A 115,343-nucleotide genomic window follows, 5' to 3' on the forward strand; every position below is an offset into this window, starting at 1 on the left:
CCGTCAGATCTCGCGATCTGAAAAGAGGCAACTTCGCTACCTTAGCGGCCCTGCGGGGCTCCGTCAAACCGCCTGATCGGCGATCGTTCGGTGCCCGTTGGGCCTGTCCGCGCACTCGTCGTCTGCTGGCACGTGGCCGACGGAGTCGAGCTGCGGGGTTCGCCTCCCCCGGGACCGTCCACCGGGTTCGTCCCTGGTGTCCGTTCCTCCCTGGCGGGTGGCGCGTGCTGAACATTACGGTGCCCTGCGGCGTAGAGGCAAATCGCGAGCGGGTGACCCCCGTCACCACGTCGGCGCGCGCCGGCTCCGCCCGTGCGAGGAGCGCCGCCGCAGGTCAGTGGGGCGGCCCGGGGCGAGCGCGGGGTCTGCGCGGCTACTGCTCAGCTACTGCTCGGCGACTGCGCGGCGACGCCTGGGTTCGCCCGCTCGGGCGAGCAGTGCTGTGCCGGCGCTGAGCTCTGCTGTGGCTGTGGCCCGGCTCAGACCCGGCTCAGACTCGGCTCAGGCCTAGTAGAGCGCCGACGCCATCGCGCGGCGCGCACTGACGACGCGCGGGTCCTCGGGGCCGACGACCTCGAACAGGTCCACCAAACGGATCCGCACACGTTCCTTCGCGTCGCCTGCGGTGACCCGCAGCAGGTCGACCAGGCGCGCGAATGCGTCCTCGACCATGCCGCCGAGCAGATCGACGTCGGCGACGGCGAGCTGGGCGTCGACGTCGCGCGGGTCCGCGGCGGCCGCGGAGCGCACCGCTGCGAGGTCCACGTCGTGCGTGCGCTCGAGCAGACCGACCTGGGCCAGACCCGCGCGGGCGAGGGCGTCGCGCGGGTTCTCGCGCAGCGCCTGCTCGTACGCCTCGACGGCGGCCGGCAGGTCGTCGCGCTCGATCGCGTCGTAGGCGGCCTGGTGCAGCGGTGGCAGCTCCGGCTCGGGCTCCGGCTCGGGTGCGTCGCCCGCCGGCTCGGCACGGCCCGTGAGTCCGTTGGCTGCCGCGGCGGCGAGCACCTGCTCGATCACCGGCCGGATCTGGTCGGCCGACGCCCCGCCCTGGAACAGCGGGACCGGTTGACCGGCGAGCACCGCCACGACCGTCGGCACCTGCTGCGGCGCCACCTGGAACGCGGCGGCCACCTGCGGGTTCGCATCGGCGTCGATCCGCGCCAGCAACCAGGTGCCCGCACCCTCGTCGGCCAGCGCCCCCAGCTCGGCGACGGTCTGTCGACTCACCTCGGACCACGGTGCCCACAGCGCGACGACGACCGGGTACTGGGTCGAGCGCTGCACGAGGGCCGGGAAGCCCTCCTCGTCGACGTCCACGACGAACCCGCCGGGGGCGGACAGTCCACCGGGCGACCCCGGCGGGGGCGTGGCGTTGCGCGCCAAGGTCGACAGGTCGACCGCACCCCGGGCGTCGAGCCGGGGTCGCGGACCGGTGGGCTGGGACATCGCGTGCTCCTTGCGGTGCGAGGGGTCAGGTGGCCGAGGCGGCGGTCAGTACCAGCTCCGCCGCGAGCACCTGAAGGGGTGCGTCGGACCCGGCCGGCGGGACGTAGAAGGTCACGATGCTGGTGTACGTGCGCACGAACGAGTGCGTCGCCGACGTCGCCCCCGAGATCGCAGCGTAGAACGGGTCGGTGATCGGGATCGTCGCACCGGCCGCGGAGATCGTGATCGTCGAGACGACCGTCAGGTCGCCCACGACGATCGCGCCGCCGTCCACCGTGCGCAGCGCAGACTCGTCGCCCGAGGGCGTGTAGGTCGAGGCGGCGCTGCCCGCGGTACCGATGCCGGCGCTCGCCTGGGTGCGCAGGTCCTCGATCTCGGTCTGGTACGCGCTCTCGGCGAACGTCTCCTTGTACATCGAGCCGTCGCCCTTGGCGAGCAGGTCGGCGAACTGCGGCAGCACGTCCTGCGGGGCGACGCTCAGCGAGTCGTCGTCGGGCTCGAGGACCTCGCTGCCCTCGTCGGCCGGCGCGGTCGGGGGCATCTGCGTGCCCGGCAGGAGCCGCGCCCAGCCCCACATCCGGTACGGCGCGCGCGGCTCGTCCTGGCGCAGCACGAGGATGCGCGGCGCCTGCAGGTCCTCCGGCTGCTCCGTGACGACGAGCTGCGTGCGCGGCCACTGCGTGGTCTGCGGGACCACGCTCGTCAGCGCGACGGCGGGCAGCACGGTCGGCGGCTTGGCGCCCGCCGTCGCGGTGCTGCGGACGTACTCGGCCGACCTCATGGCGAGCGCCGGCCCCTCGACGCGCGGGGCGAGGGCGGCGGCGTCGAGCGCCCCGTCCGCCGCGGCCAGCACGTCACCGAGCGAGTCGAGCACGCGGTCGGACTGCGCGACGGTCAGCGCGGCCGGCGCGATCGCGGGCGGCGGGGGCGGGTCGGGTTGCGGGGGCGAGCCGGCACAGGCGGCGAGCCCGACGAGGGCGGCCGCGGCGAGCGCCGCCCCGCGCAGACGGGTGACACGCCGGCTCGACGTCGTGCGCAGGCGGCTCATCGCTCCGCCCCCTGTCCGTCGTCGGGCTGTTCGTCGCCGTCGGCCGTGTTCGGTGCTGCGTTCGGTCGTGTGGTCGGTGAGCTGGTCGGTGCTGCGGTCCCGGGCAACGGGGGCAGGCCCCACGCGCGCCGCCAGGCGTCCGCCCGCGCACCCGCTCCCTCGGTCTCGGGTGCCGGCACGGGTGCGGCGCCGCCCGTCGCGGGAGTCGGCGCCGGCCCGGCGGAACCGGTCGGGCGCGCCGGGAAGGGCCGTCCGGTCGTGGCGGGCGGCGAGCCGGGGCTCGTCGGCGCGCCACCGGCCGAGACATTCGGACCCGCACCGGGGATCCACGCGCTGCCGGTCGACGCCACGGGACGGTCTCCACCACCCGCCCGGCCGGTCGGCTGCGCGCCGGTCGGCTGTCCGGTCGGCTCCATGGTCGGCTGCTCGGTCGGCTGCTCGGTCGGCTGCTCGGTCGGCTGCTCGGTCGGCTGCTCGGTCGGCTGCTCGGTCGCAGGACGGCCACCGAGCCACGTCGGACGTCCTGCGCGGACGGCCTTGGCAATGGCTCCGCCGGTCGCCGCGGCAGCCGCCGGCGGGGCTCCGGCCGGCGTGGTGGGGCCGGTCGGCGTCGTCGGGCCGGACGAGCCGGTCGGCGTCGCCGGACCCGTCGAAGCGGCGCGAACGGTCGGTGCCGCGGGACCGGTCGGCGTCGCCGCACCGGTCGAGGCGGCGGGGTCGGTCGGGACCGCAGGGCCGGTCGGGGCCGGTGCTCCGGACGCGGGATGCGTGATCGGCGCCCAGCTCGGGCGCGCGCCCGCGTGCTCGGCCGCACCGGTCGGTGCCGATCCGGTCGGTGCCGATCCCGTCGGTGCCGATCCAGCCGGTGCAGCGCCCGCCGGCGCCGATCCGGTCGGCCGGTCAGGGACGGGTCGCGTCGCGAACTCGCCTCCGGAGCGGGCGCGCAGCGCGCGGCGGGTCAGGGGTTGCTCCCCCGTGACGGCTGCGCCGACGGCGGGCACAGCACCGGTCGCGGTGCTCGTCGGGGTGCCCGTCGGGGTGGCCGTCGTGGTGGCGGCGCCGGGCTCGCGCGCCGTCGTCGGGTCCGGGCCCGCGTCGACCGTCGGCCGCGCGGCCGCGGTAGCGCCGGCCGCGGACGGCTCGCTGGGCGTCCACCCGGAAGCACGGGGGGCGGCGGGTTCGTCGGCTGCCTCCGGCACGCTCGGTGTGCTGCCGGTCGGCGGCGGCACGGTCGCGAGCGGACCGGTCGCAGGGGCGTCGACGGTAGCCAGGGAACCCGTGCGGCCCGTGCGTGCGGCAGCGTCGGCCTCGCGGAGCTGACGCCGGGTGAGCGCCACGGGTTCGCCGTCAGCGCCGATGGTCGGCAGCGCCTGGGTGTGCACCGCGTTCCACGTGACCGGACGCGCGCGGCGTCGGTCACGCTCGAACATGCCCAGCGCGACGAGCACGAGAACCGTCCCGAGCACGACCAGCGGCCACAGCCACGGCGTCGTGACCTCACGTGGCCAGGCGATCGAGATCGTCGGAGCCGTCTCGGTCCCGACGGCCAGCAGGCTCCAGCGGCCGGGCTGTGCCTTCCAGACGAGCGTCGCGGTGCCGTCGCCGGTCGCCTGCGCGACCCACATGTCGTTGTCGGTCGGGTCCGCCACCGCGCCCGCGTCCTCGTCGGTGGTCCCGCCCGGGACCGCCGTGGCCGACGGGGTCGGCACCGGGGTCGTACCTGCTGTGGGCGTCGCGGCGGCCGTCGGGCTCGTCGTCGCAGCCGCCGTGGGCGCCACCGTCGGGGCGGTCGTGGGCGTCGTCGTCGGGCTGGCGGAACCGGTCGTGGTGGGTGCGGGAGTCGGCGTGGGTCCTGCCGTGGGGGCCTCGCCGGGCGTGGTCGCGAGCTCGCGCCACGAGTCGAGGCCCGTCACCCGCGTGTACGCGTCGGTGCCGACCCAGCCGTCGACGTCGGTGTCCCGGCCGACCGCGAGGACGACCGGGCCGTCGTCGGGCGCGGTGAGAGTGACGGTGGCCGGGTCGCCGGCCAGCTCGAGCACGCCTGGGCTCGTCACCACGATGTGGCCATCCGCGGGTGCCGTCGCCACGAGCACGTCGTCGGCGCGCCAGAGGGTCGCGGACGCGACGCCAAGGCCGATGACGGCCAGGCCGACGACGCCGACGGCGACCGTGATGACTCGCTTGCGCACGCAGGATCCTCTCGGGCGGAGAAGGCCAGGATAGGCAAACCGGGACGTCACACGCGCAGCAGACCAGTTCACGACGTCTCGTCACCCGTTCGGGGCACGGGCGAGGAGGCTGCTCGCGTATCCTGGCCGGTGCCCGGCCCTACCGCAGCGCCGCGATCGAGCCGCGCCAGCCGGACCTGCATTCAGGAGGAAGCTCTCGTGCCCGAAACACGGCCCACCTTCCCTGTCGTCAACTTCCGCGGGTACGAGCGCGAAGCTGTCGACCAGCGGCTGGCCGACCTCGAACGCTCGCTCGCCGACGCTCGCGGTCAGGTCGAGGCGCTCGACGCACGGGCGCTCCAGGTGTCCGGCGAGCTCTCCGAGGCGCACCGCCAGCTCCGCGAGGCCGAGCGGCCCACGTACTCGGGACTCGGCTCGCGGATCGAACAGCTCCTGCGCTCCGCCGAGGAGCAGTCCTCCGACGTCATGAGCCAGGCGAACGCGCAGGCCGCGGACTCCCTCGCGCGCGCCAAGCTCGCCGCCGGACAGCTGCGCGCCCGCGCCGAGAACGAGGTCGCCGAGATGCTCGCGACCGCTCGCCGCGAGGCGGAGGAGGAGCGCACGACGGCGTCCGCCGAGGCCGAGAGCACGCTCACCGCAGCGCAGCGGCGCGCAGAGGAGCTCGTCGGGTCCGCCGAACGCGAGGCCGCGCGGATCCAGAGCGCGATCACGACCGAGGAGAGCGAGCGCCGCACGTCGCTCGAGCGCGAGCTCGGCACGTTGCGCGCGAGCGTCGAGCACGAGGCCACGCAGCTGCGCGTCGCCACCGAGCGCACCGCGAGCGACCTGCGCTCGCGCGCCGACACGGAGACGACGGCCCAGCGCGAGGAGGCCGAACGCTACGCACAGGACCTGCGCCAGAGCGCCGACGCCGACACGACCGCGCTGCGGACGCAGACCGAGGCGCAGACCGCCGCACAGCGTGCCGACGCCGAGCGTTACGTCGCGGACCTGCGCGCACAGGTGGCCGAGGAGGTCGCGCAGCTCCGGCAGGACGCCGCCTCCGAGGCGACCGCGCTGCGCACCCAGGCCGCCGAGCACGCCGACGGTGTGCGGGCCGCGGGTGACCGCGACGCGAACGCGCTGCGCCAGCGTGTCGCCGCCGAGGTCGCTGCGCTGCGCACCGAGGCCGACCAGTACAGCGCGTTCGTGCGGGCCCAGGCCGATCGGGAGACCGGCGAGCTGCGGGCCACGGTGGCCGACGAGGTCGCGGCGGCACGTGCGGCCGCCGACCAGGAGCTCTCGGCGCAGCGCGCGGAGGCCGAGCAGTTCGCGAGCGAGCTGCGGGCGACCGCCGAGCGTGAGACGACCGAGCTGCGGGAGCGCACCGAGCACGAGACGACGACCCTGCGGGAGACGACCGAGCGCGAGACCACGCTGCTGCGCGAGACGACCGAACGCGATGCCGTCGAGCTGCGCGACACGACCGAGCGCGAGACGCGCGAGCGCCGCGAGCAGACCCGCCTGGACACCGAGCGCGTCCTGACCGAGGCACGCCGCTCGGCGGCAGCGACGCTCGCCGACGCCCGCACCCGCGCCGAGGAGCTCGTGCGCGAGGCCGAGCAGAAGCTGGCCGACGCCGAGCTCGAGATCGCCGCGCGGCACGAGGCCTCCGAGCGCGAGGACGCGGACCGCCACGAGAGCGCCCGGGCCGAGACCGAGCGCCTCGTGCGCGATGCCGAGGCGCACGCCGCCGAGGCCGAGGAGCGCGTCGCCAAGGCCGTCGCACAGGCCGAGAAGGTCCGTGTCGACGCCGAGTCGCACGCGAAGGAGCTGCTCTCGAACGCGCGCCGCAACGCCGATCGCGTCGTGGCCGAGGCCCGTGAGCACGCCGAGAAGCAGATCTCCGACGCGATGACCGAGTCCGAGCGCGAGCGCACCACCGCGGTCCGCCAGGTCGAGGACCTCAATCGGCAGCGCGAGTCCATCACCACCTACCTCGACGAGCTGCGCTCGCTGCTCGGGACGGACCCCGACCGCGCCGCGCTCGACCGGGCGCGGCGCGCCGAGGCGGAGTTCGCCGCCAAGGCGGGCGCCTCACCGAAGGCCGGCCGCGGGTCGTCGGACAGTGCGTCCACGGGCGGTGCGTCCACAGGCGGTGCGTCCAACGGCGGTGCCGCGGACGTCGTCACCGCGACCGCGTCGGCGCCCGCACGGCCGGCGGCCAAGTCGCGCCCGAAGTCGCGGCCCGCACCGGTCTCCGCGGCGGCCGCCGTGGCGCCCGTGCCCGAGCCCGACCCGGAGCCGACGAACGAGCCCGCCGACTCCGCGCCGACGCACGAGAGCGTCGAACCGTCCGAGGTCGAGAGCGCCGAACGGTCCGAGGCCGACACCGCGCCTGATGCGACGGCCGAGGCCGACACCGAGAGTCCGGCGGAGGCGGGCGGCGAGCAGGTCGCCGAGACCGACGGCGCGGGCGAGCCTGGCGACGGCGCGCAGGGCGACGACGCGCAGGGCGACGACGTACAGGGCGAGGGCACGCAGCAGTCGGCCGCCGAGGGCGAGCAGCCCGCGACGGCGCACTGAGCGACGCGCGGACATGGGGACGCAGGACGCCGCCGCCTGGCGCGACGGACGCCGTGAGGCGGCCGCCGCGCACGCGGAGGCGTTGCAGCGCAGGCAGCAGGCGGAGTCGGCGCGCGCGAGTGCGCTGATCGCCGAGTTCGTGCGCGACGCGCTCGCCCACGGCCCGGCCCCCGAGCCACTTCGGGCGCGCACGTTCGACGGCCGCGCGTACTACCGCACACCGCTGCGCGGCTGGTACCTGCGGCTCGACGGGACCGTCGCGATCGACACCGACGCGCGGTTCTACGTGCTGCGCACTCCGCGCTCCGTGTCCGGCATGCTGCGCGGTGTCACACCTACGCCGTCGGATCCGCCGCTCGTCATCGGTGCCGGCGGCAAGGACGGCGAGTCGATCGACCTCGTCGACGCCCTCGCCCGACTCGTCGCCGCGCGCTGAGCGGACGCGCTCCGTCGTCGGGCGCGATCGTCGGGGACGAGGTCCACGTCAGGCGTGGTCCGCGCGCTGTGCGAGCTCCGCGAGCGCGGCGGCGACGGCAGCGGGCTGCTCGACGGCGCTCATGTGGCCGGACCGCGGGACGACGACGAGGTGCGCGTCGCGGGCGGCGGCGACCATGTGCTCCGCGGCCGCGACGGGCGTGGTCACGTCCTCGTCCCCGACGACGACGGTGACCGGCCCGGCGAACTCGTGCAGCACGTCCGTGCGGTCGGGTCGGGCGGCCATCGCGCGCTGCGACCACGCGACGCCCGCGGGCGACTGACCGTCGATCCAGACCGCGATCCGCTCGCTGACCTCGGGTCGCGCGGCCCGGGTCGTCTCGCCGACGAGCGTGGTCGCCATCGGTCGCACCGGCTCGAGCGTGTCGCCGTCGAGCGCCTCGAGCGCGATACGCAGCCGGTTGGCCCGTGCGTCGTCGGCGTCGGCGGTCGACTTGGTGTCGACGAGCCCGAGAGCCGCGACGAGCGCGGGAGCGCGCTGCGCGAGCGCGAGCGCCACGTACCCGCCCATCGAGAGCCCGACGACGACCGCTCGCTCGATGCCGGCGTCGGCGAGCTCGCGCGCGAGGTCGTCGGCGGCCGACTCGAGCGACGGCTCGGACAGGTCGACCGGGGCGCCCGCGGCCCCGGGCAGGTCCGCCGCGAGCACGCGGCGTCCGGCCGGCAGCGCCGCGGCGACGTCGAGCCACATCCGGTGGTCGAGCGGGAAGCCGTGCAGCAGGACGACGGGGGTGGCGCCGGTAGGGCCGGGCCGTACCTCGTGCAGCGTCATGCGTCCTCCTCGGTGCGGTCGTCGTCGTCGGTCGCGGTGCCGACTGGCCCGGACCACGTCGTCGGCAGCGGCGCGTGGCCCGGCAGCACGTGGGCGACGATCTCGTCGAGCACGCGCCGGACGGCGGACTCGCCGACCCACAGGTGCTTGGCGCCGGGCACGCCGATCACCTCGGCCTGCGGGATCCGGGCGAAGCGCTCGCGCGCCTCGTCGGGTCGTAGGTAGTCGTCGTGCTCGGGGACCAGCGCGACCAGCGGCTTGCCCGACGCGGCCCACGTGTCGAGGTCTGCGTCGCTCGCGCGGTGCAGGGGCGGCGAGAGCAGGATCGCGCCCTCGATCGCCGGGTCGCAGCCGTGCATGAGCGCGAGCTCCGTGCCGAACGACCAGCCCACGAGCCAGCGCCGCGGCAGGTCGTGGAACTCCGCGAACTCGATGGCGGCCGCGACGTCGAAGCGCTCGGCGGCGCCACCGTCGAACGCGCCCTGGCTCGTGCCGCGCGGGCTCGACGTGCCGCGCGTGTTGAACCGCAGCACCGCGAGGTCGGCCATCGCCGGCAGCCGCCACGACGCCTTGCGCAGCACATGGGAGTCCATGTAGCCGCCGTGCGTGGGCAGCGGGTGCAGGGTCACGAGGGTCGCGGCCGGGGTCGTCGGGCGGCCCTCGTCGTCGCACGGCAGGGCGAGCTCGCCGACGAGCGTGAGGCCGTCCGCCGTGTGCAGCTCGACGTCCTCGCGGTGCGCCGGCAGCACCGTGAGCGAACGGATCGGGTGGGCGGCGCCCTGCGGGTCGGCGGGCTCGTGCGGGGTGCGCATCGTCGTGCTCATCGCGTCCGAGCCTAAGCCTGGGCGAGCGCCGCCGCGTGCTCGAGGACGTGCGCGACGCCGTCGTCGGCGTTCGACGGGCAGGTGTGCCGGGCTGCCTCGCGAACGACGTCGAAGGCGTTGGCGACGGCGAACGACTCGCCCGCCCAGGTGAGCATCGGCAGGTCGTTGGGCGCATCGCCGCAAGCCCAGACGTCGACTGCGGCGATCCCACGCTCGTTCGCCCAGCGTGCGAGCGTCGCGGCCTTCGTCACGCCCGCGCCGGAGACCTCGCCGAGCGCGATCGCACCCGAGTCGGACACGAGCGCGTCCGGCCCGAGCGCGACGCCGACCCGCGCGAGGAAGTCCGACGGCGGCGGCGGAGAGGTACGAACGAGCAGCTTGAACGTCGACTCGGTGAGCGCGTCCTCGATGCGCGCGACGCGCGGGCTGTCGGTGGGCTCGGCGTGCTCCGAGACGAAGCCGTGCTCGGCGGCGTAGCCGGCGGCGGACTCCGCGGCGAGGTGCACGTCGTCGCCCCAGACGTCGCGCAGGCGCGCCGCGAGCCGTCCGACGAGCGCGCGCGGCATCCCGTGGTCGGCCAGCAGCCCGCCGTCGGCCGCCCGCACCACGGCGGCGCCGTTCGCGCAGATGACGACGCCGTGGCCCGCGACGTGACGCGCGAGGCCCGTGATCCACCGGGGCGGCCGCGCCGTCACGAAGACGACCTCGATACCGCTCGCGGCTGCCACGCGCAGGGCCGCCTCGGTGCGTGGCGAGATCGACCCGTCGGGGTGCAGCAGCGTGTTGTCGAGGTCGGTCGCGACGAGCCGCGGGGTCCGGTCCGGCCAGCGGGCCGCCGGTGCCACGGCGGGCGTGGTGGTCACCGCGCGAGCCTATCGACGCGTCGGTCCGCGCCGGCCACGCGCATCCCAGCACGACGAGTGCCAGTGCCGGCGGTCGTCGACGGCCTCGCCGAACCACGCGTCGGCACGCCACGCGACGACGTGCGCCGTGCCGGTGGGCACGACCTGGTCGCACCCCGGGCAGCGGTACTCCCGGGCTCCCCCGCGGACGCGTTGCACCACCCACTCGCCGTCGGACGACGACTGCGTGACGCGCCCGCCGGTCGCCCGGTCGACGTCGATCGGCGCGGGCTGCGCGCCGTAGGGACGCTTGTTCGACCGGCGACCGCTGGGCATACGACGATCCTGCCCGACGACTCAGAGCGTCGCAGCAGCCTCGACGGTCGGCACCGTGCGCGTGCGCACGAGCTCGGCGTACCAGCGGCCGGAGTCCTTGACGGTGCGCGCCTGCGTGTCGTAGTCGACGCGCACGATCCCGAACCGGCGGTCGAACCCGTAGGCCCACTCGAAGTTGTCGAGCAGCGACCAGACGAAGTAGCCGCGCACGTCCACGCCGCGGTCGAGCGCCTCGCCGACGGCGTCGATGTGGTCGTGCAGGTAGGCGATGCGCTCGGGGTCGTGCACGCGGCCGTCCGGGCTCACCTCGTCGTGGAACGCGGCGCCGTTCTCCGTGACCGCGAGCGGCAGGTCCGGGTAGCGCTCGTGCAGCCCGACGAGCAGCTCGACGAGACCGTCGGGCTCGATGTTCCAGCCCATCGCCGTGTGCGGGCCGGGCAGGGGCAGCCACTCGACGGCATCCGCGCCGATCCACGGGCTGTGCTCCGACGAGCGGTGCCCGTCGGGGCCGGGCGTACCGTCGCCGACCGCCGGCGTCCCGGCCCGCACCAGGCCCGTCGCGTAGTAGTTGACCCCGAGGATCCCGAGCGGGACGCGGATGAGGTCCAGGTCGCCGTCCTGCACGAACGACCAGTCCGTGATGTGCGCCGTGTCGGCGAAGACCTGCTCCGGGTAGACGCCCTCGACGACCGGACGCAGGAACACCTCGTTGGCGATGGTGTCGATCCGGCGCTTGGCCTCGAGGTCCGCGGGCTCGTCGGACGCGGCGCGCGTGACGTGCAGGTTGAGGGTGATCGAGACGGGGGTGTCCGGACCCAGCACGTCCTTGATCGCGCGCGCGGCCAGGCCGTGGGCGAGGTTGAGGTGGTGCACGGCGCGCAGCGCCTGCTCGGCGTCCGTCACGCCCGGCGCGTGCACGCCGCTGCCGTACCCGAGGAACGCGGTGCACCAGGGCTCGTTGAGCGTGGTCCACAGCGTCACGCGGTCGCCGAGCACCTCGGCGACCTTGCGGGCGTACTCGCCGAAGCGGTAGGCGGTCTCGCGGTTGCTCCAGCCGCCCTCGTCCTCGAGCGCCTGCGGCAGGTCCCAGTGGTACAGCGTGGCGACCGGCGCGATGCCGGCGTCGATCAGACGGTCGACGAGGTCGCTGTAGAAGTCCAGACCCGCCTGGTTGAACTCCCCCGAGCCGGTCGGCCGCACGCGCGGCCACGCGATCGAGAACCGGTAGGCCTGCAGGCCGAGCTCCTTCATGATCGCGACGTCCTGCGGGACGCGGTGGTAGTGGTCCACCGCGACGTCACCGGTGTCGCCGTCGAGCACCTTGCCCGGCGTGCGCGAGAACGTGTCCCAGATCGACGGGAGTCGGCCGTCCTCGTCGTGCGCACCCTCGATCTGGTACGCGGCGGTCGCCGAACCCCACAGGAGGTCGGCAGGGAACGTGCGGCCCGACGGGCGCGAGCCGGTGGTGCGCGGGCTGGTCATGGCTTCGTCCTTGGGTGCTGGGAGTTCCGGGGGGCCGGCGCAACCTCACGCGGCAACGACCCCGGGGAGGTCGAATCGTTACGATACCCGCAGCGGAAACGCTCCCGCAACGGTGTCCGGAGGGCGGTCGCGGTCAGTCGACCGTCGCCGTACGACCCGCCGCGACGACGTCGGCGGCGGTGCGGCCGTCGCGCGTGACGCGCAGCGACCAGGTGCCGTCCTGGTCGGCGCGGGCGGTCACCCGACCCCCGGCACACGTCACGACGAACCGGGCCGCGCGCCCGTCCGGCGTCGGGACGAGCACCTCGCGCTCGCCCTCGACCGGCTGGACGACGTGCAGCACGACGCCGTCCGCCCAGTCGTAGTCGGGCCGGTCGTCGCGGGCACCGGTAGCCAGCACGGCACCCTCGCGCACGTACAACGGCAACGAGTCGAAGCCGTGCCGCTCGCGCACCCAGCGCGGTCCGTCCACGACCTGCGAGGTGAGCAGCGAGGTCCAGCGGCCGGGTGGCAGGTACACGTCGACATCGCCCGCCGCGTCGAAGACGGGGGCCACCAGCAGGTCGGGCCCGAGCATGTACTGGGTGTCGACCGTGGCCGCACCCGGGTCGTCGGGGAACTCGAGCACCATCGGGCGCATCACGGGCACACCCTGCAGGTGCGCATCCTCGGCCGCCGCGCCGACGTACGGCATCAGCGTGTGCTTGAGGTGCACGAAGCGGCGTGTGACGTCGACCGCCTCCTCGTCGAACGCCCACGGCACGCGGTACGAGTCCGAGCCGTGCAGGCGGGAGTGTGACGACAGCAGGCCGAACGCGAGCCAGCGCTTGAACACCGCCGGGTCGGGCGTGCCCTCGAACCCACCGATGTCGTGCGACCAGAACCCGAAGCCCGAGGCCGCGAGCGAGAGCCCGCCGCGCAGCGACTCGGCCATCGAGACGAACGTCGACTCGCAGTCGCCGCCCCAGTGCACCGGCAGCTGCTGGCCGCCCGCGGTCGCCGAGCGCGCGAACAGCACGGCCTCGCCCTCACCGCGTTCCTGCTCCAGCAGGTCGAACACCGCGCGGTTGTACAGGTGCGTGTAGTAGTTGTGCATCCGCTCCGGGTCCGAGCCGTCGTGCCAGACGACGTCCGTGGGGATCCGCTCGCCGAAGTCGGTCTTGAACGCGTCGACACCCTGCCCGAGCAGCCGGCGCAGGTGCGCGCCGAACCAGGCCACGGCCGCCGGGTTGGTGAAGTCGACCAGCGCCATGCCCGCCTGCCACTGGTCGGTCTGCCACACCGAGCCGTCGGCCCGCCGCACCAGGTAACCGGCCGCGCGGCCCTCCTCGAACAGCGCGGAGCGCTGCGCGATGTACGGGTTGATCCAGACGCACACCTTGAGTCCCTTGGCGTGCAGGCGCTCGAGCATGCCCTCAGGGTCCGGGAACGTGCTCGGGTCCCAGGTCAGGTCCGTCCAGTGGAACTCGCGCATCCAGAAGCAGTCGAAGTGGAAGACCGACAGCGGCAGACCGCGCTCCGCCATGCCGTCGACGAACGACATCACGGTTGCCTCGTCGTAGTCGGTGGTGAACGACGTCGACAGCCACAGTCCGTAGGACCACGCGGGCACGCGGGCCGGGCGGCCGGTCAGCGCGGTGTAGCGACGCAGCACGTCCTTGGGCGTCGGGCCGTGGATGACGTAGTACTGCAGCGACTCGCCCGGCACCGAGAACTGCGTTCGCGAGACGATCTCGGAGCCGATCTCGAACGAGACCCGGCCGGGGTGGTCGACGAACACGCCGTAGCCTGCGTCGGACAGGTAGAACGGCACGTTCTTGTAGGCCTGCTCGCTCGACGTCCCGCCGTCCGCGTTCCACACGTCGACCGACTGGCCGTTCTTGACGAACGCGCCGAACCGCTCGCCGAGCCCGTACACGTGCTCGCGCACGCCGAGCGCGAGCTGCTCGTGCACGTAGGTCGTCCCCGCGGCGTCCCGCGCATAACCGACCCCGCGCATCGTCGACCCGGTCAGCACGCGGCCGTCCGCGACGAACTCGACCGACCACGGCCCGCGCGTGGCCACCCTGGCGCTGAGCTCACCCGCGTGGAACGTCGCGACGTCGTCCTCGACGACGACCTTGACGTCGGCGACCTCGCTCGCCAGGGCGAAGTGCGGGCCCGGGTCGACCGCGCCCGCGTGGTGCTCGATGCGGACCCCGATGACGCCGTCCATCGGACTCGTGAAGGACACCGACAGCAGCGGCCGGTTGAGCGTGTCGCCGCGTCGCGTGATCGGCGCGGTCGCGGCGTGCACCACGAGGCGGTCGTCGGACGCCTCGACGTCGACCACGTCGCGCGGGTGCAGCACGCTCGTCCCGGGCTGGTACTGCCAGTAGCCGTCGGTGAACTTCATCGGGGTCGCTCCGGTGTCACTTGACCGCGCCCGCGGTCACGCCGCGGGTCAGGGTTCGCTGGAAGAGAAGGAAGAACAGCACCGCGGGCAGCAGGGAGATCAGCGCACCCGCGTTCGTCGTCGGCGCGTCCATCATCCGGTCGCCCTGCAGCGAGGCGAGCGCGACGGGGATGGTCTGCGTGCTGTTGGACGTGAGCATGACGAGAGGGATGAAGAACTCGTTCCACGTCCAGATGAAGAAGAAGATCAGCAGCACCGACAGCGTCGGGCGCACCACGGGGAACACCACGCGCCACAGCACCTGCCAGCGGCTCGCGCCGTCCAGGGCGGCGGCCTCGAGCAGCGCCGGCGGGAACGTCCCGAGCACCGACGACAGCAGGTAGGTGCCGAACGCCGACTGGATCACCGTGAAGATGATGATCACCGACCACGGGGAGTTCGACAGGCCCACGTTCTGCGCCATGGTGAACAGCGGGTAGATCAGCGACTCCTGCGGCAGCATCGTCGCGAGCAGGAACAGCGTGACCACCCACAGGCGGCCCTTGATGCGCCCGACGCCGATCGCGTAAGCGTTCAGCAGCGACAGCAGCGTGCCGAGCAACGCGACGATGCCCGAGATGAAGATCGAGTTCCACAGCTTCTCGGGGAAGTTCACGCGGGTCCAGAACGCCGTGACGCCGTCGGTGTAGAACGACGTCGGCCAGCTCAACGGTCCGTTCTGCGAGTAGTCGGTGGGCGACTTGAACGCGTTGAGCGCCATGATCAGGAACGGCACGAGGATCAGCACCGCCACGACGACCGCGCCGAGCAGGACGAACCAGCGTGCGGTGCCGCGGTGGTGCCGGGCGTCGGGGCGCGACGTGAGGACCGGCGCGGCGGGCGGGATGACGGGCGGGGTGACGGTCGGGGCGGTCATCGGGGACCAGCCTCCTTGCGCTCGGAGCGCGCCTGCGCCCACAGGATGAGGCCCGCGACGACGAGGATCACCAAGGTCAGGATGTTGGCCACGGCGGCGCCGTAGCCGACCTTCGACTTGTCGAAGAAGTTCAGGTACGAGTAGTAGCTGGGCACGATCGTCGAACCCTCGGGCCCGCCGCGCGTCAGCACGTAGATGGGGCCGAACACCTTGAGGGCCGCCACGGTGCACGTCAGCACGACGACGAAGACCTCCGGCCTGATCTGCGGCACGGTGATCGCGCGGAACCGCCGCGACCAGCCGGCGCCGTCGAGCTCGGCGGCCTCGTACAGCTCGGGGTCGACTCGCTGCAGCGCCGCCATGAAGATCACCACGGGATAGCCGATCTGCACCCAGACGAGCACGAGCATCACGCTCGGCATCGCGGTGGTGGTCGAACCCAGCCAGTTGGGTGGGTTGTCGACGCCGAGGTTGCGCAGGATCTCGTTGAGCGCGCCGGTCTGCGAGTTGAGGATCCAGTTCCACAGCACACCCGCGACCGCGACCGGCAGGATCTGGGGCAGGTAGTACGTCGCGCGCAGGACCGACGAGGCCTGGGCGCCGAACTTCTTGCCGAGGTAGTCGAACAGCACGGCCGCCAGGACCAGGCCGATGAGCGTCGGGATCACGACCATCGCGACGATCATCGAGATCGAGTTCCGGAACGAGGTCCAGAACTGCTCGTCGTGCATGAGCGCGGCGTAGTTGTCCAGGCCCACCCAGGTGCGCGGCGCCATGCCGCCCTTCCACTTCTGGAAGGAGTAGACGATGTTCGTCGCGAACGGGATGCCGATCACGACGACGAAGGCGATCAGCCCCGGCACGAGGTACGGCAGGTAGGGCACCCAGTGCGGCCGATGGCGGCGGTGCGGACGGACGTCCGTGGGCGCGCCCGTGCGCGCGGTGGTGGTGCTGGTCATGGACCCTCCCCGGTCCGGTCCGGGGCGCGGCGACTGTGCCGCGCCCCGGACGCTGGGTCAGCCGAGCAGGTCCGCCTTGCCGGCGGTGTACGCCTCGCCCAGGCCGTCGAGCACCTGGTCCGGGGTCTTGGACTGGTTCACGAGCGACTGCAGCTGGCTCACGATCACGTCGTAGAAGCCCGCCACCGGCCAGTCGGGGTAGAACGCCAGCCCGTCGTCGCCGAGGATGTCCGCGAAGTTCTGCGTGAGCTCCTTGGTCTTCTCGTCGGTGATGACCGACGGGTCGCCCGCGACCGGCAGGCCGCCCTTCTCACCGAGCACGTTCTGCACCTCGGGGCGCAGCGTGATGTCGATGAAGTCCTCCGCGAGCGTCTTGGAGTCCGCGTTGGCCGGGACCACCCAGATGTTGCCCGACGAGCCCGGGTGCAGCTTGTTCTCCGGGAACAGCACCTGACCCCACTGGAACGTGTCGCCGATGTCGGCCACGAGACGCCCGAACCACCACGAGCCCGAGACCATGATCGGGTAGTCGCCCGCGATGAACGAGACACCCATGTCCTCGGCCGTCAGGCCCGCCGCGTCGGAGGCGATGTAGCCCTCCTTGATCCACTCGTCGAGCTTCTCGGTGGCCTGCGTGATCGCGTCACCGTGCCAGTCGAGCTCGTTCTCGAAGAGCTGGTAGTCGTTGACGAGCTGGCGGTCGCCGTAGTGCAGCACGAGCTCGTACCAGAGCTGCCCGAGCGGGTACTCCGCACCGGCCGTGGCGATCGGCGTGATGCCGGCCGCCTTGAACGCCGCGAGCGCCTGCTCGAACTCGTCGAACGACGTCGGCACGGAGAGGCCGGCGTCGGCGAACGCGTCCTGGTTGACGTACATGCCGACGAACTCGCCGTAGTTGGGCACGCCGAACCAGTCGCCCGAGCCCATCAGGCCGTTCTCGTCGTACTTCGCCGTCGTGGCGAGCGAGCCCGACAGCTTGGTGTCCCAGCCCTTCTCCTTGGCGACGTCCGTCAGCGGCGTCAGCAGGCCCTGCGAGGCGAGCTGGCCGGCCGTCGCGTTGCCCTTGTTGTACTCCATGACGTCGGGCACGTCGTCGCCCGTGAGCACGATCTTCGCGTTCTTCTGGATCTGCTCGAAGGTCTGCTTCTCGACCTTGACCTCGACGCCCTCGTGCTCCGCCTTGAAGATCTCGATCGCCTTGTTCCATGCCTGGCCCATCGCCGAGTCGTCGGACTCGTAGTGCCAGATCGTCAGCGTCTTGCTGTCCTCGTCGCCGCCACCGCCGCCACCGCCGCAGGCCGCCAGGGTCAGGGGGGCCATGAGGGCAGCCGCAGCCACCAACGCCCATCGTCGCGTGCTGATGCTCATCCGTCGTCTCCTCATCGAGTGGGATGTCGAGCGGCCATCGCTCGATCGTCGAAGCGCTTCGACAAGGTAGCGCGGCGGATTCACGCTTGTCTAGCCCGCGGTTCGCCCGAAATGGTCACGGATTGGCTACAGTGCATCGAAGCGCTTGGTACGGACATGCCGGGCATGCCGGGCAGCGCGGCCCGCACAGGTCGCGCCGACGCTAGGGTGACGACGCCGAGACGGGAGAAACCTGCAGATGACGACCATCGACGACGTGGCCCGCGCCGCCGGCGTGTCCGTCTCCACGGTCTCCTACGCGCTGTCCGGCAAGCGACCGATCTCCGCCGCGACGCGGACCCGCATCGAACGCGCGGTCCAGGAGCTCGACTACCGGCCGCACGCCGGGGCGCGGGCGCTCGCTTCGGCCCGCACCAACGTGCTCGCGCTCATGGCACCGCTGCGCGTCGACGTCAACGTCGGCGTCATCATGCAGTTCGTCACGGGCGTCGTCACCCGCGCGCAGTACTTCCAGCACGACGTGCTGCTGCTCACCCAGGACGACCACGCCGGCGTCGAACGCGTCGCCGCGGGGTCGATGGTCGACGCCGTGATCATGATGGACGTCGAGGCGGACGACCCGCGCCTGGCGATCCTGCGCCGGCAGCGGCAGCCCGCCGTCCTCATCGGACTGCCCCGCGACGCGACCGGGCTGTCCTGCGTGGACCTCGACTTCGAGGCGGCCGCGCGCACCGCGGTCGCGCACCTCACCGGTCTCGGGCACCGCGCGATCGCGCTGCTCGGCTCCCCGCAGACCGTCCTGGACCGGCACACCACCTACGCCGCCCGGCTCGTGCACGGGTTCGACGACGAGACCTCGCGGCGCGGTCTGAACGCCGTGTTCGAGCCGACCGAGTCGTCGCACGCGGGAGCCGTGCTCGCGCTCGACCGGGCGTTCGCGCGCCTGCCCCGGCTCTCGGCCCTCGTCGTGCACAACGAGGCCGCGCTGCCCGGCGTGCTCGCGTCGCTGCGCGAACGCGGTCTGCGCGTGCCGCAGGACGTGTCCGTGGTCGCGGTGTGCCCGCAGGACGTCGCGGTCGGTCAGCCGCAGCAGCTCACCGCGGTCGACATCCCCGCCGTGCGGATCGGCGGCGTCGCCGTCGAGATGGCGATGGGCCGGCTCGAGCGCGACGACCCGGCCGAGACGCGGCTCATCTCCCCCGTGCTCACCGCGCGCGAGAGCACGGGCCCGGCTCCCGCCTGAGCCGCCTGCGGCCCGCGGTCACACCGCGTCGCGGCCCGCCCGGAGCACCCGCACCGCGCGCAGGTCGTCGTCGAGCACGAGCACGTCGGCCCGGCGCCCCACGACGAGCGCACCGATGTCGTGCCGCCCGAGCACCGCCGCGGGGGTGCTCGTCGCGGCTCGCACCGCGTCCACCAGCGGGACACCGGACTCGACGACGCAGCGCAGCACGTCGAGCAGGTGCGCGACGCCGCCCGCGATCGCACCGGCGGAACCGTCCGCCGTCACGATGCGCGCGACCCCGTCCGCGACCCGCACCGCCATCGGGCCGAGCTGGTAGTCGCCGTCGGCCATGCCGGCGGCCGCCATCGCGTCCGTGACCAGGACGACCGCGTCGGACCCGACGAGGTCGAGCACGGCCCGGAACGTCGCGGGCGCCAGGTGGGTCCCGTCGGCGACCAGCTCGACGACGAGCTCACCGCGCGCGGCCGCGGCCAGGCAGGCGGCGACCGGGCCCGGGTCGCGGTGGTGCAGCGGCCGCATGCCGTTGAACAGGTGCGTCGCGGTGGCCCGGCCGCTGCGCGCGCGCGGCTCGGCCGCCAGCAGGTCGAACGTGCGGTCCACCGCGGCCTCGACGACCTCCGCTGCGGCGTCGGTGTGCCCGATCGACGGCAGCGCCCCGGACTCGACCAGCGCGGCGAGGACGTCGTCGCCGCCCCCGTCACCGAACCCGGCGCCGTCCGCGACTCCCGCGATCTCCGGGGCCACCGTCATCGTGACCAGGTGCCCGCGCGCGGCCGCGGCCACCGCGCGGACCAGCGCCGGGTCGCCGAGCTGCATGTCGTCCGGGTTCTGTGCGCCGCACCGCACGGCCGACAGGAACGGGCCCTCGAGGTGGATGCCCGCGAGCACGCCGGCGTCCGCCGCGTCGGCCAGCAGCGCGGTGCGCGCGAGCAGGACGTCCGGAGGCGCCGTCACCAGCGAGGCGACCAGGGACGTCGTGCCGTGCGCCAGGTGCTCGGCCGCGGCGGTCGCCACCTCGTCGGCGCTCGTCGCGTCGGGGAAGCTCGCGCCGCCGCCACCGTGGCAGTGCACGTCCACCAGGCCGGGGACGATCGTCGTGCCCGACTGCTCGGGCACGAGCGCGAGCCATCCGGACGGAACCTCGGACGCCGGCCCGACGAAGACGAGACGGTCCTCCTCGACGACGACCACGCCGTCCGGGATCGCCTCGACGGGGGTGACGACGCGTCCGCGCAGGACGACCGGACCGGATGCTGCCTCGCTGCTCACGCGGCCATCCTCCCCCACGCACCAGGTCCGGGGCGGGGACGGACGGCCTTCACGCGTCGCGCGTCGCGTCGTCGAGCGCGTCCTCGATCGCCTCGTCGGGGCCCGGGGGTGCAGTCGCCCGCCCCCGTCGCGCGAGGCGGGCATCCGCGTCGTGCACCCACCAGCGGGCCACCGCGACCGCCACTGCACCGGCCCCCGCCAGGTAGACCGTCGCCGCGTCGCCGCCGAGGGCCCCGAGATCCATCGCCGCGACGGCGACCGCGGCGACGAGCAGTCCCGCGACCGCGTACACGAGCAGCAGGACGGGCAACGGCGCGCGGCCCAGGAGTCGTTCGACCACCGCCGCGACCGCACCGCCGACGACGAGGACAGGGACCGCCGCCATGCACAGGAAGATCGTCATCACGAAGATCGCGTTGACCGGGCCGATCGACTCGTCGTGCGCGAACGACACCGCGACCCACGGGACGAGCAGGACCCACAGCACGACGAGCGAGCGCCACACGACGCGGAACGCGACCGCCACGTCGTCGGCCCACCTGCGCTGCTCGGCCTGCTCCACGTGTCGATCCTGCCACCGCGCCACCGCGAACCGCGGGACAGGGGCTCAGAACAGGCGCGAGTCCACGTCGTCGACGCCGCGCATCGCGTCGTAGTCGAGCGTGAGGCACGCGATGCCCCGGTCGGTGGCGAGAACGCGGGCCTGCGGCTTGATCTCCTGAGCGGCGAACACACCCCGCACCGGTGCCAGCAGCGGGTCGCGGTTCAGCAGCTCGAGGTAGCGCGTGAGCTGCTCGACCCCGTCGATGTCCCCGCGGCGCTTGATCTCGACCGCGACCGAGCCGCCCGTCGGGTCCTTGGCCAGGATGTCGACCGGGCCGATCGCCGTGGGGTACTCGCGCCGCACCAGCACGTGGCCGCCGCCGAGCAGCCCGATCTGCGCGGCGAGCAGCTCCTGCAGATTCGCCTCGACGCCGTCCTTGACCAGGCCGGGGTCGACGCCGAGCTCGTGCGCGGAGTCGTGCAGCACCTCGTACAGCTCGATCTCGAGCCGGTCGTCGGACTTCGTGTGCTGCACCGTCCACACCACGCTCACGCCGGCCGCACGCTGGTCGTCGTCAGGCTCGCCGACCGCGAGCGAGCAGGGCGGGCTCATCCAGTTCAGCGGCTTGTACGAGCCGCCGTCCGAGTGCAGCAGCACGCTGCCGTCCGCCTTCACGACGAGCAGGCGCGTGGCACGCGGCAGATGCGCGTTCAGCCGGCCCGAGTAGCGGGCGGCGCACTGCGCGACGACGAGACGCACGAAGGGGCTCCGGGGCGTTCAGGTGGTGGTGCTCAGATCACCGAGCCGACCCGCAACGGGGTCGCCTCGATCCAGGACGTGAGGCCGGCGAACGCCTCGGGGGACATCGCGAGCGTGACCTCGACGTCACGGCCGCCGCTGCGGCCCTGACACGTCACGGCCAGCAGACCGGGGTCCTCGGTGCTCGGACGACGGTCGACGATCGCGAGGCCGGACCGCTCCCAGCGCCGGGCCGGCCGGGGCGCGAGCGACCAGTGCCGCCACCAGTACAGGCGGTCGGCGCCGTACTGCGCGACGCCGCTCGACCAGCCGTGACCGTCGACGCCGCGCAACCGACATCGGAACGCGCCGACCCGACGCGCCAGCGTGCTGGTGCGCGAGAGCCAGAGGCACGCCACGACGACGAGCACGACGACCAGCGCCACGATCGCGACGACGCCGAGCCCGTGCACCCTGGGTGCTACCTCAGTGCGTCGTGGCGGCCGAAGCAGCCTTGATCGCGTCCACGACGACTGTCACGTGGTCGGAGTCGACCGACAGGAAGCCGCCCTCGACGTGCCACACGAGCGGCTCGCCACCGTCGGCCGGACGCACGCGGACCTCGCCGGCACGCAGGACCGACAGGATCGGCGTGTGCCCGGCCAGGATGCCGATCTCGCCGTCGGCGGCAGGCGCGGAGACCTGGCGGGCCGAACCCGACCAGACCTTGCCGTCCGTCGCGACGAGGTCGACCTCGAGGCTCTCCGCCATCAGAGCCCGTACTCCTTCTGGATGCGCGCCCAGTTCTTCTCGAGGTCCTCGAGACCGCCGATGTTGAAGAACGCCTGCTCGGCGATGTGGTCGAACTCGCCCGCCGCGATGCGCTTGAAGGCCTCGACCGTCTCGGCGACCGGAACGGTCGAGCCGACGACACCCGTGAACTTCTCGGCCATGTAGGTGTTCTGCGAGAGGAACTGCTGGATGCGACGCGCCCGCGCGACGACGGTCTTGTCCTCCTCCGACAGCTCGTCGACGCCGAGGATCGCGATGATGTCCTGGAGCTCCTTGTTGCGCTGCAGGATCGACTTGACCTGCGTCGCGACGTCGTAGTGCTCCTGGCCCACGTAGCGCGGGTCGAGGATGCGGCTCGTCGAGGACAGCGGGTCCACCGCGGGGTACAGACCGCGCGAGGCGATCTCACGGCTCAGCTCGGTGGTCGCGTCCAGGTGGGCGAACGTCGTCGCCGGAGCCGGGTCGGTGTAGTCGTCGGCCGGGACGTAGATCGCCTGCAGCGAGGTGATCGAGTGGCCCCGGGTCGAGGTGATGCGCTCCTGCAGGAGGCCCATCTCGTCGGCCAGGTTGGGCTGGTAGCCCACCGCGGACGGCATGCGGCCGAGCAGCGTCGAGACCTCGGAACCGGCCTGCGTGAAACGGAAGATGTTGTCGATGAACAGCAGCACGTCCTGGTTCTGCACGTCGCGGAAGTACTCCGCCATCGTCAGCGCCGACAGTGCGACCCGCAGACGCGTGCCCGGCGGCTCGTCCATCTGCCCGAAGACGAGCGCGGTCTTGTCGAAGACCCCCGCCTCCTCCATCTCGACGATGAGGTCGTTGCCCTCACGCGTACGCTCGCCGACGCCGGCGAACACCGAGACACCGCCGTGGTCCTGCGCGACGCGCTGGATCATCTCCTGGATGAGGACGGTCTTGCCGACGCCCGCACCGCCGAACAGGCCGATCTTGCCGCCCAGCACGTACGGCGTGAGCAGGTCGATGACCTTGATGCCGGTCTCGAACATCTGCGTCTTGCTCTCGAGCTGGTCGAAGGCCGGCGGGCGACGGTGGATCGGCCAGCGCTCCGTGACCTCGAGGGTCTCGCCCGGCGCGAGGTTCAGCACCTCGCCGATGACGTTGAAGACCTTGCCCTTGGTCACGTCGCCGACGGGCACCGAGATCGGCGCACCCGTGTCGTGCACCAGCGCACCGCGGACCAGGCCGTCGGTCGGCTTGAGGGCGATCGCGCGCACGAGCGAGTCGCCGAGGTGCTGGGCGACCTCGAGGGTCATGTGCAGCAGACCGTCGCCCTCCCCCTCGCCCTGGCTCGACAGGTCGATGTCGACCTTGAGCGCGTTGTAGATCTCAGGGATCTGGTCCGCGGGGAACTCGATGTCCACGACGGGGCCGATCACGCGGGCGACGCGACCGACGCCGGGCGTGCGGGCGGCGGAGGCCGTCTCGTCGACGGTGGTGGCGGTCATGTCTGGCCTGCTTTCTTGGTCTGTCGTGGTTCGAAGAGCTGTGATGGGTCAGGAGGCCGAGGCGAGCGCGTCGGCGCCCGACACGATCTCGCTGATCTCCTGCGTGATCTCGCCCTGACGGGCCTGGTTGGCCAGTCGGGTGTACATGCGGATGAGGTCCTCGGCGTTCTCCGTCGCGGTGTGCATCGCCCGCTGACGCGAGGCGAGCTCGGACGCGGCCGCCTGCAGCAGGCACGCGTAGATCCGCGACCGGACGTACCGCGGCAGCAACGAGTCGAGCACGACCTCGGGGCTCGGCTCGAAGTCGTACAGCGGCATCGCCGCGCCGTCGCCCGCGGGCGCGACGCCCTCGACGACCTCGAGGGGAAGCATGCGGATCACCCGGGGGCGCTGCGTGACCATGTTGACGAACTGCGTGAAGACGACGTGGACCTCGGCCACGCCACCCTCGTCGGCGGGTGCGCCGAACCGCTCGAGGAGCAGGTCCGCGATCTCGCCGGCGACCTCGCTGCTCGGCGCGTCCGAGTGGCCCGTCCACTGCCCCGCGAGCTCACGCTCCCGGAACGTGTAGTAGCTGACGGCGCGGCGACCCGAGACGAACAGGTCGACCTTCTTGCCCTCGGACTCGAGCCGCTCGATGAGCCGTTCCGTCTCGCGGATGACGCTGGCCGAGTACGCACCCGCCATGCCGCGGTCCGAGGCGATCAGGAGCACGGCGACGCGGTCGGTGTCCGTGCGCTCGACGAGGAAGGGGTGCGAGACGTTGGAGTGCGTCGCGACGGCCGACACCGCCCGGGTGATCGCCCGCGAGTACGGCGTCGCCATCGTCACCCGGTCGCGCGCGCGCCCGATCCGGGACGCGGCGATGAGCTCCTGCGCCCGGAACATCTTCTTGAGCGACTGGGTGGACTTGATGCGCTGCTTGTAGACGCGCTGCGAACCGGCCATCCTCAGGCCTTCTTCTGCCGGACGATCTGCTCCTGCTCCACGTCCACGCCGTCGCCTGACTCCTCGCCGCCCACCAGGGGTGTGCCGTCGAACTTGAGGAAGCCCGCCCGGAACTCCTCGATGCCGGCCGCGAGAGCCTTCTCGGTCTCGTCGTCGAGCTTGCCCGTGCCGGCGATCGTGCCGAGCACGTCCGTGTTGCGGCGCAGGTGGTCGAGCAGCTCGGACTCGAACCGCTTGACGTCCTCGATCGGCACGTCGTCCAGGTGACCCTTGGTCCCGGCCCAGATCGACGCGACCTGGTCCTCGACCGGGTACGGCGTGTACTGCGGCTGCTTGAGCAGCTCGGTCAGGCGCGCGCCACGGTTGAGCTGCGCACGCGAGGCCGCGTCCAGGTCGGACGCGAACATCGCGAACGCCTCGAGCGAGCGGAACTGCGCGAGGTCGAGCTTGAGCGTGCCGGAGACCTGCTTCATCGCCTTGACCTGGGCGGCGCCACCGACGCGCGACACCGAGATGCCGACGTCGACCGCGGGACGCTGGTCGGCGTTGAACAGGTCCGACTGCAGGAAGATCTGGCCGTCGGTGATCGAGATGACGTTGGTCGGGATGTACGCCGACACGTCGTTCGCCTTGGTCTCGATGATCGGCAGACCGGTCATCGAGCCCGCGCCCAGCTCGTCGGAGAGCTTCGCGCAACGCTCGAGCAGACGGCTGTGCAGGTAGAAGACGTCACCCGGGTAGGCCTCGCGGCCCGGCGGGCGGCGCAGCAGCAGCGAGACCGCGCGGTACGCCTCGGCCTGCTTGCTCAGGTCGTCGAAGATGATCAGGACGTGCTTGCCGTCGTACATCCAGTGCTGGCCGATGGCCGAGCCGGTGTACGGCGCCAGGTACTTGAAGCCCGCCGGGTCGGAGGCCGGGGCCGCGACGATCGTCGTGTACTCGAGGGCGCCCGCGTCCGCCAGCGCGCCGCGCACGGCCGCGATGGTCGAACCCTTCTGGCCGATGGCGACGTAGATGCAGCGCACCTGCTTGGTCGGGTCGCCCGACTCCCAGTTGGCCTTCTGGTTGATGATCGTGTCGATCGCGATCGCGGTCTTGCCCGTCTGGCGGTCGCCGATGATGAGCTGACGCTGGCCGCGACCGATCGGAATCATCGAGTCGATCGCCTTGATGCCGGTCTGCAGCGGCTCGTGCACCGACTTGCGGGCCATCACGCCAGGGGCCTGCAGCTCGAGCGCGCGGCGGGCCTCGGTGGTGATCTCCCCCAGGCCGTCGATCGGCGTGCCCAGCGGGTCGACGACGCGGCCGAGGTAGCCGTCGCCCACGGCGACCGACAGGACCTCGCCCGTGCGACGGACCTCCTGGCCCTCCTCGATGCCGGAGAACTCACCCAGCACGACGACGCCGATCTCGCGGACGTCGAGGTTCAGCGCGAGGCCGAGCGTGCCGTCCTCGAAGCGCAGCAGCTCGTTGGCCATCGCCCCCGGCAGGCCCTCGACCTGCGCGATGCCGTCACCTGCGAGCGAGACGCGCCCGACCTCTTCGGAGACCGCGCCCGTGGGCTCGTAGGTCTTCACGAAGCTGTCCAGCGCGGCGCGGATCTCCTCCGGCCGGATCGTCAGCTCAGCCATTGATCTCTCCTGTCATGGCGCACGCAAGCGCGTGCGCGTCGTCGTGGGGCCGGCGTCAGCCGGCAAGTCGTCGTCGGGCGTCGGCAAGTCGGGAGAGCACGGTGGCGTCGACCACCTGCGGGCCCACCTGGATGCGCATACCACCCAGAACCTGCGGGTCGCGCACGATGTTGAGCTGCACCTCACGGCCGTAGGCCTCGCGCAGGATCGTCGCCAGGCGGTCCTGCTGGGTCGGCGAGAGCGAGGACGCCGTGGTCACGGTCGCGACGGTCCGCTCCCGCCGCTCGGCGATGAGGTCCGCGATGTGCCCGAGCGTCGTCACGTAGCGCCGCCCGCGGGGAGCGGCCGCCGCGCGACGGGCGATCTGCGCGGTCACGTCCGTCACCCGGCCGGCGAGCAGGTCGTCGACGAGCTTGATGCGCGCGGCCGCGGGCACCCGGGTGTCGAACAGCGCCCGTCGCACCTCGCGCTGGCCCGCGAGGGCCTTCGCGAACCGGAACAGCTCCTCCTCGACCTTGGCGAGGTTGCCCTCGGCCTCGGCCCGGGCCAGTGCCGCGTGGAAGGCGAGCTGCTCGGCGGCGTCCGCGAGGTCGACGTCGGCCGACCAGCGCGCACGCACCAGGGACTGCGCGATCTCGACGACGCGGGGGTCCGCGTTCGTCAGCAGGTGCGCGACGAGCCCGGCCTTCGCGTCACCCTCGATCGACGGGTCCGCGAGCGTGCGTCGCAACGAACCCGAGCTGTCGAGCGCGTCGACGAAGGCCAGCAGCTGCTGGCCCAGCTCGGACGACTGCGCCCCTGCAGCGGCAAGGATCGGCTCGAACCGCTCCTCCGCCGCCGCCAAGGACGCGCGCGAGGTTCCGCGCATCAGCTCCCCTTCTTGCCCGACGTCGCGACGGCGCTCGCCTCGAGCTCGTCGAGGAACCGGTCCACGACGCGCGTGCGCCGGACCTCGTCCTCGAGCGACTCTCCGACGATCTTCGACGCGAGCTGGGTGGCCAGCGATCCGACGTCGGTGCGCAGCTGCACCTCGGCCTGCTGCCGCTCCGCCTCGATCTGCCGGCTCGCGGTCTCCGAGATCCGCGCCGCCTCGTCCTGCGCCTTCTGGCGCGCCTCGGCGACGATCTGGCCGCCCTCGGTGCGCGCGTCCTCACGGATGCGGGCGGCCTCGGTGCGGGCCTCGGCGAGCTGCAGGTGGTACTCCTCGAGTGCGGCGGCGGCCTCGGCCTGGACCGACTCCGCCTTCGCGAGGCCACCCTCGATCTTCTCGGTCCGCTCGTCGAGGATCCGGTTGAACGTCGGCAGCGCGTACTTGTAGAACGCGACGGCGATGATGATCAGGACGACGGCAGACCAGAGGATGTCGGCCGGCTCCGGAATCAGCAGCCGGATGCCGTCGATCTCTTCCGATGACTCCGCGGCCGTCACGACAGCCGCGGTGATCGCGGCGGCGCTCACGTGAAGAGGAACCCGGTGACGAGCCCGAGGAGGCCCAGGACCTCGACGAAGCCGATACCGATGAACATCGTCGTGCGCAGCTGGCCCGAGACCTCGGGCTGGCGCGCCATGCCCTCGATCGTCTTGCCGATGAGGATGCCCAGGCCGATACCCGGACCGATGACCGCGAGGCCGTAGCCGACGGTCGCGATGTTGCCCGAGATGGAGTTCTCGGCCGCGAGGATGGTCTCCGCAAGAGCCACGGTAGCTCGTTCCTTCCGTTGGGTACCCGACCGGTCGGTCGGCTACTCGTTCGTCGGTGGGGCCACGGTGGCCCCGTCGGGTGGTGTGGTGCTGGTCAGTGCTCGTGCTCGACGGACAGGCTGATGTAGACCGCCGTCAGGACCACGAAGATGTAGGCCTGCAGTGCGGCAACGAAGGCCTCGAACAGGGTCATCGCGAAACCCGCGACGAAGGTCAGGACGCCGAACGGCTTCATCGCGAGCGCCGAGTCCACCAGGAAGTACTGGGTGGCCGAGAAGCACAGCACGAGCATCAGGTGGCCCGCGACCATGTTGGCCATGAGTCGGATGGCGAGCGTCGCCGGCCGGATGACGAACACCGTGAGGAACTCGATCGGCGTCAGCAGCACGTACATGTACCACGGCACGCCGGGCGGGAACAGGCTCGCCTTGAGGAAGCCGCCCAGGCCGTGCTCGCTGACGCCGGCCGACAGGTAGCGCACGTAGGCCCACGCGGCGAGCAGCACCGGCAGGCCGATCAGCGCCGTACCCGCGATGTTGAGGCCGGGGATGATCGACGTGATGTTGAACGCCAGGATCGCGAAGAACATCGTCGTCAGCACCGCGACGTGCTTCTTCGCGCGCTCCTTGCCGAGGATCTCCTCCGCGACGTTCACGCGGACGAAGTCGAGGCCCATCTCGATGAGGTTCTGCGAGCGGCCCGGGACCAGCTTCGCGCGACGGGCGATCGTGACGAAGACGATGACCAGCACGACCGCCGCGACCAGCCGGACGAACTGGATCCGGTTGAACTCGAAGATCGTCCCCTCGAACAGGATCGGGGGCGGGAAGAAGTCAGCGATCGACGGCGCGTGGAAGGTCGAGCCACCCTCGTCGGACGCGAGTGGCAGGACGGTCGCGAGGCTGGACAGTGCAGTCTCCTGGTGGTCGTGGCGCCCGGTGCCCGGCGTCTTCGCAGGCACGCCACGGGCGTCTGGCCGTCATGGATGGGGTGAAGCCTAACCTATGCAAGACCTCGGTCCGACCGCTCGCCGGGACCCTTGTCCTACTGCCCGTCGGGGTCCGGGGTGGAAGGTGCGCCCCCCGGTTCGACGTACGGCAGCCGGGCGCTGTAGACCGCCCGGTAGTCGAGGTAGGCCGACCCCAGGACGCCCACGAGCAGCACGCCCGCGAGCGCGGGCTTGGAGTAGAAGTCCAGGTCGCGGATGAGCGCGAGGACGACGATCACGACGAGCACCTTGGCCAGCCACGTGCCCATGACGACGGCCGCCATGGTCGACGGCGACGAGTGGACCGTGCGCAGCATCGCCACGACCGTCGTCCCGGAGAACACGAGTGCGAGCCCGACGCCGATCAGCGCGCCCCACACGCCCTCGGAGCCCGCGAAGATCCAGCCGAGGCCGACGCCGACCACGGTGAGCACGCCGAGGAACCAGATCGTGTGGCGCAGCGACGTGCGGAACACGTGCTCGACGACGGACGAGCCGTCCGTCGGGTCCGTGGCATCCGTGGGGTCCGTGGGCACCGTGGGGTCCGTGGGGTCGGTCATCCTGCCTCCTGGGGCGGTCGGGTCGCGCGGCCGCGCAGCGGTCCGAGCGTCAGCAGAGTCGCGACGAGCACGCCGGCGGCGAACGCCCACAGCACGGTCGTCGTCGGGAGCACGACGAGCGCACCCACGCCGAAGGCGAAGACGGCCGTCCAGACGTACATGATCGCCACGGCCCGCCGGTGGCTGTGACCGAGCGCGAGCAGGCGGTGGTGCAGATGCATCCGGTCCGGGTGGAAGGGCGACTTGCCGTGCCCCACGCGTCGCACGACCGCGAGCACCATGTCCAGCAACGGCAGCAGCAGCACGGCGAACGGCAGCAGCATCGGCAGGAAGGCCGGGAAGGACTGCCGGCGGGTCACCTGCTCGGGGTCGATCTGGCCGGTCACGACGATCGCCGCGGCGGCCAGCACGAAGCCGAGCACCATGGCGCCGGAGTCACCCATGAAGATGCGCGCGGGGTAGAAGTTGTGCGGCAGGAACCCGACGCAAGCGCCGACGAGCGCCGCCACGACGAGCGTGGCGAGGCTCGCGTAGTCGCCGGACGTCGACGCGCGCGTGAGCAGGTACGAGTACAGGAAGAACGCCGCGCCGCCGATCGCGAGCACGCCCGCGGCCAGCCCGTCGAGCCCGTCGACGAAGTTGACCGCGTTCATCGCGATGACGACCGTCACGATCGTCACGAACGTCCACATCCGGGTCGAGCTCACGGTCACGCCGCCGACCGGGAGCTGGTAGAGCTGCACGCCCTGCCAGGCCAGGAACCCCGCCGCGAGCACCTGGCCCATGAGCTTGGTGAGCCAGTCGAGGTCCCAGATGTCGTCCGCGACGCCGAGCGCGCACACGAGAGCGGCGCCCCCGACGATCCCGACGAGCGAGCGCGGGTCGTCGTACACGTCCGCGAGGAACGGGAGCGGGCTCGCCATCACGATCGCGACGAGCAGCCCGAGGAACATCGCGAGCCCGCCGAGGCGCGGCGTCGGGATCGCGTGCACGTCCCGGTCCCGCACGGCCGTGATCGCGCCCCAGCGCAGCGCACACCAGCGCGCGAGCGGCGTCATGAGGTACGTGACGGCCGCCGCGAGCAGCCCGACGAGCAGGTAGACCCTCACCCTGCGGCACTCCCGGCGGACTCGTCGGACCCGGGCCGTGCCGGCGGGGCCGGCTCGTCGTCGGGGCCGTCGACGGGTGCGACCTCGCGGAGCTGTTCGAGGCTCAGCGCGCCGGCGCGCAGCACGCGCAGCCGGCCGCCGGTCGCGTCGACGATCGTCGACGACACCTGGCCCGGGGCCGCGCCGGCGTCGAGGTAGACGGCGACGCGTTCGCCGAGCTGGTCGTGCGCCTCCTGCGCGGTCACCGCGGCGGGCCGGCCCGTGCGGTTGGCGCTCGAGACCGCCATCGGTCCCGTGCGCCGCAGCAGGGCGCGCGCGGTCGCGTGGTCCGGGACGCGCAGCGCGACCGTCCCGTTCGTCTCGCCCAGGTCCCACGCGAGCGACGGCTGCGCCTGCACGACGAGCGTCAGCCCGCCCGGCCAGAACCGCTCCGCGAGCAGACGCGCGTGCGCGGGCACGTCGGTCGCGAGTCCGTCGAGCGTGCGCACGTCGGCGATCAGCACGGGCGGCGGCATCTGGCGGCCGCGGCCCTTGGCGTCGAGCAGCGCCTGCACGGCGGGCGGGGAGAACGCGTCGGCCCCGATGCCGTAGACGGTGTCCGTGGGCAGCACGACGAGACCGCCACGGGCGACGACGGCGACAGCCTCGTCGAGCGCCGGGCCCCAGCTCGAGGCGTCGGCTGCGGGCCGGATGCGCTCGTTCACGGCTGCGAGTCTCCCACGTGCGGCGGTGCGATCCTGCGCGCGACGAGCACGCGCGGTCGACCGGTCAGATCGGGGCGGGTCTCGACGTCCTCGAACGCCCCGGCCGCGTGCGCCGCGGCGCGCGCTGCGACGTCCTGGACCTCGGCGTGCTCCATCACCAGCAGACCGCCCGGTGCCAGCAGCCGCGCGGCCGCGTCGATGACCGCGCGCGGCACCGCCAGCCCGTCCGCGCCGCCGCCGTACAGCGCGAGGTCCGGATCGTGCTCGCGCACCTCGACGTCGACCGGCACCTGGTCCGGCGGGATGTACGGCGGGTTCGAGACCAGCACGTCCACGTGTCCGACGAGGTCGGCGAGCAGCCCGGGGTCGGCGACGTCACCCTGCAGCACGTGCAGTGCGGGTGCCCCCACGGCGGCCGCGTTGGTGCGCGTGAGCGCCACGGCCGCGGCCGACAGGTCGACGGCCACCACGCGCGCCGCGGCGACCTCGGTCGCGACGGAGAGCGCGATCGCGCCCGTGCCGCAGCACAGGTCGACGACCACCGGCTCCCGCCCGGCCGCCACGAGCCGCGCGGCCTCGTCGACCGCGGCCTGCGCGACGACCTCGGTCTCGGGCCGGGGCACGAACACCCCGGGCTCCACGCGCAGCGTCAGGTACCGGAACCCGGTGTGCCCGACGATGTGCTGCAGCGGTTCGCGCGCCCGGCGCCGCTCGACGAGCGCCGCGTACGCCGCCACGAAGCCGTCGGGCGCCGGGTCCGGGGCGAGCGCCAGCTCGAGACGTTCGAGCCCGAGCGCATGGGCCGCGAGCGCGGTCGCGTCGACGCGGGGCGAGGCCACGCCGGCGTCGGCGAGCAGCCGCGCGGCGCCCTCGACGCACGCGCGCACGCCCGCGCCGCCCGGGCCGCCCGACGGCACGGTCACGGCGCGACCGCCGCCAGCCGCGCCGCCTCGTCGGCGGCGATCGCGCTCGCGACCACGGCCCCGAGGTCACCCGCGAGGACCTGGTCGAGGTTGTACGCCTTGTACCCCGTGCGGTGGTCGGCGATGCGGTTCTCGGGGAAGTTGTAGGTGCGGATCCGCTCGGAGCGGTCGACCGTGCGGACCTGGCTACGCCGGGCCTCGCTGGCCGCGGCTGCGGACTCCTCCTGCCGTGCCGCCAGGAGCCGGGCCCGCAGCACGCGCATCGCCTGCTCGCGGTTCTGCAGCTGGGACTTCTCGTTCTGCATCGAGACGACGATGCCCGTCGGGACGTGCGTGATGCGGACCGCGGAGTCGGTCGTGTTGACCGACTGCCCGCCGGGGCCCGACGAACGGAAGACGTCGATCCGCAGGTCGTTCGGGTCGATCTCGACCTCGCCCTCGTCGTCCGCCTCAGGCAGGACGAGCACGCCGGCCGCGGACGTGTGGATGCGACCCTGCGACTCCGTGACCGGCACGCGCTGCACGCGGTGCACGCCGCCCTCGTACTTGAGGTGCGCCCAGACGCCGTCCTCGGGTGCGACCGTGCCGCGCGCCTTGACCGACAGGTGCACGTCCTTGACGCCACCGAGGTCGGACGGCGTGGCCTCGAGCACCTGCGTCGCCCAGCCCATCCGCTCGGCGTAGCGCGTGTACATCCGCAGCAGGTCACCCGCGAACAGCGCCGACTCCTCGCCGCCCTCCCCTGCCTTGATCTCGAGGATCACGTCGCGTGCGTCGTCGGGGTCGCGCGGGACGAGCACCTCGCGCAGCCTCGTCGAGGCCGCGTCCGCCGCCGCGCGCAGTGCCGGGAGCTCGGCCGCGAACGACTCGTCCTCGGCGGCGAGCTCGGCAGCGGCCGCGGCGTCGTCGGACGCGGCCCGCCACGCCCGGTACGCCTGCGCGACCCGGCCCAGCTCGGCATACCGCCGCCCGAGCTGACGCGCACGCGCCGCATCCGCGTGCACCGCGGGATCGGCGAGCTGGGCCTCGATCTGGGCGTGCTCGGCCAGCAGCGGCTCGGCTGCGGAGAACGGGTCGGTCACGGCACTCCCTCGGTCACGCGCTCAGGTGCGGCGGCGGGGTCGGTGCGACCCCGGAGACGACGCAGCGCCGGTGCCCTCGCGGACACTGCCATGGAGGGCAGTCGTCCGCGCCGGGCACCGGCGCTGCGGGGGTGCTAGTTGCCGGCCTTCTTGCCGTAGCGGGCCTCGAAGCGGGCCACGCGGCCACCGGTGTCGAGGATCTTCTGCTTGCCCGTGTAGAACGGGTGGCAGGCGCTGCACACGTCGGCGTGGATCTTGCCGCTGGTGACGGTCGAGCGCGTCACGAAGGTGCTGCCGCACGTGCAGGTCACCTCGGTGACCACGTACTGCGGGTGGATGTCAGACTTCACGGGATTCTCCTTGGTGGGGTGTCTCCGGGTCCCGGCGTTCATCGCGCGGGTGAACCGCAGACCAGCGAGCCATTGTGCCAGAACCAGCGCCCGGCCCGAAATCTTCCCGACGCGCGCGCGCTGCGTAGGATGCCGGGGTGTCGTCGTCGGCTGTCCCTCCGCGCACGGGCCGGCTCGTCGTCGGTCTCGTGATCGACGACAACCTCGACCGCCCGGACGGCGTGCAGCAGTACGTGCTCACGCTGGGCGCCGAGCTCGCGCGGCGCGGCCACGACGTGCACTACATCGCCTCGACGACGCAGCGCACGGACCTGCCGAACCTGCACGTGATCGGCCGCAACGTGGGCGTCACCTTCAACGGCAACCGGCTCGCCACGCCGCTGCCTGCCTCGCGCACGCAGGTGCGCGAGCTGCTCGCCCGGGTGCCGTTCGACGTGCTGCACGTCCAGATGCCGTACTCCCCCGTGCTCGCGGGCCGGATCGTCTCCGCGGCGTCGCCCCGCACGGCCGTGGTCGGCACGTTCCACATCTACCCGCACTCGTGGTGGGTGAGCGCCGGCACGCGGGTGCTGGGCCTGCTCGAGCGTCGTCGGCTGCGCCGGTTCCGCACCGTCTTCGCGACGTCCGAGGCCGCCGCGGCGTTCGCGAACCGCACGTTCCGGGTCCCGACGACCGTGCTCGGCAACCCCGTCGACCTGGCCCGCTTCCGTCCCGCGCAGGCGCCCGCGGATCCCGACCGCCCGGTGCGGGTCGTGTTCCTCGGCCGGCTCGTACCGCGCAAGGGCCCGCGCGAGCTCGTCGCTGCGGCGCTCGAGGTCACCCGGCGCGGCACCGCGCGGCCCTGGACGCTCACGCTGGCCGGCCGTGGGCCGCTGCACGACGAGCTCGTCGCGACGCTCGCCAAGGCGGGCATGACCAACGTCGAGCTGCCCGGGTTCGTCGACGAGCAGGACAAGCCCGCGCTGCTGGCCGACGCCGACGTGATCGCCCTGCCGTCGACCGGCGGCGAGAGCTTCGGCATCTCCGTCGTCGAGGCGCTCGCCTCCGCGCGCGGCGTGGTCCTCGCGGGCGACAACCCCGGCTACCGCACCACGATGCACGGCCTCGAGCGCCAGCTCCTCGACCCGAAGGACACCGCGACGTTCGCGCTCGCGCTCGGCCGGTGGATCGACGACGCCGAGGCCCGCGACCGGATCGCCGAGCGCCAGCGCGAAGCGGCGGCGCGGTTCGACACGCCCCGCATCGCCGACGAGGTCGAACGGGTCTACCGATCGGCGGTCGCGGGCCGTCCGGCGGTCACCGCGGTCGCTGCCGTCACCCCCGTCACTGCCGGATCGGCGGATGTCCCTCCGAGGCCTGCACGACGACGATCCCCTGCCCGGTGAACCCGAGCTGGTAGGCCTCGCCGGAGCCGCGGCCGATCGCGGACTGCAGCTTTGCCGTCCGGCGGACGGTCGAGGTCAGCGACGACGACCACAGCACCGCGCTCTGCATGTCCACGAACGTCGGCTGGTCGACCTCGAGCACGACGGGCGTGCCGTAGGCGGACACCGCGAGCGATCCCGTCCCGGTGAACGTCGTGTTGAACAGGCCGCCGCTCATCATCGACGCGCCCTCGACCCGGTTGATGTCCCACGTCAGCGTGGACTCGAACGCCAGGACGTTGGCGCCGTTGACCGTGACCGACTCGCCCTCGAGGTGCAGCAGGAACAGCTCGTCGGCGTCCTGCGCGAGGAACACGTCGCCGCTGCCGGACACCTTCATGAGGTCCATGCCCTCACCCGTGAAGGCCTTCTTGAACATCTTGGAGACGCCGCCCGAACCCTGGTGGTCGAAGTCGACGTCCCCCTGGTACGCGACCATCGAGCCCTGCTTGGCGTAGAAGAAGCCACCCGTGCCGGCGAGGTCGACCTTGAGCATCCGCTCGTTCTGGAGCTGGAAGCTGCCGGGCTCGCCGGCCTTCTCGATGTTGCCTGCGAGCGTGCTGCGCATGGCCCCATCCTGACGGACCGATCAGGCCACGTCGACAGGTTCCCCGAGGGTGAGCGGGCGGAACAGGTCCCGCACGTCGGCCGGTGCGGCCGCGACGACCCGCGCGGCCTCGTCGGGACCCTGCGTGAAGTGGCTCCACCCCTCGGTGTGCACGAACGCGGCGGCCCGCGGGCGGGTGCGCCCGACGAGCTCGACACCCTCGGACGCGTTCATCGTGAACCGCATCGGACCGGTGATGCCGAACCGCACGGCGCCGAGATGGAGCACGAGCACGTCGACCTCCAGGCGCTCCGCCGCCTCGCGCAGGCCGCCGTAGAGCACGGAGTCGCCGGTCACCCACACCGCGTGCCGCGGCTCGCCGGGCACCCGGACGGCGAACCCGGTCGAGGCGCCGACGATCGGGACGGTTCCCGGCGGGCCGTGCCGCGACGGCGTCGCGGTCACCTCGAGACGGTGCTCGACCCCGGCCTCGTCGGTGCGGACCAGCGTCGTCGTCTCCCAGGCCGTGAGCCCGCGCGCACCCGGCAGCGCGAGGGCACGCGCGGCCGCGGGCGTCGTGACCACCGCGGGGACCGACGGCAGGTACGCACGGCCGGCGTCGTCGAGGTTGTCGGCGTGCCCGTGGTGGCTCAGCAGCACCGCGTCGACCCGGCCGAGCGCGTCGGCCGCGACCGCGGGCGCCGTCGTCTTGTTCGCGGCGGTGCCCCAGCCGAAGCCGTACCGGCGACCCGGCGCGTCGAACGTCGGGTCGGTCAGCAGGCGCCAGCCGTCGACCTCGACGAGCAGCGTCGGACCGCCGACGTGCGTGAGTCGGACGGTCACGGGAGGACCACCGGCCCCCGGGCGCACGCAGGGACCCGCACGGGCACGGGTAGAGGTCGAGGCAGCGTCTCGGGCATCTGCGCATCATGGCAGGCGAACCGCATCGATGCCACGCCCGGTTTGAGACGGTTACGTCCGGAGGCTGGACCGACCTCTAGGGTCTCGACCACGCGTCGCCGCACGGCGAATGCGCAGGTCAGTCGTCTCGCAGAGGGAGTCGGATGTTCGGGTCGAGGGAAGTTCGACGGCGTCGCCGTGTCACGGCGGTCCTGACCGCACTGATCGTCGTGGGTGCGGGTCTGGCGGCGAGCGGGCCGGCGACCGGTGCCGACAAGCAACCCGTGACCTTCGGCGAGCTCACGTGGGGCTTCCTGCCCGCGCTACGGGCCGACGTCACCGCGACGCCCGGCGGGACGATCACGCCCGGCCGCGGCACCCGGTTCGACTCGACCGTGCCGGGCACGGCGTCGACCCGGCCGATCGTGTTCCGGCAGGACCTCTTCCACGACTACGCCGACTCCTCGATCACGGGTGCCGACCTGGAGCTCGACGCGACGGCTTCGTGACCTACGCCTGGGCCGGCAACGAGGTGGTCCTGGACGGGCCGCAGCTCGTCGTGAAGAACGGCGTCGCCGAGATCCAGGGCAACCTGCAGATCGACACCGACTCCAGCTTCGAGATGAGGTTCGGGGTGAAGCTGGCCACGGTCGGCCACCTGACCCGCACCGCGACGCCCGCCGGACTTCAGGTCGTGGCGAGCGACGTCCGCCTCGCGGAGTACGGCGCGTTCCTCGGGTACGACGAGGGCACGGTGCTCGACGACGTGCACGCGCTGCTCGCCACGACGACGCCGAAGATCAGCTCGGTCGTCGACTTCCGCAGCGACGGCAGTGCGCAGGTCACGATCACCGGCACGGGCTTCTCGCCCTCCTGGGCCACCGGTCTGAGGGGCCCGACGACGGGCATGCTCTCGGGGGTGCGCGTCGCCGTCGGCACGTTCACGAGCCTGTGGGAGCCGTCCGACGACTACCTCGACCAGAACCGGACCACCGACGTCGCGGCCCAGTCGTGGGCGGTCCCGACCGCGACCCGCGCGACGGCCGAGGCCGCCGTCGTCGCCGACGCCCCGCCCGGGACCGCGCCGATCGACGTGGCCGAGCTCAAGGCGGACGGCTCGTTCAAGGTGACCGTGACCGTCGACAAGGCCGCGATCGATGCGGCCGCACCGCCGCGACACGTCGACGGCTACGCGATCTACACCTACCCGGCCGGCCAGGCCTACGTCCCCGCGTTCGAGACCGTCACCCCGATCACGTTCCACGACGGGATCACCTCGTCGACGAGCGTCGACCCCGTCTCGGCGGTCGCCGGCAAGCCCGTCGCGGTCACCGTGCGCACCGCGGCGTCCGGTCGCGTGCCGACCGGCACGGTCGTCGTGCGCTCCGCCGGGCGCGAGGTGGGCCGCGCGACGCTCTCGCAGGGCGTCGCGACCGCGACGCTCGCCGCCCTGCCCGTCGGCTCCCACGACCTCGCGGTGGAGTACCTCGGCGACGCGTGGGTGAAGCCGTCCACGTCAGCCGTCACCGTCACGGTCGTCAAGGCCTCCGCGAAGATCACCGGCGCGATCCCGGTGGTGACGTACGGCACGGGCCGCAGCGCGACGCTCACGGTGAGCGCCGGGGGCGTCGCCACCGACGGCGGCACGCTCACGCTCCGGGGCGACGGCTTCACGCGTTCCGGTGTCGTCACGGCCGGCAAGGTGACGCTCGCACTGCCGCCCAAGCTCGCGCCGGGCTCCTACCCGGTGACGATCTCCTACGGCGGGACGAGCATGGTGGCGGCGACGACCAGGACCGCCACGCTCAAGGTCGTCAAGGCAACCTCGACGACGACCGTGAAGGTCACCCCGGCATCCACGAGCGCGACCGGCACCCCGACGGCCTCGGTCGCCGTCACGGCGGCCGGCTCGACGCCGACGGGCACCGTCAGGCTCACGATCACGGGCAACGGGAAGTCGTTCGTCCGCACGGTCACGCTCAGCGGCGGAAAGGCCGCGCTGCAGCTCGGCGCGCGCGCCGCCGGCACCTACACCGTCACCGCCGCGTACCTGGGCTCGGCCACCGCCGCGTCCTCGTCGGGCACGACGAGCTACCGCGTCGTCTGATCGCAGCGCGCTGCGCACGACGAAGGCGCCCGACCCTGGCAGGGGTCGGGCGCCTTCGTCGTAGGTACGGGTGTCAGACCGTGCGGCCGGCGTTCTCCTCGCCCCAGCTGCCCGGGGTGGTCTTCTGGACCTGCAGGAGGAACTCGACGTTGGACTTGGTGTCCTTGATCTTGCCGATGAGCAGCTCGATCGCCTGCTGCTGGTCGAGCGCACCGAGCACGCGGCGCAGCTTGTAGACGATCTGCAGCTCGTCACGCGACATGAGGATCTCCTCGCGTCGCGTGCCCGACGCGTTCACGTCGACCGCCGGGAAGATCCGCTTGTCGGCGAGCTGGCGCGACAGGCGCAGCTCCATGTTCCCGGTGCCCTTGAACTCCTCGAAGATGACCTCGTCCATCTTGGAACCGGTCTCGACGAGCGCGGAGCCGAGGATCGTCAGCGAGCCGCCGTTCTCGATGTTGCGCGCGGCGCCGAAGAACTTCTTCGGCGGGTAGAGCGCCGAGGCGTCGACGCCACCGGACAGGATGCGACCCGACGCGGGCGCGGCCAGGTTGTAGGCGCGCGACAGCCGGGTGATCGAGTCGAGCAGCACGACGACGTCCTGGCCGAGCTCCACGAGGCGCTTGGCGCGCTCGATCGCGAGCTCCGCGACGATCGTGTGGTCCGAGGCGGGGCGGTCGAACGTCGAGGCGATGACCTCGCCCTTGACCGTCCGCTCCATGTCCGTGACCTCTTCGGGGCGCTCGTCGACGAGCACGACCATGAGGTGGACCTCGGGGTTGTTCGCGGTGATCGCGTTGGCGATCTGCTGCATGATGATCGTCTTGCCCGCCTTGGGCGGCGCGACGATGAGGCCGCGCTGACCCTTGCCGATCGGCGCGACGATGTCGATCACGCGCGGCGTGAGCCGGCCCGGGTCGGGCGTCTCGAGACGGAGCCGCTCCTGCGGGTACAGCGGCGTGAGCTTGGTGAACTCGGGACGCTCGCGAGCCGCCTCGGGCGCCAGACCGTTGACCGAGTCGAGCCGCACGAGCGCGCTGAACTTGCTCGGTCGGCCGCCCTGCTGCTGCGCGGGCTGCTCGCCCTCGCGCGGCTGACGCACCGCACCCGTGATCGCGTCACCGCGACGCAGGCCGGCCTTCTTCACCTGGCCGAGCGAGACGTACACGTCGTTCGGGCCCGGGAGGTAGCCCGTGGTCCGCACGAACGCGTAGCTGTCCAGCACGTCGAGGATGCCGGCGACGGGCAGCAGCACGTCGTCCTCGGTGACCTCGATGTCGTCGAGCCCCGACAGGTCCGGCTGGCCCGGACGGCCGCGGCCGCGCTTGCGGTCCCGGTCGCGGTAGCGGTCACGCGAGCGCCGACGACGGCCGCCCCGCTCGTCGTCCTCGTCGAGCGCGTTGCCCTGCGCACCGTTCTGAGGGCTGCTCGAAGGGGCGTTCTGCGGGTTCTGCTGGCGCTGGTTCGGCTGCTGCGCGCCGGACTGACCGCCGGACTGCCCGCCGGACTGACGCTGGCCGCCCTGCCCACGCTGGCCGCCCTGCTCGCGCTGACCGGACTGCTCGCGCGTCTCGCTCTGGACGTCGTGCGCGTCGTCGGCCCGCTCGTCGCCCGCGGCGCCCGCGGGACGACCGGCGCGGCGCGACCGGCGCTCACCCGTGACGGCGGCGACGGCATCGGTGGCCCGGGCCGCGCGGTCGGCACTCTCCGCGGGGGCGAGGCGCGCGTCGAGAGCCGCCTCGAGGCCGGCGAGCGCGTCGCTCGGGGCCGCCACGGGCTCGCGGCGCGGTCGGCGCTCACGCGTCGGCGCACCGGTCGGCGCACCGTCGGTGTCGCGCTTGCCCGTCCGGGCGGCGGGCCGCTCGTCGGGCTGCGTGCTCGGCTGCACGTCGATCAGGACGGCAGGCGGCTCGACAGGCGCGGCGACCTTCGTCTCGCGGCGCGTGTCGAGGGCGCGGGTGCGCGATCCGCCCTTGGCCTCGGTGATCGCGGCGACCAGGTCGCCCTTGCGCATCTTCGACGTGCCCTTCACGCCGAGCTGCGCGGCCATGGCCTGCAGCTCGGGGAGGCGCATCGCCGAGATGGACCCGCCGGACGTGCTCACGGTGGGTGCGGTGGTGTCAGTCACGAAGGACCCTTCCCCCTCGTCAACGGCCGAGCTGTGAGGTCGGCCTGCGTCCCGCCAGCCTTCGAGAGGCAGGGCCAGGACTCATGGAGCCGCACGCGCGGCGTACGGCGACGTCCGCGACGCGATCGGCTGATTAGCTCCCGGAAAGCCAACTCGCGAGGTCCGCTGAGCGTCAGGCTTGCCGCGCGACGCCAGACCGGCGAGGGTCCGGAGAACGCCTTGATGCTACCACTGTCGGTTGTGCGCCCCGGCGACGTGACCGTGGTCACGCCCGTTCACCCGATCGGACGATCCGCCCCGTTCACGCGCACTCCTTGGGTGTCGACCGCGAGCGGGAGCACCTGCCAGCCGGCCATCACGCCGCCGAACGCGGCCGTGATCGCGGCGTCGGCGTCGGTGCCCGCGCCGTCCACGAGCCGACGGGCCAGCGCGAGCACCGTCGGTCCCGCACCCGAGACCACCGCGGCGACGCCCGCAGCGCGCAACGCGTCCACGAGGGCGAGCGAGTGCGGCATCACGCGGCGCCGGTACTCCTGGTGCAGGCGGTCGGCGGTCGCGTCCAGCAGCAGATCCGGTCGTCGGCCGAGCGCCTCGACGAGCAGCGCCGCACGTCCCGCCTGGAACGCCGCGTCGGCGTGGGGGACGGTCGCGGGCAGCACGCCGCGCGCGGCCTTGGTGGACAGGTGCGTGGGCGGCACGATCGCGACCGGCGCGAGGTCCTCGTGCACGACGAGCGGGGCGGCGCCGACGCCGTCGGCACGCAGCCACGCCACCGTCGCGCCACCGAGGATCGCGGGCGCGGCGTTGTCGGGGTGACCCTCGACCTGGGTCGCGAGCTCGAGCAGGACGTCGTCCGAGAGCGCCTCCGGCTCCCCGATCAGCCCGCGCGCGGCAGCCAGGCCCGCGACGACGGCGGCGGCCGACGAGCCCAGGCCCCGACCGTGCGGGATGCGGTTGCGGCACACCAGGTGCAGGCCCGACTGCGGCGCGCCGACGTGGTCCAGCGCGAGGCGCACGGCCCGCACGACGAGGTGCTCCTCGGAGTCCGGCACCTGGCCGGCGCCCTCCCCCTCGACCTCGACCCGCACCCCGGGCGACGCGACCGCCCGCACCTCGATGTCGTCGTACAGCGCGAGGGCGAGGCCGAGCGCGTCGAAGCCCGGGCCGAGGTTCGCCGACGTCGCGGGCACACGCACCCGGACCCGGTCAGCGCCCAGACGCATCGTCGGCGCCTCAGTCCAGGCCGAGCGCGTCGGCGATCGACACGACGTCGGCGCTGATCCGCACGAGGTCCACGTCGCCGCCGTCGGCACGGCGCAGCGCCCACTGCGGGTCCTTGAGCCCGTGCCCCGTCACCGTCACGACGATCCGCGCACCGGCCGGCACGCGTCCCTCGTCGGACAGCCGCAGCAGGCCCGCGACCCCCGAGGCCGACGCGGGCTCGACGAACACGCCGACCTCGGCCGAGAGCACGCGGTGCGCGCGCAGGATCTCCTCGTCCGTCACGGCCTCGATGAGCCCGCCCGACGTGTCGCGCGCCTCCAGCGCCTGCCGCCACGACGCCGGGTTGCCGATGCGGATCGCCGTGGCGATCGTCTCCGGCTCGTCGACGGGGTGACCGAGCACGATCGGTGCGGCGCCGGCGGCCTGGAAGCCCCACATCACCGGGGTGTGCGTGGACACGGCGCCGACCCGCGCACCCTCGTCGAGCCCGGCGTACTCGCGCCAGCCCTTCCAGTAGGCCGTGATGTTGCCCGCGTTGCCGACCGGGAGGACGTGGATGTCCGGGGCGTCGCCGAGCGTGTCGACGATCTCGAACGCCGCCGTCTTCTGGCCGTCGATGCGGTCCGGGTTCACGGAGTTCACGAGCTCGACGGGGTACGCCTCCGCGAGCTTGCGCGCCGCGATCAGGCAGTCGTCGAAGTTGCCGTCGACCTGCAGCAGCCGGGCGCCGTGCGCGACCGCCTGGCTGAGCTTGCCCATCGCGATCTTGCCGTCCGGCACGAGGACGGCGCAGACCATCCCGGCGCGCACCGCGTACGCCGCCGCGGACGCGGACGTGTTACCCGTCGAGGCGCACACCACGGCCTTCGCGCCGCGCGCGGCGGCGGCCGAGATCGCGGTCGTCATCCCCCGGTCCTTGAAGGAACCGGTCGGGTTCATCCCCTCGACCTTGACGAACACCTCCGCCCCCGTGCGCGCGGACAGCGCCGGCGCCGCGACCAGGGGCGTGCCGCCCTCGAGCAGCGTGACCGGGTGGGTGGTCACGTGGGCGGGCAGACGGTCGGCGTACTCGGCGATCACGCCGCGCCACTGGTGGGCCATCAGGATCCCTCGACTCGCAGGACGGACACGATCTCGCGCACGACGTCGAGCCCCTCGAGGGCCTCGACCGTCGCGGCGAGCGCACGCTCCGGGGCGGCGTGCGTGGACAGGAGCAGGGCGGCGACCTCGTGACCGTCCGCCGCGGCGTGGCCGGCGGTCTGACGCACCGCCTCGATCGACACGTCGTGACCTGCGAGCACCGCCGCGACCTGCGCGAGCACGCCCGGGCGGTCCACGACCTCGAGCCGCACCTGGAAGCGGGTGCGGCTCTCCGTGGCCGGCAGCACCGGCAGGTCGGCGTACCACGACTCGACCGGCCCCCGGCCGCCGAGCACGCGGTGCCGCGCGACCGAGACCACGTCGCCGAGCACGGCCGAAGCCGTCGGCCCACCGCCGGCACCCCGGCCGTAGAACATCAGCTCACCTGCGGACTCCGCCTCGACGAACACCGCGTTGTAGGCGCCACGGACGCCGGCGAGCGGGTGCGTGACCGGCACGAGCGCCGGGTGCACCCGCACCTGGATGCCGTCCGTGCCGTCCGCCGCGCGGTTGCGCTCGGCGATCGCCAGGAGCTTGACCACGTGGCCCGTGCTCGCGGCCGAGGCGACGTCGTCGGCCGTGACCGACGTGATGCCCTCGCGCGCGACGTCGTCGAGCGAGACGCGCGTGTGGAACGCGAGCGAGGCGAGGATCGCGGCCTTCGCGGCCGCGTCGAACCCCTCGACGTCGGCCGTCGGGTCCGCCTCCGCGTAGCCGAGCGACTGCGCCTCCTTCACCGCCACGTCCAGGTCCAGGCCCTCGGTGGCCATGCGGTCCAGCACGTAGTTGGTGGTGCCGTTCACGATCCCGAGCACGCGGCGCACCTGGTCGCCGGCGAGCGACTCCCGCACCGGCCGCACGATCGGGATGGCACCCGCGACGGCGGCCTCGAAGTACAGGTCGACCCCGGCGGCGTCCGCGGCCGCGTACAGCGTCGGCCCGTCCTGCGCGAGCAGCGCCTTGTTCGCGGTGACGACGCTCGCGCCGTGCGCGATCGCGGACAGCAGCAGCGTCCGCGCCGGCTCGATACCGCCCATGACCTCGACGACGACGTCGGCGCGTGCCACGAGCCCTTCGGCGTCCGCGGTGAGCAGCGGCTCGAGCGGCGTTCCGGTCACCTGCTCGCGCGGCGCGTCGGGGTTGCGGACCGCGATCCCGACGATCTCGAGCGTCGCACCGACGCGCGCCGCCAGCTCGTCGTGGTGCTCGGTGAGCAGCCGCGCGACCTGCGTGCCGACGACACCGCAACCCAGCAGCGCGACGCGCAGGCTCCCTGCTTCGGGCACGACCGACCTCCTGATCACGTGGGACGGGCCAAGGATAGGACCGCGGGCCGCCCGGGACCGCCGCCGTCCACGACGCGGCTCGTCGGCGCGCGTCGCGATGCCGGGAACGCCGCAGGGCGGCCCCGCCTGCGCGGGACCGCCCTGCGTCCGGACTCGGTCCGGGTGCGTCCGGATCAGCTGACGGTCAGGACCGTCGGTGCCGAGAAGGAGGTCGCGACGTTGTCGCTGCCCAGGTAGAACGCGCGGACCCGGTACTGGCCCGAGTCGAGCGTCCCGGTCTGGACCGTCACGCGCCCGTTGGACAGGTCCGCCCAGCGCGTCACCGTGGAGCCGCCCGCGAGCGGGACGACCGTGACCTTGACCTTGCCCTTGACCGTGACACCCGGCGCGGTCACCTTGACCACCAGCGCACCGGAGTGCGCCGTGTCGACCGTCGACTTCTTGAGGACGGCCGTGGTGGTCGACGTCGCCTTCACGACGGTGAACGTCACGGTCTGGGTGACACCGCGGGCCAGCGACGTGCCGGCGTAGCGGATGATCACCGAGTGCGTCCCCGCCTTGAGCGTGGGCGACAGGCTGAAGACCGCGTTGCCGCCGGCCCCGACCGGACGGACCCGCTTGAGGCCGAACCCGACACCCTCGAGGCTGACCTTGCCGGTCAGCGGCACGTCGCCGGCAGCGAGGTGCACCGTGAGGGTGCCACCGACGCCGTACACGTTCGTCGGGGTGGTCGCCGTCAGGGTCGTGACGGCCTTGGTGACCTTGATGCGCTTCTCGACGGCATCGGCCGGCTCGGTCGCAGCATCACCCAGGTACTTCACCGTGAGGTTGTGGTACCCGATCGCGAGGTTGCTCGGGATCTGCACGTGCGCGACGCCACCGGCGTTGAGCGTGCCCGTCGCGATCGGCGTGACGCCGCCGCGCTCGAACAGCTGCACCTGGCCGGACGGGACCGTGGCGCCCGACTCGACCGCACCGACCGTGACCGTGACGTCGGCCACGACACCGCGCGACAGCGTCGGAGGCCACGCGACCGAGACCTGCGCCTCGTTCTTGGCCACGACGGCGTGCACCGAGATGTCGTCCGCCGCGTACCCCGTGCCGGCGAACGAGACCGACAGCGTGTGGTCACCGACCGTCAGGTCGGTCGCGAGCGCGACCGACGCGACGCCCAGCACCGTTTCGGCCGAGCCGACGACCGTGTCGCCGTCCTTGACCGTGACGGTTCCCGTCGCGGTGAAGGGGAAGACCTTCACCGTGAGGTTCGTGGCCTTGCCGGCGAACGTCGCGACGTCGTCGGCGTCCAGGTAGGCCTGGATCGGCACCTGGGGCGAGACGTAGTCGAAGGCGTACCGCACGCCGCCGAAGGTCACCGACGCGAGCGTCGTCTTGCGGGCGTCACCCGCCGTGTAGATCACGCGCACCTTGTCGACCGCGAGGCCCGGGTTGTTGGTGATGTAGTCCGCCAGCGTGGCGAACGAGGCGTAGCCCAGGCCGCTGCCCACGCCGAAGTCGGACGTGCTCCACCACTTGCCGGCGTAGGTGGCCTCCTTCTCGTACGTCAGCCAGCCCTTGGCCGTGTGGACGTGCACGCCGAAGTACTGCGGGCGGCTGGTCTCGAAGTCGACCGTGCCGAGCGACGCGAGGTCACCGGTGTAGTCGCGCTCGAGCCAGGACGTGGGCCAGTCCTCGCCACCGGGGACGCCGAACGTGTAGCCGCCGTCGACCCACTGCCCGTAGGCGGTCGAGCCGTCGGTCGCGCCGGCGGTCCAGCCGTTCGGGGCGAGGTTCGTCGAGAGCTCGTCCGTCGTGGTCGGGTAGGTGTCGGGCTGCGTCGCCGCGGAGAACGTCGTGGTCTGGCAGCCGACGCTGATCGACTCGATCGTGTAGTCGCCCTGGACGCCCGAGCCGAGCGAGTAGCCGATCGCGATGAGCTTCGCGTCCGGGTTGTGCGAGACGAACTCGCCCAGCGTCCCGTACGAGGGGTAGCCCATACCTGCCGGGACGCCCCAGCCGGACTTGTTGATCCAGAAGTGGTCCGCGGCGTAGGCGCGCGGCTCGTTGACGAGGTACCCGTCCCAGTCGCCGTCGCCGTCACGGTCGACGCCGAGCTGCAGGCTCGGTGCGGTGCCCGTGCCGCCGTCGGCCAGGTTCAGCGCGAAGCTGCTCCCGACACTGGCCAGCGGGACCGGCGTGACGGCGAGGTAGCCCGCCGCCTTCGCCAGGCTCGAGCTGTCCTCGGTCCAGACGTGCAGACCGCCGTCGACGAACTCGTTGTGGCCCTTGGCGCGCGTCTCGGCCGCAAAGTTCCAGCCCTGCGTGTTCGTCGCCGTGACCACGGGGCCGGCGGGCGTGAGCGCCTCGCAGACCGCGGGCTCGGTGACCGCGAACTCGAACGTGGTGTGGTTGTACGTCATGGAGTGCAGCACCATGTCGCCGATCGCACCGGAACCGAACGAGTAGCCGACCTGGTCGACCTGGGCGGCCGGGAACTGCGACGCCCACTCGATGAGCGAGCCGCGGTAGCGCACGTGCGTCTGACCGGCGTCGGCGCCCTTGTCCATGCCCGCCGAGAGCGGGTTGGCCAGGAAGTCGGCGCTGGCCTCGCTGAGCCACCAGTAGTCGCGGTAGTCCTCGCCGACGAGGTAGCCGTCGAAGTCACCGTCACCGTCGAGGTCGACGTTGAGCTGCAGACCCGGCTTGTAGGCGCCGGAGGTCACCGTGGTGTCCTGCGAGGGCTCGGGCGCCGCGGCGACGTCCGCCAGCGACCAGTCGACGCCGTAGTAGCCGGCCGACTTGTGCGGCTCGGGGCTGCCGCCCACCGGCACCGACGCGTCGGTCCAGATGTGCAGACCCTCGGTCAGCAGGCCGTGGTGGCCCAGCGCCCGGTCCTTGAACTCCCAGTCGCCGATGGTGTCGCTGGTGGTGCGGATCGTGGCGTCCTCGGGCGTGACGATCGCGTCGCCGTCCGAGACCGAGTACGCGATGTCCGAGAACAGGTAGCCGTTGCCTGCGTTGGCCGGGACGGCGGGCTGCGCGCTCCACAGACGCCCGTCGGCGTCGGGGACCGAGGACGCGGCGCGGAACAGGAGGCCCCTGGAGACCTGCTTCCCGCCGCCGAACTGGTCGTGATAGGCCTCCCACGTGCCGACCGCACCGACCTGCTCGCCGTCGACGCTCACGACGAGCGTGTCGGGCTTGCCCTCGAGGTAGCGCTGCGTCAGGCCGATGGTGTGCGGCTCGTCGGCCGACACCTTCGCGAACGTGCGGTTGAACCACCACGGCAGATCGTCCGCGCCGGCGACGTCGTCCACGCCCGGCTGGCTGAAGATGCCGCCGATCTGGAGCTGGCCGTCGTGGTGCCACAACGTGATGACGCCACCCGAGCGCGCGGCGGAGCCGTTGTCCGGGGAGACCTGCACGAGCAGGCCGTCCTGGTACGCGCCCGTCGCGGAGTCGACGGTGAAGGATGCGTCGAACTCGTCGTACGCGGCACCCGTCGACGGCTCGCCGGCCGCCTGCTCGAGGCTCGGCGTCACGAGCTGCTGCATGGTGCCGCTCGTTGCGGCGTTGGACATGCGCACCGCGGCGCCGTCGGCCGACAGACCGCTGTCGATCGAGTGGTCACCGAAGAACCACCCCGACGCGGCGGCCGTGCCGGCCGCCTTGGGCCAGCCGGTGCCGTAGCCGTCGAGGTCGAGGACCGCGCTGGTCGGCGTGATCGCGTCGCCCGCGATCTTCAGCGACGAGTCGGAGATCGAGTACTCCCAGTCGCCGGCCGGGTCACCGAGACCGGTGCGGATGAACGGCACGACGGACTCGGTGCCCGAGGGGAGCGAGCCGGTCCACGACAGGTTCGGCGTCGCGCCGCTCTCGAAGCTCGTGACGGCGTCGCCGTCGGCGTCCAGAGGCGTCAGCTTCGCGGTCCAGGTGCCGTCCGCCCTGACCTTCGTCTGGTAGCGGAACGACGAGCCCTGCGCGGTCGCGCTCTGGTCGGCGTTGTCGAACGGCAGGCCGCACTGGTAGCCGGCGCCCGCGCCGAACACCCAGTCGCCCGTCGTCGAGTAGAACTGCGAGTTGGCGCACATCCCGACACCGTGGCCGGAGTTGTCCTGCGCCCAGATGATGGGGTCGCCCTGGTGCTGGCCACCGATGGAGGTCGTGCGGTTGACGGTCTCGCCGTCGATCACGCGCAGGAAGCCGACGCCGAACAGGTTGCCCTGGGCGGTCCAGTCGGACGCGTTCTCGTCCGCGGTGATCGTCGTCGTGAAGGTCGCGCTCTGGCGCGCACCGAGGTCTGCGAGGTCGATCGTGAGGTCGGTGTCGTAACGCAGCACGCGACCCTTGTCGGTCACGGTCGCGTCGGCAACCGAGCCGGCGAACTCACCGTCGTACGCCGCCAGCGGCGACGTCATGGACGGCATGGCCGAGGCCGGCATCGCCGTCAGTGCGGTAGCGAGCATCGCCGCTACCGTCGTGCCGGCGGCGATTGCCGCCCGCCTGCGGCGGGTGGCCGCGTTGTTCGTGTGCATCAGCACCCTCTCGTCCCCTGACCGTGCCCGAAATTGGACACGTGCCTAGGAAGTTAACGGCGCTCACCCACACCCCCATGAGCGGTTCCGGCGAGACGTCCGGATTCCTCCTTCTGTGATCTACATCACATTCCGCCGCCAGCGGGCGGCATTTCGGACGCGACTGGAGTCACCGGACAGACGCGGGGGTCGGAACGCCGACGAGGGGTGGCCCGAAAGTCCCGGGCCACCCCTCGTCGATCGTGCTCTCTCAGGTCATGCCACCTTCAGCTTCGAGTCCTCGGCCGGCGGTGTCGACCCGCACAGAGGGCAGGCCGGCGAACGACCTCAGCCCTCCGACTGCACGAAGGTGGTGACGACCGGGACGGTCAGGTCCGGCACGCACAGCGCCCAGATGTTGACCTTCTCGGGAGCCTTGTCGGCCGTGGCACCGGCGTTACCGCCGAACTGGACGATCCAGCCGTCGAGCCGGTCGACCTTCGGGGTGTTCGTGTTCCAGTCCATGCGGCCGGGGAACGACGACGAGACAGGGGTGTTCTTGGACGAGTCGACGACCTGCACGCCACCCGAGACGGCGACGTCCGTGACGGCCGAGCAGGCGACCGTGGCGATGGCGCCCTCGTTGGTGTTGCCGACGTCGTACTTGGCGACGGCGTAGTACGCACCGGCCAGGTAGGAGTCGCCGGGCTCGCCCTGCACCCCGGCCTCACCCGGAACGCCCTGGATGCCCTGGATGCCCGTGTCGCCGGTGTCGCCCTTGTCGCCCTTGGCGCCGGTCTCGCCGGTGTCGCCCTTGGCGCCGGTGTCGCCCTTGTCGCCCTTGGCGCCGTCCTCGCCGGCCTGGGCCCTCACCCAGTTCTTGAAGCTCGACGAGATGTCGGCACCCTGCAGGGTGCCGTTCTTGATGTCCCACGTCCCGATGGAGCCGTTCTTGAGCTGCTCGCTCTTGACCGTGCCCGCCATGATGTCGGCACCGTCGATCTTGGCCGCCGAGTAGGCGGCGCCGCCGCCGCCCGCGAGGACGAGCGCGATGACTCCGAGGCTGACGGCAGCTGCCGTGACGGTCTTGCGCTGGCTCTTCATGATCTCTCCCTGATGCTGGCGGTTGTCAGGAAGATCTCCTGAGCCCCTTGCTGAAAGTGGTACGAGCAAGTAACCGGCACACCCGGACCCGGCCTTGAGCGCCTGCGCGTGGAATGCCGCAGTTACGTCGAGTGTGATCCCGGTCACGTCTTCGCCGGTCACGACGGCATTCCGGACCTTCAGGGCGGCATTCCCGACAGGACGCCTTGCATCGGACACCACCGGACGCGTGAAGGCCGACCCGAGGTCTCGGGCCGGCCTTCACCGTTCGTGCGATCAGGTCACCCGATCAGGTCACGCAACCCTCAGCTTCGCGGTCGCCTTCGAGGACGTCACGTCGCCCGAGCCGCCGTAGGTCACGACCACCTGGTAGGTGCCCGCCTTCAGCTTCGGCAGCGTGAGCGTCGCCTTGCCACCGGACAGCGTGGCGACGACGGTCGCCTTCGTCGCGCCGTTCTGCTTGACGACGACCGTGACCTTCCCCGTCGGGACCACACCCGTCGCCTTCACCGTCACCACGGCCTTCGCCTGTGCGGTGGGCTTCACCGTCGTGGGCAGGGTCAGCGTCGTGGCGCTCTTCGCCTTCGCGACGGTCACCTTGGCGGTGGTTGCCGCACCCAGCAGCTGCGTGCTGCCGGCGTACGTAACGGTGAGCGTGCGGGTACCCGCCGCGACCGTCTTGGGCAGCGTGAGCGTCGCGGCACCCGAGCCCAGCGTCGCGGTCGAGACGACCGTCGAGCCGTTCTTGAGCGTGACCGTGCCCGTCGCGGGGACGGGACCGGTGACGGCGACGGCCACCGAGGCTGCGGTGCCGTGCGTCACCGTCGGCCAGGTGACGTCGAGCGACGAGGCACCCTTCACGACCGTGACGGTCGCGGCCGACGACGACGGCGCGAGCGAGTCGTCCGCCGGGGTGAACTCGACCTGCACCGCGTGGCTGCCGACGGCGAGCTCGGGGAGCGACAGCGTCGCACGCCCGGCGATGAGCGTGCCCGTCACGACGGTCGAGCCGTCGACGGTCGCGGAGACCGTGCCGGCGACGGTCGAACCCGGAGCGGTGACCGCGACGGGGAGCTTCACGGCGGTACCGACGACCGCGTCCCCGTCGAACACGACGACCTCGGACTCCGCGGGGCCTGCGGGCTCCGGCTCGGCGCCCACGGTGATGGTTGCGGTGGCGGAGTCGGGCTTGCGCGTGTCGTCGCCCGCGTACCGGACCGTGACGACGTGCTCACCGGTCGCGAGCGCCGCATCCAGTGCGACCTTGGCCGAGCCGGCGACGAGCGTGCCCGTGCCGAGCGCCGCGCCCGTCCCGTCCTCGACCACGACGTCCCCCGACGGCGTCGTCAGGTCGGACGCGAAGACCTTGGCCTGGACGACCGGGGTCACGCCCGAAGCGACCTCGACATCGGCCGCGAACACCTGCGTATCCGCGCGGTCGAAGAACGTGATGGGCGTGTATGTCTCGTAGCTCGCCGTCACAGCCCCGCTGCCGGCGTACGTGTAGATGCCGTACCGACCGTCGACGATCGCCGTCGACTTCGCGTCGGCGGCCGCCTTGTCGACGACGAGCGTGACCGTGAAGGTGCCGTCCGGCTCGAGGATCGCAGCGCCCGCCGCGGCTCCGCCGATGGTGGCGAAGCTCTCCTGCGGCACGGCCCACTTCTGGTTCGAGTTGGGCCGCTGGCTCGAGGCGACTCCCGCCGACGGGCGCCAGTTGGTCGGGAACCGACCGAAGGCCACGTAGGTTCCCGCCTCCTTGCCCGAGAGCGGGGACCTCGACCCGATCGCCGCAGCCGGGTCGAAGCCCGAGCCGCGGACCGTGACCTGCCACGAGCCGTCGCTCGCGAACGACGTCTTCTCCACCGTGACGGTGGGCACCTGGTCGGTCAGCGTGAGGGTGGCGGAGATGTCGTCGAGCGCCGCGCCCGCTCCGTAGAACGGCAGAACCGCGGCGCCGGCCTCGGTCAGCGTGACGTCCGTGCCCGCGAGCTGCGCGCCTTCGGCGTCCGTGGTCACCGCGAGGTCGCCGATCGTCGCGATGACGGTGTCGTCACCCTCGTACGTGCCCGGCTGGACGGTTCCGAACTGCTGCGTGGCGACAGTGGCGGTGTCGGCGGTGACGACGAAGTCCTCGCCGACCTTGCCGATGCGCACGTCGCTGATCGTCGAGGTGAAGTAGTGCGCCGGGAAGCTGTAGGTGACCGCACCGTCGGAGTCGAGCGCCGGGGTGGCCGCGTCGAACCTCGTGCTGGTCACCGGGAACGCGTACGGGCGCGTCTCGGCCGTGCCCTCGCCGACGAACGTGGCGGGGTCCGTCAGGACGATCTTCTGACCGACGGGGTTCGTGTTCATGCCCCCGCCGACGTAGTTGCGGAAGCTCTCCTTGAAGCCCCACTCGATGCTCCCGGACGCGACTGTGGGCGGCAGTGCGGCGTTCGCCGGTGCGGCGGCCACGGCCACCAGCCCGGCCGTCGCGAGCGCTGCGACCGTCGCGGACGCCATCAGGCGCCGGGTCCAACCCTGTCCGCCGGCCGTGGCGGATCGTGCTGCAGACATTCTCGTCCCTTCGTCGTGGTGCGCGACGGGGAGCGCGCACCGAGATCAGGTTAGCCTTGCCTGAGTAAGGATGACCTACATCGGTTCGCCATGTGGGATGGTCCCGGTCTCGTCGAGGACGCCGGACCTCCCTCGTGACCTGATCGTTCGTCCGACGAGCACGGCCGCGAGGACCAGCCCGACCACGAGCCCGGCGCCGGCGACGAGCGGCACCGCGGAGCCGGAGCCCGGCTCCGCGACCGTGACCAGCACCCGCAACGCGAGCCGCCGCTCGACCGCCACGACGCCCGGCGCGGCCGGGGCGGCGGTCACGACCGCCGCGACGTACTCGCCCGGCGCGGCCTCGGGCGGCACCACCACGACGACCGGGATCGTGCGCTGCTCACCCGCCTCGATGCTGATGCCGGTCGACGGCACGCTGACCCACGCCCCGGCCGCCGTGCGGGTGTCGGTCACCTCGAGCGCGCCATCGGCGTCCACCCGGGTGTCCGAGGTCGTCACCTCGAGCTCGAGCGGACCGTCACCCTCGTTCACGACGACGAGACCGTACTCGACCCTCGCCGCGGGCTCGGCCCGCACGGCGATCACCGCGTCCGCCGGGTCCTGCGGCCGGATCGACCAGCTCACGTCGTCGGCGGCTCCGGCAGGCATCGGTGCGAGCACGACGACGAGCGCGAGCATCGCGGCGCCGACCAGCCGCCGCACGGTCGTCGAGGTCACCCGAGGACCGTGATCGTCAGGACGCTCTCGTACCGGCCCGGGACGGCGTCCTGCGGCGCACGCAGCGTGAGCTCGGCGCTCACGCTCACGGAACGAGCCGCCCCGTTCGGACCGCCGACGACGAGGGTACGAGCGGCGGCCAGGCCGCCGTCGACGGTCGTCGTCGGCCGCACGAAGGCCCCGGCGCGCACGCCCGGAACCGGCTCGAGGAGCGCGGGCCGCCAACCGAGGTGCTGCGCCCCGAACGACGCCGTGCCGTCGGGCGTGACGAACGGCCGCGCGCGACCCGAGACGGTGAAGCCGGGGCTGTCGGCGCGCGTGTCGCGCACCGTGACGGACGGGAGCGTCCCCGTCGCGACGAAAGCGCCACCGGTCGGCACGGCCGTGCCGAGCTCGACGGCGTCCCCCGTCACCGACCAGGTGAGCGCACCCGGCTCGGGCGGTGTGGGCTCGTTCGTCGGCTCCTGGGTGGGCTCTGGGGTGGGCTCTCCGGTGGGCTCCCCGGTGGGCTCTCCGGTCGGCTCGGCCGTCGGTTCGCCCGTGGGTTCGGGCGACGGCTCGAGGGTGCCGAAGCCCACGTCCACCGGCAGCGCCGGCTTGGTGTCCTGCAGGCCGCCGCAGCCGGTCGAGTAGAAGTGCGCCTGCACACCCGTCGGCACCGCGGTGACGAACTGCGGCGCCCACGCCCCCCACCGCGCGCAGGACCGGTCCTGCGGGGTCGCGGCCGCGGGCAGGCTGACCTTCACGCCCTGGTAGTCCGGCGTCAGGCGGTAGCCGGTGCCGTCCAGCCCGCTGATCGCGCCCGCGGAGAACGTGAGCAGCGTCAGCCGGCCCAGCGACTCGGGCGGCGACGGGTTGCCGCCCACGTCGACGCCCTCGCCCAGGTCGACGACGAACGACAACGAACCGGAGCCGTCGGCCGCGACGGTGAGCGCCGGGTTCGCATACGTCTCGTCGGGCGCGCCCAAGGACGAGGGGTACGGGTTGACGGTGTACGAACCGGTCCACCGCAGCGTCACCGCACCGGACACGGCGTCCACCGTGCCCGCACCGCCCGTGAACCGCACTGCGTTGGGCGTGCGCTGCGGCGACGAGACGGGCATCGAGGTGGCGGGGAACGGCGCCACGACGTACGCGTCCTGCGACCCGCCGGAGACCGAGCCTGTCAGCAACTGCGCCCCGCCGGCCGGCCGTGACAGGACCCACGGCCCGAACACGCCGACCTGCGCGTACCCGTTGATGCCCCAGGTCAGCGTCGCGTCGTCGACGGTGACGGGCGGGTCGGCGGCGACCGACGGCAGCACGCCGACGGCCGTCGCCAGCAGCGTCAGGCCGAGCAGCGCGGCGAGCCGACCTCTCAGCCGACCTCTCAACGCACCCACGGGAGCACCACCCATCCGCGTCGCAGTCCCCAGGCACCCGCACCGAGCAGCACGACGATCGTCGCGAGCGCTCCGACCGCGAGCGGGTCGTCGACGAGCGGCCGGCCGTCCGCCGCAGCCCCCGTGACCTGCTGCGCGGCGAGCACCTGCACGCCCGAGCCGGGCGGCACCTGCGCCACGGCGGGCGTCACGACGGCATCGCCGCCCGAGCCGGTCGTGACATCGGTCACCGTGGCCGGCGCCGGACGCACCGGCGGCGGGTTCACGCTGTTCGTCGGCGGCACGACGGCCGGTGCCGACGGCGCCGGGGGCGGCGTCGAGCTGTCGTCCTCGTCGGGCGGATCGACGGGTGCGCTCGCGTCGAAGCTGACGACCAGCGCGACCGCGGGCTTGGCCCGGTCGCGCGCGCCGCCGGAGGAGTACCAGTAGGCGGCCTGACCGACCTCGTCCTGGAAGTCGACCATCGTCTGCGGGAACGCCCCCCACCAGTCGGCGTTCGTCTCGTCTCGCGCCACCTGCACGCCGGCACCCGCGGGCGCCTGCACGCTCACGCCGAGGTACTCCGGCAGCACGACGAGGCCACCCTGCTCGACCTGCACGCCGTCGAGGTCCGCGAGCACGACCGACCTCGGTGCGAGCCGCACCCACCGCCCCGGGTCGGACCGGTCGGCGCCGTAGCCGGACAGGGTCGCCGAGAGCGTCCCGGCGCCGTCGGCGACCTCGAGCACGGGGTCGGTCGCGGTCCAGTAGGTCATCCCGCCGTAGAACGCGACCGTGAACGAGCCGGTCCACCGGATCGCGGCGGTACCGCTCGCGGGGTCGACGGTGCCGACGCCGCCGTCGACCACGACCTCGTTGTGGCTCGCGCTGTCGATGGAGCCGACCGAGACCGGGTTGCCGTCCGGGTCGAGGCAGCGGGTGGCCCACGACGCCGCCTCGCGCGTGCCGTCGGCCGTCGGCTTCTCGATCCGCACCTGACCCGCACGCGCCGCGTAGAAGCCGTCCTCGGCCGTCCACGCGCGCGACCCGCCCGTGCTGCCGGCCGCACCGGCGGACAGGAAGTTGCAGCCCCCGAAGTAGGCGCCGGCGCCCGACTCGGTGTTGATCCCCCAGCGCAGCTGCGCGTCCGCGACCGACAGCGCCTCCGGCTCCGGGATGACGACGCCGATCTCCACGTCGTCGTCCGCGAGCGCGGGACCGGCCGCGACCGGACCGGCGCCGACGACGATCGCGAGCAGCGCGGCGGCCAGGGCCGCGCCGCGCCTCATCGGCCCGCCCCCGCGGTCGCCGGCTCGAGCTCGGCCGTCCCGCTCGGGTCAGGCGCGTCCGCCTCGTCCGACGAGGGTGCGGGCGGCTGCGCCGCGGACTGCGCACGACGGCGCGCTCGGCGCCGGGCCAGGACGGCTCCGACGACGAGCAGGACGAACAGCACCGCGGCGACGGCGACGAGCACCCACGTCAGCCAGGGCCGCTCGTCGTCCTGGTTCGCGGCGGCCGCGGCGACGGCCGGGTCCTCGATGACGACGACGTCGATGCTCGCCTCCTGCCCCGAGGCCGCACCGGTCAGCGTGAGCGTCGTGGTGCCCGGCCGCAGCCCGAGGGGAACCGTCAGCACCCCGGCGACCTCGCCGTACGGCCCGGCGGTGAGCGGCCCGACACCGGCCTGGCCGCCCGTGAGCCCGCCGACCACCTGCTCGCCGGCCGCGAACCCTTGCGCGGTGAACCCGAGCACCCGGCCGTGCACCACGGTCTCGAGGCTCGTCTGCACCGTGGCGTCGCCGGTGACGGTCGGTACGGCGGGGTCCGCCGCGTCGGTCGTGGGCGCGGCACTCGGCTCGACCGCGGTGCCCGGGTCGGCCGCCGCGTCGTCGTCGGACGCGGTCAGGTCCACGAACGCGACCGGCGTGAACGACTCGTTGGCCGCGTTGACCACGCCGTGCGCGCCGATCGTGATGACGCCGCACGTCACCTTGAGGCAGTCGACCGTGGTCGCGGCGCCCGACCGGTCGGCGGCCTGGAACTGCGGCCCGGGGATCGTCAGCGTCGTCGACCACGTGCCGTTCGCGGCGATCGTCCCGCCGTTGGCCGAGTCCGCGGTGTCGGAGCCGGGGAACGCGACGAACCGCTGGAACCCGTTGTTGTCCGCGTTCTCGCTGTCGGGCACGTAGAGGTAGTCCTCGCCGGTGTGACCGCCCCGGCTGGGCCGCCAGGAGCCGCCCGCGGGGTCGTCGACCCAGCCGAAGAAGACGTAGACCCCGCCGAACCCGCCCTCGACGGACTGGAAGCCGCGGCCCGTGACGCTCACCGGCGTCGAGTAGGTCGTGTCCGCCTGTGCGGTGCCCTGGTCGTTGCGGACGTCGACGGTCGCGGCGGCCGACGCGGGCGCCGCGAGTGCGATCCCGGCCGCGAGCACGACGAGCGCGCCCACGCTCGCGACGGCTCCGCGCAGCGCACGGGCACGCGCACGGGCACGCGCACCGGCACGGACGCCGGCGCTCGTGCGGGTGCGGGTGCGGCGGTCGGCGGTGCTCATCGGGTCTCCTCCAGTACGCGCGCCCGCACGGGCAGCACGACGATCTCGTCGGCACCCGGGCGCTCCACCACCTCGATCGGGTGGTCGTAGACGTCACTCAGCAGCTCGGCGGTGAGGACCTCGCGCGGCGGGCCGTCGCCCCGCACCCGTCCCTCGCCCAGCACGACCACGCGGTGCGCGTAGGCGGCTGCGAGCGTCAGGTCGTGCAGCACGACGACGACGGCGGCACCGGCCGCGGCCCGGCGGGCCGCCTCGGCGAGCAGCGACTCCTGGTGCCGGATGTCGAGCGCGGCGGTCGGCTCGTCGAGCAGCAGCACGCCGGGTTCCTGCGCGAGCGTCCGCGCGAACGACGCGCGCCCCTTCTCACCGCCCGACAGTGTCGGGTAGCGCCGCGCCGCCAGGTGCGTGACCTCGGCCGTCGCCATCGTCGCGGCCACCACGCGGTCGTCGTCGTCCTCGCGCGGCGTGCCCTGCCACGGGGCGCGGCCCATCCGCACGACGTCGCTCACCTCGAACGGGAACGACAGCCGGTTCTCCTGCAGCAGCACGGCGCGGCGGCGGGCGAGGTCCGTCAGCCGGATCGCCCGCACGTCGACGGCGTCCAGCTCGACGCTGCCCTCGTCGGGACGCACGTCGCCCGCCAGCACGCCGAGCAGCGTGGACTTGCCCGCGCCGTTGGGTCCGACGAGCGCGACGACCTGCCCGCCGGGGACGTCGAGGTCCACGCCGTCGAGGACCTGCGTCGCCCCGAACCGCACGCGCACGCCCCGCGCGCGCAGCCCGTTCACGCCCAGCCCCCGGCCGTGCGACGCGTCCGCCGGATGAGCCAGAAGAAGAACGGCCCGCCGACCAGCGCGGTCAGCATGCCGATGGGCAGGTCCGCGTACGGGACCGCGGTGCGCGCGACGAGGTCCGCGCACAGCAGCAGCACCGCGCCGCCGGGTGCGCTCGCCGGGATCAGCACGCGGTGACCGGGGCCCACCGCCATCCGCACGAGGTGCGGCACGACGAGCCCGACGAACGCGATGATGCCGCAGAACGCGACCGCGCCGGCCGTGAGCAGCGCGACCAGCACGATGCACACGATGCGCAGCCGCTCGACGTCGACGCCCAGGTGTCGCGCGGCACGTTCGCCGAGCGAGAGCAGGTCGAGCCGGCGCGCCACGGCGGTCGCACCCAGGATCCCGACGAGCACGACGGGCGCGACCACGGCGACGTACGGCCAGCGTGTGCCGTTGAGGCTGCCGAGCTGCCAGAACACGATCTGCTCACGCGCCTGGGTGTCGCCGAGGAACGTCAGGAAGGCGAGCGCGGCACCGGCCACCGCGTTGACCGCGACGCCGGTGAGCACGAGCGTGACGACCTCGGTGCGGCCCTTGTCCCGAGCGGTCGCGTAGACCACGAGCGTCGTCACCAGTCCCGCGACGAAGGCGGTGAAGGCGACCGTCCAGGAGCCGAAGAACGACCACCCGAACTCGATCACCGAGCACGCACCCACGGCGGCGCCCGCGCTCACGCCGACCACGCCCGGGTCCGCGAGCGGGTTGCCGAACACGCCCTGCATGAGCGCGCCGCCGGTGGCCAGCGCGGCGCCCACGAGCATCGCCATGACGATCCGCGGGAAGCGGATGGTCCACAGCGCGGCCTCGGCGTTGGGGTGCGACGTCGCGACGTCGTCCCCGATCCCGAGCCGGTGCAGCACCGAGGCGAGCACCTCGCTCGGCGGGATCGAGAGCTGACCGACCCCCGCGGCGACCACCGCGAGCACCACGAGCAGCAGCGAGAGCCCGACGAACAGCCCGGCGACCCGTGCGCGACGGCGGCCCTCGACCGGCGCGGACGCCGCGGTCGCCCGCTCGATCGTCGTCGTCGGCGCCGTCGCTGTCACGACGACCGGGCCGTCGTCGGCGCGTAGAGCGCGACCGCGAGCGCGTCCAGCACGTCGGCGGTCTGCGGGCCGAACGCGAGCACCTCGGTGTCGTCCATGTCGACGATCCGGCGGTTCTCACCCGCGGGCGTGTTCGCCACCGCCGGGAGCCGCTCGAGCAGGCCGTCGACGCCGCCCACCGACTCCAGACCGTGCGTCATGACGAGCACGACGTCGGGCGCGGCCTTGACGAGCCCCTCGTCGGTCAGGGGCTTCATACCCTCCCAGCCGATCTCGGTGGCGACGTCGATCCCGCCCACGGCGTCGATGAGCGAGTCCGCACCGGAGCCCTTGCCGAACAGGTAGTAGACCCCGGCCTGGCCGCGCACGTAGAGGAACGCGATGCGCAGGCGGTCCGCGTCCGCCGCGGGAGCGACCTGCGCGATCTGCGCGACCTTGGCCGTGATCGCGTCCTGCGTACGCTGCGCGAGCTGCTCGCCCTGCTCTCTCACCCCCAGCGCGGCGGCGACCTGCCGGATCAGCTCGCCCGCGCCGTCCACCGAGCGGTGGGCGTCGACGACGACGACGGGGATCCCCGCGTCGCGCATCTGCAGCACGACGTCCCACGGGCCCAGGCTCGTGTCGGTGATGATCACGGTCGGCGCGAGCTCGAGGATCGCCTCGCCGGTCAGCTCGTGCCCGTTCGTCGTGACCAGCGGCTTGTCCGCGATCTCGGCGAAGGACGAGGACGTGTCCCGGCCGATCACCTGGTCGCCCAGGCCCAGCTCGTAGACGATCCGCGACGTCGACCCGTAGATGTCCAGCGCGAGGATGCGGCTGGTGTCCTCGACCGTGACCGTGGTGCCCTGCACGTCGGTGACGGTCGCGGGCAGCACGGCCTGCGGCGCCTCCTCGACCGGGTGCACCGCGGCGTCCGCGACGACCGCGCTGGACGGGCCGGTCAGGTTGCGCGGGTCGGCGACCGCCTCCACGTCGGCCAGCCGGACCCCGCCGTCAGCCGTGCCGTCGGAGCCCTGCGGGCTCCCGCCGCCCGCGCAGCCCGCGACCACGAGGGACGTGACGAGCAGCGCGACGAGGGCGCGGGGCAGATGCGCGACGGGCATGCGGGAGCGACCTCCGGTAGGGCACGGCCGCACGACGACGACCTGGCTCGGCACATCGTATCCGAGACAAGGTAAGCCTCACCTATCTCCGTCAAGAGCCGTTCGTCACAGGGTTCAGCCCTGATCGAGTGCGAGCAGGTCGGCGACCGTCTCGCGGCGCAGCAGCGTGCGCACCTCACCGTCCCGCACCGCGACCACCGGCGGCCGCGGCACCTGGTTGTAGTTCGACGCCATCACGCGGTGGTAGGCGCCCGTCGCCGCGACCGCGAGCAGGTCCCCCGCGCGCACGTCCGCGGGCAGCAGCACGTCGCGCACGACGATGTCGCCGGACTCGCAGTGCTTGCCGACGACGCGCGCGAGCACGGGTTCGGCGCTCGACAGGCGTCCGACGACCTCGGCGTGGTAGCTCGCGTCGTACAGCGCGGTGCGGATGTTGTCGCTCATGCCGCCGTCGACGGACACGTACAGCCGCACGGTCTCGTCGTCGACCTGGACGGGCTTGACGGTGCCGACCGTGTACAGCGTGAGGCCCGCCGTCCCGACGATCGCGCGACCGGGCTCGATCGAGATGCGCGGCAGCGGCGTGCCGAGCTCGGCCGCAGCGGCCGCGACCGACGCCGCGACGTCCTTGGCGATCCGGTCCGGGTCGAGCGGGACCTCCCCCGGCAGGTACGCGATGCCGTAGCCGCCGCCGAGGTCGACCTCGTCGACCAGCACGCCCGTGCGCGCGGCCAGATCGGCCCGCAGTCGCAGCACGGCGCGCGCGGCGACCGCGAACCCGGACGGGTCCAGGATCTGCGACCCGATGTGCGAGTGGATCCCCAGCAGCCGCAGCTCGGGCGCCGCGAGCACGGCCAGCAGCGCCACCATCGCGGCGCTGTCCTCGGTGCGCGCATCGGTGGGTGGGGTTCCCGTCGCGTCGCGGTGGGAGGTCCACCCGGCGGCGACGACACCCGTGCCGGGGGCCAGCGAGAGGCCGAACTTCTGGTCCTCGTGGGCCGTGGAGATGTACTCGTGGCCGCCGGCGTGCACGCCCGTCGTGACGCGGACCATCACCGGCGCGGGGGCGCCGCCGCGGGTGCGCACCAGCGCCGCGAGCCGCTCGACCTCGACGAGCGAGTCGACGATGATCCGGCCTACCCCGGCGTCCAGGGCGGCCGCGAGCTCGTCGTCGGACTTGTTGTTGCCGTGCAGGCCGAGGTCCGCACCCGGGACGCCCGCGCGCAGCGCGACCGCGAGCTCGCCGCCCGTCGCGGTGTCCACCCGCAGACCCTCGTCGTGCACCCAGCGCGCGACCGCGACGGACAGGAACGCCTTCCCGGCGTAGTACACGTCCACACCCGGCGCGCCGACCTCGGCGAACGCCGCCTCGAACGCGTGCCGGTACGCCGCGGCGCGCGAGCGCACGTCGGCCTCGTCGAGCACGTACGCGGGCGTGCCCACCTCGGCGGCGAGCCGTGCGACGGGCACGCCCGCGACGACGAGCGCGCCGGCCTGGTCGCGCGTGACCCCGCTGGACCAGGGCACGCCGGGGATGCTCGTGCTCACATCCGCTCCGGCGCGCTCACGCCCAGCAGGTGCAGGCCGTTGGCGAGCACCTGACGCGTCGCGTCGTTGAGCCACAGGCGCGTGCGGTGCACGTCCGAGACCGCCTCGTCGCCGAACGGCGCGATCCGGCGCTGGCCGTACCAGGTGTGGTAGGCGCCCGCGAGCTCCTCGAGGTAACGCGCGACGCGGTGCGGCTCGCGCAGCGAGGCCGCCTGCGCGACCACCCGGGGGAACTCGGCGAGCTGCCCCAGCAGCGCCGACTCGGTCTCGTGGTCCAGGCCGCTCGCGTCGAAGCCGTCCTCGCGGCGCACGCCGGCCTCGGCGACGTTGCGGTCCACCGAGCACGTGCGGGCGTGCGCGTACTGCACGTAGTAGACGGGGTTCTCGTTCTTGGCGGAGGCCAGCAGGTCCAGGTCCAGGTCGATCGCACTGTCCGCCGACGAGCGTGCGAGCGAGTAGCGCGCGGCGTCGACACCGACCGCGTCCACGAGGTCGTCGATCGTCACGACCGTGCCCGCGCGCTTGGACATGCGCACCGGCTGACCGTCGCGGACGAGGTTGACGAGCTGGCCGATGAGGATCTCGAGGTGCAGGTCCGGGTCGTCGCCGAACGCCGCCGCGACCGCGCGCATCCGCCCCACGTAACCGTGGTGGTCCGCGCCGAGCATCATCACGACGCGGTCGAACCCGCGCTCGCGCTTGTCGAGGTAGTACGCGATGTCGCCCGCGATGTACGCGGCCTCGCCGTCGGACTTCACCACGACGCGGTCCTTGTCGTCGCCGAAGTCCGTGGTGCGCAGCCACGTCGCGCCGTCCTGCTCGTACACGTGGCCCAGCTCGCGCAGGCGCGCCACGGCCCGCTCGACCGCGCCGGACCCGTGCAGCGAGTCCTCGTGGAAGTAGACGTCGAAGTCCACGCCGAAGTCGTGCAGCGACTGCTTGATCTCGGCGAACATCAGCACCACGCCGCGCGCGCGGAACGCCTCGGTCGCCTCGGCCTCCGGCAGCGTGCGCGGGTCGGGCTCGCCCGCGGCGACCGCGTCCGCGACCACCTGCTCCGCGATCTCGGTGATGTACTGCCCGCCGTAGCCGTCCTCGGGCGCCGGGCGCCCCAGCGCACGCGCGACGAGCGAGCGCGCGAACTTGTCGATCTGCGCGCCGTGGTCGTTGAAGTAGTACTCGCGCTCGACGACCGCGCCCGACGCCTCGAGCACGCGCGCGAGGCTGTCCCCCACCGCGGCCCAGCGCACGCCGCCGATGTGCAGCGGGCCGGTCGGGTTCGCCGAGACGAACTCGAGGTTCACGCGGTGGCCGGCCTCGGTCGTGTTGCGCCCGTACGCGGCGCCCTGCTCGACGACGGTGCGCGCGAGCTCGCCCGCCGCGGCGGCCTCGAGCCGGATGTTGAGGAAGCCGGGGCCTGCGATCTCCACCGCGGCGATTCCGGGCGTCGTCGCGAGCCGCCGCGCCAGCTCGTCGGCCATGGCCCGCGGGCTGGTGCCGGCCTTCTTCGCGAGCTGCAGCGCGACGTTCGTCGCCCAGTCCCCGTGCTCGCGCTGACGGGGTCGCTCCAGGTGCACCTGCGCCGGGACGGCGGCGGGGTCGAGGGCGAACGTGCCGTCGGTGACGGCCGCCGCGAGGGCGTCCGCGAGTGCCTGGGAGAGCTGGTCGGGGGTCACCGGTCAAGGGTAGGGGAACCGGGCACGTCGTCAGCCGCAGCTCGTACACCCCGTCGACGCGACCGTGGACACCTCTGCGGGGCGGGGCGCTCGTCGGTCACAGTGGGCGGGTGCTCGCCGACCTTGTGCCGCTCGGGATCGAGGTCGTCGAACGCCACGGGCCCCCCGTCACCGTCCCGTTGTTCGCCGACGAGGAGGCGTCCGTCGCCGACGCCGTCCCCGCACGCCGCGCGGAGTACGCCGCCGTGCGCGGCTGCGCGCGCGAGGCGCTCACCCGGCTCGGAGTGGGCCCGGTCGCGGTGCCGAGCGCGCCCGACCGCGCGCCGGTGTGGCCGGCCGGGACCGTGGGCGCCATGACGCACTGCGTCGGGTACAGGGCCGCTGCCGTGGGCCGGGCCGACGACTGGGCGGGCCTGGGCATCGACGCCGAGCCCCTGGCCCCGCTCCCGTCCGAGGTCGCGGAGCTCGTGCTGTCGGACCACGAGCGCGCGCCGCTGGCCGACCTCGACCCGGCCTGGTGCGCGGACCGGGTGCTGTTCAGCGTCAAGGAGTGCGTCTACAAGGTGTGGTCGCCGATCACGGGCGTGTGGCTGGGCTTCGAGGACGTGCACGTGCGGCTCGAGGACGGGCACTTCGTCGCGCAGCTGCGCCGGCCGGAGCTCGGGGTGGACGAGCTGCACGGCCGCTGGACGGCCCACGACGGCCTGATCCTCACGGCCCTCGCTCTCCCTCGCCGAGCTCGCCACACGTGAGGCGGCCGCGGCCGAGCTGCTGCGCGCGGGTGAACCCGTGACCGCCGTCGCGCACGCCGTCGGCCTGAGCTACCTGCGTGAAGATCGCTGTCGGCGCAGCACCGGGTCCCCGTGCGCATCCTGCGGCTGCCCTGACGGCGACGGTCTGGCGCGGGCGGGCTCGTCGGTGTTGACTGCCCGCATGCATGGACGAGGAGCCTGATGGCCAACGCACGACGCACCGGTCTCATCGACGCGACCGTGGACGCCCTGCGCAGTCGTGTCAGCAGCGGCGAGTGGGCCGTCGGATCCCGCATCCCCCCGGAGCCGCAGCTCGTCGCACTGCTGGGCGTCGGGCGCAACACCGTCCGCGAGGCCGTGCAGTCGCTCGTGCACGCGGGCCTGCTGGAGCGCAGGCAGGGCTCGGGCACGTACGTGCTGTCGGCCTCCGAGCTCGCGGCGTCGATGGGCCGGCAGATCGCCGACGCGCGCCAGCGCGACGTCGTCGAGGTGCGCCGCGCGCTCGAGGTGGAGGCCGCGCGCCTCGCCTCGCGTCGCCGGACCGCGCTGGACGCGTCGAACCTCATGGACCGCCGCGACGAGCGCGCGCGGGCCTACCGCTCGGGCGACCTCGACGCGATGGTCGCGACGGACCTGGCGCTGCACCGCACGATCGTCGAGGTCGCGGGCAACCCCGTGCTGCTGTCGCTGTACGAGAACCTCATCGACGCGATCGGCGAGAACATCCGGTTCAACTTCATGGCCGACTCGCACGGGGCCGACGCGCACGACGGGCTCGTCGAGTCGATCGTCGCGGGCGACCAGGACCGCGCCGCGACCGAGACCGACGAGTACCTGTCGGAGTTCCTGGGCGAGGGGTCGACCGCCTGATCGCGGGCCCCGCCGTGTCCGGTCGTCGGATGGATCGCTGGTAGTCTCGTCGGCTGGTGGACCCCGGTTCGCCGCGCGCCCGTAGCTCAGTGGATAGAGCGTCTGCCTCCGGAGCAGAAGGTCGAAGGTTCGAATCCTTTCGGGCGCACCACCCCCACGCCGCGCGTCCGGCCACCGCCCGCGACCGGACCGGAGGACCCGACCTACGCTTCGGGTGATCCGCACGAGGGAGGTGCCCGATGGCCGACAGCTCGCGGCAGGCCGAGTTCGACGCCGCCTACGACGAGCAGGCGCGCGCGCTCGGCACCATCCGGATCGCGATCTTCGGGCTCACCGGTGCCGGCAAGTCCACGCTGCTCAACGCGGTGTTCGGCGAGGAGGTCGCGGCGACCGGCGTCGGGCAGCCCGTGACCAAGGGTGTGACGAAGTTCGTCAACCAGACCGGCACGCTCGCGGTGTGGGACTGCCGCGGCTTCGAGACCGGCGACCACAAGCCGACGAAGTGGCTGCGCGAGCAGGTGAAGGCGAACCGCCGCGGCGACCACCAGGACCTCTTCGACGTCGCCTGGTACACGGTCTCGGCGGAGTCCAAGCGGTTCGACGACGGACAGGCGGCGCTCGTGCGCGAGCTCGTCGGGCTCGGCATCCCCGTGGTGCTGGTGCTCACGCAGGTGCGCCGTCGGGGCGAGGACGTCGACCCGGTCGCGCTCGAGCTCGCCGACGCGATCACGGCGCGCGGGCTGCCGATCGCCGAGGGCAGGCCCGTGCTCACGATGGCGAAGGCCGACGCGTTCTCCGGGCTCGCGAGCCACGGACTGGACCGGCTGCTCGAGGTGACCTACGCCGTCGTCCCCGAGGGCAGGCGCAACGCCCTGATCGCGGCTCAGCGCGTCGACCTGCGCTCCAAGCTGCGGCTCGCGCGGTCCTGGATCGCGGGTGCCTCCGCGTTCGCGGGCGGCGTGGGGTTCGCGCCGATCCCGGTCGCCGACGCCGCGGTGCTCGTGCCCGCGCAGCTGTCGCTGATGGCCCGCATCGCCGCGATCTACAACATCCCGAAGGCCAAGGCGGCGCGCCTGATGACCGGCGTGACCGGCGTCGCGACCACGGGCGGCAAGTACGCGGCGGCGTCGCTGGTCAAGGTCATCCCCGGCGTCGGGTCGGTGATCTCCGCGAGCGTCGCGGCGACGATCACCGCGACGATCGGCGAGAGCTGGCGCAACGTCTCCGAGCGTGTGTTCACCGGCAGGTCGTCGATCGAGTCGGTCACGGAGGTCGGCGAGCTCGGCGAGACGTTCCGCGCGGGGCTGCGCCGCAAGGTCAAGAACGACGGCGAACCGGACCAGTAGCCACGGCGGAGGAGTGTCATGCGGGCGAGCGTCATCCACGGGGAGCGGGACATCCGGTTCGAGGAGGCTCCCGACCCCGTGCTGCAGCACCCGACCGACGCAATCGTGCGCGTCGTGGCCGCGTGCGTGTGCGGCTCCGACCTGTGGCCCTACCGCGGCGTGCAGCCGACACGGTCGCCGCACCGGATCGGGCACGAGTTCGTCGGGGTCGTCGAGGCCGTGGGCGCGGACGTGCGCTCCGTGCGCGTCGGCGACTTCGTGATCGCGCCGTTCTACGTGTGCGACAACACGTGCGTGAACTGCCGCAACGGGTTCAGCACGTCGTGCCTCCACGGCGGCTGGTGGGGCTCGCACGACGGTCCGGGGAGCTCGGCCGACGGCGGTCAGGGCGAGCGCGTGCGCGCGCCGCTCGCCGACGGCACGCTCGTCGTCGTGCCCGGCGGTCAGCCCGACGACGCGCTGCTGCCCGGCGTCCTGACGCTCTCGGACGTGATGTGCACCGGCCACCACGCGGCGCTCTCGGGCGGCGTGACGGCGGGCTCGACCGTCGCGGTGGTCGGTGACGGCGCGGTCGGCCTGTGCGCCGTGCTGGCCTCGGCGCGGCTCGGCGCGTCCCGGATCGTCGCGATGTCGCGGCACGAGACGCGTCAGGCGCTGGCGCGCGAGCTCGGCGCGACCGACGTCGTCCCCGAGCGCGGCGACGACGGCGTCGCGCGGCTCCGGGAGCTCTTCGGCGGCATCGGGCCGGACGTGGTGCTCGAGTGCGTCGGCACCAAGGAGTCGATGGACCAGGCGCTGCGCTCGGCGCGGCCGGGCGGGCAGGTCGGGTTCGTCGGCGTCCCGGCGGGCGGTCCGGAGCTGCCGGTCGGCACGATGTTCAGCACGAACGTCGGCGTGCGCGGCGGCGTCGCCCCCGTGCGCGGCTACATCGAGGAGCTGCTGCCGGAGGTGCTCGACGGCCGCATCCGGCCCGGGCTCGTGTTCGACCTCGAGCTCCCTCTCGCACGGGTCGCGGACGCGTACGCGGCGATGGACGAGCGCCGCGCGACGAAGGTGCTGCTGCGTCCCTGAGCCGCCCCCCCTGGCCGCAGGCGACGTGTGACGTGCGTCACGAGTCATGGGACGACTCTGGGACCCAGGTCCCGACGAGCATGCTCGGCGACCCCGAAAACGCGACCTCCCGAGCACCGCGGGACCTGGGTCCCAGCCGTCGACGGACGCCCGTCCGTAGCGTCGAAGTCGTCGACGAACGATCTCCAGCGTCCGTTCCGACTCGACCCATCAGCCTCGACACGAGGAGCCCTCGGTGACCGACACCGGTTCGAGCACGTCCCGCACGCCCAAGGCCCGCAAGGGCGAGGTACCCGCGGCCCCTGCGGCCGCACCCGCGGCACCCGTCGCCGCCCCGTCCGACGAGCAGGTCGCGCTCACGATCGACGAGCTCGTCGCGAACGCCACCAAGGCGCTCGCGCAGTTCGAGTCGATGACCCAGGAGGACGTCGACCGCTTCGTCAAGAAGGGTGCCGTCGCGGCGCTCGACCAGCACGGTCAGCTGGCCAAGCTCGCGGTCGACGAGACCGGACGCGGCGTCTTCGAGGACAAGGCCGTGAAGAACATCTTCGCGTGCGAGCACGTGACGAACTCGATGGCGAACCTCAAGACGGTCGGCGTCATCCACGTCGACGAGCTCAACGGCATCACCGAGATCGCCGAGCCCGTCGGGGTCATCGCCGGCATCACGCCGGTCACCAACCCGACGTCGACCGCGATCTTCAAGTCGCTCATCTCGCTCAAGACGCGCAACCCGATCATCTTCGCGTTCCACCCGAACGCGCAGAAGTCCTCGCTCGCCGCGGCGAAGGTCGTGCGCGACGCGGCCGTGGCCGCCGGCGCGCCCGAGCACTGCATCCAGTGGGTCGAGGCCCCGTCGCTGCTCGCGACGAGCGCGCTGATGAACCACCCCGGCGTCGCGACGATCCTGGCCACCGGCGGCAACGCGATGGTGAAGGCCGCCTACTCGTGCGGCAAGCCGGCGCTCGGCGTCGGCGCGGGCAATGTCCCCGCGTACATCGAGAAGACGGCCAAGCTGGCCCGTGCGGTCAACGACGTCGTGCTCTCCAAGGCCTTCGACAACGGCGTGATCTGCGCGTCGGAGCAGGCCGCGATCATCGACGTCGAGATCTACGACGCCGCGATGGCCGAGTTCGCGAAGCTGCACGCGTACCGGACCAACCCCGCCGAGAAGGCCGCGCTCGAGCGGTTCATCTTCGGCGTCGAGGCCGGCGGCGAGAACTGCGCCGGCGCCAAGCTCAACCCGACCGTCGTCGGCAAGTCGCCCGTGTGGATCGCGGAGCAGGCCGGGTTCACCGTGCCGTCCGACACCTCGATCATCCTGGCCGAGGTCACCGGCGTCGGCCCGGACGAGCCGCTCACGCGCGAGAAGCTGTGCCCCGTTCTCGCCGTGCTGCGCGCGAACAGCACCGAGGAGGGCATCTCGCTCGCCGAGCAGATGGTCGAGTTCGACGGCCTGGGCCACTCCGCCGCGATCCACACCCGCAACGACGCCCTGACGGTCGAGTTCGGCAAGCGCGTCAAGGCGATCCGCGTGATCTGCAACGCGCCGTCGTCGCTCGGCGGCATCGGTGACATCTACAACGCGTTCATCCCCTCGCTCACGCTGGGCTGCGGCTCCTACGGCCACAACTCGGTGTCCAACAACGTCTCGGCGGTGAACCTCATCAACGTCAAGCGCGTCGGTCGTCGCAACAACAACCTGCAGTGGTTCAAGGTCCCGGCCAAGACGTACTTCGAGCCGAACGCCATCCGCTACCTGGCGGACATGCCGGACGTCGAGCGCGTCACGATCGTCACCGACTCGACCATGACGACCCTCGGTTTCGTCGACAAGGTCCTCGACGTCCTGCACCGTCGCGGCAACAACGTGGCCGTGCAGATCATCGACGAGGTCGAGCCCGAGCCGTCCGTGCGCACCGTCCAGAAGGGTGCCGCGAACATGCGGCACTTCCAGCCGGACACGATCATCGCTCTCGGTGGCGGTTCGCCGATGGACGCCGCGAAGGTCATGTGGCTCCTGTACGAGCACCCCGAGATCAACTTCTCCGACCTCAAGCAGAAGTTCTTCGACGTGCGCAAGCGCGCGTTCAAGTTCCCGACGCTGGGCGACCTGGCCAAGCTCGTCTGCATCCCGACCACCTCGGGCACCGGCGCCGAGGTCACGCCGTTCGCGGTCATCTCCGACCCCGACGCGGGCAAGAAGTACCCGCTCGCGGACTACGCGCTGACCCCGACCGTCGCGATCATCGACCCGGTCCTGACGTCCAAGATGCCGCCGTCGCTGGCCGCCGACTCGGGCTTCGACGCCCTGACGCACGCCACCGAGGCGTACGTGTCGGTCTACGCGAACGACTTCACCGACGGCATGGCGCTGCAGGCGATCCGCCTCATCTTCGACAACCTGGCGATGTCGGTGAACGGGGAACGCAACGACCCGGCCACCACCGACGCGCGGGAGAAGATGCACAACGCGGGCACCATCGCCGGCATGGCGTTCGGCAACGCGTTCCTCGGCATCGTGCACGCGATGGCGCACGTCGTCGGCTCGACGTACCACCTGGTGCACGGCCGGACGAACGCCACGCTGCTGCCGCACGTGATCCGCTACAACGGCACCGTCCCGACCAAGCTCACGAGCTGGCCGAAGTACGAGTCCTACGTGGCGCCCGAGCGGTTCCAGCAGATCGCGGCGATGCTCGGCCTGCCGGCCGCGACCCCCGCGGAGGGCGTCGAGTCCTACGCGCGGGCCGTCGAGTCGCTGCGCGCCAAGGTCGGGATCCCCTCGTCGTTCCAGGCGCAGGGTGTCGACGAGCACGAGTTCATCTCGCGGCTCGACGAGGTGGCGATGGGTGCCTACGAGGACCAGTGCGCTCCCGCCAACCCGCGCATGCCGATGATCGTCGACATGAAGGACCTGATGACTGCGGCCTACTACGGCACGTCGCTGGAGGACGTCCGAGGCCGCCGTGGTGAGCAGGAGGACTGACCGCCTCTGACGGGCTCCCGGGACATCCCTCGCAAGACACCCGGTCGAGCCTGCTCACCCTGACGCCCCGTCCGGCCTCGTGCCGGGCGGGGCGTCGCCTTTCGCCCGCCCTTCCACCCGGCTGTTCCGCCCTTCCGTTCCACCCTGCCGTTCCACCCGGCCGTGCACGTGCGTCGGCTTGCGTCCGACGAGCGGCGTGGGTCACCGTGGGCGCCATGAGCCTCTCGACGAACCGGCCCGCCCGCACGCTGCGCCTCGGCGCCGCCCTCCTCGCGCTCGCCGGCGTGCTCGTCGTGGGCGGTTGCTCGCAGGAGGCGAAGGACCGGGTGGCATCCGCCGCGTCGAGCGCGCAGGCCGCGGTCGACCGCGCGCGGGAGGCGGTCGAGCAGGCCGGCGCCAGGGTCGACGAGGTCAAGGCGAAGGCGAAGGACGCCAAGGCCCAGCTCGACGCGCTCGACCCGGACGTGCGCCGGCAGGCGACGGACGCCGTCGCGCAGGCGCAGCAGGCCGCCACCGACGCGGCGGCGGCGCTGAAGGACGCCAAGACCGGCGCCGCCGACGCGAACGATGCGCTCGCCGAGGCGCGGCTGAAGGTGCAGACGGCCAAGGACGCCCTCACCGAGGCGCGCGAGCAGGCGGGCGGCGAGGCGGCCGACGGCCTGGGCACGCTCGCCGACGCGCTCGACGGCCTCGCGGACGACCTGGCCGCCGCCGACTCCTGACGCCGGACCACGGCCCGCCCGCGGACGCCCCGGAGCGGACGCGTCCGTCCGGGTGAATCTGTCCCTGCTCGGCGCGGGATGTTGTTGCGGACGGGTGTTCTGCCGATGGTGAGGGCATGGCCGTCCGCCGCGAGATCCGTCGCCACCACGTGGAGTGGTGGGTCGTGGCTGCGTGGATGTCGATCGCCCTCGTCGTGCTCGCGGGGCTCGCCGCGGCCGGCGGGACCTTCTGAGGTCCGACGTCCGCAGGTCCGACGTCCGCGGGTCCGACGCTGGACCCGCCCGGGCCGTACCCTCGGCGTCGTGACTCCCCCACGCTGGGCCGCGGTCGCTCGTGCGACCGGGCTGCTCGCCGAAGACGGCACGCCGCGCCCGACGATCTTCGCCGAGATGTCCGCGCTCGCGGCGCGCACCGGCGCCGTCAACCTCGGCCAGGGCTTCCCCGACGTGGACGGCCCCGCCTCGGTCGCGCGCGTCGCCGCGGACGCGATCGCCGCGGGCGCCAACCAGTACCCGCCCGGTCCGGGCATCCCGGCGCTGCGGGCCGCGATCGCCGCGCACCAGGAGCGCCACTACGGCCTGACGCCGGACCCCGACACCGAGGTGCTGGTCACCGCGGGGGCGACCGAGGCCCTCGCGGCCACGGTCCTCGCGCTCGTCGGACCCGGGGACGAGGTGCTGACGATCGAGCCGTACTACGACGCGTACGCGGCGGTGATCGCGCTCGCCGGCGCGACGCACACGACCGTGCCGCTCCGTGCGACGCCGCACGGCTTCCGGCTGGACACCGCGGCGCTCGCGGCGGCGTTCACCGACCGCACCCGCATCGTGCTGGTCAACACGCCGCACAACCCGACGGGTGCGGTCCTCACGCGCGACGAGCTCGGCGCGGTCGCGCGGCTCGCGACCGAGCACGACGCGATCGTCGTGACCGACGAGGTGTACGAGCACCTCACGCTCGTCGGACCCGACGGGACGCGCCCGCCGCACGTGCCCGTCGCGACGCTGCCGGGGATGGCAGAGCGGACGCTGACCATCTCCTCGGCCGGCAAGACCTTCTCCTTCACGGGCTGGAAGATCGGCTGGGTGAGCGGGCCGGCGCCGCTGGTCGACGCCGTGCGGACCGTCAAGCAGTTCCTCACGTACGTCAACGGCGCGCCGCTGCAGCCAGCCGTCGCGTTCGCGCTGTCCGACGAGGGCGTCGCGGCGTGGGTCGACGAGCTCGCCGCGTCGTTGTCGCGGCGCCGCGACCTGCTGTGCGCGGGCCTGACGGCGGCGGGGTTCGACGTGGTCGTGCCGCAGGGCACGTACTTCGTGTGCGCCGACGCGCGCGGGCTGGGGTACGACGACGGCGCGGCGTTGTGCCGGGACCTGCCGCGGCTCGCGGGGGTCGTCGCGGTGCCCGTCTCCGCGTTCACGCGCGCGGGCTCGTCGGCCGACGACGCGCTGCGCTCGTGGCTGCGGTTCACGTTCGTCAAGCGCGACGAGGTGCTCGCGGCCGCGCTCGACGGCCTCGCCCGGCTTGCCTGAGCGTGGTCAGCCGTTCCAGGCGCCGCCGCGGCGGTAGGCCGGGGTGGCCAGCGCGAGCACGAGCAGCGCGGCGGCGGCCGAGCCGACCATCACGAGCGCCATCGCGGTGGCGTCGGCGCCGAGCACGCTCGACAGCGGGCTGACCACCGCAGAGATCGCCGCGCCCGTCGCCCCCATGAACGCAGCCGCGGTCCCCGCGACCTCGCCGTGGCGACTCAGCGCGAGCGCGGACGCGTTGGGCGGCGCGAGGTTGACCATCGCCAGCACGAGCCACAGCACGACGAGCAGCAGCGGCAGCCCGCCGAAGCCGGTCACCGCGATCGCGAGCAGCACGAGCGTGAGCGCCAGCGAGACCGGCAGCGCGACGCGGATGATGCGGATCGGCGCGATCCGGCGCACGATCGACGCGTTCACCTGCGCGCCGGCGACGAGCCCGAGGCCGTTGATCGCGAACAGCACCGCGAACTGCTGCGACGTGAGCCCGTAGCCCTCCTGCAGCACGAACGGCGACCCGACGACGTAGCTCATCAGCACCCCGACGCCGAGCCCGGGCATGACCGCGAGCGCGAGGAAGTGCCGGTCGCGCACCAGCCGCGCGTAGCCGCGCAGCGCGGTGCGGATGCCGCCGTCGCGCCGGCGTTCGACAGGCAGCGTCTCCGGCAACCGGCGCCACACGACGAGCCAGAGCGCGGCCCCGAAGACCGCGAGCGCGACGAACACCGCCCGCCAGCCCGCCTGCCCGGCGATCAGGCCACCGACCGACGGGGCGAACAGCGGCGCGATGCCGATCACGAGCATGAGCCGCGAGATCAGCCGGGAGGCGTCTGCGCCGACGAACCGGTCGCGGATGACCGCCATCGCGACGACCGTCGCCGCCGCGTTGAAGAACCCCTGCGCGAGCCGCAGGCCGATCAGCGCCTCGATGTTCACGACGAGCGCGCACAGCAGCGACGTCACGACGTGCAGCGCGACCCCGATGAGCACGGGCGCGCGGCGGCCGAACCGGTCCGAGACCGGCCCGATCACGAGCTGCCCGACGGCGCCGCCGAGCATCATCGCGCTCATCGTGAGCTGCGCCGCCGTCGCCGAGGTGTCCAGGTCGCGCGCGACGTCGGGCAGCGAGGGCAGGTAGATGTCGGTGGAGATCGCCGGCAGCGCGCACATCAGGCCGAGCAGCAGGACGTACTTCGCGTTCGGGCGGAACGTCGGGGTCGGCTCGAACGCCGCTTCGGCGGTGGTCGGGGTGGGGGTCTCTCGCACGGGTCTCCTGCTCGAGGGTGGCTCGCCCGGGGGCTCGGTGCGTCCATGGTCGCACCGGGTCGGGCGCCCGCGCGAATCGATTCGACCCGCGCTCGGCCGGCCGGTGGATCGGCAGGAGGGGCGACCGTGTGGGTCGGCGCTGGCAGGCTGGGCGCATGTGCGGTCGGTACGCCTCCTTCCGGGAGGACCAGGCGCTGGCCGACGAGTTCGCGATCGCGACCGTCGCCGACGACGTTCGACTCCTGCCGCCGTCGTGGAACGTGGCCCCCACGGACGGTGTCCGGATGGTCGTCGAGCGCGCGGACCGCGAGACGGGCGAGATCACACGACAGCTCCGGGTCGCCCGCTGGGGACTGGTGCCGTCGTGGGCGAAGGACCCGTCGATCGGGAGCCGCATGATCAACGCGCGCGTCGAGTCGCTCGCGGACAAGCCCGCGTTCTCCCGCCCGTTCGCCCAACGTCGGGCACTGGTCCCCGCGGACGGCTACTACGAGTGGCGCAAGCCGACGCCGGACGACGAGGTGCAGCGCAAGCAGCCCTACTACCTGCACCCGGACGACGGCGCGCTCGTCGCGTTCGCCGGCCTCTACGAGTTCTGGCGGGACCCGACCAAGGCGGACGACGACCCCGACCGCTGGCTCGTGAGCACGACGATCGTCACCCGACCCGCCGCACCCGAGCTCGCGTTCATCCACGACCGGCAGCCCCTCATGCTGCCCCGCGAGCTGTGGGACGCCTGGCTCGACCCGGCCGTCGACGCCGCCGGCGCGCGCGAGCTCCTGGACGCCACGGGTCCGCTGCTCACGCCGACCCCGGTCTCGACCCTGGTGAACGCCGTCCGCAACAACGGCCCCCACCTCCTGGACCCCGCCGCACCGTAGGCCGCCGACGCGGCGTCGAGCTACTCCGCCGCGCGGAGCTCGACGGGAGTGACCAGGCCGAGGCCCTGCAGCTCGTGGGGCGTGCCGGGGGTCAGGACGAAACGCGGGTCGTCGGCCAGCGCCCGCGCGGTGACGGTGTCCGTGAGCACGGACGACGGTTCGGCGATGTCGGTGAGCCGCGCGGCGAGGTTCACGGTCGGCCCGAACACGTCACCGAACCGCGACAGCACCCGCCCCCAGACCATGCCGACGCGCACGGGCGTGACCCCGCGCGCACCCTCGGCCAGCCCGCCGGACGCGCGGGCGGAGTCGACGTCGAGCTCGCGGCCGAGCGCGTCGGCGAGCCCGAGCGCGACGGCAGCCCCGGTCGCCGGGTCGTCGGCGACGAACAGGACCGCGTCACCGATCGTCTTGACGACACGGCCTCCCACGGCCGTGACCACGTCGCGCGCGGCCGCCTCGAACCGCTGCACGAACTGCGACAGGTCGGTCGAGCCGAGACCGGCGGTCCGCCGCGTGAACGAGACCATGTCCGCGAACCCGACGGCCCGTGCCAGCGGGAGCATCGTGCGGTCCGGGCCGGGGTCGCCCATCTCGGCGAACTCGGCCGCGTACCGGCCGGCGATCGCGGCGAGCTGGCGCCGGTAGGAGTGCACGAGCTGCGCCTCGAGGACCGGCGCGAGGTCGGCGAGCCGGTCGAGCACGAGCAGTCGCGCCGTCGTGTCGTCGAGCTCGTACCGGGAGGACATGTCCTCGACGAGCGCCTCGACCTGCCACAGCGCGAGCCGGTCGGAGGTGTGGCCCAGCGCGCGCGTCACGGTCAGGACGGTCCGCAGGTCGAGCCCGTGCGCGCGGGTGAGGGAGGCGGCCCGGTCGACGGCCTCCGCATCCGCCTCGGTGTAGAAGGCGTCGTCGGGGTCGGGGTGCGGCAGGCCGAGCGTGGACCAGAAGCCGAGCACCAGCTCGACCCCGATCCCGGCGCGCGACGCCAGGTCGTGCGCGCTGTAGGTCCGCTCGCCGCCGAGCAGCACGGCATCGATCTCCGCCACGGTCGACGCGGGGTCCTCGGGCACCCCCCGAGGGTAGTTCACCGCAGCACGCGGAGGTGATGCACGTCACCCGCGAGCACGGTGTGCGCGCGCTCGTCGTCGTCGACCACGACCAGTGCGCCGTGCTCGTCGAGCCGCTCGGCGCGTCCCTCGAGCGCGCGCCCGTCGGGCAGGTCGACCCGCACCCGCGTCCCGAGGGTCGCGACGACCGCCGCCACCTCGTCGGCCAGCCCCGAACCGACGACGTCGCCCCCGGACTCGCGCCAGCGCCGCGTGAGGTCGTCGAGGGCGGAGACGAGCGCGACCAGCACCGTCACGCGCTCGAGGTGGCGACCCCCGGCCAGCACGAGCGAGCCGGCGCTCGGCACGGGCAGCTCCGCGGGCTGCTGCAGCACGTTGAGCCCGATCCCGACGACGACCGCGGGTGGCCCGGCCGGCAGCGGCACCAACTCGGCGAGGACGCCGGCCACCTTGCGCGCGCCGTCCCAGCCCGGCACGGTCCAGCCGTCCACGGGCGTGTCCGCCGGGGCGAGCACGTCGTTCGGCCACTTGAGCACGGCCGCGACCCCCGCGGTCGCGCGTACCGCTGTCACCGCACCGAGCCCGGCGAGCAGCGGCAACCAGCCGAGCAGATCACCCCCGACCTGTGGGCGGACCACGAACGAGCAGGTCAGCGACGTTCCGGGCGGACTCTCCCAGCTCCGTCCCGACCGGCCGAGCCCGGCGTCCTGGTGGTCGGCGACGAGCAGGCTGCCACTGGGCCACGCATCCGGTTCCGCCCGCAGCGCGTCGACCAGGTCGCGGTTCGTCGACCCGGTCCGGGCGACGACCTCGACGCGCGGCAGCGGCCCGTCCGGCTGCTGCAGCAGCGCGCGCACCTGCGCGGGGTCGAGCGGCTCGCGTGGGTCGTGCAGGGCGTGTCCCGCCGGCTGTCCCGCCATGGCCCCATCCTGACGGAGGACGACCCCGCGCGACGACCGGGACGCCTCGTTCGTCGGAACCCCTCGCCCTGCACGGGTGGGGTTGTGGGGTTTCGACGAGGAGGCGCGCGCAAACCCGTCCGCCGCCTGCACGCCTGCGGAGGTCGACGACAACTAGCCTCGGTCGGGTGACCCAGACCGACGTGCCCGCCACCCCCGACGCCGGCGCCGACCCCGCAGCCGGCGCCACGCCCACCGTGCGGACCACCACGGGCCGCCTCGCGGACCTCGCCGCCCGCACGCAGGCCGCGGCGGACGCCGAGGCCGTGGCGACGGACAAGCAGCACGCGCGCGGCAAGAAGACCGCCCGCGAGCGCATCGAGTCGCTGCTCGACCCGGGCTCGTTCACCGAGCTCGACGCGCTCGTGCGGCACCGCTCCACGAACTTCGGGCTCGACGCCAAGCGCATCCCCGGTGACGGCGTCGTGACGGGGCACGGCACGCTCGACGGCCGGCCGGTCGCGATCTACGCGCAGGACTTCACCGTGTTCGGCGGCAGCCTGGGCGAGGTGCACGGCCAGAAGATCACCAAGGTGATGGACCTCGCGCTGCGCACGGGCGTGCCGCTGATCGGCATCAGCGACGGCGGCGGCGCCCGCATCCAGGAGGGGGTCGCGGGCCTGACGCAGTTCGCGGAGATCTTCCGTCGCAACGTCGCCGCGTCGGGCGTCATCCCGCAGATCAGCCTCATCCTGGGCCCGAGCGCGGGCGGCGCGGTGTACTCCCCCGCGCTGACGGACTTCATCGTCATGGCCGACGGCACGTCGAACATGTTCATCACCGGACCGGACGTCATCCGGGCCGTGACCGGCGAGGATGTCGGCTTCGAGGAGCTCGGCGGCGCGCACACGCACAACACGCGCTCCGGCGTCGCGCACTACATGGCGTCCGACGAGGACGACGCGCTCGACTACGTGCGCTCGCTGCTGTCCTACCTGCCGCAGAACAACCTCACGGACCCGCCGACGTTCGGGCACGAGAGCGACCTCGAGCCGACCGACGACGACCTCGCGCTCGACACGCTCGTACCCGACTCGGACTCGCAGCCCTACGACATGCGCACGGTCGTCGAGGCCGTGCTCGACGACGGCGTGCTGCTCGAGGTGCAGCCGCTGTACGCGGGCAACGTCGTGGTCGGCTTCGGGCACGTCGAGGGCCACCCGGTCGGCGTGATCGCCAACCAGCCGCAGCAGATGGCGGGCACGCTCGACATCAACGCCGCCGAGAAGGCCGCGCGGTTCGTCCGCACGTGCGACGCGTTCAACCTCCCGGTGCTGACGTTCGTCGACGTGCCGGGCTTCCTGCCGGGCACCGACCAGGAGTGGAACGGCATCATCCGGCGCGGCGCCAAGCTCATCTACGCGTACGCCGAGGCAACCGTCCCTCTGGTCACCGTCATCACGCGCAAGGCGTACGGCGGCGCCTACATCGTCATGGGCTCCAAGCAGCTCGGCGCCGACGTCAACCTCGCGTGGCCCACCGCGCAGATCGCCGTCATGGGCGCAGGCGGCGCGGTCAACATCCTGCAGCGCGGCGCGCTCAAGAAGGTCGCCGACGCGGGCGGGGACGTCGAGGCCGAGCGCCGTCGGCTCACCGCCGAGTACGAGGAGGCCATCGTCAACCCGTGGGACGCGGCCGACCGCGGCTACGTCGACGCCGTCATCCAGCCGTCCGCCACCCGCGCGGAGATCACCAAGGCGCTGCGTCTGCTGCGCACCAAGCGCGCCACCCTGCCGCCCAAGAAGCACGGCAACATCCCGCTGTGAGGACCCGATGACCCACGACCACACCCACGACGACGAGCACGGCGAGCACGGCGAGGACGCGCACGACGCGGCGACGCACTCCGACCGGCCGCTGACCGGCGTCGACCTCACCCCGCTGCACGCCGCGGTCGACGAGCTCGCGGCGACGCTGCGCACCTACGTCGAGACCGCCGTCGGCGTGCGTGCGGAGTTCGGCGCGCACGAGTCCGACGAGGACCCACGCATCCTGTCGCTCGAGGCGCACGTCGGCACGCTCAACGCCGCGCTCTACGACGCGCTGCACACCCATCTGGGCATGCACGCGGACCTCACGGGCATGACGTGGGGCGGCGAGGAGCACGACGACGACGGCGCGGACGAGCCGTCGCAGGTCGACAGCTTCCACCTCGGCGTCGTCGTGGGGCTGACCCCGGCCGCCGCGGACCGCACGCTCGACTCCGCACTGGACGTGCTCGAGGCCGCCGGCGCCGACGTCGCGCAGTCGCTCGTCGAGGCGGGTTTCGTCGTGACCGAGTGGGGTGTCGCACGCGGCTCCGCGGTCGAGTTCGACTGGGACGGCCACGAGGAGGACGAGTCGTGAGCGACGACGCGCACGTCCAGGTGGTGCGCGGTGCGCCCGACGACGTCGAGCTCGCCGCGCTCGTCGCAGGCCTGATCGCCACGGCCGGTGCCCCGTCCGACGAGGACGCGCCCGTACCCGCGGCATGGACGGACCGCCCGCGACGCCTCGGAGCGACGCACCTGCCCGCGCCGACGACGTGGCGCTGGAGCCTGCACCCCTGAGCCGCGGGCTCAGCCCTCGCCGCTGCCCGACCCGTCGCTGCTGCCCGACCCGAACGAGAACCCGCCGACGTTCGCGCCGACGAGGCGACCCCCCGGCTCCTCGGCGTCCCACGACGACGTCATCCGCAGCGCCCAGGCCTCGTAGTCGCCCTCGGGCAGGGGTTGGCCGTCGCAGCCGACCGCGTCGGCGAAGAGCTGGCCGCCGAGTCCGACGGCGGGCAGGTCGTACCACTCGGCCGAGCGGCCGGCGTTGGGCGACGTCGCGGAGTCCATCACGACCGTCCCGGACTCGTCGGTCAGCAGGAGGCGCACACCGTCCATCGCCCCGGCGTCGGACTCGTCGCCGCGCGCCGTGACCTCGGTGCGCAGCCAGAGCGTGTCGGTGCCGGCGCCCGACTCGAACTCCGTGTCCTCGCCGACCGTCCCGAGCTGGATCTCGCCCTCGATCGCGAGCTCGTGGTCCACGCCGGTCACGACGTCGTCGATGTCGCGCCCGCACACCGTCGGGACCTGGCCGTCGGCCACGCGCACCGGGGTGCCACCGCCGACGATCTGACCGGCGCCGTCCTGCAGCACCGCCCACACCTCGTAGTCGCCGTCCAGCGGAGCCTGGTCGGAGCAGGACTCGAGCCCGATGCCCGACCACAGGTACAACGGCTTCTGGCTGCCGAGCTCGACCTGCGCGAGCGCGCCCGGGTCGACCTCGGCCGTGGCCACCACGATGCCGTCGTCGTCGGTGAGCACGACGCTCGCGCCGCCGAACGACATCACGACGGGGTCCTCGAAGGACGAGCCGACGACGACGGCCACGTCCAGCGTCGAGGAGTCGATGCCGACCGTGCTGGTGGCGGCCGGGACCACGGCGACGCGCACCGGGCCGTCGACCGTGCTCGCCGTGGCGTCGAGGTCGGCCAGCCGACCGCCGCACGAGCCCGCTTCGGCCGCGGGGTCGGACGCGATGCCCGCTTCGTCCGCCGCCTGGTTCTGCAGCGACGGCACGTGGACCGCCGCGAAGGCGATCGCGCCGACCGCACCGACCCCCGCGGCGGAGCGGACGCCGGTGCGCACGGCGCGCCGCCGTCGCACGCGTCCGACGAGCCCTCCGGTGGCCGGGACGTCGACCGGCGCGTGCCGCGCCGTCTCGCTGAGCAGATCGCGCAGGTCCCTCATGACTGCCCCCTCGTGGCTGTGACGTCGTGCAGGTCGTCGTCGACGGGTGCCCGCAGCGGCCCGAGGGCCACCTCGAGCGCACGCGTCCCGTCGCTCAGGTACCGCTTCACCGCGCCGACCGACAGGCCCAGCTGCTCGGCGACGTCCGCGATCGGCAGGTCGTCGTAGAAACGCAGCACCACGCATGCGCGCACCCGCGGTGCGAGCGTGCGCAGGGCCTCGGTCACCGCGTCCCGGTCGGAGACCGCGGACTCGGGTCCGTCGTGCTGCTCGTCGCGAAGCAGCAGGTGACGCACGCTGCGGAACCGCACCGCTCGACGGTGGCCGTCGAGGAACGTGGTGAGGATCGCGCGGCGCACGTACGCCTCGGCCGCGCGCTCGTCGCGCACCTGGGCGCGGCGGACGAACGTCGCGACGATCGCGTCCTGCACGAGGTCCTCGGCTGCGGCCGTGTCCCCCGTGAGCAGGTACGCATGGCGGACGAGCGCCGGGCCCCGGTCGCGCACGAGAGCGTCGAGCGTGCGCTCCCAGTCGGCCATGACTCCCCGTCCTTGGTCCAGGCGTGGCGCCCCCTGCGCGCCACGCTGTCATGAAGACGCACGGGACGCCCAAAAGGTTGGGGTGGGTCGCTCGGCTACTGCTCGGTAGCGTCCGCGGGTAGGGTCGATCGGGTGACCACGCGTGAACCCACGGCGCTGGACGCCGTCGCCGAGAAGCACCTGCAGGCCTTCGCCGCCCTCGACCCGATCACCGCCACGAGCATCGGCCTGTCGGGCTACGACCACCTCATGACGGACCTGTCCCCGGTAGGCCACCAGGCGCGCCAGGACCTGTCGGCCGCGACGCTGCGGGCGCTCGACGAGGTGCCCGTCGTCGACGAGGTCGACACCCTGACGGCCGCCGCGATGCGCGAGCGCCTCGGGCTCGAGCTCGAGCTGTTCGAGGCGGGCGAGCACCTGCGCGACCTGAACAACATCGCCTCGCCCGTGCAGGGCCTGCGCGACGTGTTCGACATCATGGCGACGGGCGACGTCGAGGCGTGGGAGAACATCGCCGCGCGCCTCGTCGCGCTCCCGGACTCCGTCGAGGGGTACATCGAGTCGCTGCGCGCGGGTGCCGCACGCGGCCTGGTGCCCGCGGTCCGGCAGGTCGTCGAGGGCGCGAACCAGGCCGCCGACCTCGCCGGCGACGAGTCGTTCTTCACCGCCTTCGTGCACAGCGAGGCCACCGCGGCGCTCGACGACTCCGCGGCGTGCCAGCGCGTGCGCGCCGAGCTGGAGCGCGGCGCCGCCGACGCCCGCGCGGCGTACGGGCGCCTCACCGAGTTCCTGCGCGACGAGCTCGCGCCGCAGGCCCCCGCGCAGGACGCCGCGGGCCGCGACCGCTACGCGCTGTACTCGCGGGCGTTCCTCGGCGCGACGATCGACCTCGAGGAGACCTACGCCTGGGGCGTCGAGGAGCTCGCGCGCGTCGTCGCGGAGCAGGAGTCCGTCGCCGCCAAGATCGCCGGCCCGGGCGCGAGCGTCGAGGACGCGGTCGCGGCGCTCGACGCCGACCCGTCACGCACGCTCACCGGTACCGACGCGCTGCGGCGCTGGATGCAGGAGACCTCGGACTCCGCCATCGCCGCGCTGCACGGCACCCACTTCGACATCCCCGAGCCGCTGCACACGCTCGAGTGCCGCATCGCCCCCACCCAGAACGGCGGCATCTACTACACCGGCCCGTCCGACGACTTCACGCGCCCCGGGCGCATGTGGTGGTCCGTGCCGCCGGACGTCACGACGTTCAACACGTGGCGCGAGCGGACCACCGTCTACCACGAGGGCGTCCCCGGCCATCACCTGCAGGTGGGCCAGGCCGTGTTCGCGCGCGACACCCTCAACTCCTGGCGGCGGCTGGCCTGCTGGACGTCGGGCCACGGCGAGGGCTGGGCCCTGTACGCCGAGCGCCTCATGGCCGACCTGGGCTTCCTCGACGACCCGGGCGACCGCCTCGGCATGCTCGACGGCCAGCGGATGCGCGCTGCCCGCGTCGTCTTCGACATCGGCGTGCACCTCGGCCTGCCCGCACCCGAGCAGTGGGGCGGCGGCACCTGGGACGCGGACAAGGCGTTCGAGTTCCTCAAGGCCAACGTCAACATGCCCGAGTCGTTCGTGCGGTTCGAGTGGATGCGCTACCTGGGCTGGCCCGGGCAGGCACCGTCCTACAAGGTCGGTCAGCGCCTGTGGGAGCAGACCCGCGACGCCGCACGCGACGCCGCCGGCGCCGACTTCGACCTGCGCGCGTTCCACGCCAAGGCGCTCAACCTCGGTTCGCTCCCCCTGGACGTCCTCAAGCTCGCCTTCTGACCCCAGCCCGACGCGCGGAACACCCCGTCGGTGGCGGTGGCAGTGCCGTCAGGGTGCCCACAGCGCATCGACCGGTACGACGTGCAGCCTGTCGTCGTAGGTGTAGCTGCGCTCGCCGAGGTAGAGGACGACGCCGGCCACGAAGGCGTCCTTCGTTGCCTCACGCAGCTTGCGCAGCCCACGGAAGTCGTCACCGGGTACTCGCGAGGCGGCCTTGATCTCGAAGGCGACCAGTGCGCCGTCGTCGCGTTCGATGACGAGGTCGACCTCGTCGTCGTCGTGAGTTCTCCAGTGACCGCTCACCGCGACGTCATCGAGCCAGGACGCCTGCTTGAGCAGCTCGCCGACGACGAACGTCTCGAGCAGGTGCCCGAGCTCGGTCAGCGCCGCTGGTGTGCGCTCGGCGAGCTTGGCCGGTGTCAGTCGGGCCAACCGCGCGGCGACGCCCGAGTCGAGCACGTGGATCTTCGGCGCCGCGGACGACCGAGCCGTCAAGGTCTTGCCCCAGGCCGGCAGCCGGTACACGAGGAACACCGCCTCCATGAGCCTGATGTACGACTCCGCGGTCACCCGGTCCAGGCCGACCGCCGCTCCGACGCTCGTGACGTTCAGGACCTGCGCAGTGCGTCCTGCGAGCCTGCCGAGCAGCAGCGGCAGCATCGCACCCTGGCGCAGGTGGCTCAGGTCGCGGACATCACGCTCGAGCGTGAGGCGGACGTAGTCGTCGAACCACCGGTTGCGCGCCGGGGCCGCTCGTCGGAACGCGGTCGGGAAGCCGCCCGCGACGATCCGCTCGATGTAGTCCGCGCGCGTCGTCCGCGAGGTCTTCGCCGTGACGGGCACGTCTCCGGCGAGCACGTCGGCCAGGAAGTGCTCGTGAACCCCGGCGATCTCCCCCTGGGAAAGGGGCATCACCGGGATGCGGTGAAGCCGACCTGTGAGCGCCTGGGCGACCGAGGGTAGCGCCGAGTGCCTGGTGGATCCCGTGAGGACGAAGCGCCCGGGGCTTCCGTCTCGGTTCAGCTCAGCCTTGATGGCGTCGAGGACCAGCGGCGCGTGCTGGTACTCGTCGACGCACACCGGCGCTCGTCCCGAGACGAAGAGCGCGGGATCCGCCGCCGCGGCGGCACGGGTGGCCAGGTCGTCCAGATCGAGCACGTCGACGTCATGGACCCGGGCCACCTCACGCAGCAGCGTCGACTTCCCGACCGCGCGCGGTCCCTCCAGGAGGATCACCTGCTCATCGTCGATCCGGGAGCTGACCAGAGCCTCAACTCTTCGGGTGAGCAGGCTCGCTACCTGTGGCGACACCATCCGACCCTAGCACGAGCCTGCGATTTCGAGGGGTCTGAGTCATCGAATTCGAGCAGGTTGAACCAACGATCTCGAGGTTCTTGCGTCAGCGATCTCGAGGGTGCTGTCGGGCGACGGCAGGGACCCTCAGAAGAGGGTGTAGCCGTACTTGAGCATCACCATGGCGAGCAGCACGAGCAGCAGTGCGGCGGTGATGAACCAGTCGTTGCCCTCCTGCACGAACCGTCGGCCCCAGGGACCCGCACGGCCCGGCAACGAGATGTTGCGTTCACGGATGTTGATGCGCGTCAGGCCGGCCCACACCAGCGTCGTCGTGATCGTGATGAGCAGGCACCACGGGCACAGCGCGCCGATCCAGAAGTACGCGACGACGAACAGCCACCACGCGAACAGGAAACCGAGCGTGTAGACCACCTGGGCGGCGCGCATGTACCAGCGAGGGAAGACGACCCCGCCGAGCAGCGCGACCGCGACGGTCAGCACCACCGACTCGGCGGCGATGCCCAGGAAGGCGTTGGGGAAGCCGAACAGCGTCGCGGCCCAGTGCTTGGCGACCGTCCCGCAGTTGATGACCGCGTTCCAGTTGCAGCTCAGCGCCGCGTTCTTGTCCCCGGCCAGCGTGAGCGCCTCGATCGAGAGCACGAACGACGCGTACAGCCCGATCAGGCCGGAGATCACCATCTCGATCGACGTGCGCCGTCGCCACGCCGGGCTCGGCGGTTCGAGCAGGTCGACGTCCTCGACGCCGTCGAACCCGTCGAGCTCGTCGTCCTCCAGCGCATCGCCGAGGTCGTCGAGGTCGTCCCTCTCGTCGAGGTCGTCGTGCGGCACGTGCCCTCCTCGCCCCGCGCGCCCGGCGGCGCGTCCGCCGCCATTGTGCACCGGCGACGGCGCGCGGGTGGGCATCGTTCGTCCCGGTTAGGCTCACGGCTCGTGACCCGCCTGCTGCTCGCCTCCGCCTCACCCGCCCGACGAGCGACGCTGCGGGCCGCCGGCATCGAGCCGATCGTCGTGACCTCGTCGGTCGACGAGGACGCGGCGCTCGCCGCGGCCCACGAGCGCTACGGGTCGCTCGAGCCTGCCGACGCCGTGCTCGTGCTCGCGCAGGCCAAGGCGCACGACGTGGCCGCGCGGCTGCCGCAGGAGCTCGCCGATGCGACGGACCTCGTCGTGCTGGGCTGCGACTCGATGCTCGAGCTCGACGGCGAGGTGCTCGGCAAGCCGGCCGACGCGGCGGACGCGGTGCAACGGTGGCGCGCGATGCGCGGGCGCAGCGGCGTGCTGCACACCGGGCACTGGCTGGTGGACCTGCGCGAGCCCGACGAGACCGACGCACCCGTCGCGGCCCGCCCGGGGACCCTCGGCGCGGCGCGGGGCGGCGTGCTGGGCGCGACGAGCTCGACGACGGTGTGGTTCGCGGACGTCACCGACGACGAGATCGACGCGTACGTCGCGACCGGCGAGCCGCTCGCGGTCGCCGGGGCGTTCACCGTCGACGGGCTCGGCGGCCCGTTCGTCGAGCGGATCGAGGGCGACCACCACGGGGTCGTCGGGCTCAGCCTGCCGCTGCTGCGCACGCTGCTGGCCGACATCGACGTCCCGCTGCCTTCGCTGTGGAGCGTGTGAGCCCCACCGGGCCCGTCGGCGTCGTCGTGCGGTTCCTACAAAGCCGGACCGGACGACCTGGGCGCTCCCCCAATCTTGCCGACGGACGCGCGCGACGCACGAACGGCGCTTGCGGCGGGCGTTACGGTGAGCCGTGCCCTCCGCTACGACCGCGCCCCCGACGCACCCCGCGCGGCCGCTGACCAAGGTCCTGATCGCCAACCGCGGCGAGATCGCCGTGCGCATCGCGCGTGCGTGCCGCGACGCGGGCGTCGCGTCCGTCGCGGTCTACGCCGACCAGGACCGCGAGGCGCTGCACGTGCGGCTCGCCGACGAGGCGTTCGCGCTCGACGGCGCGCGGGCCGCGGACACCTACCTCGACGTCGCCAAGCTGCTCGACGTCGCGGCCCGCTCCGGCGCCGACGCGGTCCACCCCGGATACGGCTTCCTGTCCGAGAACGCGCAGTTCGCGCGCGCCGTGACCGCCGCCGGGCTGACGTGGATCGGCCCGCCGCCCGCGGCGATCGAGGCCCTCGGGGACAAGGTCAGCGCGCGGCACATCGCGCAGCGCGCGGGCGCTCCGCTCGTGGCCGGCACGCCCGACCCGGTCGGCGGTGCCGCCGAGGTCCACGCATTCGTCGCCGAGCACGGCCTGCCGGTCGCGATCAAGGCCGCGTTCGGCGGTGGTGGCCGCGGCCTGAAGGTCGCGCGCACGTCCGACGAGATCGACGAGCTGTACGAGTCGGCGGTGCGCGAGGCCGTGGCCGCGTTCGGCCGCGGCGAGTGCTTCGTCGAGCGCTACCTCGACAAGCCACGGCACGTGGAGACGCAGTGCCTCGCCGACGAGCAGGGCACGGTCGTCGTCGTCAGCACGCGCGACTGCTCGCTGCAGCGGCGCCACCAGAAGCTCGTCGAGGAGGCGCCGGCGCCGTTCCTCACGGACGCGCAGCGCACGCAGATCGTCGAGTCCAGCAAGGCGATCCTGCGCGAGGCGCACTACGTCGGCGCGGGCACGTGCGAGTTCCTGGTCGGCGCGGACGGCACGGTCAGCTTCCTCGAAGTGAACACGCGCCTGCAGGTGGAGCACCCCGTCACCGAGGAGATCAGCGGCATCGACCTGGTGCGCGAGCAGCTGCGGATCGCCGCGGGCGAACCGCTCGGCTACGACGAGGTCGTCACGCGCGGGCACTCGCTCGAGTTCCGGATCAACGGCGAGGACCCTGCGGCGGGCTTCCTGCCCGCGCCCGGCCGGATCAGCACGCTGAGGTTCCCGTCGGGTCCCGGCGTGCGCGTCGACTCGGGGGTCGTCGAGGGCGACACCGTCTCCGGCGCGTTCGACTCGATGATCGCCAAGCTGATCGTCACGGGCGCGACGCGTTCGCAGGCGATCGAGCGCGCCCGGCGCGCGCTCGCCGAGCTCGAGGTGGTCGGCATCCCGACCGTCGTCCCGTTCCACCGCGCCGTGCTCGACGACGACGCGTTCGCCCCCGCCGACGCGCAGACGCCCTTCCGGGTGCACACCCGCTGGATCGAGACCGAGTTCGCCGAGCGGCTCGCGGGCCTCGCGGCGGCCCCATCCGCACCCGCGCCCGAGCAGGAGGAGGCGCCGGTCCTCGAGCGCGTCGTCGTCGAGGTCGGCGGCAAGCGGCTCGAGGTCGTGCTTCCGGCGGCGCTCGCGCTCGGCCGCGCGGCCGGCGCGCGCCCCGGTTCCGGACCGCGTCGACCGGTACGTCGCGCCGGTCCCGCCCGCGCCGCGAGCAACGGGACCACGCTTGCCTCCCCGATGCAGGGCACGATCGTCAAGGTCGCGGTCGAGGACGGTGCGCAGGTGGCCGAGGGTGACCTCGTCGTCGTGCTCGAGGCGATGAAGATGGAGCAGCCGCTCGTCGCGCACCGCGCGGGAACCGTGACGGCGTTGACCGCGGCGGTCGGCTCGAGCGTGAGCTCGGGCACCGCGATCTGCGAGATCGTCGACTGATCGCCGGCGGAGGGCCCGCTGACATGGGGTTTCCACGCCGCGCATCCGCTCCCGGGGACGGCTGGGTCGACTGCGGGTGCGGCGACCGGCACTGGGGGCTGTGCGGCGCGGCCGGCCTGCTGCTCGTTCGTCGGGACCGTACCGGCGTCCCAGTGGCCGTCCTGCTGCAGCACCGCGCGACGTGGAGCCATCATGGCGGCACCTGGGGCATCCCGGGCGGCGCTCGCCATCCGGACGAGGACGCCTTCACCGCCGCGCTGCGCGAGGCCGGCGAGGAGGCGGGCGTCGACGCGGCGGCCGTGCGCGTGCGCGGCGAGCACGTCCTGACGCACCCGGACTGGTCCTACACGACCGTGCTGGCCGACGAGGTCGCCCCCGTGGCCCCGCATGTGACCGACCCCGAGTCGATCGCGCTGGCCTGGGTCCCGGTCGACGAGGTCGCCGCCTACCCGCTCCTGCCGGCGTTCGCGGACGCGTGGCCCGTGCTGCGCGCCGCGTTCGGCTCGTGAGCGGCATCACACGCGCGGGCGCGGACGGGGACTGCCGCATCGGGTCGACGGGGAGTATCGTCGCGCACCGGATGAGGCAAGGCTTGCCTCACGGACGGGCCGCGGCGAGGGCGACCCCCGGCTGAGGGACCGCCATGATCGCGAACTACCTCATCGGCCTGCGTGAGGGCCTCGAGGCCGCGCTCGTCGTGAGCATCCTCGTCGCGTACCTCGTCAAGACGGGTCGGCGCGACCTGCTGCCCGCCCTGTGGTCCGGGGTCGTGATCGCGATCGGGATCTCGCTCGCGTTCGGGGCGCTGCTGACGTTCGGGCCGAAGGGGCTGTCCTTCGAGGCCCAGGAGGCGATCGGCGGCACGCTGTCGATCGTCGCGGTGGGCCTGATCACGTGGATGATCTTCTGGATGGCCAAGACGGCCCGGCACCTCAAGTCCGACCTGCAGCACAAGCTCGACGACGCGGTGGCCGCCGGTCGCGGCGCCGTGATCGTCATGGCGCTGCTCGCCGTGGGGCGCGAGGGTCTCGAGACCGCCCTGTTCCTGTGGGCGGGCGCCCAGAGCACCGGGCAGGGCTGGGCGCCGCTGGTCGGCGCGCTGCTCGGCATCCTCACCGCGGTCCTGATCGCGTGGTTGATGTACCGCGGCGCGGTGCGCCTGAACCTGCGCGTCTTCTTCGCGTGGACCGGGCTGTTCCTCATCTTCGTCGCCGCGGGCGTGCTGTCCTACGGCGTGCACGACCTGCAGGAGGCGGGCATCCTGCCCGGCCTCGAGCGCCTCGCGTTCGACGTCTCCGCCACGGTCCCGCCGAGCAGCTGGTACGGCACGCTGCTCAAGGGGATCTTCAACTTCACGCCCGCGACGACGTGGCTCCAGCTCGTCGCGTGGGTGGCCTACGTCGTGCCCGTGCTCACGATCTACATCGTCACCACCTGGGGCGGCCGGACGGCCGCCCCGAAGCCGGCCACACCGGCCGTCCCCGTCGCCGCTGGTTCCTGACCCGCGCGGCACGCTACGTCCCGAGGAGACCCATGTCCCGCTCCACCACCCTGGGCGCGCTCACGCTCGCCGCGCTCGTGCTGCCGCTGGCCGCCGGCTGCGTCGACAACGCCTCGTCCGACGACGCCGAGGCGCTCACGGTCAGCTCGACGGCCGACGCGTGCACGGTGTCCGCCGCGACCGCGCCGAGCGGCACGATCACGTTCTCCGTGACCAACGACGGCGACGACGTGACCGAGTTCTACCTGCTCGGCGACGACAAGCTGCGCGTGGTCTCCGAGGTGGAGAACATCGGCCCCGGCATCACGCGCGACCTCGTCGTGCAGGCCCGTCCCGGCACGTACTACACCGCGTGCAAGCCCGGCATGGTGGGCGACGGCATCCAGGCGCAGTTCACCGTGACCGACTCGGGCGAGGAGGTCGGCCCGACGGGCGACAAGGCCGAGCAGCTCGCCGCCGCCGAGAAGCAGTACGTCGCGTACACCAAGGACCAGGTCGGCGCGCTCATCGCGGGCACGCAGGAGTTCGCGGACGCGTACAAGGCGGGCGACGACGACACCGCTCGCGAGCTGTACGCGACCACGCGCGCCCACTGGGAGCGCATCGAGCCCGTCGCCGAGTCCTTCGGCGACCTCGACCCGCTGACCGACGCGCGCGAGGCCGACCTCGAGGACGGCGAGGCCTGGAGCGGCTGGCACTACATCGAGAAGGACCTCTGGCAGCCGGCCCCCGCCGACAACGGCGGCGAGGAGTACGTCCCGCTGACCGACGCCGAGCGCCAGCAGGCGGCCGACGACCTCGTCGCGTACACGCAGCAGCTCGTCGACGAGGTCAACGCGGACGACTTCACGTTCGAGGCCTTCCAGATCTCCAACGGCGCCAAGGAGCTGCTCGACGAGGTCGCGACCGGAAAGGTCACCGGCGAGGAGGAGATCTGGTCGCACACCGACCTGTGGGACTTCCAGGCCAACGTCGACGGTGCCCGCGTCGGCTACGAGGTGCTCCAGGACGTCGTCCAGCAGGAGGACCCCGACCTGTCGGCCCAGCTCGACGAGCAGTTCACGGCGCTCGACGCGCTGCTTGCGCAGTACGGCTCGATCGACGAGGGCTTCACGTACTACGACGACCTGACCGACCAGCAGGTCAAGGAGCTCGCGGCTGCGGTCGACGCACTCTCCGAGCCCCTCTCGCAGCTCACCGCGGTCGTCACCGCCTCCTAGGAAGGTCCGGCGTGTCCGCCCCCACGGACCCCAGCAGCACCCCGCCCGACGAGGCGGCCCCGGACCCGGGGCCGCCCGCCGGCGTGTCTCGGCGCGCCCTGTTCGGCGGGGTCGCGGCCGCGGCCGTCGCCGGGACCGCAGTGGGTCTCGGTGCCGGCTACGGGATCGGCCGGGCCACCGCGCCGACGACGAGCTCCGCCGCCGGGACGTTCGCGTTCACCGGCGCCCACCAGGCCGGGATCGTCACCCCGGCGCAGGACCGGCTCTACCTCGCGGCGTTCGACGTCACCGCCAAGGACCGCGACGACCTCGTCGCGCTGCTGCAGCGCTGGACGACCGTGGCCGCCCGGCTCACGCAGGGCCTGTCGGCCGGCCCGTACGGCCCCGCGTCCGGACCCTACGACGCCCCACCCGACGACACCGGCGAGGCGGCCGACCTGCCGCCCGCGGGTCTGACGATCACGTTCGGGTTCGGCCGCACGCTGTTCCGCACCGCGGCCGGCGTCGACCGGTTCGGGCTCGCCGACCGGCTCCCCGCGGGGCTGATCGAGCTGCCGCACTTCCCGGCCGACAACCTCGACCCCGCGCGCAGCGATGGCGACCTCGTCGTGCAGGCGTGCGCGGACGACCCGCAGGTCGCCGTCCACGCGATCCGCAACCTGTCGCGCACCGCGTTCGGCGCCGCGACGATCCGCTGGACCCAGCTCGGGTTCGGCCGCACGTCCTCGACGTCGACCGCGCAGCGCACGCCGCGCAACCTGTTCGGGTTCAAGGACGGCACCGCGAACATCAAGGCCGAGGACGCCACCGCGGTCGACGAGCACGTCTGGGTCCCGGCGTCGGCCGCGGTCGACGACCCGGCCTCCGCGTGGCTCGTCGGCGGCAGCTACCTCGTCGCGCGGCGCATCCGGATGCGGATCGAGACGTGGGACCGCACGTCGCTGCGCGAACAGGAGAACCTCGTCGGGCGGACCAAGGCCGAGGGCGCGCCGCTGTCCGGCGGCGCCGAGTTCACCGAGCCCGACTTCGACGTGGCGGGTCGCGGCGGAGCGCCGCTCATCCCGCTCGACAGCCACGTCCGCCTCGCCCACCCGGACCAGAACGCGGGCGTCCAGATGCTGCGTCGCGGGTACAACTTCACCGACGGGAACGACGCGCTCGGCCGCCTCGACGCCGGGCTGTTCTTCCTCGCGTTCGTCCAGGACCCGCGCACGCACTACGTCCCGATGCAGAACACCCTCTCGCGCGACGACGGGCTCATGGAGTACCTCGAGCACACCGGTTCGGGCCTGTTCGCGGTGCCGCCCGGGATCCCCGACGGCAGCCTCGTCGTCGGGCGGGACGGCACGCCGATCACGACCGACGCAAGCCCGTTCGTCGGACAGAAGCTCTTCACGGCCTGACGCCGCGTCAGGTCAGCGTGACCAGGGTGCGCACGTCGTCGTCGGGCAGGACGTCGACGACCGCGCCCACGACCAGCTCCTCGAGCCTCGCGCGACCGTCGTAGACCGACAGGAACGCGGTGTCCGACGCGTCACGGCCGGTCGCGATGCGCACGAGCGACGAACGCGGCGCGAGCGTCGTCGCATCGACCACGTGCCAGGCGCCGTCCGTCCACGCCTCCGCGACCGCGTGGAAGTCCATCGGGTCCAGTCCGGGCGCATACACCGCGACGAGCCGCGCCGGCACGTCGAGCGCACGCAGCAGCGCGACGACGAGGTGCGCGAAGTCCCGGCACACGCCCTGCCGCGCGAGCAGCGAACGCACCGCACCGTCGGTCGGCAGGCTCGAGCCCGGCACGTACGCGAGGCGCGTCCCGACCCACGACGAGACGCCGGTGAGCAGGTCGACCCCGGCCAGCCCCCGGAACTCGGCGCGCGCGGTCGGGCCCAGCGAGTCCGACTCGCAGTAGCGGCTGGGCCGCAGACAGCGCAGCCGCTCCGCCTCGTCCGCGGCGGGCAGCTGGGCCCGGCCGTCGACCCGCGCCCGGTAGTCCACGACGAGCGCCCCGGGCCGGGCGTCGAGCACGTGCAGTCGCGTGCCGTGCTCGTCGGGCACCTCGCGCGGCTGCACGGGCGCACCGTCCAGCGTGACGACGAGCGCCTCGTCGAGCGCGTGCCCCGCGGCGACCGCGACGGCGAGCACCAGGGTCGCCGACGACTCGACGGTCAGGGTCAGGTGGGCGGAGACGTCGCGCTGCATGGTGCCGATCGTGGCGGTCCCAGGCGGATCCGGCACCCCGGCGCGTAGCCTTCCCGCGTGAGCCCAGTCACGCCGGAGCCCGGCCGCCCGACGAGCCCGCCCGACGACGGGACCCCGACGAGGGTGTGGCTGGTGGCCACGCTGACCGTCGCGGCGCTCGAGCTGATCCGCGCGAGCGGGCCGCTGCTCGACCATGCGTTCGCCACCGGTGTGGTCACCGCAGGCATCACCGCCGTCGCGACCTACGCGGGTGCAGGCCTCGTCGCCGCCCTGCTCGTGCTCGCGACCGGTGCCCGCACGGGCAACCCCGGCGGGCGCACGGTGCTCGCCGGCGCCGTCGTGGCGGCCGTCCTGCGCCTGGTGCTGCAGGGGCTCGACGGTGAGGCGTTGTACTGGACCGGGCTCGTCGCCGTGGCCTGGGTGGTCGGCGTTCTGGTGCTCGCGGTCGCATTCGTCGCGGGTCGGGCCGGTGGGCCCCGGCAGGCCGCGCTCGGCCTCGTGCTCGGGTGCGCGCTGTCCGTCGGGCTGCAGCTCGTGCTCGGCACGTGGGACGCGCTGTGGCGCTCGTCATGGGTGGGCTGGCTGGTCGCGGCGCTGATCGCCCTCGCGCCCCTGATCAGCGTGCGCGTCGCGAACCCTGCGTGGGGCGCGGGCGCGCCGCCGACCTGCCGGCCGCGGCGGTTGTGGGCCGTCGGACCGTTCCTCGCGCTCGCCGCGATGATGCTCGCGAACCCCGCGTTCGTCGCGTCGCAGTCCGGCGTGGCGCTCGGCTGGGCCGGGCTCGCGCTCGCGGCGGGCGCGATCGTCGGCGGTTGGTTGCTGGTGCGGCCGGACCGGTGGAGCAGCCTCGTCCGCGTCTGCGTGGCCGTGCTCGTCGTGGCGGGGGTCGCGGTGGCGATCGGGGTCAGCGGCCCCGCCGCGCTCGTCGCCGTCGTCGTGCTCGTCGCCGTCGTCGGGATCGCGCTCGTCGGCGTGCTGAGCGTGCGGCGTCCCGCGCCGCTGGGCTGGTGGCGGCCGGCCGGAGCCGCGGCACTCGTCGGGCTCGGCGTCGTCGGACCGCTGCTGCTCTACATGCTCGACTACGACGTCCCGCTGCCCGTCGACAACGCGATCGTGCCCGTGCTCGCCGCGCTCACGGTCGCGATCACGAGCCTGCACCACCGTGCGCCCACGCCCCCGGAGGGCGCGACCGATCCCGACGGCCGCCAGCCCGCCCGGGTCCGCGCGACACGGTTCCTGCTGGCGCCGGTGGGTGTGCTCGCGCTCGTCGGGTTCGCGATGTCCACGACGAGCGCGACCGGCGCGGACGTCCCCGCCGCGTCCCGCGGCGACGACCTCACGGTGATGACCTGGAACCTGCACTACGGCGTCGCACCGGGCGTCGGCGTGGACCTCGACGAGATCGCGGCGACCATCGAGGCCGCCGACCCGGACGTGGTGCTGCTGCAGGAGGTCGAGCGCGGCTGGGTGTTCGGCGGCGGCACCGACATGGCGACCTGGCTCGCTGCCCGGCTCGACATGACGTTCGAGTTCGCGCCCGCCGCGGACCACCAGTTCGGCAACGCCGTGCTCGCGCGGTCCGGGCTCACGGAGGTCGCGGTGCATCCGCTGCCCTACGGTGCCGGGCCACAGAGCCGCTCCGCGCTCTCGGCGACGATCACGACCGCGTCCGGCGACACCGCGCGCGTCACGTCCGTGCACCTGCAGCACCGTGAGGAGAACACCCCGACGCGGCTCGACCAGCTCGAGACCCTGCTCGCCGACGAGCCGGTCACCGGCCCGTCGGTGCTCGGCGGCGACCTCAACGCCGAACCCGGCTGGCCCGAGATCCAGCTCCTCGAGGGCGCCGGCTGGGTCAGCGCCGTGGACGCCGTGGGCGACCCGGACGCGCTCACGTCACCCGCCGACGAGCCCGCCTACCGGATCGACTGGATCTTCGGCCAGCAGGTCACGTTCACCGACGCGCACGTCGTCACCGGCGTGCAGGCGTCCGACCACCTCCCGGTCCTCACCCACCTCACCCTCCCCTAACCCCCGGTCTCCCCCCGCCCCCGCCGCCCCCCGGACCGCCCCACCACCGACGGACACCTCGAGCACCCGCGGACCGCGCCAGCGCACGGTCCGGCGCCGCTCCGGCTGTCCGCAGCCGCGCCGACTGTCCGCAGACGCACGGACCGTCGGCGGCAGGAGCGGTCGACGGCAGGAGCGGCCGGCGGCGCGCCCCGGCTCCCCGCGCCCCCGGCCGTCCCCGCGCGTCTGCGGACCGGCCCAGCGTCTGCGGACACCTCGCGCGTCTGCGGACACCTCGCGCGTCTGCGGACGGTGCCGTTGCGGGGTCCGTCGATGTTCCAGCGGTCCGCAGTCGCGGAACCGCCCCAGCCGCGACGCGCCGACCCCAGCTGCGCCCTCACCCCCGTCTGCGGACACCTCACGCGTCTGCGGACACCTCGCGCGTCTGCGGACCGGCCTAGCGTCTGCGGACACCTCGCGCGTCTGCGGACCGGCCCAGCGTCTGCGGACACCTCGCGCGTCTGCGGACCGGCCCGGCGTCTGCGGACACCTCGCGCGTCTGCGGACGGTGCCGTCGCGGGGTCCGTCGATGCTCCGGGGGTCCGCAGTCGCGCGAGCGGTCCGTGGATGAAGTTCGGGGGCTGTGGATGGGCGACGATGCGGCGCGCGCGAGTGCGTCAAGGTGCGGGGATGAGTTCGCGAGCCGCACTCGATCCCGCTCTCGCCGCGGCGCTCGCCGCCGTGCCCGACGGTGTGCTGTCGACGCAGGTGCTGCAGCGGCTGGGGCTCGGGTCACGGGACGTGCGACGCGCCATGCGCGCAGGCCTGCTCACGAGGGTCCGCCCCGACGCGTACGTGCGAGCGTCGGTGTGGAAGGACGCCCATCTCGGAGACCAGCACCTCCTGCTGGTCCGCCGCCGGTGCACGGCTGAGCGAGCCGGTGTTCTCGCACGAGTCGGCCGCCGCACTGTGGAACCTGCCGGTCCTTCCGCAGATGGTCGGTGGCGTCGAACCGGCCCCCGTCGCGCACGTCGTCGAGCCCTGGCGTGGCGGTGGCTCATCGACGGCCTCGTTGCGGGTCCACTCGAGCACCACGGCGCCGAACGTCGTCGAGCGTGACGGCCGGTGCCTCACCTCGCTCGCCGACACGGTGCTGGCACTGGCCCGTGATCGGTCGTGGGTGGCCGGCGTCGCGGCAGCGGACGCGGCACTGCGCAAGCGCACCGTCACGCGGGAGGAGCTGTTCGAGCGGCTCGCTGACTTCCGTGGCGCGTCGGGTGTCCGCAAGGCGAGCCGGGTGATCGCCTTCGCCGATCCGCGAGCGGCGTCCGCGGGAGAGTCGGTGAGCCGGGCGCGGATGCACGAGCTCGGTCTCGCACCGCCCGAGCTTCAGAAGCAGTTCGACGACGCGACCGGGCCGATCGGTCTCGTCGACTTCTGGTGGTCGAAGCAGCGACTGGTGGGCGAGTTCGACGGGCGCATGAAGTACCGCGTCGGTGGCATCGTCGACTATCGCGCGGTCGAGCAGCGAGTCTGGGAAGAGAAGCGCCGCGAGGACCGCCTGCGCGCGACGGGCGTGCTCGTCACCAGGTGGACCTGGGCAGAGGCGATGGACCTCCAGCGATTCCTCGCCCACCTCACCGCGGCCGGCGTCCCCCGACTCTGACCCACCCCACCCTCCCGCCGACCGCTCCTCCCGCCCACCAGCACTGCCGCTGACCGCCGCTGCCGCTGACGGCCGCTGCCGCTGACCGCTCCCGGGGAGCGTCGTCGACAGGTGCGGGGGTGAGGTCGCTGCTGGGGTCGGCGCGTCGCGACTGGGACGGTTCCGCGACTACGGACCCCCGGAGCGTCGACGGACCCCGCGACGGCGCCGTCCGCAGACGCGTGAGGTGTCCGCAGACGCGCGGGGAGAGCCGGGGGCTGGGGTCGGGGCGCGGGGAGCCGGGGGCGGGGGGAGCTGGGGCGCGGGAAGCATGGTGCGGGGTGACGCTGCTGGGGTCGGCGCGTCGCGGCTGGGGCGGTTGCGCGACTGCGGACCGCTGGAGCATCGACGGACCCCGCGACGGCACCGTCCGCAGACGCGTGAGGTGTCCGCAGACGCTGGGCCGGTCCGCAGACGCGCGAGGTGTCCGCAGACGCTGGGCCGGTCCGCAGACGCGCGGGGAGAGCCGGGGGCTGGGGTCGGGGCGCGGGGAGCCGGGGGCGGGGGGAGCCGGGGCGCGGGGAGCATGGTGCGGGGTGAGGGCGCAGCTGGGGTCGGCGCGTCGCGGCTGGGGCGGTTCCGCGACTGCGGACCGCTGGAGCATCGACGGACCCCGCGACGGCACCGTCCGCAGACGCGCGAGGTGTCCGCAGACGCTAGGCCGGTCCACAGACGCGCGAGGTGTCCGCGGACGCTGGGTCGGTCCGCAGACGCGCGGGGAGAGTTGGGGGCGTGCGCCGGGAGCCGGAGTCGCGGAGTGCGGGTCGCGGAGTGCGGGGCGCGGCCGGAGGCGAGGGCGGGAGGCCGGGGCTAGTCGGTGGTGCGTTGGTGGAGCATGCGGGCCACCTCGGCGATGGTTCCGGACATCGACGGGTAGACCGTGCTCGCCTCGGCGACCTGGTCGACGGTCATCCGGTGGGCGATCGCGAGCGTGAGCGGGAACACCGACTCGCTCGCACGCGGTCCGACGAGCACCGCCCCGAGCACCGTGCCGGAGCCCTGCTGCGCGAAGATCTTCACGAACCCCTCGCGCACACCCAGCATCTTGGCGCGCGCGTTGCGCGCGATCGGGAGTGACGAGACGACGTACCGCACGCCCTCCTGCTGCAGGCGCGCCTCGGAGTAGCCGACCGTGGCGATCTCGGGCGCGGTGAAGATGTTCGCGGACACGCCGCGCAGCGACAGCGGCGTCACGGCGTCGCCCAGCGCGTGCGACATCGCGATCCGGCCCTGCGTCGCGGCGACGGACGCGAGCGGCAGCACGCCGGTCACGTCGCCGGCGGCGTACACGCCGCGCGCCGTGGTGCGCGAGACCTTGTCGACCTCGATGTGCCCGGACGGCGTGAGCCGGACGCCGGCGTCCTCGAGCCCGAGGCCGTGCGTCGTCGGAATCGAGCCGACCGCGAACAGCACGTGCGACCCCTCGACCTCACGACCGTCGACGAGCGTGACGACGACGCCGTCGGCCGTGCGTCGCGCACCGGCCGCTCGGGAGCGGGACAGGACGCTCATGCCGCGCGCACGGAAGACGTCCTCGATCAGCGCGGCCGCGTCGGCGTCCTCACCGGGCAGCACGCGGTCGCGCGACGACACGAGCGTCACGCGCGCACCGAGCGACGTGTACGCGCCCGCGAACTCGGCACCCGTCACACCGGACCCGACGACGACGAGGTGCTCGGGCAGCGCCGTCAGCTCGTAGAGCTGCATCCACGTGAAGATCCGCTCGCCGTCGGGCCGGGCCTCCGCCAGCTCCCGCGGGCGGGCGCCCGTGGCGACCAGGACGACGTCCGCGTCGAGCCGCTCGTCGGGGATGCCCGAGGGGGCCTCGACGACCACGACCGACGGACCGTCGAGCCGCCCGCGGCCCTGCACGACGCGCACGCCCTCGCGCTCGAGGCGCGCCCGGATGTCCGCGGACTGCGCGGCCGCGAGCGCCTTGACCCGCGTGTTCACCGCGGCGATGTCGATGTGGTGGCGGGTGTCCCCGCCGCTCGTCGCGGACCGGATGCCGAGCTCGGATGCACGGTCCGCGATCGTCATCCACTCGGCGGTCGCGATGAGCGTCTTGGAGGGGACGACGTCCGTGAGCACCGCGGCCCCGCCGACGCCGTGCTGCTCGACGACCGTGACGTCCGCACCAAGACGGCGCGCCACCAGGGCTGCCTCGTACCCGCCGGGACCGCCCCCGACGACGACGACGCGGGTGGCTGACGGGTCCGGCGCCAGGATGCCTGTGCTCACGGGTGCATTCTGCCGTCCGACGAGCCCTGCGGCCGCCCGGGCGTCGGACTAGCCTGCGAGCATGAGCGACCTCCTGGACCTCGACGACCCGACCACCGACCCCTTCGACGTCGCACGCGCGGCCGCCGAGCACCTCGCGGAGGCGACCGGTGTGGCCCACCACGACGTGGCGCTCGTGCTCGGCTCCGGGTGGGGCGGCGCGGCCGACCTGCTCGGCGAGACGGTGGCCGAGGTGCCCGCGACGTCGGTGCCGGGGTTCTCCGCCGCGGCCGTCGTCGGGCACTCCGGGACGATCCGCTCGGTGCGCATCGGGGACGGCGACAAGCACGCTCTGGTGCTCGGCTCGCGCACGCACCTGTACGAGGGCCGGGGGGTCCGGCGCGTCGTGCACGGGATGCGGACGGCCGCGGCGACGGGCGCCCGCACCGTGGTGCTGACCAACGGCTGCGGCGGGCTCAACCCCGCCTGGGCGCCGGGCACGCCGGTGCTCATCAGCGACCACATCAACCTGACCGCGACGTCACCGCTCGAGGGTGCGACGTTCGTCGACCTCACGGACCTGTACTCCGCGCGCCTGCGGGCGGTCGCCCACGAGGTCGACGCCGGGCTCGACGAAGGCGTGTACGTGCAGTTCCGCGGACCGCACTACGAGACGCCGGCGGAGGTCGCGATGGCCGGGCGGATCGGCGGCGACCTCGTCGGGATGTCGACGACGCTCGAGGCGATCGCAGCCCGGCACGCGGGGATGGAGGTGCTCGGCATCTCGCTGGTCACCAACCTTGCCGCAGGCGTCGGCACCGAGGCGCTCTCGCACGAGGAGGTGCTCGAGGCGGGGCGCGCCGCGGGGCCGCGGATCAGCGCGCTGCTCGCGGAGGTCGTGCGCCGGCTCTGACGCCGCCGACCGCGGCACGAGCCGGATCTCCATGCCCTGGCCTGCGTCCGGGGTCGTGCGGCGCGCGACGGATCACTACGTTGGGGACATGAGCAACGAGGCTTGGGACGATCTGCGCGCCCGCGTCGAGCAGTGGATCGACGACGATCCCGATCCGCGCACCGCGGCCGAGCTGCGGGACCTGATCGACACCGCGGAGCGACACACGGTGGGAGCCCCGACGAACCCGACCGAGGACGGCCTCGACCGCGCCGCAGCGGCCGCCCGTACCGAGCTCGCGGACCGGTTCCGCGGGCCGCTCGAGTTCGGCACCGCCGGGCTGCGCGGCCGCGTCGAGGGCGGACCGCACCGGATGAACCGTGCCGTCGTCATCCGCGCCGCCGCGGGGCTGTCCGACTACCTGCTCGGCGAGCTCGACGGCCTGCCCGCCCCGCGCGTCGTCGTCGGGTACGACGCACGGCACGGATCGCACGACTTCGCGTACGACACGGCGGCAGTCATGACGGCCGTCGGCATCGACGTGATGGTGCTCCCGAGCCCGCTGCCGACGCCCGTGCTGGCGTTCGCGGTGCGCCACCTCGGCGCCGACGCGGGCGTCATGGTCACCGCGTCGCACAACCCGCCGCGCGACAACGGGTACAAGGTGTACCTCGGCGGTCGCGTCGTGACCGACGCCGGTCAGGGCTCGCAGATCGTGCCGCCGGCCGACTCGGCGATCGCCGCCGAGATCGCGCGCGTGCACTCGGTCGCCTCCGTGCCGCGCGCCGAGTCCGGCTGGACCGTGCTGGGCGACGAGATCGTCGACGAGTACGTCGCCGCGACCCTCACGCTGGCCGACCCGACGATCGGCGCCGCGGCGGGCGACCTGCGCATCGTGCTCACGCCGCTGCACGGCGTGGGCGGCGCGCTCGGCGAGCGGGTGCTGCGCGCCGCGGGCTTCACCGACGTGCTCGTCGTGCCCGAGCAGAGCGCACCCGACCCGGACTTCCCGACCGTCGCGTTCCCGAACCCCGAGGAGCCGGGCGCGATCGACCTCGCGCTCGGACTCGCGAGCGACCAGCGCGCCGACCTCGTCATCGCGCTCGACCCGGACGCCGACCGCTGCGCCGTCGCGGTGCTCGACCCGCGCGCACGCACGCACCGCGGCCCCGACACCGCGGGCGCCGAGGGCTGGCGGATGCTGCACGGCGACGAGACCGGGTCGCTGCTCGGCGCGATCGTCGCGCGGCGGATCGCCGCCGAACCCGGCCCGATCGACCCCGAGACCACGTTCGCCAGCTCGATCGTGTCCTCGCGCCTGCTGTCGCGCATCGCCGCGGCCGCGGGCGTGCAGCACCGCCAGACCCTCACCGGTTTCAAGTGGCTCTCGCGCGTTGACGGGTTGGCGTACGCGTACGAGGAGGCGCTCGGGTACTGCGTCGCCCCGCAGAACGTGCACGACAAGGACGGCATGTCAGCCGCGCTGCTCGTCGCGTCCGCGGCCGCCCGGCTCAAGGCCGAGGGGCGCACGCCGATGGACGTGCTCGACGACCTCGCGCGCGCGCACGGCCTGCACCTCACGGGTCAGGTGTCCGCGCGGTTCGACGACCTGGCGCAGATCCCCGCGACCGTGCAGCGACTGCGCGAGGCTCCCCCGACGACCGTCGGCGGCTCGCCCGTCACCTCGGTCGTCGATCTCGCGCACGGGTCCGACGAGGACCGCGACGGACTGCCCCCGACCGAGGGACTGCGGCTCGACGCCGCCGACCGCACCCGCGTCATCGTCCGACCGTCGGGGACCGAACCCAAGGTCAAGTGCTACCTCGAGGTGATCGAGCCCGTCGCACCCGATGCCGACGACGCCGCGGTGGGTGTCGCCCGCGAGCGCGCCCGGCACCGGCTCGACCAGGTGGCCGCCGACATGCGCTCGGCCCTCGGCATCGGCTGACGCCCCGGCGCAGCTCGAGCCCCTCGACCAGACGCACCTCCGAACAGACGCACCTGCGACCAGACGCACCTCGGCGCGGCGGTCCCGGAGGAGGCCCGCCGCGCCGAGGTCCGTTACCCGCCGACCGGGTCCAGGGGTCGGAGGGGGTCGGGTGTCAGGTCAGGGCCGGCCACCGCCGTGGTGGCCGCCGCCGTGACCGTGACCGCGGTCGCGTCGGCCGTCGTTCCCGGGCTGACCGTGGTGCTGGTGGTCCTTGTGGCGACCGTCGCGGTCGTGGCCGTCACCCGGGTCGCACGGGTCTGACGGTGACGGGCTCGGGGTCGGGTCGGTCGGCGACGGCTCGGGCGTGGGCTCCGTCGTCGGCTCGGGCGTCGGCTCCGTCGTCGGCTCCGGCGTCGGCTCGGTCGTCGGCTCGGTCGTCGGCTCGGTCGTCGGCTCCGTGGTCGGCTCGGTCGTTGGCTCCGTGGTCGGCTCCGTCGTCGGCTCGGTGGTCGGCGTTCCGGATGCCGTGACGTACGGCCACGGACGACCGACGCCGGGGTCGCCGTCCTGGTGCGCCACGGCGGGCACCACACCGATGAGACCGACTGCCAACGCCACGCCGGTCACCTTCACGGGGGTCCCGAGTGCGGCCACCTTGGCGAGAAGTGCTGCGAGGGTCGTGTTGATCACGTCCACCTCCAGGATCGTCGCGGTCCCGTTGTCCGCACCTCGTCGGGGTGCCGGGCCGCTCCATTCCCCTGAGTCATCGAGCCGGTCCGCGCCAGGGGTACGGCTCGGACCGAGATCGACGCTGACCTGCGTAGACGTGTCGACGCACCGACGCGTCAGGGGCCGGTGCGGCCGCCGCCGTCGTCGCCTCCGCCGCCCCAGCCGCTGCCGCGTCCGTCGCCGGAACCGCCGCCGGAGCCGCCGCCGCCGTCTCCACGACCGTCGTCACCACGACCGTCGTCACCACGACCGGAGCCGCCGTCGTTCCCCCGGCCGTCGTCGCCACCGTCGCCGTCGGGGTGATCGTCGCGGTCGTCGCGACCGCCACCCTCGTCGCCACCGCGGTCGCGCCAGCGGCCGTCTCCGTGGCCGTCGTCGCCACGACCGTCGTCCCAACGGTCGTCCCCACGACCGTCGTCCCAACGGTCGTCGCCACGACCGTCATTCCAGCGGTCGTCGCCGCTGCCGTCACTGCCGGAACGATCGTCGGGAACGGTCGGCACGACGGGCACCGCGCGCTCGCTCGAGGACGGCGACGGCGTGGGCGTCGGCGATGTCCCGGCGGGAACAGGCATCACGGGCCCGTCACCCGAGATGGTGCGCCACGCGTCGTTGACGAGGTCGACCACCGCCTGGCGCTGGAGCGCGGGCGGCGCGATACCCGTGGCCGCGGCAACACCCGACGCGACACCGACCGTCACGGCCGTGATCCCGACGACCGCCCCGACCCTGCGCAGCAGCACGACACGTCCCGACGAGCCGGCGAGACGCGACGTCCCGGCGCCGGCCCCGGCCTCGAGCACGCCATCGGGCCCGGGCGCGACATCGGACCCGGGCGCCACATCGGGCCCGGACGCCACGACCGGTGCGGGTGCGGTGGCAGGCACTGCGCGCAGGGTGCGCACGGACGACGACGCACCGGCCGCGAAGATCGCGCGCAGCTCGTCGGACGGTGCGGGCGCGGCGGACCGCGAGAGCGCGTGCAGACCCGCGACGAAGGAGGTCAGCTCCGGCTCGTCCGGGACCGTCTCTCCGGCGAGCAGCAGGTCGTCCGGGATGCGCACATCCAGGTCATCGTCACGGGGGCTCATAGGGGTACGCCCTGACGCGCGAGCTCTCGTCGGACCGCGGCCAGGCCACGGCGCTGCAGGGCCTTGACCGCGCCGACGTTCTTGTCCGTCACCTGTGCGACCTGCTCGATGGTGAGGTCGGCGACGATGCGCAGCGTGAGCACCTCGCGCTGGTCGGCGGTCAGCGCTTCGAGCACCTGGAGCACCCGCCGCTCGGAGAGCGCGTCGAGCGCGTCGTCCTCGGCGCTGCCCACGGGCGGCGGCTCGACCTCCTCGACGGGCTCCGCGAGGTCTCGCGAGCGGCGGCGCCACTCGTCGACGGCACGGTGGTGGGCGATCGTGAACACCCACGAGCGGAACTTCGTCTGGTCGCCGCGGAACCGCCCCAGACCCGGAACACCGCGAGGAAGACCTCGTTCGTCAGGTCGTCGACGTCGGGCGTGCCGCGGGCTCGCAGGTACGCCGCAACCGGGCGGACCAGGTCGCGGTAGAGCGCCTCGAACGCGGGGCCGGACCCGTCACGGGCCGCGCCCAGCACGTCGTCGAAATCGTCCACCACGCCGCGCGGACCTCCGGGCCGTCGTTCGTCGGATGCGAGCGATCGGCCACGCTAGGTGCGCGTCGCACGCTCGGCAACCCCGACGACGACCTCGCCGACACCCCACCGACAGCCAGCCGACAGCCGACCGGCAGCCGGCCGGGCGGCGCCGGTCGCCTTGCTCGTCGGCGAACGTGCAGGTCAGTAGTCGGACTCCGCCTCCAGACCCGCGAGCACCGCCGCGGTGCCCGACAGGCCGAGCCGGGTCGCACCCGCCTCGATCATCGCGAGCGCGTCGCCCGCGGTACGGACGCCCCCCGACGCCTTGATCCCGAGCCGTCCCCCGACCGTCCCCGCCATGACGCGAACCGCATGCACGGTCGCGCCGCCGGTCGGGTGGAACCCCGTCGACGTCTTGACGAAGTCCGCACCGGCCGCCGCGGCTGCACGGCACGTCTCGACGATCTCGTGGTCGCTCAGCGCCGCCGACTCGATGATGACCTTGAGCACCACGGGCGCGGGGGTCGCGGCGCGGACCGCCTCGATGTCGGCGCGCACGTCGTCGAACCGGCCCTCCTTCGCGGCGCCGACGTCGATCACCATGTCGACCTCGTCGGCGCCGTCGAGCACCGCCTGCGCGGCCTCCGCCGCCTTCACGCTCGAGTGGTGCTTGCCGGACGGGAACCCGCACACCGTCGCGACCTTGAGCGTCGACGGGACCTCGACGGGCAGGAACGACGGCGAGATGCAGATCGAGTAGACGCCGAGCTGCGCGGCCTCCTCGACGAGCGCCTCGACGTCGGCCCGGGTCGCCTCGGGCTTGAGCAGGGTGTGGTCGACGAACTGCGCCAGCGCAGCCGCGTCCAACGGGTCGTGGGTCATGCTCGGTGCCTCCCTCCACGCGCCGCGGCGTACGCGGGGCGGATCACGGTGTCGACGAGCGCGACACGCTCGTCGTGGTGGACGAACGCGTGCTGTGCCGCGGTGACCGCGACGTCTTCGAGGTCCGCGAGGGACCAGTGCGCATGCTCGACGAGCAGCGCGAGCTCACGGCCCAGCGACGTGCCCGACTGCAGGCGGTTGTCGGTGTTGACGGTCACCGCGAAGCCCAGGCGCTTGAGCCGGGTCACCGGATGGTCGGCGATCGAGGCCGCGGCCCCCGTCTGGACGTTGGACGACGGGCAGCACTCCAGTGCGAGGCGCCGGTCGCGCACCCAGTGTGCGAGCGGACCGAGCCGGTCGCCGTGCTCGTCGGTGCCGATGTCGTCCGCCAGTCGCGCACCGTGGCCGAGGCGCAGTGCTCCGGCGCGTACGGCGTCGTCGATCGAGGCCGGTCCGGCGGCCTCGCCCGCGTGCACCGTCGCGGGCAGGTGCGCGTCCTGCAGCACCTCGAACGCCTCTGCGTGCGCGGTCGCGGGGAACCCGTCCTCCGGCCCGGCGAGGTCGAACCCGACGACACCCGCATCCCGATGCTCGACCGCGAGCCGCGCGATCTGCGCGCCGTGGTCGGCCTGACGCATCGCGCACAGCAGCGCGACGACGCGGATGGGCCTCCCGTCGTCGTGCGCCTGCGCCGCACCCTCGTCGAGACCCGCGCGCACCGCCTCGACGACCTCGTCCAGCGTGAGTCCGCCCGCGAGGTGCTGCTCGGGCGCGTACCGGACCTCGGCGTACACGACACCGTCCGCCGCGAGGTCGAGGGCCGCCTCGCGGGCGACGCGGCGTAGCGCGTCCGCGGTCTGCAGCACCGCGACCGTGTGCGCGAACGTCTCCAGGTAGCGCTCGAGCGATCCCGCGCTCGCGGCCTCGACGAACCAGCGGCCCAGCTCGTCGGGGTCGGTGGTCGGCAGCTCGTGGCCGACCTGCGCCGCGAGCTCCACGATCGTCTGCGGGCGCAGGCCACCGTCCAGGTGGTCGTGCAGCAGGACCTTCGGCAGTCCGGGGAGCAATGTGAGCAAGGCGCTGTCGGCCCGTCGGTCGTCCGACTCTTCGTCGGACGCCTGCTCGTGGGGTTCGCTCATGCGTCCCGGTCCTCGTCGTCCAGGAGCACCTCGGTGTCCTGCTCCACGACGTCGGCCTCGTCGGCGCGTCCCTCGAGGTCCGCGCGCGGGAGGTCGGGGATGTGGTCCTCGGGGTTGGCGGGCGATGCGGCGGCCGCGGCGTCGCGGGCGTCCGTGAGACGGACCGGCGCGTCGGGGTCGACGGGCTCGAGGCCCGCGTCCCGCCAGGCCTCCGAGCCGGGGAGCGTGCTCATGGCGGTTCTCCTTCGTCGGCGCCTCGCCGGCGGACCCGTCGTCCGCGGCGACCCGGTCCCATCGTCCTCTGATCAACCGTCCGCCGCACCCTCCCACAGGTCCCGGTCGCGCCTTCGCCACGGTTCCGACGAACCCGCTGGGCCCATCCCGGCGTCGTCCGTAGCCCGCTGCTCGTCGGCGCTGCTGTGCGTCGCTGCTCGTCGGCGCTGCTGCTCGTCGGCGTTGCTGTGCGCCGCTGCTCGTCGGCGCCGCTGCTCGTCGGAGCTGCTGTGCGCCGCTCGCCGGCGCTCCCGCCCGGCGAGCTCGCCACACCCACCGCCCTGACGCCTCCAGCGAAGTGCCGCGGACCGGACCCGTGCGGGCCGTCGCCCGGTCGCACGGGTCCGTCGCCCCGATGCGTGAATGAGCGTTTCTCGTGCTTTATCACGAACCTCCGATATTGCGCCGGACGCGATGCATCGACGGTCGCTCGCGGGCATTATCACGCACCTCCGACATTGCGCAGAGTGCGGCGCGCTCCTGTGCGCGCGAACCGCTGGGGCTCGCATCGGCACGCATCGCCTGCACGGCGTCCAGACCCTCGGTGCGGTGGATCCCGCCGTCGAGCTCGCCGTCCTTCCGACGATCAGACGGCATCTGACCTGCATCGACGTCGAACCCGCGGCGTCCATCCGGAATGCACGGGGGCTGCGCGACCCGACCCCAGGGCCATTCCTGTGGATATCTCACCATGCGATTCCCCCATTGTCCTGGCGTCCGATTCGCGTAGAGTTGTCGCATGTTGTCGAGCGAGCCGAGAAGTGGCGGTCACCACGCCGGTGGCGCGCCTTCTTCTGCGGATTCGTGGCGCCTCGCTGCGACGGTCGCGTCTCCGGGCGGAGACCTGCGGGTCGGCGTCGCGATGCTGCTCGACGTCGTCCGCAACTGCGACTCGTGGTCCGCCGAGCGGGTGGTCGCCACGCTCGACGAGGTCGACGCCGCCGCGGCCGTGCTCCTCACGGTCAAGGCGCACCTGCTCGCGGCGCAGGCGGACCTCGGCGCGGGGATGCGTGCCTCGGACCGTTCGTTCGCGGATGCGCGCTCGCGACGCACCGGGGCCTCCCGCTGGGCGGCGGACCAGGAGATCGCCGGCGCCCGAGCGCTGGTCGCGATGCCGGAGCTCGCCGCGGCCGTGGCCGCGCGGGAGGTGCCCGTCGCGCACGTGGCGGCGCTCGGCCGGTTCGCGGCTCGTGCCTCCGCGGCCGTCGTCGAGGCGATGCAGTCCGACGAGGGTCGGGCCGAGGTGCTCAGGCTCGCCAGCCAGGCCCCCACGGGTGCGCAGTTCGCCAAGGACCTGGAGCTGTACGCGGCCCGCGTGGACCCGGAGCGCCTGAAGTCCGACCGCGACTCCCACCACCGGTCACGGTTCCTCACGCTGACGCACACCGCGGAGGCGACGCTGCTCAAGGGCCGTCTCGACCCGCTCGCCGGCCGCGAGCTCGCGCTCGCGCTCGAGGCCACCGACCAGCGCCCCGACGCCGACCGCACCGTCGAGCAGGCGCGAGCGGACGCGCTGCACGCGCTGGCGGTCCACACGAACCGCTGCCCGGGCCTCCAACCGCACCCGGTCCCGGCGACCGACCCCACTGCTCACGCCGCCGACCTCGCTCCCCACGGCGCCGGCCTTACGCCCGACAGCGCCGACCTCGCTCCCCACGGCACCGGTCTCACGCCCGACAGCGCCGACCTCGCTCCACGCCGCACCGGTCTCACGCCCGACGGCTCCGACCGCACTCCGCGCGGAGAGTACGCACGCGCGCTCGCGCACGGCGATGACGGCGAGCCCGCGCGGCGGGCGTCGGATCTGTCTTCGATGAGCGGGAGGCTCACGGCGCCCGAGAACCGACCCCACGTGTCGGTGCTGATGAGCGTGCAGACGCTCGCGGCCCTGCGGGCGGTGCAGTGTGGATCGGCGCCGCCGGAGGGATTCGCGCCAGCGGTGACCTCCGACGGCCTCGCGCTGACGCTCGCCGAGGCCGCGCGCATCCTGTGCGACTGCACGGTCACGCGTGTGGTGGTGGATGCCGCGTCGATGCCGCTCGACGTCGGCCGGGCGCAGCGTCTGCACACCGCTCACCAGCGGCGCGCGGTGCACGCTCGGGACCGGGGTTGCGCCTGGAACGGATGCGGAGCGCTCGCCCACTGGTGCGACGTGCACCACGTGCGGTGGTGGGACCGAGACGGGGGCGAGACCTCCGTCGAGAACGGCGTCGCGCTGTGCGTGTTCCACCACCAGCGCGTGCACAGCCTGGACCTGAGGGTCGAACGTCACGGCGTCGCGTGGGACGAGGGCACCGGCCTGCCCGAGCGCGTCCGCTACTCGTTCCGCAACCCCGACGGCACCCTCGAGAACGGTCCACCGTCCGAGCCCGGCCGATCCCGCCCGAGGGTCGGGCGCGCTCGATCCGGCCCGCCGGTCTGGCGCGCAACATCGCGACCCTCGGTCGACCCGCCCGGCCCCGGTGTACGAGCCGAGCTCACTCGAGCCCGCACCTCGGCCGGCCCGCCCGGCTCCGGTGTGCGAGCCGAGCGAACTCGGCCCCGCCCTTCGGCGAGCCGCGCGGGCGGTGGGGTCGAGAGTCGAGGAGTCCCTGTGGCCGACAGGCGAGGGACCGGTCCAGAGAGGACCAGACCGAACGCGGTGCCGCCGGGGCAGGGCTTCGTGCAGTCGGTGGGGCCGCCGCCGTTCTAGTGCGCCGACCGGAGTGCGCCGAACGGAGTGCGACGAGGTCAGTCGCGATGAGGTCAGTCGCGATGAGGTCAGTCGCGATGAGGTCAGTCGCGATGAGGTCAGGCGCGATGAGGTCAGGCGCGATGAGGTCAGGGGGTGACGCGGTCAGGGGGTGACGCGGTCGAGGATCAGGGGGCGGGGTGTGACGGGCGTGGTGGGGTCGACGACCTCGATGCCGCCGACGAGGGCGTCGCGGGCGCGGGCGAAGCGGTCGGGGGTGTCGGTGTGCAGCGTGAGGATCGGCTGGCCGGCGCGCACGGTGTCACCGGGGCGGACGTGGAGCTGAACACCGGCGCCGGCCTGCACCGGGTCCTCCTTGCGTGCGCGGCCGGCGCCCAGCCGCCACGCGGCGATGCCGACGGCGTACGCGTCGAGCGTCGACACGACGCCGTCACGCTCGGCGAGGACCTGCTCGGTCTCGGTGGCCCACGGCAGCGGGGCGTCGGCGTCGCCGCCCTGGGCTTGGATCATGCGGCGCCAGGCGTCCATCGCGCGGCCGTCGGCGAGTGCGGCGGCGGGGTCGGCGTCGGGGCGGCCGGCCGCGTCGAGCATCTCGCGGGCCAGCGCGAGCGTGAGCTCGACGACGTCGGCGGGGCCACCGCCCGCGAGGACCTCGACCGACTCGCGCACCTCGAGCGCGTTGCCGGCCGTCAGACCGAGCGGCGTGGACATGTCGGTGAGCAGGGCGACCGTGGTCACGCCGGCGTCGGCGCCCAGCTCGACCATCGTGCGGGCAAGTTCGCGCGCGCGTTCCTCGGTCTTCATGAACGCGCCGGTGCCGACCTTGACGTCGAGGACAAGGGCACCCGTGCCCTCGGCGATCTTCTTGCTCATGATCGAGCTCGCGATCAGCGGGATCGCCTCGACCGTGCCGGTGACGTCACGCAGCGCGTAGAGCTTGCGGTCCGCGGGGGCCAGGCCCGAGCCGGCCTGGCAGATGACGGCACCGACGTCGGCGAGCTGACGCATCATCTCCTCGTTGCTCAGCGCGGCGCGCCAGCCGGGGATCGACTCGAGCTTGTCGAGCGTGCCGCCGGTGTGGCCCAGGCCGCGGCCGGACAGCTGCGGCACGGCCACGCCGAACACCGCGACCAGCGGTGCGAGCGGGAGCGTGATCTTGTCGCCGACGCCGCCGGTGGAGTGCTTGTCCGCCGTGGGTCGGCCGAGGTGCGCGAACGACATGCGCTCCCCCGACGCGATCATCGCCGCCGTCCAGCGGGCGATCTCGGCACGGTCCATGCCGTTGAGCAGGATCGCCATGTTGAGCGCGGACATCTGCTCGTCGGCGACGACACCGCGCGTGTACGCGTCGATGACCCAGTCGATCTGGCCGTCGGTCAGCCGGTGGCCGTCGCGCTTCGCGACGATCACGTCGACCGCGTCGAACGCCTCGCTCATGTCCGCTCCTCAGGCTCGTTCGGTCAGGTCGTCGGGCCCGAAGGCGTCCGGCAGCACCTCGGTCATGGACCGCAGGCCGCTGACGGTCTCGAGCACCAGGTTCGCTCCGCCGTGCTCCCACAGGAGCTGGCGGCAGCGTCCGCACGGCATGAGCACGGTGCCGTGCCCGTCCACGCAGGTGAAGGCCACGAGTCGCCCTCCGCCCGACATGACGAGCGCGGACACCAGCGAGCACTCGGCGCACAACGTCACGCCGTAGCTCGCGTTCTCGATGTTGCAGCCGGAGACGACGCGGCCGTCGTCGACGAGCGCGGCGGCGCCCACCGGGAACTTCGAGTACGGCACGTAGGCGTTGCGCATCGCCTCGATGGCGACGGCGCGCAGCGCGTCCCAGTCGACCTGGACGTCCTCGCTCACGCGGGGTTCACCTCACTTCACGTACGGGATGCCCTCGGACGCCGGCGGGCGCACACGTCCGACGAGGCCCGCGACGGCGAAGATCGTCACGACGTACGGCGTCATGAGCATGATCTGGCTCGGGATGGGCGTCCCGACGATGCCGAGGACGACCTGCAGGTTGTCCGAGAAGCCGAACAGCAGCGCCGCGGCGAGCGCTCCGACCGGATTCCAGCGGCCGAGGATCATGGCCGCCAGGGCGATGAAGCCCTTGCCTCCGGTCATCTCCTTGCCGAACGCAAGCCCCGCCGCGACCGTGAAGAACGCGCCGCCGAGCCCGGCGACCGCGCTGCCCAGGATCGTCGAACGCATCCGCGTGCGGTTGACCTTGATGCCGACGGTGTCCGCGGCCTTGGGGTGCTCGCCGACCGCGCGCAGCCGCAGGCCCCAGCGGCTGCGGAAGATGAAGATCTGCAGCAGGGCGACGACGACGTACATGACGTAGACGAGCACCGTCTGGCGGAAGAGCACGGGGCCGATCACGGGGATCTGGCTCAGCACCGGGATGTCGATCGTCGGCAGCTTGGGCGGCGAGTTGTAGCGCGCCGCGTCGTTCTTCAGCACGGTCGAGAACAGGTAGCTCGTGACGCCGATGACGAGCACGTTGAGCACGACGCCGACGATGATCTGGTTGACGACGTACTTGATGGAGAACAGCACCAGCAACGCTCCGACCAGCGCACCCGCGATGGGCGCGGCGATCAGGCCGGCGTACGCCGACGACGTGATCGACGCGACGACGGCGGCGAGGAACGCACCCGCGAGGAGCTGCCCCTCGATCGCGACGTTGATGATGCCCGAACGCTCGCAGAGCAGGCCGGACAGCGCGCCGAACACCAGCGGGATCGCGAGGAACAGCGAACCCTGCAGGAGCCCGGTCAGCGGGATCGGCGAGTCCTTGCCCGCGTCGGCCCACACCAGGAACGCCATCACGACGCAGACGCCGAAGATCGCCGGCAGCCAGACACCGACCTTGCGACGGTTCTTCGTCTCGACGTAGGAGAACACGGCCAGGCCGAGCGCGATCAGCGAGAGCAGGATCGCGGTCGACTTCGACGGGACCGTGATGGGGTCGATCTGGAAGAAGTCCTTGCTCGTCGAGATCGTGAACGTCGACTCGCGGCCGGAGTCGGGCAGCAGCCCGAACAGGACGAGCGAGAGCACGGAGAACACGCCGTACCCGGTCGGCGCCTTCCAGCTGATCGGCGCTAGCGGCTTGGCCGCCTCGTCGGGCGCGGTGGCCGCGGGGCGGTCCGTCGTCGGGGCGCTCATGCCGCCACCTCCTTCGTCGTCGAGCGGGCGGCTCGGGCCTTGCGCGGTCCGGGGGCGGGCAGTCGGAACACGGCCCGCACGAGCGGCGGTGCTGCGATGAACAGGACGACGAGCGACTGCATGACGAGCACGACGTCGATCGGCGTGCCCGTCCGTGCCTGCATCGCGAACCCGCCGGCGCGCAGCGCGCCGAACAGCAGACCGGCGAAGAACGTGCCGAGCGGCTTGGAGCGACCCAGGAGGGCGACGGTGATCGCGTCGAAGCCGAAGCTGGCGGCCACGTCGGCGGTGAGCACCTTGTCGGTGCCCAGCACCTGTGCGGAACCGGCCAGGCCTGCGAGCGCACCGGCCACGAGCATGACCCACACGTACGACGCGTTGACCGAGATGCCCGCGGTACGCGCGGCGTGCGGGTTGGCGCCGACGGCCCGGAACTTGAAGCCGATGGTCGAGCGGCCCATGAGCCACCAGACGAAGATCGCGGCCACGATCGCGACGATGAAACCGGCGTGCAGCCGGAAGCTGTCACCGAGCAGGAGGGGGTACTGCGCCGACTTGGGCACGGCCGGGGAGATCGGGTTCGTGCTGCCCGGGTTCTGCAGCACGGGCGTGGTGAGCAGGTACGCGATCAGGTACACGGCGATCGAGTTGAGCATGATCGTCACGATCACCTCGTGCGCACCCGTGCGGGCCTTGAGGAAGCCCGCGATGCCGGCCCACAGACCACCACCGACGATCGCGGCGAGCATGGCGAGCGGCAGGTGCAGGTACGCCGGCAGGTCGAGGTGGAAGGCCACCCAGCCGGCGAAGATCGCACCGAGGATGATCTGGCCCTGGGCGCCGATGTTGAACAGGCCGGCACGGAAGCCGATGCCGAGGCCGAGGCCGGCGAGGATCAGCGGGATCGACACCGTCATGGTCTCGGTCAGCGGCTTGATCGCGGCCGTGAACGTCTCGGCGTTGGTGTCGAAGACCGCGCCCTGGAACAGGGCGACGTACGCGCTCGACACCGCGCTCCACGCGGCCGCGAACGTGTCCATCGGCTGCGAGAAGAAGTACTTGAGAGCAGCCTGCACGTCGTCGTCGGCGGCGGCGATCAGCACACCGGACAGGACGAGCGCGAGGACCACCGCGAGGACCGTCACGAGCCAGCCGCTCGAGAGGATCTCGCGCATGACCGTGTTGCCCTGCGGCGGCGGCTTCTCGTCGGTCGTGGTGACGGCGGCGGTGCCCGTGGCGGCGGGCGGCGGGACCTCGGGGTCGGGAAGGGGCGGGGTGCTCACCGGTCTGCCTCCTCGGTGGTGGTCCCGTGCTCGGCCTCGAGATCGGCCCCGCCGAGAGTGGTGTGGTGCGCGGCGGCCTGGGCCTGCGCCTCGGCCAGCGGGACGCCGGCCATCATGAGGCCCAGCACGTCACGGTCCGCGCCACCGGGCACCTCGCCGACGATCCGTCCGCGGTACATCACGACGATGCGGTCGGCCAGCCCCAGCACCTCGTCGAGCTCCGTGGAGACGATGATCACCGGCGTGCCGTGGTCGCGTTCCTGCACGATCCGTTGGTGCACGAACTCGATCGAGCCCACGTCCAGGCCGCGGGTCGGCTGCGACGCGATGAACAGGCGCAGCGGGCGGCTCATCTCGCGTGCGAGCACGACCTTCTGCTGGTTGCCGCCTGACAGGGTGCCGGCGGCCGCCTCGACCGACGGCGTGCGCACGTCGAACTCGACCGTGCGCTGCTCGGCGTTCGCTCGCACCTTGGCGAGGTTCATCTGCACGCTGCGGGCGAAGGGCGGCACGTCGTGAAGGTCGAGCACGAGGTTCTCGGCGACCGAGAACTCGGAGACCAGCCCGTCGATCGTGCGGTCCTCCGGCACGAAGCCGACACCGGCGCGCAGCACCTCCTTGACGGACCGGCCGACGAGCTCGTCGCCGTCGAGCTGCACCGAACCCGCGACGGGTTGCGTGAGCCCGAGCATCACCTCGGTGAGCTCCGTCTGGCCGTTGCCCTGAACGCCCGCGATCGCGAGGATCTCGCCGCGTCGCACGCCGAAGCTCACGTCGTCGACCTGCCGCACGCCGGCGGGGTCGATCACGGTCAGGCCGCGCACCTGGACGGTCTCCTCGCCCGGCTCGGCGGGGCCCTTGTCCACCCCGAGGGAGACCGAACGGCCCACCATGAGCGAGGCGAGCTCCTGCTCGGTCGAGGTGGGCGACGCCTCGCCGACGACCTTGCCGCGCCGGATGACCGTGATCCGGTCCGCGATCGCGCGGACCTCACGCAGCTTGTGCGTGATGAAGACGATGGAGGTGCCCGACTCCTTGAGCTGGCGCATGATCCCGATGAGCTCGTCGGTCTCCTGCGGCGTCAGCACCGCGGTCGGCTCGTCGAGGATGAGCACCTCGGCCTTGCGCGAGAGCGCCTTGATGATCTCGACGCGCTGCTGCGCGCCGACCGGCAGGTTCTCGATGAGCGCGTCCGGGTCGACGTCGAACCCGAACCGGTCCGAGATCTCCTTGACGAGCTTGCGCGCCGCGGCGCGGTCGATCAGGCCGCCGCCCTTGACGGGCTCGTGGCCGAGCGCGACGTTCTCGGCGACGGTGAACACCGGCACGAGCATGAAGTGCTGGTGCACCATGCCGATCCCGGCGGCCATCGCGTCGCCCGGTCCGGCGAAGACGCGCGGCTCGTCGTCGAGCAGCACCTCGCCCTCGTCGGGGTCGTACAGGCCGTAGAGCACGTTCATCAACGTGCTCTTGCCAGCCCCGTTCTCGCCCAGCAGCGCATGGATCTCGCCCGGCTGGACGACGAGGTCGATGTGGTCGTTCGCCACCAGCGCGCCGAAGCGCTTGGTGATGCCCCGCAGCTCGAGCTTCACGAGGTCACGCTCCTTCGCGTCGTTGTCAGCACCCTAGCCGCAGGCCAGCCCCCACGGGGCGCGGCGGTGGCCCGGGCATGTCGCCCGGGCCACCGCCGGTCAGGTCAGTTCTGGCTCGGCGACTCGATCTTCAGCTCGCCGCTGATGATCTGCTGCGTGAGCTCGTCGACCTTGGTCTTCAGCTCCGCCGGAACCTTCGAGTCGAAGTCGTGGAACGGCGCGATGCCGATGCCCTCGTTCTCGAGCGTCCCGACGTACGGGTCGGACGTGAAGTTGCCCTCCGAGGCTTCCTTGATGGTGTCGAAGACGGCCGCGCCGATCTCCTTCATCACCGAGGTCAGGACGATCGACGAGTAGTCGGGCGCCGTGAGGAACCAGTCGGCGTCGACGCCGACGATCGAGACGTCGCCGGCGT

Annotated in this window: 99 protein-coding genes and 1 tRNA gene (1 of these 100 running past the window's edge); 31 read left to right on the forward strand and 69 right to left on the reverse strand. The window is 73.1% G+C overall.

Annotated features, from left to right (window positions below; translation table 11 throughout):
• Positions 1–507 precede the first annotated feature (507 nt).
• Genes CCO02nite_RS11125 through CCO02nite_RS16235 form a run of 3 tightly spaced genes read right to left on the reverse strand, consistent with a single transcriptional unit; the run spans position 508 to position 4,683 of the window.
• Positions 508–1,446: a tetratricopeptide repeat protein gene (locus CCO02nite_RS11125; RefSeq protein ID WP_146843226.1), complete on the reverse strand. Its 939-nt coding sequence runs from the start codon at positions 1,444–1,446 to the stop codon at positions 508–510.
• Positions 1,447–1,471: 25 nt separating this feature from the next.
• Positions 1,472–2,494: a DUF8094 domain-containing protein gene (locus CCO02nite_RS11130; RefSeq protein WP_222593195.1), complete on the reverse strand. Its 1,023-nt coding sequence runs from the start codon at positions 2,492–2,494 to the stop codon at positions 1,472–1,474.
• Entirely contained in the window at positions 2,491–4,683 is a 2,193-nt protein-coding gene (locus CCO02nite_RS16235) for a hypothetical protein (protein WP_146843227.1), read from the reverse strand. Before CCO02nite_RS16235 ends, CCO02nite_RS11130 begins: the two co-directional genes overlap by 4 nt.
• A 198-nt stretch (positions 4,684–4,881) precedes the next feature.
• Here CCO02nite_RS16235 and CCO02nite_RS11140 point away from each other — a divergent pair, with 198 nt between their 5' ends.
• Entirely contained in the window at positions 4,882–7,248 is a 2,367-nt protein-coding gene (locus CCO02nite_RS11140) for a hypothetical protein (protein ID WP_186812677.1), read from the forward strand.
• A gap of 13 nt (positions 7,249–7,261) precedes the next feature.
• Entirely contained in the window at positions 7,262–7,684 is a 423-nt protein-coding gene (locus CCO02nite_RS11145; RefSeq protein WP_146843228.1) for a hypothetical protein, read from the forward strand.
• A gap of 48 nt (positions 7,685–7,732) precedes the next feature.
• Here the strand turns inward: CCO02nite_RS11145 and CCO02nite_RS11150 are convergent, their stop codons facing one another.
• The 9 genes from CCO02nite_RS11150 to CCO02nite_RS11190 all read right to left on the reverse strand — a co-directional run bounded on the left by CCO02nite_RS11150 (position 7,733) and on the right by CCO02nite_RS11190 (position 17,637).
• Positions 7,733–8,515: an alpha/beta fold hydrolase gene (locus CCO02nite_RS11150; RefSeq protein WP_146843229.1), complete on the reverse strand. Its 783-nt coding sequence runs from the start codon at positions 8,513–8,515 to the stop codon at positions 7,733–7,735.
• A complete protein-coding gene (locus CCO02nite_RS11155) occupies positions 8,512–9,339 on the reverse strand; it encodes an alpha/beta hydrolase (RefSeq protein WP_246117502.1) in 828 nt (275 codons plus the stop codon). Before CCO02nite_RS11155 ends, CCO02nite_RS11150 begins: the two co-directional genes overlap by 4 nt.
• 11 nt (positions 9,340–9,350) lie before the next feature.
• On the reverse strand, positions 9,351–10,202 hold the full coding sequence (locus tag CCO02nite_RS11160; RefSeq protein ID WP_246117503.1) for an HAD family hydrolase: 852 nt from the start codon (positions 10,200–10,202) through the stop codon (positions 9,351–9,353).
• Between the two features lie 9 nt (positions 10,203–10,211).
• Entirely contained in the window at positions 10,212–10,517 is a 306-nt protein-coding gene (locus CCO02nite_RS11165) for an Rv1322 family protein (protein ID WP_146843230.1), read from the reverse strand.
• 21 nt (positions 10,518–10,538) lie between these two features.
• The gene (locus CCO02nite_RS11170) at positions 10,539–11,999 is read right to left on the reverse strand and encodes a GH1 family beta-glucosidase (RefSeq protein WP_146843231.1); all 1,461 of its coding nucleotides are present in this window, start codon (positions 11,997–11,999) and stop codon (positions 10,539–10,541) included.
• Between the two features lie 133 nt (positions 12,000–12,132).
• Complete coding sequence (gene yicI, locus CCO02nite_RS11175) at positions 12,133–14,394, reverse strand: alpha-xylosidase (protein ID WP_146843232.1); 2,262 nt, start codon at positions 14,392–14,394, stop codon at positions 12,133–12,135.
• 16 nt (positions 14,395–14,410) lie between these two features.
• Entirely contained in the window at positions 14,411–15,310 is a 900-nt protein-coding gene (locus CCO02nite_RS11180; protein WP_146843233.1) for a carbohydrate ABC transporter permease, read from the reverse strand.
• On the reverse strand, positions 15,307–16,269 hold the full coding sequence (locus CCO02nite_RS11185) for a carbohydrate ABC transporter permease (protein WP_146843234.1): 963 nt from the start codon (positions 16,267–16,269) through the stop codon (positions 15,307–15,309). The genes CCO02nite_RS11180 and CCO02nite_RS11185 overlap by 4 nt, the downstream gene beginning before the upstream one ends.
• A gap of 57 nt (positions 16,270–16,326) precedes the next feature.
• Positions 16,327–17,637: an ABC transporter substrate-binding protein gene (locus CCO02nite_RS11190; protein WP_146843235.1), complete on the reverse strand. Its 1,311-nt coding sequence runs from the start codon at positions 17,635–17,637 to the stop codon at positions 16,327–16,329.
• Positions 17,638–17,869: 232 nt separating this feature from the next.
• Between CCO02nite_RS11190 and CCO02nite_RS11195 the strand changes: the two genes are divergently transcribed.
• Entirely contained in the window at positions 17,870–18,880 is a 1,011-nt protein-coding gene (locus CCO02nite_RS11195; protein WP_371862510.1) for a LacI family DNA-binding transcriptional regulator, read from the forward strand.
• 18 nt (positions 18,881–18,898) lie between these two features.
• Here the strand turns inward: CCO02nite_RS11195 and CCO02nite_RS11200 are convergent, their stop codons facing one another.
• The 18 genes from CCO02nite_RS11200 to rpmE all read right to left on the reverse strand — a co-directional run bounded on the left by CCO02nite_RS11200 (position 18,899) and on the right by rpmE (position 33,688).
• Positions 18,899–20,152 (reverse strand): N-acetylglucosamine-6-phosphate deacetylase, encoded by a 1,254-nt coding sequence (locus tag CCO02nite_RS11200; protein WP_246117504.1) that lies wholly within the window; start codon positions 20,150–20,152, stop codon positions 18,899–18,901.
• A gap of 49 nt (positions 20,153–20,201) precedes the next feature.
• Complete coding sequence (locus tag CCO02nite_RS11205; RefSeq protein WP_146843238.1) at positions 20,202–20,714, reverse strand: hypothetical protein; 513 nt, start codon at positions 20,712–20,714, stop codon at positions 20,202–20,204.
• A gap of 45 nt (positions 20,715–20,759) precedes the next feature.
• A complete protein-coding gene (gene nucS / locus CCO02nite_RS11210) occupies positions 20,760–21,455 on the reverse strand; it encodes an endonuclease NucS (protein WP_146843239.1) in 696 nt (231 codons plus the stop codon).
• A gap of 32 nt (positions 21,456–21,487) precedes the next feature.
• Entirely contained in the window at positions 21,488–21,907 is a 420-nt protein-coding gene (locus CCO02nite_RS11215; RefSeq protein ID WP_186812678.1) for a DUF2550 domain-containing protein, read from the reverse strand.
• A gap of 13 nt (positions 21,908–21,920) precedes the next feature.
• Positions 21,921–22,205, reverse strand: a complete 285-nt coding sequence (locus tag CCO02nite_RS11220; protein ID WP_146843241.1) for a F0F1 ATP synthase subunit epsilon — start codon at positions 22,203–22,205, stop codon at positions 21,921–21,923.
• On the reverse strand, positions 22,205–23,692 hold the full coding sequence (gene atpD / locus CCO02nite_RS11225; RefSeq protein ID WP_146843242.1) for a F0F1 ATP synthase subunit beta: 1,488 nt from the start codon (positions 23,690–23,692) through the stop codon (positions 22,205–22,207). Before atpD ends, CCO02nite_RS11220 begins: the two co-directional genes overlap by 1 nt.
• 48 nt (positions 23,693–23,740) lie before the next feature.
• Complete coding sequence (locus CCO02nite_RS11230) at positions 23,741–24,640, reverse strand: F0F1 ATP synthase subunit gamma (RefSeq protein WP_146843243.1); 900 nt, start codon at positions 24,638–24,640, stop codon at positions 23,741–23,743.
• 2 nt (positions 24,641–24,642) lie between these two features.
• Positions 24,643–26,271 carry a F0F1 ATP synthase subunit alpha gene (gene atpA, locus CCO02nite_RS11235; RefSeq protein WP_146843244.1) on the reverse strand — a complete coding sequence of 543 codons (1,629 nt, stop codon included), beginning with the start codon at positions 26,269–26,271 and terminating at the stop codon, positions 24,643–24,645.
• A gap of 55 nt (positions 26,272–26,326) precedes the next feature.
• Positions 26,327–27,139 (reverse strand): F0F1 ATP synthase subunit delta, encoded by an 813-nt coding sequence (locus tag CCO02nite_RS11240; RefSeq protein ID WP_146843245.1) that lies wholly within the window; start codon positions 27,137–27,139, stop codon positions 26,327–26,329.
• Positions 27,139–27,729, reverse strand: a complete 591-nt coding sequence (locus CCO02nite_RS11245; RefSeq protein WP_146843246.1) for a F0F1 ATP synthase subunit B — start codon at positions 27,727–27,729, stop codon at positions 27,139–27,141. Before CCO02nite_RS11245 ends, CCO02nite_RS11240 begins: the two co-directional genes overlap by 1 nt.
• Positions 27,726–27,971 carry an ATP synthase F0 subunit C gene (gene atpE / locus CCO02nite_RS11250; protein WP_281284596.1) on the reverse strand — a complete coding sequence of 82 codons (246 nt, stop codon included), beginning with the start codon at positions 27,969–27,971 and terminating at the stop codon, positions 27,726–27,728. Before atpE ends, CCO02nite_RS11245 begins: the two co-directional genes overlap by 4 nt.
• 95 nt (positions 27,972–28,066) lie before the next feature.
• Positions 28,067–28,933 (reverse strand): F0F1 ATP synthase subunit A, encoded by an 867-nt coding sequence (gene atpB / locus CCO02nite_RS11255; RefSeq protein ID WP_146843247.1) that lies wholly within the window; start codon positions 28,931–28,933, stop codon positions 28,067–28,069.
• 83 nt (positions 28,934–29,016) lie between these two features.
• The gene (locus CCO02nite_RS11260) at positions 29,017–29,520 is read right to left on the reverse strand and encodes a Cg1360 family ATP-synthase-associated protein (protein ID WP_246117505.1); all 504 of its coding nucleotides are present in this window, start codon (positions 29,518–29,520) and stop codon (positions 29,017–29,019) included.
• Positions 29,517–30,629, reverse strand: coding sequence for an MraY family glycosyltransferase (locus tag CCO02nite_RS11265; RefSeq protein ID WP_146843248.1), 1,113 nt, complete (start codon positions 30,627–30,629; stop codon positions 29,517–29,519). Before CCO02nite_RS11265 ends, CCO02nite_RS11260 begins: the two co-directional genes overlap by 4 nt.
• Positions 30,626–31,333, reverse strand: a complete 708-nt coding sequence (locus tag CCO02nite_RS11270) for an L-threonylcarbamoyladenylate synthase (RefSeq protein WP_146843249.1) — start codon at positions 31,331–31,333, stop codon at positions 30,626–30,628. The genes CCO02nite_RS11265 and CCO02nite_RS11270 overlap by 4 nt, the downstream gene beginning before the upstream one ends.
• Complete coding sequence (prmC, locus tag CCO02nite_RS11275) at positions 31,330–32,256, reverse strand: peptide chain release factor N(5)-glutamine methyltransferase (RefSeq protein ID WP_371862505.1); 927 nt, start codon at positions 32,254–32,256, stop codon at positions 31,330–31,332. The genes CCO02nite_RS11270 and prmC overlap by 4 nt, the downstream gene beginning before the upstream one ends.
• On the reverse strand, positions 32,253–33,338 hold the full coding sequence (prfA, locus tag CCO02nite_RS11280; RefSeq protein WP_146843250.1) for a peptide chain release factor 1: 1,086 nt from the start codon (positions 33,336–33,338) through the stop codon (positions 32,253–32,255). The genes prmC and prfA overlap by 4 nt, the downstream gene beginning before the upstream one ends.
• Positions 33,339–33,472: 134 nt before the next feature.
• Positions 33,473–33,688 carry a 50S ribosomal protein L31 gene (rpmE, locus tag CCO02nite_RS11285; protein WP_146843251.1) on the reverse strand — a complete coding sequence of 72 codons (216 nt, stop codon included), beginning with the start codon at positions 33,686–33,688 and terminating at the stop codon, positions 33,473–33,475.
• 137 nt (positions 33,689–33,825) lie between these two features.
• On the opposite strand from rpmE, the gene CCO02nite_RS11290 reads away from it, so the two are divergent.
• Positions 33,826–35,073, forward strand: coding sequence for a glycosyltransferase family 4 protein (locus tag CCO02nite_RS11290; RefSeq protein ID WP_146843252.1), 1,248 nt, complete (start codon positions 33,826–33,828; stop codon positions 35,071–35,073).
• Here the strand turns inward: CCO02nite_RS11290 and CCO02nite_RS11295 are convergent.
• A complete protein-coding gene (locus tag CCO02nite_RS11295; protein WP_146843253.1) occupies positions 35,012–35,680 on the reverse strand; it encodes an AIM24 family protein in 669 nt (222 codons plus the stop codon). The two genes, CCO02nite_RS11290 and CCO02nite_RS11295, sit on opposite strands and share 62 nt — an antisense overlap.
• A 21-nt stretch (positions 35,681–35,701) precedes the next feature.
• Positions 35,702–36,502, reverse strand: coding sequence for an MBL fold metallo-hydrolase (locus CCO02nite_RS11300; RefSeq protein ID WP_146843254.1), 801 nt, complete (start codon positions 36,500–36,502; stop codon positions 35,702–35,704).
• 221 nt (positions 36,503–36,723) lie between these two features.
• Here CCO02nite_RS11300 and CCO02nite_RS15755 point away from each other — a divergent pair, with 221 nt between their 5' ends.
• Positions 36,724–37,068, forward strand: a complete 345-nt coding sequence (locus CCO02nite_RS15755) for a hypothetical protein (protein ID WP_186812679.1) — start codon at positions 36,724–36,726, stop codon at positions 37,066–37,068.
• Positions 37,065–38,666 (forward strand): Ig-like domain-containing protein, encoded by a 1,602-nt coding sequence (locus CCO02nite_RS11305; protein WP_186812680.1) that lies wholly within the window; start codon positions 37,065–37,067, stop codon positions 38,664–38,666. The genes CCO02nite_RS15755 and CCO02nite_RS11305 overlap by 4 nt, the downstream gene beginning before the upstream one ends.
• Before the next feature lie 73 nt (positions 38,667–38,739).
• Here the strand turns inward: CCO02nite_RS11305 and rho are convergent, their stop codons facing one another.
• The 16 genes from rho to argS form a co-directional block, all read right to left on the reverse strand.
• Entirely contained in the window at positions 38,740–40,740 is a 2,001-nt protein-coding gene (gene rho, locus CCO02nite_RS11310; protein WP_371862511.1) for a transcription termination factor Rho, read from the reverse strand.
• A gap of 329 nt (positions 40,741–41,069) precedes the next feature.
• Positions 41,070–42,017, reverse strand: a complete 948-nt coding sequence (gene thrB / locus CCO02nite_RS11315) for a homoserine kinase (RefSeq protein WP_146843257.1) — start codon at positions 42,015–42,017, stop codon at positions 41,070–41,072.
• A gap of 10 nt (positions 42,018–42,027) precedes the next feature.
• Positions 42,028–43,119, reverse strand: a complete 1,092-nt coding sequence (thrC, locus tag CCO02nite_RS11320) for a threonine synthase (protein ID WP_146843258.1) — start codon at positions 43,117–43,119, stop codon at positions 42,028–42,030.
• The gene (locus tag CCO02nite_RS11325) at positions 43,119–44,444 is read right to left on the reverse strand and encodes a homoserine dehydrogenase (protein ID WP_146843259.1); all 1,326 of its coding nucleotides are present in this window, start codon (positions 44,442–44,444) and stop codon (positions 43,119–43,121) included. The genes thrC and CCO02nite_RS11325 overlap by 1 nt, the downstream gene beginning before the upstream one ends.
• Positions 44,445–44,617: 173 nt before the next feature.
• Positions 44,618–48,907, reverse strand: a complete 4,290-nt coding sequence (locus tag CCO02nite_RS11330) for an Ig-like domain-containing protein (RefSeq protein WP_146843260.1) — start codon at positions 48,905–48,907, stop codon at positions 44,618–44,620.
• Between the two features lie 396 nt (positions 48,908–49,303).
• Positions 49,304–50,059, reverse strand: coding sequence for a collagen-like triple helix repeat-containing protein (locus CCO02nite_RS11335; protein WP_146843261.1), 756 nt, complete (start codon positions 50,057–50,059; stop codon positions 49,304–49,306).
• 294 nt (positions 50,060–50,353) lie between these two features.
• A complete protein-coding gene (locus CCO02nite_RS11340) occupies positions 50,354–52,564 on the reverse strand; it encodes an Ig-like domain repeat protein (protein WP_186812681.1) in 2,211 nt (736 codons plus the stop codon).
• Between the two features lie 129 nt (positions 52,565–52,693).
• Positions 52,694–53,338 carry a hypothetical protein gene (locus tag CCO02nite_RS11345; protein ID WP_146843263.1) on the reverse strand — a complete coding sequence of 215 codons (645 nt, stop codon included), beginning with the start codon at positions 53,336–53,338 and terminating at the stop codon, positions 52,694–52,696.
• Positions 53,335–54,720: a PT domain-containing protein gene (locus CCO02nite_RS11350; protein ID WP_222593196.1), complete on the reverse strand. Its 1,386-nt coding sequence runs from the start codon at positions 54,718–54,720 to the stop codon at positions 53,335–53,337. Before CCO02nite_RS11350 ends, CCO02nite_RS11345 begins: the two co-directional genes overlap by 4 nt.
• On the reverse strand, positions 54,708–55,988 hold the full coding sequence (locus CCO02nite_RS11355) for a hypothetical protein (protein ID WP_146843264.1): 1,281 nt from the start codon (positions 55,986–55,988) through the stop codon (positions 54,708–54,710). The genes CCO02nite_RS11350 and CCO02nite_RS11355 overlap by 13 nt, the downstream gene beginning before the upstream one ends.
• Positions 55,985–57,253: a hypothetical protein gene (locus CCO02nite_RS11360; RefSeq protein WP_146843265.1), complete on the reverse strand. Its 1,269-nt coding sequence runs from the start codon at positions 57,251–57,253 to the stop codon at positions 55,985–55,987. The genes CCO02nite_RS11355 and CCO02nite_RS11360 overlap by 4 nt, the downstream gene beginning before the upstream one ends.
• Complete coding sequence (locus CCO02nite_RS11365; protein WP_146843266.1) at positions 57,250–58,041, reverse strand: heme ABC transporter ATP-binding protein; 792 nt, start codon at positions 58,039–58,041, stop codon at positions 57,250–57,252. The genes CCO02nite_RS11360 and CCO02nite_RS11365 overlap by 4 nt, the downstream gene beginning before the upstream one ends.
• Positions 58,038–59,141, reverse strand: coding sequence for a FecCD family ABC transporter permease (locus CCO02nite_RS11370; protein WP_246117506.1), 1,104 nt, complete (start codon positions 59,139–59,141; stop codon positions 58,038–58,040). Before CCO02nite_RS11370 ends, CCO02nite_RS11365 begins: the two co-directional genes overlap by 4 nt.
• Positions 59,138–60,244 carry a heme/hemin ABC transporter substrate-binding protein gene (locus CCO02nite_RS11375; protein ID WP_146843267.1) on the reverse strand — a complete coding sequence of 369 codons (1,107 nt, stop codon included), beginning with the start codon at positions 60,242–60,244 and terminating at the stop codon, positions 59,138–59,140. The genes CCO02nite_RS11370 and CCO02nite_RS11375 overlap by 4 nt, the downstream gene beginning before the upstream one ends.
• Positions 60,245–60,358: 114 nt before the next feature.
• Positions 60,359–61,792 carry a diaminopimelate decarboxylase family protein gene (locus tag CCO02nite_RS11380; protein ID WP_146843268.1) on the reverse strand — a complete coding sequence of 478 codons (1,434 nt, stop codon included), beginning with the start codon at positions 61,790–61,792 and terminating at the stop codon, positions 60,359–60,361.
• Positions 61,789–63,468: an arginine--tRNA ligase gene (gene argS / locus CCO02nite_RS11385; protein WP_146843269.1), complete on the reverse strand. Its 1,680-nt coding sequence runs from the start codon at positions 63,466–63,468 to the stop codon at positions 61,789–61,791. The genes CCO02nite_RS11380 and argS overlap by 4 nt, the downstream gene beginning before the upstream one ends.
• Before the next feature lie 110 nt (positions 63,469–63,578).
• On the opposite strand from argS, the gene CCO02nite_RS11390 reads away from it, so the two are divergent.
• From CCO02nite_RS11390 to CCO02nite_RS11430, 9 genes are all read left to right on the forward strand, one after another.
• Complete coding sequence (locus tag CCO02nite_RS11390) at positions 63,579–64,220, forward strand: 4'-phosphopantetheinyl transferase family protein (protein WP_146843270.1); 642 nt, start codon at positions 63,579–63,581, stop codon at positions 64,218–64,220.
• Positions 64,221–64,421: 201 nt separating this feature from the next.
• Positions 64,422–65,090 (forward strand): FadR/GntR family transcriptional regulator, encoded by a 669-nt coding sequence (locus CCO02nite_RS11395; RefSeq protein ID WP_146843271.1) that lies wholly within the window; start codon positions 64,422–64,424, stop codon positions 65,088–65,090.
• Between the two features lie 75 nt (positions 65,091–65,165).
• Positions 65,166–65,241: transfer RNA gene (locus CCO02nite_RS11400), tRNA-Arg, on the forward strand.
• Between the two features lie 88 nt (positions 65,242–65,329).
• Complete coding sequence (locus tag CCO02nite_RS11405; RefSeq protein WP_146843272.1) at positions 65,330–66,436, forward strand: GTPase family protein; 1,107 nt, start codon at positions 65,330–65,332, stop codon at positions 66,434–66,436.
• An 18-nt stretch (positions 66,437–66,454) separates the two neighbouring features.
• Positions 66,455–67,507: a zinc-dependent alcohol dehydrogenase family protein gene (locus CCO02nite_RS11410; protein ID WP_146843273.1), complete on the forward strand. Its 1,053-nt coding sequence runs from the start codon at positions 66,455–66,457 to the stop codon at positions 67,505–67,507.
• Between the two features lie 235 nt (positions 67,508–67,742).
• Positions 67,743–70,496 carry a bifunctional acetaldehyde-CoA/alcohol dehydrogenase gene (gene adhE / locus CCO02nite_RS11415; RefSeq protein WP_186812682.1) on the forward strand — a complete coding sequence of 918 codons (2,754 nt, stop codon included), beginning with the start codon at positions 67,743–67,745 and terminating at the stop codon, positions 70,494–70,496.
• Positions 70,497–70,711: 215 nt separating this feature from the next.
• Positions 70,712–71,218, forward strand: coding sequence for a hypothetical protein (locus CCO02nite_RS11420; protein ID WP_146843274.1), 507 nt, complete (start codon positions 70,712–70,714; stop codon positions 71,216–71,218).
• A 116-nt stretch (positions 71,219–71,334) separates the two neighbouring features.
• A complete protein-coding gene (locus CCO02nite_RS11425) occupies positions 71,335–71,451 on the forward strand; it encodes a molybdopterin oxidoreductase (RefSeq protein ID WP_146843275.1) in 117 nt (38 codons plus the stop codon).
• A gap of 70 nt (positions 71,452–71,521) precedes the next feature.
• Positions 71,522–72,748 (forward strand): pyridoxal phosphate-dependent aminotransferase, encoded by a 1,227-nt coding sequence (locus CCO02nite_RS11430; RefSeq protein ID WP_186812683.1) that lies wholly within the window; start codon positions 71,522–71,524, stop codon positions 72,746–72,748.
• A gap of 6 nt (positions 72,749–72,754) precedes the next feature.
• On the opposite strand, the gene CCO02nite_RS11435 is transcribed toward CCO02nite_RS11430, so the two are convergent.
• Positions 72,755–74,008, reverse strand: coding sequence for a multidrug effflux MFS transporter (locus tag CCO02nite_RS11435; protein WP_281284597.1), 1,254 nt, complete (start codon positions 74,006–74,008; stop codon positions 72,755–72,757).
• Positions 74,009–74,163: 155 nt separating this feature from the next.
• Here CCO02nite_RS11435 and CCO02nite_RS11440 point away from each other — a divergent pair, with 155 nt between their 5' ends.
• Positions 74,164–74,889: an SOS response-associated peptidase gene (locus tag CCO02nite_RS11440; RefSeq protein ID WP_146843277.1), complete on the forward strand. Its 726-nt coding sequence runs from the start codon at positions 74,164–74,166 to the stop codon at positions 74,887–74,889.
• A 20-nt stretch (positions 74,890–74,909) separates the two neighbouring features.
• On the opposite strand, the gene CCO02nite_RS11445 is transcribed toward CCO02nite_RS11440, so the two are convergent.
• Both CCO02nite_RS11445 and CCO02nite_RS11450 read right to left on the reverse strand, forming a co-directional pair.
• Positions 74,910–75,962 (reverse strand): adenylate/guanylate cyclase domain-containing protein, encoded by a 1,053-nt coding sequence (locus CCO02nite_RS11445; protein ID WP_246117507.1) that lies wholly within the window; start codon positions 75,960–75,962, stop codon positions 74,910–74,912.
• A gap of 14 nt (positions 75,963–75,976) precedes the next feature.
• Positions 75,977–76,879: a biotin--[acetyl-CoA-carboxylase] ligase gene (locus tag CCO02nite_RS11450; RefSeq protein WP_146843279.1), complete on the reverse strand. Its 903-nt coding sequence runs from the start codon at positions 76,877–76,879 to the stop codon at positions 75,977–75,979.
• 167 nt (positions 76,880–77,046) lie between these two features.
• Here CCO02nite_RS11450 and CCO02nite_RS11455 point away from each other — a divergent pair, with 167 nt between their 5' ends.
• Genes CCO02nite_RS11455 through CCO02nite_RS11465 form a run of 3 tightly spaced genes read left to right on the forward strand, consistent with a single transcriptional unit; the run spans position 77,047 to position 79,467 of the window.
• Positions 77,047–78,684 (forward strand): acyl-CoA carboxylase subunit beta, encoded by a 1,638-nt coding sequence (locus CCO02nite_RS11455; protein ID WP_371862506.1) that lies wholly within the window; start codon positions 77,047–77,049, stop codon positions 78,682–78,684.
• A 7-nt stretch (positions 78,685–78,691) separates the two neighbouring features.
• The gene (locus tag CCO02nite_RS11460; protein WP_146843280.1) at positions 78,692–79,264 is read left to right on the forward strand and encodes a hypothetical protein; all 573 of its coding nucleotides are present in this window, start codon (positions 78,692–78,694) and stop codon (positions 79,262–79,264) included.
• Complete coding sequence (locus CCO02nite_RS11465) at positions 79,261–79,467, forward strand: acyl-CoA carboxylase subunit epsilon (RefSeq protein ID WP_146843281.1); 207 nt, start codon at positions 79,261–79,263, stop codon at positions 79,465–79,467. The genes CCO02nite_RS11460 and CCO02nite_RS11465 overlap by 4 nt, the downstream gene beginning before the upstream one ends.
• Before the next feature lie 9 nt (positions 79,468–79,476).
• On the opposite strand, the gene CCO02nite_RS11470 is transcribed toward CCO02nite_RS11465, so the two are convergent.
• Both CCO02nite_RS11470 and CCO02nite_RS11475 read right to left on the reverse strand, forming a co-directional pair.
• Positions 79,477–80,637, reverse strand: a complete 1,161-nt coding sequence (locus CCO02nite_RS11470) for a hypothetical protein (RefSeq protein WP_146843282.1) — start codon at positions 80,635–80,637, stop codon at positions 79,477–79,479.
• Entirely contained in the window at positions 80,634–81,176 is a 543-nt protein-coding gene (locus CCO02nite_RS11475) for a SigE family RNA polymerase sigma factor (RefSeq protein ID WP_146843283.1), read from the reverse strand. Before CCO02nite_RS11475 ends, CCO02nite_RS11470 begins: the two co-directional genes overlap by 4 nt.
• Before the next feature lie 132 nt (positions 81,177–81,308).
• On the opposite strand from CCO02nite_RS11475, the gene CCO02nite_RS11480 reads away from it, so the two are divergent.
• Positions 81,309–82,988 carry a DUF885 domain-containing protein gene (locus CCO02nite_RS11480; protein ID WP_146843284.1) on the forward strand — a complete coding sequence of 560 codons (1,680 nt, stop codon included), beginning with the start codon at positions 81,309–81,311 and terminating at the stop codon, positions 82,986–82,988.
• Between the two features lie 48 nt (positions 82,989–83,036).
• On the opposite strand, the gene CCO02nite_RS11485 is transcribed toward CCO02nite_RS11480, so the two are convergent.
• A complete protein-coding gene (locus CCO02nite_RS11485; RefSeq protein WP_246117508.1) occupies positions 83,037–84,224 on the reverse strand; it encodes an ATP-binding protein in 1,188 nt (395 codons plus the stop codon).
• Between the two features lie 204 nt (positions 84,225–84,428).
• Complete coding sequence (locus CCO02nite_RS11490) at positions 84,429–85,133, reverse strand: vitamin K epoxide reductase family protein (protein ID WP_246117509.1); 705 nt, start codon at positions 85,131–85,133, stop codon at positions 84,429–84,431.
• Between the two features lie 102 nt (positions 85,134–85,235).
• Between CCO02nite_RS11490 and CCO02nite_RS11495 the strand changes: the two genes are divergently transcribed.
• From CCO02nite_RS11495 to efeB, 6 genes are all read left to right on the forward strand, one after another.
• Positions 85,236–85,928 (forward strand): Maf family protein, encoded by a 693-nt coding sequence (locus CCO02nite_RS11495; protein WP_146843287.1) that lies wholly within the window; start codon positions 85,236–85,238, stop codon positions 85,926–85,928.
• 133 nt (positions 85,929–86,061) lie between these two features.
• Positions 86,062–87,885 carry an acetyl/propionyl/methylcrotonyl-CoA carboxylase subunit alpha gene (locus CCO02nite_RS11500; RefSeq protein ID WP_246117510.1) on the forward strand — a complete coding sequence of 608 codons (1,824 nt, stop codon included), beginning with the start codon at positions 86,062–86,064 and terminating at the stop codon, positions 87,883–87,885.
• Between the two features lie 23 nt (positions 87,886–87,908).
• Complete coding sequence (locus tag CCO02nite_RS11505) at positions 87,909–88,394, forward strand: NUDIX hydrolase (RefSeq protein ID WP_146843288.1); 486 nt, start codon at positions 87,909–87,911, stop codon at positions 88,392–88,394.
• Positions 88,395–88,528: 134 nt separating this feature from the next.
• Positions 88,529–89,386 (forward strand): iron uptake transporter permease EfeU, encoded by an 858-nt coding sequence (gene efeU, locus CCO02nite_RS11510; RefSeq protein ID WP_146843289.1) that lies wholly within the window; start codon positions 88,529–88,531, stop codon positions 89,384–89,386.
• A gap of 32 nt (positions 89,387–89,418) precedes the next feature.
• A complete protein-coding gene (gene efeO, locus CCO02nite_RS11515; RefSeq protein WP_146843290.1) occupies positions 89,419–90,606 on the forward strand; it encodes an iron uptake system protein EfeO in 1,188 nt (395 codons plus the stop codon).
• 11 nt (positions 90,607–90,617) lie between these two features.
• Positions 90,618–92,009: an iron uptake transporter deferrochelatase/peroxidase subunit gene (gene efeB / locus CCO02nite_RS11520; protein WP_371862507.1), complete on the forward strand. Its 1,392-nt coding sequence runs from the start codon at positions 90,618–90,620 to the stop codon at positions 92,007–92,009.
• A 7-nt stretch (positions 92,010–92,016) separates the two neighbouring features.
• Here the strand turns inward: efeB and CCO02nite_RS11525 are convergent, their stop codons facing one another.
• The gene (locus CCO02nite_RS11525; RefSeq protein WP_146843291.1) at positions 92,017–92,808 is read right to left on the reverse strand and encodes a transglutaminase-like domain-containing protein; all 792 of its coding nucleotides are present in this window, start codon (positions 92,806–92,808) and stop codon (positions 92,017–92,019) included.
• Between the two features lie 57 nt (positions 92,809–92,865).
• On the opposite strand from CCO02nite_RS11525, the gene CCO02nite_RS11530 reads away from it, so the two are divergent.
• The gene (locus CCO02nite_RS11530; RefSeq protein WP_146843292.1) at positions 92,866–94,839 is read left to right on the forward strand and encodes an endonuclease/exonuclease/phosphatase family protein; all 1,974 of its coding nucleotides are present in this window, start codon (positions 92,866–92,868) and stop codon (positions 94,837–94,839) included.
• 919 nt (positions 94,840–95,758) lie between these two features.
• A complete protein-coding gene (locus CCO02nite_RS11535) occupies positions 95,759–96,484 on the forward strand; it encodes a hypothetical protein (protein ID WP_146843293.1) in 726 nt (241 codons plus the stop codon).
• An 849-nt stretch (positions 96,485–97,333) separates the two neighbouring features.
• Here the strand turns inward: CCO02nite_RS11535 and CCO02nite_RS11540 are convergent.
• Complete coding sequence (locus CCO02nite_RS11540) at positions 97,334–98,764, reverse strand: NAD(P)H-quinone dehydrogenase (RefSeq protein ID WP_146843294.1); 1,431 nt, start codon at positions 98,762–98,764, stop codon at positions 97,334–97,336.
• 61 nt (positions 98,765–98,825) lie between these two features.
• On the opposite strand from CCO02nite_RS11540, the gene CCO02nite_RS11545 reads away from it, so the two are divergent.
• Positions 98,826–99,656: a purine-nucleoside phosphorylase gene (locus CCO02nite_RS11545; protein ID WP_146843295.1), complete on the forward strand. Its 831-nt coding sequence runs from the start codon at positions 98,826–98,828 to the stop codon at positions 99,654–99,656.
• Between the two features lie 88 nt (positions 99,657–99,744).
• Positions 99,745–101,583, forward strand: coding sequence for a phospho-sugar mutase (locus CCO02nite_RS11550; protein WP_146843296.1), 1,839 nt, complete (start codon positions 99,745–99,747; stop codon positions 101,581–101,583).
• A 159-nt stretch (positions 101,584–101,742) separates the two neighbouring features.
• On the opposite strand, the gene CCO02nite_RS15760 is transcribed toward CCO02nite_RS11550, so the two are convergent.
• The 6 genes from CCO02nite_RS15760 to CCO02nite_RS11580 all read right to left on the reverse strand — a co-directional run bounded on the left by CCO02nite_RS15760 (position 101,743) and on the right by CCO02nite_RS11580 (position 106,156).
• Positions 101,743–102,255, reverse strand: coding sequence for a hypothetical protein (locus CCO02nite_RS15760; protein ID WP_186812684.1), 513 nt, complete (start codon positions 102,253–102,255; stop codon positions 101,743–101,745).
• A 155-nt stretch (positions 102,256–102,410) separates the two neighbouring features.
• On the reverse strand, positions 102,411–103,385 hold the full coding sequence (locus tag CCO02nite_RS11560) for a hypothetical protein (protein WP_146843297.1): 975 nt from the start codon (positions 103,383–103,385) through the stop codon (positions 102,411–102,413).
• Positions 103,382–103,753 (reverse strand): RNA polymerase sigma factor, encoded by a 372-nt coding sequence (locus tag CCO02nite_RS11565; protein WP_146843298.1) that lies wholly within the window; start codon positions 103,751–103,753, stop codon positions 103,382–103,384. Before CCO02nite_RS11565 ends, CCO02nite_RS11560 begins: the two co-directional genes overlap by 4 nt.
• A 350-nt stretch (positions 103,754–104,103) precedes the next feature.
• Complete coding sequence (gene deoC / locus CCO02nite_RS11570; RefSeq protein WP_146843299.1) at positions 104,104–104,784, reverse strand: deoxyribose-phosphate aldolase; 681 nt, start codon at positions 104,782–104,784, stop codon at positions 104,104–104,106.
• A complete protein-coding gene (locus tag CCO02nite_RS11575) occupies positions 104,781–105,923 on the reverse strand; it encodes an adenosine deaminase (protein WP_146843300.1) in 1,143 nt (380 codons plus the stop codon). The genes deoC and CCO02nite_RS11575 overlap by 4 nt, the downstream gene beginning before the upstream one ends.
• Entirely contained in the window at positions 105,920–106,156 is a 237-nt protein-coding gene (locus tag CCO02nite_RS11580) for a hypothetical protein (RefSeq protein WP_146843301.1), read from the reverse strand. The genes CCO02nite_RS11575 and CCO02nite_RS11580 overlap by 4 nt, the downstream gene beginning before the upstream one ends.
• A 902-nt stretch (positions 106,157–107,058) precedes the next feature.
• Here CCO02nite_RS11580 and CCO02nite_RS11585 point away from each other — a divergent pair.
• On the forward strand, positions 107,059–108,888 hold the full coding sequence (locus CCO02nite_RS11585) for an HNH endonuclease signature motif containing protein (RefSeq protein ID WP_146843302.1): 1,830 nt from the start codon (positions 107,059–107,061) through the stop codon (positions 108,886–108,888).
• 144 nt (positions 108,889–109,032) lie between these two features.
• On the opposite strand, the gene CCO02nite_RS11590 is transcribed toward CCO02nite_RS11585, so the two are convergent.
• From CCO02nite_RS11590 to CCO02nite_RS11615, 6 genes are all read right to left on the reverse strand, one after another.
• Positions 109,033–110,325: a thymidine phosphorylase gene (locus tag CCO02nite_RS11590; protein ID WP_146843303.1), complete on the reverse strand. Its 1,293-nt coding sequence runs from the start codon at positions 110,323–110,325 to the stop codon at positions 109,033–109,035.
• Positions 110,326–110,334: 9 nt separating this feature from the next.
• Complete coding sequence (locus CCO02nite_RS11595; RefSeq protein WP_281284598.1) at positions 110,335–110,742, reverse strand: cytidine deaminase; 408 nt, start codon at positions 110,740–110,742, stop codon at positions 110,335–110,337.
• A gap of 12 nt (positions 110,743–110,754) precedes the next feature.
• Positions 110,755–112,053: an ABC transporter permease gene (locus CCO02nite_RS11600; RefSeq protein WP_146843304.1), complete on the reverse strand. Its 1,299-nt coding sequence runs from the start codon at positions 112,051–112,053 to the stop codon at positions 110,755–110,757.
• On the reverse strand, positions 112,050–113,336 hold the full coding sequence (locus CCO02nite_RS11605) for an ABC transporter permease (protein ID WP_371862508.1): 1,287 nt from the start codon (positions 113,334–113,336) through the stop codon (positions 112,050–112,052). The genes CCO02nite_RS11600 and CCO02nite_RS11605 overlap by 4 nt, the downstream gene beginning before the upstream one ends.
• Positions 113,333–114,928, reverse strand: a complete 1,596-nt coding sequence (locus CCO02nite_RS11610) for an ABC transporter ATP-binding protein (RefSeq protein ID WP_146843305.1) — start codon at positions 114,926–114,928, stop codon at positions 113,333–113,335. Before CCO02nite_RS11610 ends, CCO02nite_RS11605 begins: the two co-directional genes overlap by 4 nt.
• A 104-nt stretch (positions 114,929–115,032) precedes the next feature.
• Positions 115,033–115,343, reverse strand: partial view of a BMP family lipoprotein gene (locus CCO02nite_RS11615; RefSeq protein WP_146843306.1) — the final stretch only. 805 nt of this gene lie beyond the right edge of the window; the window shows 311 of its 1,116 coding nt (coding positions 806–1,116); the start codon falls outside the window, past its right edge; its stop codon occupies positions 115,033–115,035.

Source organism: Cellulomonas composti (genome assembly GCF_007990245.1).
Classification (GTDB): Bacteria; Actinomycetota; Actinomycetes; order Actinomycetales; family Cellulomonadaceae; genus Cellulomonas; species Cellulomonas composti.

Bases quoted from the DNA above. Each gene is read 5' to 3' on its own strand.
- CCO02nite_RS11125 (WP_146843226.1), bottom strand. From the start codon at position 1,446: ATGTCCCAGCCCACCGGTCCGCGACCCCGGCTCGACGCCCGGGGTGCG.
- CCO02nite_RS11130 (WP_222593195.1), bottom strand. From the start codon at position 2,494: ATGAGCCGCCTGCGCACGACGTCGAGCCGGCGTGTCACCCGTCTGCGC.
- CCO02nite_RS11145 (WP_146843228.1), top strand. From the start codon at position 7,262: ATGGGGACGCAGGACGCCGCCGCCTGGCGCGACGGACGCCGTGAGGCG.
- CCO02nite_RS11150 (WP_146843229.1), bottom strand. From the start codon at position 8,515: ATGACGCTGCACGAGGTACGGCCCGGCCCTACCGGCGCCACCCCCGTC.
- CCO02nite_RS11155 (WP_246117502.1), bottom strand. From the start codon at position 9,339: ATGAGCACGACGATGCGCACCCCGCACGAGCCCGCCGACCCGCAGGGC.
- CCO02nite_RS11165 (WP_146843230.1), bottom strand. From the start codon at position 10,517: ATGCCCAGCGGTCGCCGGTCGAACAAGCGTCCCTACGGCGCGCAGCCC.
- CCO02nite_RS11170 (WP_146843231.1), bottom strand. From the start codon at position 11,999: ATGACCAGCCCGCGCACCACCGGCTCGCGCCCGTCGGGCCGCACGTTC.
- yicI (WP_146843232.1), bottom strand. From the start codon at position 14,394: ATGAAGTTCACCGACGGCTACTGGCAGTACCAGCCCGGGACGAGCGTG.
- CCO02nite_RS11180 (WP_146843233.1), bottom strand. From the start codon at position 15,310: ATGACCGCCCCGACCGTCACCCCGCCCGTCATCCCGCCCGCCGCGCCG.
- CCO02nite_RS11185 (WP_146843234.1), bottom strand. From the start codon at position 16,269: ATGACCAGCACCACCACCGCGCGCACGGGCGCGCCCACGGACGTCCGT.
- CCO02nite_RS11190 (WP_146843235.1), bottom strand. From the start codon at position 17,637: ATGAGCATCAGCACGCGACGATGGGCGTTGGTGGCTGCGGCTGCCCTC.
- CCO02nite_RS11220 (WP_146843241.1), bottom strand. From the start codon at position 22,205: ATGGCGGAGAGCCTCGAGGTCGACCTCGTCGCGACGGACGGCAAGGTC.
- atpD (WP_146843242.1), bottom strand. From the start codon at position 23,692: ATGACCGCCACCACCGTCGACGAGACGGCCTCCGCCGCCCGCACGCCC.
- CCO02nite_RS11230 (WP_146843243.1), bottom strand. From the start codon at position 24,640: ATGGCCGGTTCGCAGCGCGTCTACAAGCAGCGCATCAAGTCCACCCAG.
- atpA (WP_146843244.1), bottom strand. From the start codon at position 26,271: ATGGCTGAGCTGACGATCCGGCCGGAGGAGATCCGCGCCGCGCTGGAC.
- CCO02nite_RS11240 (WP_146843245.1), bottom strand. From the start codon at position 27,139: ATGCGCGGAACCTCGCGCGCGTCCTTGGCGGCGGCGGAGGAGCGGTTC.
- CCO02nite_RS11260 (WP_246117505.1), bottom strand. From the start codon at position 29,520: ATGACCGACCCCACGGACCCCACGGTGCCCACGGACCCCACGGATGCC.
- CCO02nite_RS11295 (WP_146843253.1), bottom strand. From the start codon at position 35,680: ATGCGCAGCACGCTCGCAGGCAACATCGAGAAGGCCGGCGAGCCCGGC.
- CCO02nite_RS15755 (WP_186812679.1), top strand. From the start codon at position 36,724: ATGTTCGGGTCGAGGGAAGTTCGACGGCGTCGCCGTGTCACGGCGGTC.
- rho (WP_371862511.1), bottom strand. From the start codon at position 40,740: ATGCGCCTCCCCGAGCTGCAGGCCATGGCCGCGCAGCTCGGCGTGAAG.
- thrB (WP_146843257.1), bottom strand. From the start codon at position 42,017: ATGCGTCTGGGCGCTGACCGGGTCCGGGTGCGTGTGCCCGCGACGTCG.
- thrC (WP_146843258.1), bottom strand. From the start codon at position 43,119: ATGGCCCACCAGTGGCGCGGCGTGATCGCCGAGTACGCCGACCGTCTG.
- CCO02nite_RS11330 (WP_146843260.1), bottom strand. From the start codon at position 48,907: ATGCTCGCTACCGCACTGACGGCGATGCCGGCCTCGGCCATGCCGTCC.
- CCO02nite_RS11335 (WP_146843261.1), bottom strand. From the start codon at position 50,059: ATGAAGAGCCAGCGCAAGACCGTCACGGCAGCTGCCGTCAGCCTCGGA.
- CCO02nite_RS11340 (WP_186812681.1), bottom strand. From the start codon at position 52,564: ATGGCGTCCGCGACGGTCGCAGCGCTCGCGACGGCCGGGCTGGTGGCC.
- CCO02nite_RS11355 (WP_146843264.1), bottom strand. From the start codon at position 55,988: ATGAGGCGCGGCGCGGCCCTGGCCGCCGCGCTGCTCGCGATCGTCGTC.
- CCO02nite_RS11360 (WP_146843265.1), bottom strand. From the start codon at position 57,253: ATGAGCACCGCCGACCGCCGCACCCGCACCCGCACGAGCGCCGGCGTC.
- CCO02nite_RS11375 (WP_146843267.1), bottom strand. From the start codon at position 60,244: ATGCCCGTCGCGCATCTGCCCCGCGCCCTCGTCGCGCTGCTCGTCACG.
- CCO02nite_RS11395 (WP_146843271.1), top strand. From the start codon at position 64,422: ATGGCCAACGCACGACGCACCGGTCTCATCGACGCGACCGTGGACGCC.
- CCO02nite_RS11405 (WP_146843272.1), top strand. From the start codon at position 65,330: ATGGCCGACAGCTCGCGGCAGGCCGAGTTCGACGCCGCCTACGACGAG.
- CCO02nite_RS11410 (WP_146843273.1), top strand. From the start codon at position 66,455: ATGCGGGCGAGCGTCATCCACGGGGAGCGGGACATCCGGTTCGAGGAG.
- CCO02nite_RS11420 (WP_146843274.1), top strand. From the start codon at position 70,712: ATGAGCCTCTCGACGAACCGGCCCGCCCGCACGCTGCGCCTCGGCGCC.
- CCO02nite_RS11425 (WP_146843275.1), top strand. From the start codon at position 71,335: ATGGCCGTCCGCCGCGAGATCCGTCGCCACCACGTGGAGTGGTGGGTC.
- CCO02nite_RS11440 (WP_146843277.1), top strand. From the start codon at position 74,164: ATGTGCGGTCGGTACGCCTCCTTCCGGGAGGACCAGGCGCTGGCCGAC.
- CCO02nite_RS11450 (WP_146843279.1), bottom strand. From the start codon at position 76,879: ATGGCGGGACAGCCGGCGGGACACGCCCTGCACGACCCACGCGAGCCG.
- CCO02nite_RS11460 (WP_146843280.1), top strand. From the start codon at position 78,692: ATGACCCACGACCACACCCACGACGACGAGCACGGCGAGCACGGCGAG.
- CCO02nite_RS11470 (WP_146843282.1), bottom strand. From the start codon at position 80,637: ATGAGGGACCTGCGCGATCTGCTCAGCGAGACGGCGCGGCACGCGCCG.
- CCO02nite_RS11475 (WP_146843283.1), bottom strand. From the start codon at position 81,176: ATGGCCGACTGGGAGCGCACGCTCGACGCTCTCGTGCGCGACCGGGGC.
- CCO02nite_RS11505 (WP_146843288.1), top strand. From the start codon at position 87,909: ATGGGGTTTCCACGCCGCGCATCCGCTCCCGGGGACGGCTGGGTCGAC.
- efeU (WP_146843289.1), top strand. From the start codon at position 88,529: ATGATCGCGAACTACCTCATCGGCCTGCGTGAGGGCCTCGAGGCCGCG.
- efeO (WP_146843290.1), top strand. From the start codon at position 89,419: ATGTCCCGCTCCACCACCCTGGGCGCGCTCACGCTCGCCGCGCTCGTG.
- CCO02nite_RS11525 (WP_146843291.1), bottom strand. From the start codon at position 92,808: ATGCAGCGCGACGTCTCCGCCCACCTGACCCTGACCGTCGAGTCGTCG.
- CCO02nite_RS11545 (WP_146843295.1), top strand. From the start codon at position 98,826: ATGAGCGACCTCCTGGACCTCGACGACCCGACCACCGACCCCTTCGAC.
- CCO02nite_RS11550 (WP_146843296.1), top strand. From the start codon at position 99,745: ATGAGCAACGAGGCTTGGGACGATCTGCGCGCCCGCGTCGAGCAGTGG.
- CCO02nite_RS11560 (WP_146843297.1), bottom strand. From the start codon at position 103,385: ATGAGCCCCCGTGACGATGACCTGGATGTGCGCATCCCGGACGACCTG.
- deoC (WP_146843299.1), bottom strand. From the start codon at position 104,784: ATGACCCACGACCCGTTGGACGCGGCTGCGCTGGCGCAGTTCGTCGAC.
- CCO02nite_RS11575 (WP_146843300.1), bottom strand. From the start codon at position 105,923: ATGAGCGAACCCCACGAGCAGGCGTCCGACGAAGAGTCGGACGACCGA.
- CCO02nite_RS11580 (WP_146843301.1), bottom strand. From the start codon at position 106,156: ATGAGCACGCTCCCCGGCTCGGAGGCCTGGCGGGACGCGGGCCTCGAG.
- CCO02nite_RS11585 (WP_146843302.1), top strand. From the start codon at position 107,059: ATGCTGCTCGACGTCGTCCGCAACTGCGACTCGTGGTCCGCCGAGCGG.
- CCO02nite_RS11590 (WP_146843303.1), bottom strand. From the start codon at position 110,325: ATGAGCGAGGCGTTCGACGCGGTCGACGTGATCGTCGCGAAGCGCGAC.
- CCO02nite_RS11600 (WP_146843304.1), bottom strand. From the start codon at position 112,053: ATGAGCGCCCCGACGACGGACCGCCCCGCGGCCACCGCGCCCGACGAG.